Below are 82,871 nucleotides of genomic sequence, written 5' to 3' on the forward strand. Positions count from 1 at the left end.
CTCTTTCGGTTCAAATCCTTTCAAACTCCGAGATCTGCAAACAAAAAACCCCGCTCGTTGGCGGGGTTCTTTGTTTGATATGGCGCGGCTGGGAGGATTCGAACCTCCGACCGCCTGGTTCGTAGCCAGGTACTCTATCCAGCTGAGCTACAGCCGCTTGGAAATCTGTATCCCCCGCCAGCCTGGCAGTCAGGCTACTGGGAGGATTATTCGGGCCTGTGGCCCTCACCCCTTCGGGGTCGTCGTCGCTTTGCTCCGACGTTCCTCAGCACACTTCGTGTGCTTCGGTCGAACCTCTTTCGGTTCAAATCCCATCCAACTACGAGCTTGTCGCAGTTAACGGGTGCACGATGACATGTGCTTAATAAATGGCGCGGCTGGGAGGATTCGAACCTCCGACCGCCTGGTTCGTAGCCAGGTACTCTATCCAGCTGAGCTACAGCCGCGCGTCGCTACTTCTCGATTTAAACCGTTCTCTTTCTTCTCCGAAAAGAATGGCGGAGAGGGAGGGATTCGAACCCTCGATACGCGCAATGCGTATGGCTCCTTAGCAGGGAGCTGGTTTCAGCCACTCACCCACCTCTCCTTGAGAACGGGGCGTATACTACCATAATTTTTCTGATTTCATAGGGTTGACACGAGTTTTTTCAAACCGCCCTCGTGCCGGTACAAAAAAGCCGTTCGGGTTTCCCTCGAACGGCTTTTTCTCACTTTCAGCTGTTGCCGGGTTCCGGCTCTTCAGAACCTTTCTCGCTCTGAATACGCTGATAGATTTCTTCACGGTGTACTGCCACCTCTTTCGGCGCATTTACACCAATTCGTACCTGATTCCCCTTTACCCCAAGTACGGTAACGGTGATGTCGTCACCGACCATCAGGGTTTCGCCAACACGGCGGGTCAAAATCAACATGTCCTTTACTCCCTTATCCAGAGCTACCTGTTCCGACAAATGTATACTGCTTACTTTTATAATGGGATCACTTGCTGCACCGAGGACGCATAATCACTTATACGCACTCCGGAAGGCATAAGCCTGCATATGATTCCCTTTTTACAGAAAGCCTGGCCAAACGGCGTATAGATCCACCAATGATCAGGCTTCCTCTATCCCGGGCTTGTCCAGCTCGAATGCACTATGAAGTGCCCGAACCGCCAGCTCAAGATATTTTTCGTCAATCACCACTGAGATTTTAATCTCGGACGTGGAGATCATGAGAATATTGATACCCTCGTTGGACAGCGCCGCAAACATTTTAGTTGCAACACCGGCATGTGAACGCATGCCCACACCCACAATGCTGACCTTGGCGATCTTGCTGTCACCACTGACTTCCCTGGCTCCCAGTTCCTCAGACACCCTCTGCAAAACAGTCTGGGCCCGCTTGAAATCATTGCGATGGACGGTGAAGGTGAAATCAGTGCGGTTATCTGCGCCGACGTTCTGAACAATCATGTCGACTTCAATATTGGCATCACTGACCGGTTGCAGTATACGCAACGCACTGCCCGGTGTATCAGGCACACCGGAAATCGTCAGCTTGGCTTCATCACGGTTAAAGGCTATGCCGGAGACAACCGGTTGTTCCATGGCGCTTTCATCCTCAAGAGTAATCAGGGTACCTTCACCTTCCTGGAAGCTGGAAAGAACCCTTAAAGGAACATTGTATTTACCTGCAAACTCCACCGCGCGAATCTGAAGAACCTTCGAGCCCAGGCTGGCCATCTCGATCATTTCTTCAAAGGTAATCCGCTCGAGCCGGCGCGCACTGTCGACGACCCTCGGGTCAGTGGTGTAGACACCGTCCACATCAGTGTAGATCTGACATTCATCAGCCTTCAATGCGGCGGCCAGGGCAACGGCAGTGGTATCCGACCCGCCACGGCCCAGGGTGGTGATGCTGCCGTTCTCGTCGATGCCCTGAAAGCCTGCAACCACCACCACGCGGCCGGCATCGAGATCTTCCCTCATGCGCTGTTCATCAATCTGCCGGATGCGCGCCTTGGTATGGCTGCTGTCTGTCAGAATCCGCACCTGGGCACCGGTATAGGAACGGGCATCGCAGCCACGCTTCTGCAGCGCCATGGACAACAGGGCAATCGTGACCTGCTCACCTGTGGAGACCAGTACATCCATCTCCCGGGGCGTGGGTTCTTCCATGATTTCGTTGGCCAGCCCGATCAGGCGATTGGTCTCACCACTCATGGCAGATACCACAACCACCACGTCATGACCTTCTTTACGAAAACGGCTGACTTTTTCCGCAACCGCTTCAATCCGCTCGGTGGTGCCTACCGAAGTACCACCAAATTTCTGAACCAAGAGCGCCATTATTTTCCCGATACCAAGCGTAAACAAATGGCAGGGCAAAGCCCCGCCTCAGATGGTCAAACGGGCAGGATTATAAACGCCTGCCCGAATTGGAAACAGTTACCTAAGCAATATTTTTTTCAACCCAGGCCGGCACACCGGCAAGGGCTTCAGCCAGTCTGGAGGGATCATTACCTCCGCCCTGGGCCATATCCGGACGACCGCCGCCCTTGCCATCAACCTGTGCCGCCAGATGCTTCATAAGATCGCCGGCCTTGATCTTGCCGGTAGCCGACTTGGTTACACCGGCAACCAGCGTAACCTTGCCATCCTCAACACTGGCCAACACCACAACACCCTCGCCCAGCTTGTTCTTGAGCTGGTCGGCGGTTTCCATCAATGCCTTGCGGTCAGCCCCTTCCATTTCAGAGGCAACCACCTTGAGGCCGGCCACTTCGACTGCGGAACCGGCCAGGTCCGTCCCGGCTGAACTTGCCAGTTTTGCCTTGAGGGCGTTGACGTCTTTCTCGAGCTGCCGGTTACGATCCAGGGTTTGCTGAACCTTCTCCACCACCGACTCACGGGAGCCTTTGACCAGTTTTGCCACTTCCCGCAGGGTCTGCTCGGTTTCTTCAACCCACTCAAGGGCACCCATACCGGTCACCGCCTCGATGCGGCGAACCCCGGAAGAAATGCCACTTTCCGAGGTAATCCGGAACAGGCCGATATCCCCTGTCCGAGCCACGTGAGTACCACCACACAGCTCCACGGAGTAATCATCAGACCCCATGCTCAGAACCCTGACGGTATCACCGTATTTCTCGCCAAACAGGGCAATGGCGCCCTTGGCCTGGGCCCTTTCCATATCGGTAATTTCGGTCTGTACCGGGGTGTTGTCCAGGATCTGCTCATTCACCTGGCGCTCGATTTCCCGCAACTGTTCCGGTGTCACCGGTTCGAAGTGGGAAAAGTCGAAACGCAGTTTGTCAGGGTCCACCAACGAACCTTTCTGGGACACATGCTCACCCAGCACTTTGCGGAGCGCGGCATGCATCAGGTGCGTTGCCGAGTGGTTCTTTTTGGTCCGCTCGCGGCGGGCATGGTCGATGCGCGCGTCCACTTCCAGGCCCGGGAACAACTCACCTTCAATCACAGTGCCGATGTGGAGATGGTTGCTGCCTTCCTTCTGGGTGTCCGTCACCTTGAAACGGCCGCCGCTCCAGGTCAGCAGGCCGGTATCACCAACCTGCCCGCCGGATTCGGCATAGAACGGCGTACGCTCCAGCACCACGACCGCCTCATCGCCTGCCTGGGCATTCGCCTCCCTGCCATCCACGATCACGGTGCGGATGGTTTCGTGGCCGTCGATGTGTTCGTAACCGGTGAACTCGGTGGCCCCCTTGATGTTCAGGCCTGCGGCGTTGTAATCCATACCGAACTTGCTGGCGGCACGGGCGCGCTCGCGCTGCTCTTCCATGGCTTTTTCATAGCCTTCGTAGTCCAGCGTCAGGCCGCGCTCGCGGGCGATGTCGTTGGTCAGGTCCACCGGGAAACCGTATGTATCGTAAAGGGTGAAGATGGTTTCGCCCGGAATTTCGGAACCTTTCAGTTCGGCAATATCCTGCTCCAGCAGGCGCAGCCCCTTGTCCAGAGTCTTTGCGAACTGCTCTTCCTCCTGCAGGAGGACCTTTTCGATCTGCTTGCGGCTGCTGACCAGTTGCGGATAGGCATCGCCCATCAGCTCAACCAGTGCGCCTGTCAGCTTGTAGAAGAACGGCTGGGTAGCACCCAGCTTGTTGCCGTGGCGGGCAGCCCGGCGAATGATGCGACGCAGCACAAAGCCACGGCCCTCGTTGGACGGCATCACGCCGTCGGCAATCAGGAAGGCACAGGAGCGGATATGGTCTGCCACAACCCGGAGCGAGGCCTCGGTGGTATCGACACCACCCAGAATATCGGAAGCGGCCTTGAGCAGGTCCTGCATCAGGTCGATTTCATAGTTGCTGTGCACGCCCTGCAGCACTGCGGTGATGCGCTCAAGGCCCATGCCGGTGTCCACGGAGGGCTTGGGCAGTGGCAGCATTTCTCCATCGGCCTGGCGGTTGTACTGCATGAAGACCACGTTCCAGATCTCGATGTAGCGGTCACCGTCTTCTTCCGGGCTGCCAGGAGGACCACCGGCTACATCCGGGCCGTGATCGTAGAATATTTCAGTGCACGGTCCGCAAGGGCCGGTATCGCCCATTTGCCAGAAATTGTCAGATGCGTAGGGGGCACCCTTGTTGTCGCCAATACGCACAATGCGCTCTGCGGGAACACTGATCTCCTTGTTCCAGATATCGAAAGCCTCGTCGTCGGAGGCATAAACGGTCACCCAGAGCTTTTCTTTCGGCAGTTTCAGCCAGTCGTCACCGGTCAGGAAGGTCCAGGCATAATTGATGGCTTCGCGTTTGAAGTAGTCACCGAAGCTGAAGTTGCCCAGCATCTCGAAAAAAGTGTGGTGACGCGCGGTGTACCCCACGTTTTCCAGATCGTTATGCTTGCCACCCGCCCGGACACATTTCTGCGAGGTGGTGGCCCGGGTGTAGTCGCGCTCTTCCCGGCCAAGGAACACGTCCTTGAACTGGTTCATTCCCGCGTTCGTAAACAACAGGGTCGGGTCGTCCGCCGGAACCAGTGAACTGCTCGGTACGATGGTATGGCCCTGCTGCCTGAAGTAATCGAGAAACGCCTGTCGCAACTCTGCGGTTTTCATAGCCCTTTGATACCCTTGTATAAACCCGTGCGGGTCCACGTTTGAAGACACATACTTACATGCGCGTGCAAATCCGCTACTCTAGCACACGCCGAGAACAGGAAAAACGTGAAACATCACAGGAGACGCCATGCCCCGCCGCTTTCATTCCGCTGAGGAATTGTTACCCCCTGCCCCATTCATCAAGCGTCTCATGGCTGTAATCTACGACTCCCTGATCAGTGTTGCAGTGCTGCTGGTGACCACCTGGGCGTATACTCTTGTGGCAGGCTGGATAACCGGCTGGGAAGAGTACGAGGAAATGGCCGAGGCCGGCACCCTGGGTGCCGACCCGATACTCACCTTTGTATTGTTCCTGGCACTGTACCTGTTCTTCGGTTATTTCTGGACCAGGAATGGCCAGACGCTGGGCATGCAGGTGTGGCGTATCCGCATTGAGAACCTCGACGGCACCTCCGTGTCCTGGACCCAGGCCCTGAAACGTTACGTGGCCGCCGCTGCGATTCTCTTCGTTGCATTGCTGGGCGCCTATTACCTGAACGCCGCCACGCTGTTTATCACCATTCCGGCCATTATCGCGCTTTTTTATCCCATCAACGGGCTTTCCCTGACAGACCGTGCCTCCGGCAGTATCGTCGCATCGGTGCCCAAAGAACCGAAAAAGAAGAGCTAACCGGCCCGTCGCATCAGCACCGCCCCCACCACAGCGTTGATGGCAATCGGCAGAATGATGGCCAGTACCGGATTGAAACCGAAAACCAGGCTCATGGGCCCCAGCAGATCCTGCATATACTTGAACAACAGCCCCACGATCAGGCCGGTAAACACCCGGAACCCCATGGTCACAGATCTCAGCGGGCCAAACACGAACGATATCGCCACCAGCACCATCACCGCTGTACCCAGCGGCATCAGGACCTTCTTCCAGAATGCCAGCCAGTATGTCGCAGCGCTCAACCCCTGTTCCCCGAGATACGTTGCGTAGGTATACAGGCCCGAAATGGAGAGATCTTCCGGCTTGACGATGAGCACACTGAGCACATCCGGCGACAGGCCGGTTTCCCAGCGCAACGCCCGTTGTTTTTCCTGGGAAGTCTTGTCGTCACTCAGGGTGGTTGTGGTCACATTTTCCAGTAACCAGTGGTCTCCCTGGTAAATGCCCCGTTCGGCATAGGTAACCGAAACCAGCCAACGCTCATCGTCAAAACGAAATAACGACACACCGCGAATGACGCCGTCGGGCTGAACAGCGTTAAGGTGCATGAACACCTCACCTTCCCGGTGCCAGATACCGGATGCCGAGGCAACATTCTCACCCGCACCCTGGGCAATTGCTTTCTGGCTCTGGGCCATCCGTTCCGCCGGGGGTGCAACGTATTCACCAATCAGCACGCCGATCAGCACAATCACCAGTGCCGGCTTCATGGCCGACCAGACTATGCGCTTCAGTGAAACTCCGGCGGCACGGATCACCGTCAGCTCAGAGGAGCTCGCCATTGCGCCCAGCCCCACCAGGCACCCCATGAACGCCCCAAGGGGCAGATAGTCGTAGATCCGGCGGGGCAGCGTCATGAAGACATACACCAGGGCCTGCAGCGTCTGGTAATCATTTTCCGCGTCGTCCAGTTCGGCGATAAATGCGAAAATCAGGTCCAGGGACAGCACCACCAGCATCACCAGGAACATGGCGCCGCCCACCGTGCTCATTACGTAACGGTCAATCCTACGCAAGGTTGCGGCCCTCCCGAATCAGGCGGCGCCGGTACAGCCATGCGGGACCGAACTGCAGCCACAGCCCAAGCACGAGGAAAATGGCGTGAACCCAGAGCAGGCCGACCCACTCCGGTACTTTCCCGTTTTCGAGGGCGTCACGGGCCACGATCAGCAGGCCAAGATAGGTGATATAAACCAGCATTGCCGGTAGCAGGTGGAAGAACCGCCCCTGGCGCGGGTTCACACGGCTGAGCCGCACAGCCAGCAGGGTTACGATGGGCACAATCAATGGCAACGTGAATCGCCAGTGCAGCATTGCCCGGTCCTCCGGGTTGTCCGATGCCATCAGATCCGAGGTGCTTACCCCCTCCTCCAGCTCTTTTTCGCCGGCGTTGCCACTGCGGATTTTCAGGCCATAGGCGTCGAATCCTGTCACATCGTAATCCAGCCGCCCCGGCATGCCTTCAAACCTCGCACCTTCCTCAAGCACAAGAAACCGGCTGCCGGTATCATCATCGATAAGCTGGGAACCCTCACGGGCAGTAATAATCGACAGGCCTTTGCCATTCTGGTTGTATTCGGCGATGAACACCCCCTCAAGCCGGCGCTTGTCATCGCTCAGACCTTCGGTGTAGGTCACGCGCCCTCCGGAGGACAGGGACTGGAAACGCCCGGGCGCCAGCATTTCAAATTCCGTGGCCTGGCGCTGTTCGTTGAAGATGCCTTCCACCTGCTTCATGCCCCATGGCGATACATAGAGGCTCATAGCCCCCACTACCAGCATCACGGGAATACTGCCGATCAGGGTCTTACCCAGCAACTGCTTGTCACTGAGGCCACAGGCGAACAGTACCGTCATTTCGCTTTCCAGGTACATGCGCCCGTATGCGAGCAGAATGCCAATGAAAAAGCCAAGAGGAAGAATCAGTTCCAGAAAGCCGGGAAAACGATAGGCCATGATCTGGAACAGCACATCGCCCGCCAGGTCGCCCGCGGCTGCATCCGCCAGGTACTTTATAAACCGGCCGCTCATGAACACCATCAACAGAATGCCGGACACGGCAAGCATGCTGACAATGACCTGGCGGGTGAGGTAGCGGAAAACGATGCTCAAATCGGTCTCTCAGAACCGGATACGACCGGAATCGGTGGAAATCAGGATTCGCCGTATTCTAAGTAACCTTGGGGCCGAATGACAGACCACAGGTTTAACAAAGGCGTTAACGAACTGTCAGCGCTTGATAATTTGCACCCAAACCCCAATGCTATAGGCATCCGGGCAGCAAACCGGACGGTGCTGTCCTCAATCGGAATAACCAACGGGAGTTGCCATGAATTTTACCCTGAGCAGTAAGCCCATTTCGGATATCAAAGCGGATTGCCTTGTTGTTGCCCTGCCGGAGAAAGGCGACTGGCCCGCCTCCACCACACAGGCCAACGAGGCCCTGGGCGGACTGATCAAGACCCTGCACAAGAACGGGGACGCCACCGGTAAAAACGCAACCACCCTACTGGTTCCGCTGGACGGCCAGCCCTGGGCTCGCCTGCTGGTGGTAGGCACCGGCGCCGACAAAGACCGCACCCCCGCCAACTATCGCAAGGCCCTGATCGCCATGGCCGGCCAGGTCAAGGATGGTCCGTCAAAACATGTCCTGGTTGGTCTGGCTGACACCGTTGTCACCGGCGACGACGCCACCGGTTCCGAAGCGGCTCGCCTGAATCTCATCGGCCGTACTCTGGAAGAACAGCTCTACCGCTTCAACGAATTCAAGAGCGAGAAACCATCAGACCGCAAACTCGCGAAGGTCACGGTTGCCGCCTCATCCGCCGGCAAGGCACTGAAAGATGCCTTCAATCTGGGCCTGGCCACCGGCCGCGGCATGAACTTCACCCGTGATCTGGGCAACACCCCGCCAAACATCTGCCACCCCACCTGGCTGGCCGAACAGGCAGAGCAACTGGCGAAAGACAACGACGTCATCAAGACCGAAGTGCTTGACGAGAAGCAGATGAAAAAACTGGGCATGCACAGCCTGCTCTCGGTTTCCGCCGGCAGTGCCCAGCCTGCCAAGCTGATCGTGATGGAATACCGCGGCGGTAAGGCGAAGGACAAGCCCTATGTGCTCGTCGGCAAAGGCATCACCTTCGATACCGGCGGCATCAGCCTCAAGCCCGGCGAAGGCATGGATGAAATGAAGTACGACATGGGTGGCGCAGCCGCCGTGTTCGGCGCCATGAAAACCATCGCTGAGACAAAACCGAAGATCAATGTGGTGGCTGTGATCGCCGCCGCCGAGAACATGCCCAGCGGCACTGCCACGCGCCCGGGGGACATCGTCACCTCCATGTCCGGCCAGACCATCGAGATTCTCAACACCGATGCCGAAGGCCGCCTGGTACTGTGCGACGCCCTCACCTATGTCAAGAAATTCGATCCGGAAGTGGTGGTGGACATGGCCACGTTGACCGGCGCCTGCATCATCGCCCTGGGCAGCCACGCCACTGGCCTGCTGAGCAACAACGACGAGCTGGCCAACGAGCTTCTCGCTGCCGGCGAGCGCTCGGGCGACCGCGCCTGGCGCCTGCCCCTGTGGGACGAATACCAGAGCCAGCTCGACAGCAACTTCGCCGACATGCAGAACATCGGCGGCCGCCCTGCCGGTACCATCACGGCAGCGTGCTTCCTGTCGCGGTTTGCCAAGGACTACCGCTGGGCCCATCTGGACATCGCCGGCACCGCCTGGAACTCCGGCAAGGCCAAAGGCTCCACCGGCCGCCCGGTACCCATGCTGGTCGACTACCTGATGTCCCATGCCGGAAAGTAATGCCGGCGCCCGGGATGACCGGAACCAGTCCTACTGGTTCCACATCCTCGCCCAGAACACCCCTGCTGCCCGCAATCTCCACGCCGCCAAACTGGTGGCCAAAGCCCGGCAGCAGGGTGACCGCGTGGGCATCGTCTGCGACACCATGCAACACGCCCAGGAACTGGACGACCTGCTCTGGAACTTCAGTCCGGAAGCCTTTATTCCCCACGGCATCGTCCCGGACTCCGCCACCACCTGTACTGATCCGGTCGGTATACTGCTTTGCCCACCGGTAGCCGAGGACTGGGATACCGTTATCATCCTCTCGGCTACCTTGCCGGCGGATGCGGACCGGTTCAAACGGCTGGCGCTGGTTGCCCATAATGACGAGGCGGTTCTGGCACAGGCACGATCTCACTTCAAGCAGCTGCGTGCGCTGGGGATTGAGCCTCGGGTGCATGATTTGCGGAAGCGGTGAGTTTTTGGGCCTTTTGTAGGACTGTCGGCTTGGGGGAGGAGCGGGGTGGTGGTGTTATTTCCCTTGGGAAAAGAACTCGCTTCGCTCAGACACCTTTTCCTGGCGGGAAATAACACCACCACCCCACTCTTATGGGCCTGGCCGATATCTCCAGGGCAGTGCAGGGTCTGTCTCTGTTTTGTCTGGAAACTGCGATTTGTAAAACAAACTGGAAATCAAACCCAAGTAACACCATTGAACAAAGTCGAGATAACTCGGAGTAAATAAGGGTATGGGGGTGGTTTGAATTTCAGGCGAGAAAAGGTGTCTGAGCGCAGCGAGTTCTTTTCCCGCCTGAAATTCAAACTACCCCCGTACCCCTCCCCCAGAGTTCGCCGCAACCCAAGGGAGCATGTATAATCGAGCGTCTCAAATTTCCCTTGTGAATCAACCAAACGGTCACCAGAAGAAACCCATGGAAAAAACCTACCAGCCAGAAAACATCGAGCGCCAGTGGTACGAAAACTGGGAATCCAAAGGGTACTTCCGCCCCCGTTCAGAAAAGGCGGAAGGGGGCGAAGGCGAATCATTCAGCATCGCCATCCCGCCACCCAATGTCACCGGCAGCCTGCACATGGGCCACGCGTTCCAGCACACCATCATGGACACGCTCACCCGCTTCAAGCGCATGCAGGGCCGCAACACCCTCTGGCAGGTAGGCAGTGACCACGCCGGCATCGCCACGCAAATGGTGGTCGAGCGTAAACTGGCGGCCGAAGAAGACAAGACCCGCTACGACCTGGGACGGGAAGAGTTCATCAAGCGTATCTGGGACTGGAAGGAGCACTCCGGCGGAACAATCACCGGCCAGATGCGTCGTCTGGGCAACTCCGTGGACTGGGACCATGAACGCTTCACCATGGACGACGGCTTTTACAAGGCCGTTCAGGAAGTATTCATCCGCCTGTACGATGAAGGCCTGGTCTACCGTGGCAAGCGCCTGGTCAACTGGGACCCGAAGCTGCACACCGCCATTTCCGATCTGGAAGTGGAGAACAAGGAAGAAAAGGGCTTTTTCTGGCACCTGCGTTATCCATTGGCGGACGGCGAGAAAACAAAGGATGGCAAGAACTACCTTGTTGTCGCCACCACTCGCCCCGAAACCATGCTCGGGGACACCGCTGTGGCCGTTCACCCGGACGACGAGCGTTACCAGCATCTGGTGGGCAAGTTCGTGGACCTGCCCCTGGTAGGCCGCCGTATTCCCATTGTTGCCGATACCCATGCCGATCCCGAGAAAGGCAGCGGCTGCGTCAAAATCACCCCGGCCCATGACTTTAACGACTACGCCGTGGGCAAGCGCAACAACCTGGTAATGATCAATGTCATGACCCAGGATGCCTGCATCCGTGATGTAGCCGAAGTGGTCAACCCCGACGGCAGCGAGAACACAGATGTGGACGGCAGCCTGCCTGCCGCCTACGCCGGGCTCACCCGTGAGGAAGCCCGCAAACGGATTGTGTCGGACATGGACGCAGAAGGCCTGGTTGAAGAAGTGGAAGACCACGTGTTGAGCGTGCCCCGTGGTGACCGTTCCGGCCTGATCATTGAGCCCATGCTGACCGATCAATGGTTTGCAGATGCCAAAACCCTGGCAAAGCCGGCCATTGAAGCGGTGGAAGACGGTCGTATCCAGTTTGTGCCCAAGCAGTACGAGAACATGTATTTCGCCTGGATGCGCGACATCCAGGACTGGTGCATCTCGCGCCAGCTCTGGTGGGGCCACCGCATTCCCGCCTGGTACGACGCAGACGGCAACATTTATGTGGGCCGTAGCGAAGAAGAAGTACGCCAGAAACACAACCTGACCGCCGATCTGGAACTGAACCAGGACGACGACGCTCTGGATACCTGGTTCAGCTCTGCCCTCTGGACTTTCGGCACCCTGGGCTGGCCGGAAATCACCGATCGCCTGAAAACCTTCCACCCCACCGATGTGCTGGTGACCGGTTTTGACATCATCTTCTTCTGGGTTGCCCGGATGATCATGATGACCATGCATTTCATGAAGAACGAGGATGGCACCCCGCAGGTGCCCTTCAAGACCGTGTACGTGACCGGCCTGATCCGCGATGAGCATGGCGACAAGATGTCCAAGTCCAAGGGCAACGTCATTGACCCTCTGGATATGATCGACGGTATTGAGCTGAATGACCTGCTGGAAAAGCGTACCGGCAACCTGATGCAGCCCAAGCTGGCCGAGAAAATCGCCAAACGCACCAAGAAGGAATTCCCGGAAGGCATTACCGCCCACGGCACTGACGCCCTGCGCTTCACCCTGGCCGCCATGGCCACCACCGGCCGTGACATCAACTGGGACATGAAGCGCCTGGAAGGTTACCGCAACTTCTGCAACAAGCTTTGGAACGCGGCCCGGTATGTGTTGATGAACACCGAAGGTGAGGATTGCGGTGTTAACGACGAGCCGGTGGCGCTGTCCCTGGCAGACCGCTGGATCATCAGCGAACTGCAAACCTGCGAGCAGGACGTGATCCGCCACCTGGACCAGTATCGTTTCGATCTGGCCGCCTACGCCCTGTACGAGTTTATCTGGAACGAATACTGCGACTGGTATCTGGAGCTGTCCAAACCAGTCCTGAACGATGAAAGCGCCAGCGCAGAGGCCAAGCGTGGCACCCGCCGTACTCTGGTACGCGTTCTGGAAGCGGTGCTGCGGCTTGCGCACCCGATCATGCCGTTTATTACCGAGGAAATCTGGCAGCGCATCGCGCCACTGGCCGGCAAGACTGGCGACAGCATCATGCTGCAGCCCTTCCCCGAGCCAGATACCGGGAAGCAGGATGCCGCCGTTGCCGCCGATATCGAGTGGTTGAAAGGTGTGATTGTTGCGGTACGGAATATCCGTGGCGAAATGAACATTTCCCCGGCAAAGGCCATCCCGGTGCTGCTCCGCGGGAAAGACCCGGAAGACAGCCGCCGGCTGGACGAGAATCGCCAGTTCCTGGCATCACTGGCCAAGCTGGACAGCGTGGAATGGTTTACCGGGGGCGAAGCTCCCATGTCTGCCACCCAGCTGGTTGGCGAGATGGAAGTACTGGTGCCCATGGCCGGTCTGATCGACAAGGACGCCGAACTCAAACGCCTCGACAAGGAGCTGGAGCGGCTGCAGAAAGAAATAGGCCGGCTGGAAGGCAAGCTGGGCAATGAAAAATTCACCGCCAAGGCACCAGCCGAAGTGGTGGAAAAGGAGAAAGACAAACTCCGGGATGCCCGGGGCAGCATGAACCGTCTCAGCGAGCAGCGGGCTGCCATCGAGGCCATGTAAATCATGAACGGGCTCGGGGCGAACCAGCAGCTACCCGGCAGTGGCTCCATTGCCATTCTCGGGGCCGGTTCCCTCGGCCAGCTCTGGGCCGGCTACCTGCCGGCCGGCAGCGTGGCTTTTGTACCTCGCCCCACTCCTGAAAAAGAACCCGGTGCATCATTGGCTTACAGGCTTGAGCGATTCGATGGTTCTGTCCGGCCTGTGTCCGTGCCCTGGCTGTCCGTCGCAGCAGCCCCTCCTTCGCTTTTACTGGTCACCACCAAGGCCGGTGATACCCTCAGCGCACTGGAACCCCACCTGCCCGACCTTCCTCAAGGCGCGCCGATAGTGCTGTTCCAGAATGGCATGGGCAGCCAGCAGTCCGTCGCAGAACGTTGGCCACGGCAACCTGTGCTGGCTGCCAGCACCACCGAAGGGGCCAATCGCCCGGAACCCGGTTATACCGTCCACGCCGGCAAAGGTGAAACCTGGGTCGGAGCCCTGACAGACAGCGCCACCCCTCTGCTGCGCCAGGTGGTGAACACCCTGGCTGCCAGCGGGCTGACTGTGCATCCGGAAGCAGACATCCACCAGAGGCTCTGGGACAAGCTGCTGGTCAACGCTGGCATCAATGCCTTTACCGCCATTCTCAATTGCCGAAACGGGGATATCCTGAATCACCGGTTCTATCTGGAACATATAGACAACCTGTGCGAAGAAATAGCGGCGGTCATGAATGCCGAGGACTGCCAGCCGCTGGCGCCTCACGCCATTCGCCAGCGTATAGAAGCCGTCGCCCGCAACACGGCAAACAATACATCGTCCATGCTGAGCGACCGGCAACAGGGGCGGACCACCGAAATTGATTTTATTAACGGTTATATCGCACGACAGGGCCAGGCACGGGGAATCAGGGTCACGGTGAACCAAATGCTCACGCAACAGGTACAACAACTGTCGGCAGATACAAAGGCCGGGGAACCATCCAATCACACCAGACCGGGAGCATCCTGATGGGCAATCGCCTTTCCAAAATCTACACACGTACCGGAGACGACGGTTCAACCGGTCTTGCCGATGGTAATCGCATCGCCAAGAATGCCCAGCGGGTCGAGGCCATGGGTACGGCTGACGAACTGAACTGCCACATCGGGTTGCTGATTGAGTGCCTGGACAGCGATGACGAACTGGTGGAGAGCCTGCGTCGCATCCAGCATCACCTGTTTGATCTGGGTGGTGAGTTTGCCATCCCCGGCAGCAAGGTTATCGGCGACAACCATATCCAGTGGCTGGAGCAGACCCTGGACGCCCACAATGAGGACCTGCCGCCGCTGAAAAATTTTGTACTGCCCGGTGGATCTCCGGCCGCGGCCCAGTGCCACATGGCCCGTGCTGTTTGCCGTCGTGCCGAGCGGGTGGTAGTGGCGCTGAGCCACGAGGATTCCATCAATACCGATTCCCGGCATTACCTGAACCGGTTATCCGACCTGTTGTTTGTGTTTGCGCGCGGCCTGGCCAGGCGCAACGGGGGTGAGGAAATTCTATGGGACCAGAAAAAGTCCGGGATGTAAGCGGGCGGTAAAGGCCTCCGGAGCCGGAGGCCTTTACAGGATCATACCCGGAAGGCTTCCACAAGCCGCTGCAGTGAAGCGGTCAGCTGCGACATTTCACGGGACGAAGCCAGGGTTTCCTCGGCATTATCCGCTGTCTTCTGTCCCAGCACGCTGATCTGTTCCACATTGGTGTTCACATTCCTGGCCACGGCGGACTGCTCCTCCGCCGCCTGAGCAATCTGGTGGCTCATATCCACGATGGTCGAGATACCCTGAGCAATGCGATCCAGTGCCTCGGTCACTTCAGACGATTTCTTCACCGTGGTTTCGGTCACGTCATGGCTGTTGGTCATGGCCGCAACGGCTTCCTTTACGCCGCTTTGCAGGCGGGAAATCATGCCTTCAATTTCTTCCGTGGACTTGTGTGTACGCTGGGACAACGAACGCACTTCGTCCGCCACCACGGCAAAGCCACGCCCCTGCTCTCCGGCACGGGCCGCTTCTATAGCTGCGTTCAGTGCCAGCAGATTGGTCTGTTCGGCAATGGCCTTGATCTCCACCAACACCTGGCTGATGTTGTCACTGTCTGCATTCACCCGGTTGATCACCTCAACTGCGCCGGCAATCTCGGTTGCCAGCCGATTGATCGTCTCAACGGTATCAGCCACCACTTCGCGCCCTTTCCCGGTATCTTCCTCTGCCCTGCCGGCACTGTCAGACACCCGGTGGGCGCTCTCGGTCACTTCGTTAACCGCTTCCACCATCTGGCTCATGGCTTCGTTGATCTGGCCGGACTCCTCCATCTGGCGGGCTACCGCCTGACTGTTGGCCGCGGCAGTATCATTGACGCGGATTGCCTGATTATCCACATCCGACGTGGTACTGCTGACGGAACGGATCAGCTCGGCGATCCTGTCCGTCATATTGTTGAACTCTGTCGTGAGCTCGCCCAATTCGTCACGGTTATCCAGTTCGATATGGGCTGTCATATCCCCTGCAGCCACATTGCGGGCTGCCTGACTGAACCGGTTGATCGCCCTGCGCACAGACATGAAAAAGCCGATATAGAGGTACACCACCACCAGCAGCACAATAACAAGAGCAATGATGATGAAACGCCGCTGCTGAATCTCGGCGTCCAGACGTGCGTTCAGGTTATCGCTGACCACATCAAAAATACCCGCCGTCAGGTCATCATAGTGAACCAGCTGACTCTCGATCACCCGGTTGAAGTCCTCCCACGGCAACTCCAGGCGCATGGGTGCGATGACATTGGTATCAAGCTCATCACGTATGCTGATCAGGCTACCCTCGATACTCTGCAACGCGTCACCACTCCTTTCGGCCAGAGCCGGTGAGGTGTCGATTGCCACAGAAAGTGAGGGGCCGAGAAGCGATGAGCGATTGGTCAGTTCATCATAGATTTCGTTCAGCACGTCGCTGAGACTGTAACCCACCTGCCCTTCCAGCAGCGCAAAGGTCCCGAATGACCTGGCCCGGCCGATAATACTCTCGGCATCCGGCAAGGCCTCTCGCACCAGCCCGAGCAACAGCAGATTCTCCCGGGACGCGTCCTGGCCCAGCCCGGAAATCTCGATGGTGGCGGAGAGCATGGCGCGGACCTTCTGCACAAACTCCTGGTAATACTTGAACTGGGGGTCGATATTGCCCTGATAGCTGTCGGTGGACTTCAGCTCCTGCCACTCTTCCTGTAACAGTGCGATCTGCTCCGCCCAGTTGTCGGATGTATCGAACCTTGCCTCTGCGCCGGCAAGCTCTTCCAGAAGACTGTCGATTTCCCGGGCCACTTCGTCGGACCTGGACAATAACTCGTTATCATCCTTGGTCTTACCCGGTGCCCGGAAATCACGATATTCAAAGGATGCCTGAAGGAGTGCATCGACCTGTTCAAGTTGCTCCAGGCCTTCAACCCCGCGGGTCATGGTATCCACCGACCGGTTCAGCTCACTGATTACCAGCCAGGAAAGGGCAACGATAGGCAGCAGAAAAAGGACGCTGATCAGGCTGAACTTGTAGAACATCGGCAGCCGGTTCATCAACGACACAGCAGGCTTGATAAGCAGGTTCACGTATACCCCCACACAAGGTGTCGAACGAATAAAGCTTTATTATATTTGTTTATATTGTCGACTAAAGTACTACAAACTTGAGTGTTTTTCGGCGTATAAATGTAATTTTTGTTAAAACCTGCCCCCTATATAACACCCGCGATCACCAGAAGGGCCAGGACACAGATCCATACCAGCATGCTCCGGTTAAGCAGGTCCCGGATTGCGTCCAGGCTGCGCTGGCCATAATCTGGCCATTCATCAGGGTGGATCTGTGAAAACCGCGCGGGGTCAAGGGCATATCCCGTCAGCGCACCGTTGGCAGCTCCCATCAGGACCTGCTCGGTTTTCAGCGTTATACCGGCCAGAACCCGCTTCCCCTCGCTCATCCAGCCAGCCAGGTCCCCGGCCAACCCGAAGGTGAACGACAGCAAGCGGGCAGGTATCCAGTTCAGGACTTCGGCCATTCTGGCAAAACCGGGTCTTGCCGCTGCCTGTGGCCATTGGTCTCTCAATGCAATGATTCCCCGCGCGAAAAATGCCATCGCAGGGCCGGCAACCACATACCAGAAGGCAATGAGGAAGAAACGTTCGAATACCTCGACCATCAGAGTCCGTGTCAGTATCAGATGCATCTCTTCCGGCGACGCCGCTGCACCCCGGTCTCGTGACGGGAGAAGATCCTTGATGTGGTGCCAGGCAGCCTGCATATCACCCCTGGCCCAGGACGCACTATAGGCTTCCAGCGGCGAGCGCCAGCCCGGGGCACCCATCAGCAGCACCAACAGAATAAACTCCAGAGGATAAGCCGCCATTCTCCAGCCCAGCTCCGCCAGGTACCATTCTCCGGCGGCAATCAGCAGCGCCGGCACCGCTATCGTGGCCAGCCCCTTCCACTTGACGGCCTCCTTTCCCGCGGGACTCCTGCTGTTTCCTCGAAAAGCAGCACGCCACAGGGGCGCCCCGGACCACAGGTTTGCCGCATCCAGTTTGCGCCTGGTCAGGTACGCGAGAAGAAACACCACCAGTGCCATCAGCCAACTCCTTCTGTTGTCTGCCCGGCATCCAGCAATTTCCGGTAGCGGGACCAGTCAAACGCAGGCCCCGGGTCGGTTTTCCGGCCCGGGGCGATATCACTGTGGCCGGTGATCCTGTCCGGGGTGATGTCCGGCCATGCCGCCATGATCAGCCGTGACAGCTCCGCCAGCGCCCGGTACTGGGCAGGGGTATAGGGAATGTCGTCCGTACCTTCCAGTTCAATGCCGATGGAGAAGTCATTGCACTCTTCCTCGCCCTGAAAACAGGACCGGCCAGCGTGCCAGGCCCTGTCCAGCAGGCTGACAAACTGCACCGGTGATCCATCCCGGCGGATCAGCAGATGAGACGATACCTTCATCCCGGCAATCATCTCGAAATAGGGGTGCCCGGACGCTTCAAGCTGATTACAGAAAAACCGCTCAATGGCATCACCACCGAACTGCCCTGGCGGCAGACTGATGTTGTGAACTACCAGCAGGGATATACCCGAACCCTCCGGGCGGAGACCAAAGTTGGGTGAGGGGCACCACCTGGCCGTAGCTACGCGTCCGGTGCGGCGCAGCATTGAAGCCGGGTTTTCGGAAGGAGCAATGGAGCGGTGTGATGCTTTTCGTTCAGACAAGGTGATTCCAGCAGGCCGGTGGCGGACGTTTGGAAATCATCCGCCTCTGTTACTTTGATGCCTGTGATTGAAGCACAAAGTCGCCTGCCTTGCTATCGGCTCAGTCTTTACGACTGCTGCGCAGGTTATCGATGATGGATTCCAGTGCCCGGTCGAAAATCAGCCCATCGTCAAGCATGGTGATTTCTTCCGCTGCCATAGCCGAGGCCAGATCCTCACGCTGGTATTCGGCCACTTTTGCACCACTGCGATTGACAAAGATGTATTTGCCGGTGGCCTTGATGAACGCGGCCAGCTTGCAGCGGGTCTTGCCACCGTCGCGGATCAGCTCAATCCAGGAACCGACTCGCAGGCTGTCGGCGCGGTCCAGCCACTGGGGATCAAGGCCACTGTCGGCCACCGGAGCTTCCGCAACTTCGGCACCACCCGCGTCTGCCCCAGAAGACACGGGCTCAGGAATCTGCTGTGGCTCGGCTGTGTCTGTCGGCACAGCCGGAGCCGGGTCCTCTTTGGCCTCCACCGGAGCAGGCTCAGGGGGAGCAACTTCAGCGGTTTCTGCCTTGACCGGCTCTTCCACGGACTCGTTACGACGGGATGTAGTCACCAGACGCTGGAACACATCCACATGGGCCAGCTCAAGATCACGGATGGCCGCGTCCGTTGCGAACGGATCCCAGGCGATTTCCTGCAACGCTGATCTCAATCCATCCACGATACCGGGAATGGCCCTCAGCAGGTCACTGCGGGTGCTGTCTTCAACCGGCTGTGGATCCACACTCCAGACCAACTGACGGGTCAATGCCGATGCCGCCTGCCAGCGCTCGCTGTCTTCCCCTTCACGCAGTACCACCCACTGGAGGTACCTGGACCAGGCTTCATTAAGCAGCGTCAACACCTGGGGAGGCAGATCACGGCCACTCATCTGTTCGCTCAACAACGCGTCTGTGGCCCTGGAGGCCCTTTCCTGTTTTGCCCGGCCCTCTTCCGCGTCACGAAGACGTTGCTCCACCAGCTCCCGCCGGCGTCGATCCAGATCCATGAAATGCCCGAAATCACTGAGCAGTTCACTGAATATTTCCACATTGTCCGTGAATTCATTCAGAACACGATCAACAACGGATTCGATCTTTTCCCGCAGAGGGTCACGCTGGCCGGATTTTTTCTCGGTCCAGCCAATGGCTGACATAGCCAGCTCATTCAGCAGTTTCCTGACCGGATGACCACCGCGGTTGAAGAAATTCCTGTCACTCAGAGCCACCTTGAGCACCGGAATCTGCAACCGACCGATCAGGGCTTTCATCACCGGGTGGAGCTGACGGTCTTCAAGGATGAAGTCGAACAGCATAGAAACCAGATTGATGACATCACTGTCTACCTGGCCAGCATTGAGCTTGCCACCGGTTTCCGCCCGGAAAACCGGTTGCAGCTGTTCGGACAAAGGCACCACCTCGCCCTGCCCCCAATGAATCGACTGAGTCTGGATATCGCTCAGGCGCGACATCAGGGTGCCGGTATCCAGGAACCCTGCTCCTCCGGACGGCATGCCTCCAACCGTTCCACTCTGGCCCTGTCCCTGATGCAGCAATGCGCTGAGCTCGGAAAAGGTGGCCCGGACATCTTCGCCAGGCGCTGTCAACGGGCTTCCGGTGTCTGGCCCCGCACGCTCTGACAGCACCGCCCCACTTTGACGGGCACCAGGAGCCGGTCGTCCGGACGATGCACGGCCGCCAGTCGGAGCACGACGCATATCCGGCAGCACGCCCTCGGCAATCAGTGTTTTGTTGGCATCCTTGTAAACATCGCCAAGAACCCCGACCAGCAGACGGTCAAACAGCTTCAACACCACCAGCTTGGCACGAATGTCGATTTCCAGGTCTGAGCAGGCCTCCGCGACACCACCGCAGATCACTTCCGGGCTCAGGGGCATCTGGCTGTCTTCCAGCTTCACCGAGGGCACGAGGTGAGACACTCGCACGTTCAGCAGCCGGATTGCCTCCGCATGCTGGTTGCGGAGCTTGTTGATGAGGTTATCGATGGCCACCTGCTGTTCAAGATCCGAGTGGTCAACCAGCTCCAGCGAGTCCTGGTCAACTTCATCCAGGCTGCCGCTGCCGCCGCCCGGGCGAAAGGAGCCAATTTCATTGAAGGCACGGCTGACGTACTGCAGAACCGATACGGTCATGTTCTTGCGCCGCAGCCGGAGTTCCCGCATCGCATCAAAGTAGGCCGTCTGGTCCTGATTGGTCCCTGCTTTGTCTGCCAGCTCGAAAAGCGCATCATCAGCCTTGTCAAAAAATCCGGACAGCACTGCCTTGAGTGACTGACCAGATACGTCACGCAGACGCACCAGAGAGCCGGGCAGGGAAAACCTGTCAGGCAGCTTCTGGTTTTTAAAACTTACAACCTTGTTATCCTGCGCCATTCGGCTACTCCGGACGTTGACTGGAGACCTTTGTTATTGCACATCTTAGGCCTTACCCACGTCACCTTGTGTCAGAATTTGTCACCTTTTGTGTTTAAGTGATGAGCGTCACAGTTTAGCATCGTGATGGACTTCTGTTTGGCGAATGCCTTGCCTGGCTTTAGAATCAGTGCCCCGACTCAAATCTGTTATCCAGACCCAGAAAACCGACCGGAACCCCGCCCTATGATCCCAGCTGAAATGCTTCGCCAGTCCCGCATCGAAACCGTCGCCCAGAGCCTGCGGGAAGATATCGGCGATGGCGACATCACTGCCATGCTGATACCGGAAGACCGGGTAAGCCGTGGGCGGGTCATTACCCGCGAAGCCGCAACGATAGCCGGGCGCGCATGGGTTGACGAGGTATTCAGACAGGTGGATCCACGGGTTACCCTGACGTGGAGCGTCAGCGACGGTGACGAAGCCGCTCCCGACCAGGTGCTGTTCATCATGGAGGGCCCGGCGCGCAGCCTGCTTACGGCCGAGCGTTCGGCACTGAACTGGTTGCAGATGCTCTCCGGGGTCGCCACCACCTGCGCCACCTACTCACGACGGGTCGCCCACACCGGGGTGCAACTGCTGGACACCCGCAAAACCCTGCCCGGCTTGCGTCTGGCCCAGAAATACGCGGTTAGCTGTGGCGGCTGCCATAACCACCGCATTGGCCTGTGGGATGCGTTTCTGATCAAGGAAAACCACATTGCAGCCTGCGGCTCCATTGCCAACGCGGTGGCAGAAGCCCGCCGGATCGCCCCCGGCCGCCCGGTGGAAGTGGAAACGGAAAACGCCGATGAACTGGAACAGGCTCTTGCCGCCGGTGCGGACATCATAATGCTTGATGAGTTTTCCCTGGACGACATGAAGAAAGCGGTTGCCCGAACTGCCGGCGCGGCGAAGCTGGAGGCCTCAGGCGGCATCAATGACGAAACATTGGTACCGGTGGCAGAGACGGGCGTGGATTACATCTCGATCGGCGCTCTGACCAAGGATGTCCGGGCGGTGGACCTGTCCATGCGGCTGGACACCGCCGGCTGACGCCTCAGGACTGGCCGGAAAGCAGACGATCCATCTCCTCCAGCTCACGGACAAGGCTGTGGCCAGGCTCGCTTCTGCCCCGGAAGTGTTCCTCGGCCATGGGAGCCATTCCCGAGACTTCAGGCAGAGGATGCCCGTTTTCGATCATCACCTTCATGCGGCTGACAAATACAAACTGGAGCCACTGGGTGAACTCCAGGGTATCCACCGCGAATGGCTTTGTGCTCTGCAGCGCATCCGCAGGGGGCGGCTCGGTTTCCCAGGCCCCTATTCGCCGTAACTCCCTTTCAATCTGCAGCAGGCTGTCCGCCACGCGGGCGATATGGTCGGACTCTCTTGCCATGGATTACCCTCAGTCGGCCAGTGGTTCCAGTTCCACCGTTTCCCCGTGCAGGACCCGGTAGAGATCTTCATACTGTTTTGTCAGCGGATGCTTGGGCGCCATGTGAATCAACGGCTGACGGCTCTGGTGAGATTCTTTCATCTTCACTGAACTGGACAGCCGCACCGGCAGCACCGGCAACCCCTCGTCCATCAGCTCTCGCACCAGTTTCTTGGGCAGGCTGGCACGGGGCTGGAACTGGTTGGCCACAATACCTTCCACCACCAGGTCTTCGTTATGGTCTTCCTGCAGCTCCTGGATTTCATGGAGAATGCTGTATAGCGCCTGCCGGGAAAAATCATCGCAATCGAAGGGAATGAGACACCGCTGGGCCGCAATCAGTGCCGAACGGGTATAGAAGTTCAGCGCCGGCGCCGTATCGATGTAGATCTCATCAAACGATTCGCCCAGTTTCTTGAGCGCTTCTCTGAGTTTGTAGATCTTGTGCTTGGCTTCCAGCTTGCGCTCAAGGAAGTCCAGCTCGGGACTGGAAGGCATGACAAACAGGTTGTCAAAGGGCGAGGCATGAACAAACTCGTCCACACGGCGATTGAAGACGGTAAATGCTACCGTCTGTTCCAGGTAATCCGCGATGGTATCTTTGAGCTCACCCGCCGGCTTACCCAGCAGATAATGGGTTGAGTTGCCCTGGGGGTCGAGATCGACGACCAGCGTGCGCTTGCCCCTGGCAGCGCTGATCGCGGCCAGGTTACAGGTAATACTGGATTTGCCAACACCACCTTTCTGATTGAACACTACTCGTCTCATGTTTTCGTTTCCCCTGACCTTTTCCCTGTAGTTGTTTGCCTTACCAGCCCATGACCGACTTCACAAACGGTATCGTCAGCCGACGCTGGGCCCGCAATGAGTTTTCGTCCAGGCGATCCAGCATTGCCAGCAGGTCTGCCAGCTTGCGCGGTGCACGCCTGAGGATAAACGCCGCAACGTCATCGCCAAGTACCAGGCCGCGCTGTTCGGCCCGGGCCATGAGAATTCTGAGCCGGTCATCATCACGATTGATACCCAGCTGAATCAACAGGCCATGACGTAATCGTGACGCCAGGTCCGGCAACAGGAACGGCAATGCGCCCGGCACCCCCGACAGGCTGACAACCATCAGGCTGCCACGATCATTAACACGATTGTACAGATGGAATACCGCTTCTTCCCAGCTTTCCTGACCGGCAATCAGATCAAGATCATCAAGACAGATCACCGACTGGTTTTCCAGCCCTGCCAGTGCATCTGGCCCGAACGGCAATAACTCCTCCACACTGACACACACGGCGCTTTGCTCACGCTGCTCGGCAAAATGGCAAACGGCCTGCAGCAGGTGACTCTTGCCCGTATCAGCGTCGCCGCAGACGGCAACAACCGGCACCGGATCCGGCTGGCCACACACCTCTTTCAGGCGAGCCGCCGCAGCCGCGTTCCTGTCCCCGTGAAAATTGTCAAAGCGGGCGTCATCACGCAGTTTGACCCCCAGCACCAGTTGTGACGCACTCACTATCTCTTGACCCTCCAGGCCCGCAGACTCCAGACGGCGATATAGTGCCCACCACTGAACAGCGCGGAAGCCGCCACCAGAATGATACCAGCGTCTATCGCCCAGGGCTGCATCGGCAGACCCGCCAGCAGAACAATGATCGCAAGGGCAACCACGATCTGGATCAGGGTATTGATTTTCCCGGGAATACTGGGCTGCAACTCAAACCTGCCAATGCCATAATGGAAAGCCAGTCCACCGCAGACAATCAGAATATCCCGCCCCAGCACCAGCCAGAAGAGCCATGGCGGCAGAACGCCGGTCAGGGTAAGCATGAGGTAAGCTGTAATCAACAGGGCCTTGTCGGCCAGAGGGTCGGCAATAGCGCCCAGGCGGGTGCGCCAGTCGAAATGACGGGCAAGAAAACCATCGAACGCATCGGTGGCCGCTGCGATAAAGAAGATCACCAGTGCAAGACGGTATTCCTTGGCCATCAGGGCGGCGGCAAACGGCGCAATCATCACGATCCGCAGAAACGTCAGGGCATTGGGAATCCAACGCCAGCGTTGCGTCATCATGACACGCCTCCCTCTCCCTGCGGCACCCGGGTGTTACTCTTCGTTTTCTGATTCAATGATCGAGGCGGGTTGCCAGCGATAATGCAGCACCTGGTAAAGCGACTCGAACGCCTGCTCTGACTCTTCCTCGTCAACCAGCAAGGGCTGATAGACAAACAGCGGGTTGGCAGATGCATTGCCATTTTCCGCACTGTCTTCCGCCAGGGCAACGCCGCCATCCGGCGCCTCTGCCGCGGGCTCATCATTACTTCCCTCCGCTACCTCTCGCTCATCGTCGGATGGAATCCGTGACACCTCCGCGTCAGACAGAGGTTCCAGGCGCGGGTCAAGGGCAATGTACTGTTTCAACTGCTCCATTTCCCCGGAAAACACAACCCGCAGCTTCAACTGGTCTTCCCGCGCCTGGGTGGCGCCAGCTTCAAGTACCGGAGACAGGTTTTTGAGCACCCCGCTCACCTCGGCATAATCCGTCAGGCTGGCTACTCCGTGCACAACAATGTCCACCTGTGGCGATTCCTCCACGTCACTACCCGCAACCGCATACCGGTCTGCAAACATTTCCGCCCAGCGCCCGATTACCCGGGCGGCCAGGTCCTCCCTGTTGTCGGCGGTCACTGACTGCTCCGTACTGTCCAGCCCCATGCCATCGAAAACCCAGCCGGCACGCCATTCGGAGCCCGAGCGGCTGACCCGCACCAGTGACATCAGGTCATGTTCGAGATCCTCGGATGCGCTCCTGACACTGGACGTAAACTGCCCCCAGATATCGGACAGCAGTTCCCGGTCCTGGCGGAAATCAGCCGGGGGCAGACTTACCGGCAACCCCCGGTCGACCGCGGCATCCTCAAAAATCTGGCGCCATTCGTCATCATCGCTACTGCCATCTTCCTCATCATCCGCATGGACAAGGGTGCGGCGACCACTGTCTTCCACTGCAATCCAGGCCAGGGTCAGCGGCCGGTTGGCGCCCCAGACCGGCGCATCAACCGATGCCAGGGCGCGGTTGACACCGACCGCGCCGAACGACATACGCAGCCGGTGCTCATCTTTGTCTGATCGCAGGAACTGATAGGACTGCAGCAGGGATTCGGCATCGTCCAGCAACGCCCCGACGCCTTCGTTGTCCAGTACGTCCCGGGTACCGGACACACGCACGAAAACCCGGCTCAGGCCATCGGCATAACCCTGTTTCAGGTCTTTCGGCTGGGAACTCTCCACCGGGACTTCTACCGAGTAAAGCCCGGTGACGGTCACCGCGGCTGCCGGGGTAGCCAGCAGCGCAAGAAGTCCGAACAACCGCACTGACCGACGGATTATCTGCGCTGCGTACATCGAGATTTTTCCTGAGTCTGGCATGAAACACCCTGCAATTCGTCTGAATGGCGCATAGGATACACCAAGCCCCATGGTGTGAGTAGCTAACCGGGATTGCAGAAAGTCAATACGACATGCTGACCACCACACGGCAGCAAACATGGCAATTGCATTTGGAGCGTCACTCCGCACCTGTTAAAATCCGGCGCCTGACCCACAGTCCAAACGGTTAAGCACACCATGAGCGAACAGAAGCCCTCCCTCACCTATCGTGACGCCGGCGTTGATATTGACGCGGGAAACGAACTCGTCAGCCGGATCAAGAATACCGCCGCACGCACACGTCGGCCTGAAGTCCTCGGCGGCCTGGGCGGCTTTGGCGCCATGGTTGCCATTCCACAGGGCTATCATGAGCCGGTACTGGTATCCGGAACAGACGGCGTGGGCACCAAGCTCCGGCTCGCCATGCAGCTGAATAAACACGACACCATTGGCATCGACCTTGTTGCAATGTGCGTCAACGATCTGGTTGTGGGCGGTGCGGAACCCCTGTTTTTCCTCGACTATTACGCCACCGGCAAACTGAACGTGGATGTGGCGGCCCAGGTGGTTGAGGGTATTGGCAGGGGTTGCGAACAGGCAGGTTGCTCCCTGGTGGGCGGAGAGACCGCCGAGATGCCCGGCATGTATGAAGGTGACGACTATGATCTTGCCGGCTTCTGCGTGGGTGTTGCCGAGCGTGCCGAGATCATTGATGGCAGCCGTGTACAGGCCGGCGATGTGTTGCTGGCGCTGGGCTCTTCCGGCCCACACTCCAATGGCTATTCACTGATCCGCAAGATCCTGGAGGTCAGTGATGCCAACCTGGGCCAGACCATTGGCGATGTCAGCCTTGCTGACGCCCTGATGGCGCCTACCCGCATCTATGTAAAGAATCTGCTGCAACTGGCCCGGGAAGTGGATGTCCGTGCGCTTTCACACATCACCGGCGGCGGCCTGCCGGAAAACATCCCCCGCGTTCTTCCCGACGGCATGGTTGCAGCCATCGATACCCAAAGCTGGACGTTGCCGCCAGTGTTCCAGTGGCTCAAGGACGCCGGTGGCGTTGCCAGTGAAGAGATGTATCGCACCTTCAACTGCGGTGTTGGCATGGTTGTCTGTGTCCCGGCCAACCAGCGTGACCTGGCAATGGATACCCTGAATGCACTGGGCGAAAAGGTCTGGCAGATCGGACTTATTGAATCGGCGGACGATCCCGCCTCATCCGCCTCTGTTCGCTACGCGCCGGGGTTGCTGTCGGCATGAAGGCAGATTCCGTTGCTGCACCTCGCATACTGGTTCTGGCCTCCGGAAGCGGAACCAACCTCCAGGCCCTGATCGACGCCAGCCGTGAACGCGATTTCCCGGGGCAGATTGTGGCCGTCGGCAGCAACCGCCCCCAGGCTTTTGCCCTGGAGCGTGCGGCCCAGGCCAATATCGACACCTTTACGGTGGATCACACCCGCTACGGGTCCCGGGAAGAATTCGACGGCGCTTTGATGGCGGAAATCCGCCGCCATAACCCGGACCTGATTGTGCTGGCCGGCTTCATGCGCATTCTCACCACGGACTTTGTCAGGGCCCTGCGCGGCACCATGCTCAATATCCACCCCTCCCTGCTACCCAAGTACACCGGGCTGAACACCCACCGGCGGGCACTGGAGGCAGGCGAAAAGGTACACGGCGTATCAATTCACTTTGTCACCGAGGAGCTGGACGGTGGCCCGGTCATTGCCCAGGCAGAAGTCAGCGTAGACCCCGACGATACCCCCGAATCACTGGCGGAAAAGGTGCAGGAGAAAGAACACCTGCTGTACCCTATTGTCGTACGATGGTTCTGCGAGGGGCGCATTCAGCTGGGCACCGACTATGTCGTATTTGATGGCCAACCCCTGAACAGGCCCCTGGTACTTCCGGCTGAAGGTACTGCAGCAAAGGCCTGAGTAAACTTATCGTCATCTCCGGAAGCAATCAGGCACGTTAGACTGTCCGCATACAGGGCACACCTGCCCATGTGCAAACGGAGAACTCCTATGCCCCTGAAAAACAGCCTCCCACTCCTGCTGTCCACTTTGCTGGCCTGGGCCCTGTCGATCAGTGCCTCCGTCTCACACGCAACAGAAGATACAGAAGAGGTTCCCCTGCATCCCATGGAGCTCAGCTACAACGCTTCCATGGACAAGGGCATCTCTCTCAACGGCAGTGCACGCCGTAGCCTGGAGGAACGGGATGACGGAACCTGGCGGTTCCGCACCGACGTGGACTCATTTATTGCAGATATTGACGAGTCACTCATCTTCCGGTGGGAAAACAATCAGGTCATCCCCCTTCGGTATCGTTACGAGCTTTCCGGTTTTCTGATCAAGGACCGAAAAGAAGCCATCGATTTTGACTGGGACAACATGGTGGTCAGCGGCCATCACGAGGGGGACCGGTTCTCGCTGGATCTGGAGGAAGGTGCAATGGACCCCATGGGCTACCAGCTGCAACTGAGCCAGGACATAAAGGCCGGCAAGCGCGAGATGGAATACCGCGTGATCGACAAGGGCCGCTATGACACTGACCGCTTTGCGGTTGTGGATGAGGAAACCCTGAATGCCAATGGCGAGGAGATCAGAACTCTCAAGGCCGAGAAAGTCCGTGACAGCGACAGCAAACGGCAATCACTGATGTGGTTCGCTCCGGACCGGGATAATGTGCTGATCAGATTCCTGCAGGTGGAGCCGGACGGCAGCGAGTACGAACTGACCCTCGATGATGCAAAGGTCAATCGCTAGTATCCCGTCTGGTTCAGGTCTGGGCTTCTGCCCAGACGGTCTTTACCTCATCAGCAATAATACGCAAGCCTTCGGCGACCCTGTCATCATCCTGTGAGTAGGTCACCCGCAGACACTCGTGGCGGTGGCGCCAGCCATCTTCCGGCAACCCCGGGAAGAAGTAGTGCCCGGACACAACCAGCACACCTCTTTGTTTCAGCCGCTGGTATAACTCAAGGCTGGTAATCGGCAGATCCGGGAACCACAACCAGAGGAACATGGCGCCCTCCGGCTTGTGGACATACCAGCGACAACTGTCCTCGCCCATGGCATCACGGAATACAGCAACCGCCCTTTCCATCTTGGCCTTGTAGAAAGGGCAAACCACATCCCGGCTCAGCGACAGGATCTCGCCGGAACGCACCAGGGGCTCCGCGAGCATGGCCCCGAAACTGCCGGTGGCCAGGTTCATGATGGCGTTAATCCCGGACAGGGCCTTGATGACCGGTTCCGCAGCGATAACAATGCCGGTGCGAACCGCCGGCAGGCCAAACTTGGACAGGCTGAGACACAGAATTACCTGCTCATTCCAGTGCGGCGTTGCGTCAACAAACAACAGGTTCGGGAAGGGAGTGCCGTAAGCCCCGTCCACGATCAGTGGAATGTTGTGCCTGCGAGCCATGGTTTCCAGCCGGGCAAGTTCTTCGTCGGTGACCACGTTCCCCGTCGGATTGGTGGGGCGGGAAACGCAAATAGCCCCGGTTTCACCGGTAACCTCAACCGCATCAAAGTCCACCCGGTACTTGAATTCGTGAGCATCGGTAAAGGAAATGTCCGGTTGCACGGCATGGAACAGACCGGGCTCGATGCCGGCATCGGCATAACCGATGTATTCCGGTGCCAGAGGCAGGAGAATGTGCTTGTGCACACCATCGCCATAGTCACCACCAAACATGTTGAACAACATGAAAAACGCAGCCTGACTGCCGTTGGTCAGGGCAATATTCTCCGGCTGCAGACCCCAGCCATACTCGCGGTTCAGCAGCTCCGCCAGCGACGCAATAAACTGCTTTTCACCCTGGGGCGGGTCATAGATCCCCACCAACCGGCGGGTATCCCCCTCGCTCCGGGCCATGTCAGCGAGAATTTCCTGAACCCGGCCCTGGATTTCAGGGATATGGCCGGGATTGCCCCCGCCCATCATGATCATGTCGTCGCCAGAGGCCAGAGCATTGCCCAGATCGTCCATCAGGGAGGTAATGCCCGCATCGGCAGTGAACTTTCGACCAAACGCAGAGAGTTTCATGGTGCTTGTCTGTACCGGTTGCAAACAGGTTGTGAATTCCAGTGTAGGACAGAGCCGGCGGGGCTGCCGGTCAGTCGCTCAGGGAGATACCGAGATTGCTTACGCCGTCGTTGGCTGCATCCTCACGGATACGCTCCACAAACTGGCTGGTGGGAGTACGCTGGCGCTTCAGGGCAAGAACCAGGTCACGCTGGAAGACCTTGTCCTCTTTCATCAGCGGGTGCTGATCCAGAAGGCGCACCAGCTCATCCTCGTCAAGCTCTTCGCCCTCGGAAAGCTCGACAAAATTCATGACCGTTGCCGTGGCCATCTGCGAGGCATCGGTTGCACGATGCTTGCCCGGGTTCAGTCGGTTAAGCAGGGCCTGCTCCAGCAGCTGGCAGAAATCAAAGGCCGGGTATACGCCATAGGCGTCGTAGGCATTCACGTCCGGCGACAGGGCTTCCAGCTTTGCCAGCAACTGGGGTATGGCTGCCTCAGACGTCTCTTTTTGCAGCATTTCCCAGCCAAGATCCAGCAACTGTCGCATTTTCGCGCCTGTTTTCAGTTCAACCGCATCCGCAAACAGGGCGTAGTTGGGGAAGGAGCGCTCCGCGAGGGCCATCAGGAAGGTGAATTCCCGCCAGCCCTGCAGTTGTGATACCGCTTTCAGAAACTGATTGGCATTCACGTTGGATCTCTCCTGAAGGTATTGCTTGCCAGGCCCCTTTTTACGGCCAGCCCGGTCATGTCCGCGGCAGGGTCACACCTGTCTGTCCGAAGTATTTTCCGCCCCGGTCTTTGTAACTGGTTTCACAGATTTCGTCAGACTCGAAGAAGAGCATCTGGGCGACGCCTTCATTTGCGTAGATTTTCGCTGGCAGGTTGGTGGTGTTGGAAAATTCCAGGGTTACCTGCCCTTCCCATTCCGGCTCCAGCGGCGTTACGTTGACGATGATGCCGCAGCGGGCGTAGGTGGATTTGCCCAGGCAGATGGTCAGCACGCTACGGGGGATACGGAAATATTCCACGGTACGGGCCAGGGCGAAGGAATTCGGCGGGATGATGCAGACGTCGCCGGTGTAGTTGACGAAGCTGTTTTCATCGAAGTTCTTCGGGTCCACGGTGGCGGAGTGGACGTTGGTGAAGATTTTGAACTCGTTGCTGCAGCGCACGTCATAGCCGTAGCTGGAGGTGCCGTAGGAGATGACCCGGCCTTTTTCGGATTCACGGACCTGATCATACTCGAAGGGTTCGATCATGCCGTGTTCCTGGGACATCCTGCGAATCCAGCGATCGGATTTGATGCTCATGGGTGGTGTCTCGTGTCCATAAAAAAGAGAGGCGGTAGTTTACCTGTTCACTTAATAACTGTCGAAGCCTTGCCGTTGAATTTCACCTTTAGCATTGGGGGCTGCAAGAACAGGCGGGGCCTTCCGAAACACGCCGTTGATACCCCTCCGGGGTCCGGCCCGCAATCACAGATTGCGGTCGTGAGTCTGTCGCATGAAGCTTCGCTTCATAAACGCTCGGACTCACCCATGTAGGCTTGAGAAAAACATCCATGTTTTTCACAGTTTCAAACCCTTCCTCTCCACAGCCGCGATCTGACAGTTTGCGTGGGCCTGTCCGTTCTCGTGGATCAGTGCTCGGTTACGGAAACACTGGAAATAGAGCCCGTCAGGTTTCTTTCTCGGGTAGACAACTCCGCGCCTACTCGCCTTGCGATGTCCTTGTAGCGTCTTGCCACTTCCGAATCCGGCTCCGCCACCACGGAGGGATTGCCGCTGTCGGTCTGTTCGCGAATGGTCATGTGCAGGGGAAGCTGGCCCAGTAGCGTGGTGCCGTACTCTTCGGCGATGCGTTCCCCGCCGCCGTGGCCGAAGAGGGGTTCTTCGTGACCGCAGTTGCTGCAGATGTGGACGCTCATGTTTTCCACCACGCCCAGTACCGGGATTTCCACCTTGCGGAACATTTCAATGCCTTTCTTGCCGTCCAGCAGGGCGATGTCCTGGGGGGTAGTCACGATGACGGCACCGGTCACCGGCACTTTCTGGGCGATGGTGAGCTGGATGTCGCCGGTGCCCGGGGGCATGTCGAGGATGAGGTAGTCCAGTTCGTTCCACAGGGTCTGTTGCAGCAGTTGCATGACGGCGCCGCTGACCATGGGGCCGCGCCAGACCATGGGGGTTTTGTCGGTGACCACGAAGGCCATGGAATTGGCCTGCAGGCCGTGGGCTTCCATGGGGACGAAGTATTTGTTTTCCCGGGTCTCCGGGCGCTTGCCTTCGGGTACGCCCAGCATCATGCCGATGCTGGGGCCGTAGATGTCGGCGTCGAGGATGCCGACGCGGGCGCCTTCAGCGTGCAGGGCCAGGGCCAGGTTGACGGCGGTGGTGGATTTGCCCACGCCACCCTTGCCGGAGGCAACGGCAATGATGTTTTTCACCCCGGGGACGGACTGGATGTCTTTCTGGCCCTTGTGGGAGTGGATGCGCTGGCCCACGTGGACATCCACGCTTTCAACACCATCCACGTCATCCAGGGCGTTGGTCAGCAGTTCTTTCAGGGCGCCGGCGATGCCCTTGGACGGATAAGGCAACTCAATCATGGCGGTGACTTTTCCGCCGTCATCCGTCGTGAGGGATTTCACCGCGCCAAGTTCGTAAAGATCCTTGCCCAGGTAGGGGTCGCGGTACTGTCGTACGGCGGTTTCCAGTGCTTGCTGTGAAATCTGTGTCATCGGGATCTCCGGAAGTACGTCCTGCGCATTTATTGGCGCTGAAACAGGTGTTTCGGGTGAAAATTATCTGCTCGGAAGGTATCATTTGTGCCCGTTTCTGGCCATAAGCGCTCTTTACCTGTCGCAAGGCCTGCAAATACAGACGCCCAAATCCTGACGAATGAAGGTTCGGACCCAAACATGACGCAAGCGAGTTCAAAGCAACAGCGCGATATCCTGGTCACCAGCGCCCTGCCCTATGCCAATGGCCCCATCCACCTGGGTCATCTGCTGGAATACATTCAGACTGATATCTGGGTGCGCTACCAGAAAATGCGTGGCCAGAACTGCTACTACGTCTGTGCGGACGATGCCCATGGTACCGCTATTATGCTCCGTGCCGAGCGTGAAGGCATCTCTTCCGAAAACCTGATCGACCGCATCCGGGATGAGCACCAGCAGGATTTTGGTGGCTTTCACATTGAGTTTGATAACTACTACACCACCCATTCCGAGGAAAACCGCCAGTTTTCGGAATACATCTACCGCCAGTTGCAGGAAAACGGGCACATCGCCACCCGCAAGATCACGCAGTCCTACGACCCCGAGAAGCAGATGTTCCTGGCGGACCGGTTCATCAAGGGCACCTGCCCCAAGTGCAAGGCAGAGGACCAGTACGGCGACAACTGCGAGGCCTGTGGTGCCACCTATACCCCGGCGGAGCTGATCAACCCCCGCTCTGCAGTTTCCGGCGCCACGCCCGTGGAGAAGGAGTCCGAGCACTATTTCTTCCGTCTGCCGGAGTTTGCGGACTTCCTCGCCAAATGGACCCGCAGTGGCACCCTGCAGCCCCAGGTGGCCAACAAACTGGCGGAATGGCTCGACGCCGGCCTGCAGGAATGGGACATCAGCCGCGATGCACCCTACTTCGGGTTCGAGATTCCGGACGCCCCGGGCAAGTATTTCTATGTCTGGCTCGACGCCCCAATCGGTTACCTGGCCAGCTTCAAGAACCTGTGCAACCGGGAAGGCATTGATTTCGAGCACTTCTGGAAGGCGGATTCGACCGCCGAGGTATACCACTTCATCGGCAAGGACATCATCAACTTCCACGCCCTGTTCTGGCCGTCCATGCTCCACAGTGCCGGCTTCCGCACTCCCACTGCGGTCTGGGCCCATGGATTCGTCACGGTCAACGGCAAGAAGATGTCCAAGTCCCGCGGCACCTTTATCATGGCCCGCACCTACCTGGACCACCTGAATCCGGAGTACCTGCGCTACTACTTCGCCGCCAAGCTCACCGGCAGCGTCGATGACATGGACCTCAACCTGGAGGACTTCGCCGCCCGCGTGAATTCCGATCTGGTCGGCAAGGTGGTGAATATTGCCAGCCGCAGCGCCGGATTTATTACCAAGCGCTTTGATGGCCAGCTCGGTACCGTAACCGAACACGGCAAACTGAAAGAGTTTATTGATGCCGGCAAAGAGATCGAGGAATTCTACGAGGCCCGGGAGTTTGGCCGGGCCATGCGCCGCATCATGGAACTGGCGGATATCGCCAACCAGTATGTGAACGACGAGCAGCCCTGGGTGATCGCCAAGCAGGAAGGCCAGGATGACAACCTGCAGGCCATCTGTACCAATGCTATCAACATGTTCCACCTGCTGATGACCTACCTGGCTCCGGTGCTGCCGGAAACCGCCAGGGCCTCCGAGGCATTCCTGAACGCCCCGCTGGACTGGAACAAGCGGGAGCAGCGCCTTGAGAACCACGGCATCAACAAGTTCAAGCCGCTGATGAACCGCGTCGACATGGCACAGATCGAGAAAATGCTGGATGCCTCAAAGGAAGAACTGCCTGCAGCGACCGGCCAGAAGGCACCTGAAGCCAATCTTGAGCCCATCGCAGATGAGATAGAATTCGGGGACTTCGCGAAAGTGGACCTCCGGGTCGTCAAGATAGTCAGGGCGGAACACGTGGAGGGCGCGGACAAGCTTCTTCGTCTCACTCTTGATGTGGGGCATGGCGAGCGCAACGTGTTTGCTGGTATCAAGTCCGCCTACAGGCCGGAAGATCTTGAGGGGCGGCTGACCGTGATGGTTGCCAATCTCAAGCCACGAAAGATGAAGTTCGGAATGTCCGAAGGCATGGTCCTGGCTGCAGGGCCCGGCGGAAAAGATATTTTCATCCTGTCTCCGGATTCGGGCGCCACTCCCGGCATGCGTATTATGTAACCAAGCGGGGTTCCAGCTAGTGACGGAGCGGGTCTGATGACTGAGTATCTGCTGATCCTGGTCAGCACCATACTGGTGAACAACTTTGTACTGGTCCAGTTCCTGGGCCTGTGCCCCTTCATGGGCGTTTCCGGGAAACTGGAAACCGCCATGGGTATGTCGCTGGCCACCACCTTTGTGCTTACCCTCGCTTCGGTGTGCAGCTACCTGGCCTATACCTATCTGCTGGAGCCTCTCGACCTGGCATTTTTACGGACCATTACCTTTATTCTGGTCATAGCGGTGGTGGTTCAGTTCACGGAAATGGTGGTTCGCAAAACCAGCCCCCTGCTCTATCGGGTCCTGGGCATTTTCCTGCCACTGATCACCACCAATTGTGCCGTGCTGGGGGTGGCTCTGCTCAACATCAACAAAAACAATAATTTCGTTGAATCTGTTCTGTACGGTTTTGGCGCTGCGGCCGGGTTCTCTCTGGTACTGGTACTGTTCGCTGCCATGCGCGAGCGAATTGCCGTGGCCGATGTCCCGGTTGCCTTCCGTGGCGCCGCCATCGGCATGGTGACCGCAGGGTTGATGTCACTGGCTTTTCTGGGCTTCACCGGCCTGGTCAGCGTCTGACGGAGCATATTTGTTATGTGGACGAGCATTCTGATTGCCGTGGTGGTTCTGCTCGCATTGGCGGTCGTCTTCGGCGGCCTGCTGGGCTTTGCGGCCGAACGCTTCCGGGTTGAAGGCAATCCGCTGGTGGACCAGATTGACTCTCTGCTTCCGCAGACCCAGTGCGGTCAATGCGGCTATCCTGGCTGTCGCCCCTATGCGGAATCCATTGCCAATGGCGGCCCCATCAACAAGTGCCCTCCCGGTGGCGAAACCACCATCAAGGCACTGGCGGACCTGCTCGATGTGGAGCCCGAACCGCTGGATGCGGAACACGGTGTGGAACAGGCAAAGCGCGTCGCGGTTATCCGTGAAGATGAGTGTATCGGCTGCACCAAGTGCATCCAGGCATGTCCGGTGGATGCCATTCTCGGCGCCGCCAAACACATGCATACCGTCATCGAGAGTGAGTGCACCGGCTGTGATCTTTGCGTTGAACCCTGCCCGGTGGACTGTATCGACATGGTAACGCTTGAGCCCGACATCCGCTCGTGGACCTGGACACCCCCGACATCAGGCGTCATCGCCACCGACCGTCAGGGAGCTGGCGTCTGATGACTCAACTCTGGAGCTTTCCCGGCGGCATTCACCCTGCTGAAAACAAACATATTTCCACCGCACGCCCTATTGCCGGGGCGGGGCTTCCGGAGTTGCTGGTGTTACCGTTACAGCAGCATATTGGCGAGCCTGCAGAGCCCTGTGTGGATATTGGTGAGCGGGTACTGAAAGGCCAGAAGATTGCCGATGTGACCGGCGGCATGGGTGTACCTGTCCACGCCCCGACCTCCGGCACCATCGAATCCATCAGTCTGCAGCCGGTTCCCCACCCCTCCGGCATGAGCGACCTGTGCATCACCCTGCGGCCGGACGGCCAGGATCAGTGGACGGCACTCCGCCCGATTGACAACTATCGCGACCTGGACCGGGAAACGATTCTGGATCTGATCCGCGACGCGGGCATTTCCGGTATGGGCGGTGCGGGCTTTCCCACCAACATCAAGTTGCGCCCGCCAAAAGACAGAAAAGTGGACACGCTGATCCTGAACGGCGCCGAATGCGAACCCTATATTACCGCCGACGACATGTCGATGCGGGAGAGGGCCGACGAGATCCTTGCCGGATTGCGGATCATGGCCTGGATTCTGCGCCCGGAGCGGTGCGTTATCGCTATTGAGGACAACAAGCCGGAAGCCATTGCCGCTATCAGGAAGGCGGCCGAGGGCACCCAGACCGAGGTTACGGTTATTCCCACCAGATACCCGTCCGGCGGCGAAAAGCAGCTGATACAGATCCTTACAGGCATGGAGGTCCCCAGCGGCGGTATCCCGGCGGATATCGGCGTCATGTGCCAGAATGTGGGCACGGCGATGGCGGTATCCGCCGCCATTTTCCGGGGTGAGCCACTGATCTCCCGCGTTACCACTGTGACCGGTCAGGCAGTCACCAATCCCGGTAATTTCGACGTGTTGATCGGCACTCCCATTGAATACCTGCTGACCCGGGCGGGCCTGGACAACGGTGCACTGCACCGGCTGGTACTTGGTGGCCCGATGATGGGGTACACCCTGGAAACGCCCGCGGTGCCGGTGGTAAAAACCACCAACTGCGTGATTGCCGCCACGGCAGAAGAATTGCCCGACCCGGCGCCGGAACAACCCTGTATCCGATGTGGCGCATGCGCCGAAGCCTGCCCCATGGAACTGCTGCCACAGCAGCTGTTCTGGTATTCCAGGGCCGGAGAGCTGGACAAGGCCGAGCACCTGAACCTGTTCGACTGCATCGAGTGTGGCATCTGTTCTTATGTCTGCCCCAGCGCCATCCCCCTGGTGCAGTATTACCGTGCTGCCAAAGGCGAGATCCGGGTGCAACAGGCCGAGCAGCTGAAAGCTGACCGAGCCCGTGAACGCTTTGAGGCCCGCCAGGCAAGGCTCGAGCGCGAACAACAGGAGAAAGAGCAGCGACGCAAGGAACGGGCAAAGGCTGCGGCAGAGGCACAGGCGAAGAAACAGGCGGAAGCCGAAGAAGCTGAAAAGTCGGAAGCCCGGGGCAAGCCCGCCAACGACCGCGCTGCCCGGGCGGCACAGGTTCAGGAAGCTCTGGCTCGCAAGAAGGCGAAAACCCGAGAGCCCGCAACGGTCGACAGCAAAAACGCTGAACAACCGGCAAGCGAACCGGCGCCGGGTCTTGAAGCACTGGAAAAGCAGCTCAGCCAGGCCACCGCAAAGCTCAATACCATGCAAAGCATGCTGGATGACGCCAAAGCCGAGAATGCAGACAACGTTGAAAAACTGGAGCGGGCGGTCAGCAAGAATCACGACCGGGTGAAACGGGCGGAAGAGGCCCTGGCGGAAGCCCGCCGGTCCGTCGAGTCCGCCGAAGCACATACGACTGACTCATGATAAACAGGCCCGAACGCTAATGGCACTTGCTCAACAGTCCTCTCCCCATGCCCGTAAAGCCCGCTCCACCGCCCAGGTGATGCAATGGGTGATCCTGGCCGCCCTGCCGGGGCTGCTGGCCCAGACCTTGTTTTTCGGCTGGGGCAACCTGATCAACGTGGTCTGGTGCATTGCCCTGGCACTGGCCGCAGAGGCCGCCATCCTCAAGATTCGCAAGCGCCCGGCCGCCTTCTTCCTGAAAGACAATACCGCAGCGGTGACAGGGCTCCTGCTGGGCCTTTCCCTGCCACAGTTTGCCCCCTGGTGGGTGTCCGCCGTAGCGGTTATTGCCGCCATCGTCATGGCCAAGCAGCTCTATGGCGGTCTGGGTTCCAATCCTTTCAATCCCGCCATGGTGGGCTATGCCCTGGTACTGATTTCCTTTCCGGTGGCCATGACCACAAACTGGGCCCAGCCGGGCCTGTTGTGGGAGACCGCGCCCGGGTTCGGAGAAACCCTGGGTATGATCGCCTCCGGCCAGCAAACGGCGGTGGATGCCTTCACCATGGCCACGCCACTGGATGAATACAAACACAAGATCGCCACCCATACGGCAGCAGAAGTGCTTGAACACCCCACCTTCGGAGAGGGCATTGCCCGCGGATGGGAGTGGGTGAATGCGGCATTCCTGGCCGGTGGCCTGCTGCTCATCGGCCTGAAAATCATCACCTGGCACATCCCCGTCAGCATGCTTGCCGGCCTGGCTCTCATGAGCCTTGCCTTTGGCAGCAATGCTGACCTGTATGCACCGCTGTCCCTTCACCTGCTGGCGGGCGGTACCATGCTGGGCGCTTTTTTCATTGCCACAGACCCGGTATCTGCTGCCTCCAGCCATCAGGGCAAACTGATTTATGGTGCCTGTATCGGTGTGCTTATCTACCTGATCCGCACCTGGGGCGCCTACCCGGATGCCGTGGCCTTCAGTGTGCTGCTGATGAACTTTGCCGTGCCGTTCATCGATCACTACACGCCACCGCGCACCTATGGGCACCACAAGCCCAGGCGTGGCATTCCCGGCAAGGATCAGGGGTAAGTCATGTCCGCACTCGCACAGTCCATCCGTCGCAATGCCGTTGGCCTCGGGCTCTTTGCCATAATTACCGGCGGGACCATTGCAGTAACCCAGGTCATGACCGCCGAACGCATACAGGAACAGGCCGCACGGGCGGAAGCAAAAGCCCTGTTCGAGATCATTCCCGAGAGCCGGCATGACAACAACCTGCTGACTGATACTGTTGAGCTTCCCGCCGACGAAAGGCTGAATTCCGGAGAACCGGTTACCGTCTGGGTCGCCCGTCGCGGCGGCAGGCCAGCGGGCCTGATCATGCCGGTTGTGGCACCGGATGGGTACTCCGGTGATATTCACCTGCTCGTAGGCATCGATCCGGGGGGTGAAGTTCTGGGTGTGCGGGTAACCAGTCACCGGGAAACCCCCGGGCTGGGAGACCGCATAGAAACCAGGAAATCCGACTGGATTCACTCGTTCACCGGCCGTTCAATCGGGAATCCGGAACCCAGGCGCTGGAACGTCAAGAAAAACGGCGGCGTTTTTGATCAGTTTACCGGAGCCACCATTACGCCAAGGGCCGTGGTAAAGGCGGTGCAGAAATCCCTGATCTATTTCCGAAAACACCGGAAGGAAATTCGCGACCTTCTGAATGAACCGGCTTCACCGCGACGGGAACCAATGACACCGGAAGAGATTGCCGGCCAGTCAACAGAACGGGAGCACTCGTAACATGGCGACCAAATCCAGTTCAGAAATCATCCGCGAGGGTCTGTGGACCAACAACCCGGCACTGGTTCAGGTACTGGGGCTGTGCCCACTGCTGGCAGTCACCAGCACCGTGGTAAACGCAATCGGTCTGGGGCTGGCTACCCTGATGGTACTGATCGGTTCGAACCTGGCGGTGTCGCTGATCCGCAACTTCGTTAGCGATTCCGTGCGCCTGCCCGCCTTCGTGATGATCATTGCCTCTTTTGTAACCTGCGCGGAACTGCTGATGCAGGCCTACACCTACGAGCTTTACCAGATTCTGGGCATTTTTATCCCGCTGATCGTAACCAACTGCGCCATTCTTGGCCGCGCTGATGCCTTTGCCTCCAGGAACCCTCCCCTGCCTGCGCTACTGGACGGTGCGATGATGGGCATCGGGTTTCTGGCGGTACTGATTGTCCTCGGCGCCATGCGTGAACTTATTGGCCAGGGCACCCTGTTTGTCGACATGGATCTGCTGCTGGGCCCGATGGCCGCGGACTGGAGCATCCGGCCGCTGGAGCAGTATCCGGATGTACTGTTCATGGTGCTGCCACCGGGGGCCTTTATAGGGCTGGGACTGCTCATTGCTCTCAAGAACGGCATAGATAACCATATCAAGGCCCGTCGCAAAGCCACCGAACCGGTGGTGGCTGGCAGCAAGCGAGTGCGGGTAACCGGCCATGTTTCCTGAGAACCCTGTGACCATTTTTCAGTCAGCGGATTAACCATGAACAAGGAAAAACGTACCGAAATCTTTACCCGCCTGCGGGACGCGAATCCGACACCAACAACGGAATTGAACTACTCCAGCCCGTTTGAACTGCTGATTGCGGTGATACTGTCAGCCCAGGCCACGGATGTGGGAGTGAACAAGGCAACCTCGAAGCTCTTTCCGGTCGCCAATACTCCTGAGAAGATCCTGGCCCTGGGGGTGGATGGGCTCAAGGAGTACATCAAGACCATCGGGCTTTACAACAGCAAGGCCGAAAATGTCATCAAAACCTGCCGGGCCCTGATCGAGAAGCATGGAGGCGAGGTTCCCGATAACCGGGAGGCACTGGAAGCATTGCCCGGGGTGGGACGGAAAACCGCCAACGTGGTTCTCAACACCGCTTTCGGGCAACCGGCAATGGCGGTGGATACGCACATTTTCCGGGTTTCAAACCGTACCGGCATTGCCCCGGGCAAGAACGTACTCGAGGTGGAAAAAAGACTGATGCGGCTGGTTCCGAAAGAGTTTCTTCTGGATGCCCATCACTGGCTGATCCTGCACGGACGCTATACCTGCACGGCACGAAAGCCCAGGTGCGGGGCCTGTATCATTGAAGATCTGTGTGAGTTCAAAGAGAAACGGAACTATATGGACTGACACCGGCCCGGGATCAGCCGGAACCGGTGCCTTGCCGGGTGCTTACCGCTCGCCCAGCATTTTCTCTTTCAGGTCTTTCTGGGCGGGTTCATCAGACAGCCAGATACCAAACAATGCCTTCTTGAACTCCAGGTCTCCAATCGTGCCGCGCTCGTCTCCGTTTTTCAGGACACGTACGCCTTCACCGGGCAGATAAACCAGATCGAACACGTCGCCATCCTTGATCTCCTCGGAAAACACATCGAGGAAGGTATCGACATCGTCCTGGATTGCAGAAAGATCGCCGCCCGTGGAGCTTTCAAACCCTTCCATGGTGGCGGATTTCATCTTGTCGCTGGTGATCATCCCGGAGATGATGTGAAGAGTAATGGCCTGGGGCTCATCAGCATTGATAATGGCCTGGCCATCGTCAATGGTTTCCGGCACGTACAGGCCGCCGATGTACAGATCCATGAACCATTTGGAGCGGGTACCCGCACCATTGAGCTTGAGCTCGGTATCCATCGCCGAGTAAGTATCCGGCAGATCCACACCCTCCACCGTCAGTGCGGAAGCCGGGGCTGACAGCGCTGCTGTCAGTAGCATTGAGGCAAATCCTGTTGATAGGGCCTTTTTCATCGTCCTTTCCTCATAAGTCATTATTATTGAATGTCTTGTTAACATGTTACCGAAGTTCGACACCCTGATCCCACCACGGTGGACAAAGTTTAACAGGGAGCGAAAGGACGCTTACGCGGGCTGGTTCTCATTTGGCGATGCAAAAAAAACCGGCCCGCTGCAAACGGGCCGGTTTTTAGGTACTACGCCTGTTATTTGAACAACATGGTTCCGGACAGTCCCTCTTTTTCCAGGATCTCGCGGAGACGACGAAGCGCTTCCACCTGGATCTGGCGGACACGCTCCCGGGTGAGGCCGATTTCCTGGCCCACTTCCTCAAGAGTACTGATGGGATAACCCCGCAAGCCAAACCGACGGGACAGGACTTCCTGCTGCTTGTCGCTGAGCTGGTCAATCCACTTCTCGACGCAGGAACACATGTTGTTGTCCTGCAGCAGGTCAGCCGGGTCTGATGCCCCTTCGTCCGCAACGGTATCGAGAAGCGACTTTTCGCCACCGCTGCCGATGGGGGTATCCATGGAGGCAACACGTTCGTTCAGCCCCAGCATCCGTTTGACGTCAGACACGGGCTTGTCCACCATCTTTGCGATCTCTTCCGCAGACGGTTCGTGGTCAAGCTTCTGGGTCAGCTCCCTGGCGGCGCGCAGGTACAGGTTCAGTTCCTTGACCACATGGATGGGAAGACGGATGGTGCGGGTCTGGTTCATGATGGCCCGCTCTATGGTCTGGCGAATCCACCAGGTGGCGTAGGTGGAGAAGCGGAAACCACGTTCCGGATCAAACTTCTCCACCGCCCGGATCAGGCCCAGATTGCCTTCCTCAATGAGGTCCAGCAGAGTCAGACCCCGGTTTACATAACGCCGCGCAATCTTGACCACCAGGCGCAGGTTACTCTCAATCATGCGCTTTCGGCCGGATTCTTCGCCTTTGCGGGCAAGCCGTGAAAAATAGACTTCCTCTTCAGGGGTCAGGAGGGGAGAAAATCCAATTTCGTTGAGGTAGAGCTGAGTGGCGTCCAGCTGTTTCTGACTGGTGAAATAACGGCCCTGGGCCGGAATGTCATCTTCTGTTTCAACCGCCTCGACTTCCGCGGTCTCTTTTTCATCTACTTTGTCTTCTGCTAACAACTGCTCGTCTGCATCCTCGACGTCGGATACACGATCGATGATGAGTTCTTCATGATCTGCTGACATAACTCTTGCCCCGCCTTTCAATGATCCTGGATATTCGCTCACGTCTTCTTGTTATTGCGAGCGCCTGCTGTTTATTCGATTTCTTGTTCAGGTCATTTATTGCTAGCTTGCGGCGATAAACCGCCAATTCTTGTTGTTTGGTTTCAATTGTCTCTGATGCCGGTATCAGGTTCTCTCGCAGGCCCGTCTCATCGGGGTGGGAGATAATGCGCAGGGTCGACAGGGCTGCCATTTTTTCTGATCTCAAAATGTAACCTGGGTCGATCCGTTCCGCTGTTTCCCAGTTCAGCGATGACCTGTCCGGCTTTTACATCCTCCCCTTCCTGCACCAGAATCTTGCGGTTATGTGCATAAGCACTCAAATAGTGCTCGTTGTGGTTCACTATGATCAGGTTGCCGTAGCCCAGTAATCCGCTACCGGCGTAAACGACGTTACCACTCGCCGCTGCCCTTACAGAGTCTCCCTCTTTTCCAGCAATATCAATACCTTTATTGACTTTCCCGGATGTTGAATATCCTGCAATTACGGTGCCAACGTGCGGCCATCGCCAGTCGATACTGGCCACGGTCTGAGTCTGCCCTTTCAAGGGCGATTCCTTGTCCGGAGCTTTAGAGACCTTCGGTTTCGGTTCCTGCCTGGGTGCCTGCGGACGAGAAGTGCTCGGGGCAGCAGGCTTCGGCGATGATGAGGCCACCGGCTTGCTACTGCGCTTATTGTCGCCGGACGATGTTACAGTACCGCGAACATCCAGCCTGAGCACCTGCCCTGTCTTGATGCTGTATGGCGGCTTTATGTTGTTGGCATCTCCCAGCTCCCGGTAGTCGCGTCCATACCGCCAGGCAATGCTGTAGAGGGTTTCGCCCTGCTTGACCACATGCCTGCCCCAGTAGACCGGCGGGTTGTATATGTCGTCCTGATAGAGCGCCTGGGTATTGCAACCCGTGAGCAGAAAGGGAACCAGCACCAGGCTCAGCAGTAACCAGAGCCAGGTACGACCGCCCTCCGGTTTTTGCGAACACGGAGAGACAGGGGCACCGGAGGGGAGCCGCGGGAGAACTGCTTTTGCAGCGATAATAAACCCACGCACTGATCTGAAAAGAATAAAAATATGCCCGTTATTGGAAATTCGTATAAAAAATACGGAAGCTTATTAAGTGTTGTAAGTAACCTGCTAATTTATTGCACATTTTGCGAGGGAAACCAAGTTACCCGCTTGTTGTATTTGTTACCGCCAGAAACACCTTTGGTGAGCAAAAAGTAACACTTCGTCTCGATAGTCTTGTGAACCGGCTCTCAAATCCGACCGGAATTCAGCCCAGCCCCAAGGCCTATCAGGCAGCATCTCTCCGGCTTCCTGCCCACTCCACCACCAGCACCAGTAACAGGCCGGCCCCCGCGCAAAGCGCGGCCAGCAGCACCTGCGGATCCTGACCGGTCATCTCAGCATAGCCCAGCGGCCCGACACTCGCCTCGTTAAGGGGCACCTGCTCGCCAGCACTGTTGGTCCGCCAGCTCAGGGTCTCCTTCCAGGGCCATACTTTATTCAGTGCCCCGACCATAAACCCGATAAGCAAAGTCAGCACCGTGTCATGAAAACGCCTGAACGCCCAGGTTATCAGCCTTGCAACAGAAAGCAGCCCAACCAGGCATCCAGCGCCAAAGATCAGTATGGTGCCAAACTCCAGTGCCCGTATGGCATCCAGCACCGGAACATACATCCCCAGCAAGACCAGAATGAAACTGCCGGAAATGCCTGGAAGAATCATGGCGCAGATGGCCAGGGCACCGGCTCCAAAAAATATCAGGGAGGAAGGGGCAACCGGACTGGCCGGTAAAGTGGTCACCCACCACGCAAACACTGTCCCGAGCAGCAGCGGCAGAATCAGTGCCGGCACGTAGTGCCGGACCTGACGGCCCACATGCCAGACAGAGGCCACGATCAGGCCAAAGAAGAAACTCCATACAAGAATCGGATACTCAGCCAGGATATAGCTGATCGCAGAGGCCAGGGTGGCAATGCTGCCAAGAATGCCCGCCAGCAGGCTGAGCAGGAAGGTGCCGTCGCAGGCCTGCCAGAATGCCTTTACCCGGCCCCGCAGCAGATACCTGAAAACTGCCTGGGGAACCGCGCCAATCGCCTCCAGCAGGCGAAAATAGATGCCGGTAATGAAGGCAATGGTGCCGCCGGAAACCCCAGGGACGATATCCGCCGCTCCCATGGCCACACCCCGGAGAAACACAGTGAATGGATGGTGGGTGCGGGCGGTTTCAGTCGCGTCTTGTGCCTGAGACTCCGGGGTCAACGTACAACTCCACCCAACAAGGGAACAAACCGCACCGGCTCGATGTCGGTGGTTTCGAACCGGTCACCGTGGCGGACCATTTCCACCAGCATCTGGGTGCCATCGCCAATCGGGGCCACGATAACCCCACCGTCGGACAGCTGATCCTTGAGCTCCGGGGGGATGTCCCTGGGAGCGGCCGTCACAATGATGCCGTCAAAAGGCCCCTGGTCCGGCCAGCCCATACCACCGTCGGCGTGCTTGAGCATGACGTTACGCAGGCCAAGCTGGCGCAGCCGGTCCCGCGCCCTGTCCTGAAGCGGTTTGATCCTTTCAACACTGAACACCTGGTCCACCAGTCGCGCCAGTATGGCGGTCTGATAGCCGGAACCGGTACCCAGTTCCAGCACCTTGCGAGGCTTGTGGCGCACTAACACTTCCGTCATCCGTGCCACAATATAGGGCTGGGATAGAGTCTGGCTGTAACCGATAGGGAGTGACGTGTCTTCATAGGCCCTGTGGGCAAGGGCTTCGTCCAGGAAAATATGTCGCGGTGTATCGGACATGGCCTGCAATACCTGCTCGTCGCTAATGCCGGCCTCCCTCAACCGCTGAATCAGGCGCATCCGGGTTCGGCGGGATGTCATGCCGATACCATCGATTTCTGCCACCATCATCGCCCCTCCCTTTCCGACAGCAGGCCAACCCACTCCCGCAGGGGTGAAAGCACTTCATGCCTGGTCATGTCGACGTGAACAGGAGTAATCGACACGTAGTTCTCGCGCACGGCATGGAAGTCAGTACCCGGGCCGGCGTCGCTGCCTTCACCGGCAGCTCCTATCCAGTAACGGGCCTTGCCCCGGGGGCAGGTCATGGGTACGGCGCCTTCGGCACGATCACGGTGGCCCAGACGAGTCACACGAAACCCCGCGATCTGCTCCCAGGGCACATCGGGAACATTCACATTCAGGATGCATCGGGGGCCAAGGGTCAGGGGGTCTTTGCTTTCCAGCAGCACACGCACTACCCGGGCGGCGGTCTCATAATGAAAGCGCCCTTCATTGACCAGTGATACCGCAATGGCAGGCAAACCCAGATTACGGCCCTCCGTAGCCGCAGCGACAGTGCCGGAGTATATGATGTCATCGCCAAGATTGGCGTGGGTATTGATGCCTGACACCACCCGGTCAAACGGCTCATCAAACAGACCATTCACCCCGAGGTGGACGCAATCCGTGGGTGTGCCGTCAACCGAGCGGAACCCGTTAGGGTGATCCTCGACCGTTAATGGACGGTTCAGTGTTAACGCATTGCTGGCGCCGCTGTGGTCGCGGTCCGGCGCCACAACTTCCAGATCCCCCAAGCCCGCAAGCCCCTCATACAGAGCCTGCAATCCCGGGGAATGAACGCCATCATCGTTGGACAACAGAATTCGCACAATTTTCTCCGCTAGCCTTGAGTACCCGCTGCCATCTCTCGAAGCCGGATAACCGGATAAGGAGGGCCGGACATTTTATTATCGGGGTCTTGTGCCCCTTGTTCTGACCGGGAAGCTTCAGCCCTCTCCCGTATCTCTGGTTGCATCGGTTATGTCGAACACATCGCTCAGCAGGGTCGTCGCGTATTGTCCCGGCGACAGCCAGAATGTCAGCTCCAGCCGGTCATTTCCGTGCCAATGCCATTGGAGTGCTTTCGGCATCATCTTCAGCGGCCGCCGCTCCGGTTTCATGCGCGTGGTTGCGAACACCGATACCAGGCCCGGATACTCCGCAACTACTGCACGCTCCATCTCGCCCTGCACGGATACGGCATCCGTGCCTCCGTCACCCCATAGCGGCCCGGTGATCATTATATCCTGATTTTCACCGGCACCGGGCTCGCCTTCCATGGGTTCCTGCCAGTTGCCGTTCTGTATCCGCCAGGCAAGCACCTCGTTGAATAACCAGGAGCGTGCCGCCGAAAAGTACAATACGTTTTTACTGTCGCCACTGCCAGCGGTCGAACGCCCTCTGCCCCGCTTTTTGGCAGCGCGTGCGCCGCGGTGATTCAGTTTTGACGGGTCCATGGTCAGCGCCCGGTCAAGATTGGCGCCGTTATGGCCAAACCGCTGCGGCCCGAAGTAGTTGGGGCAACCCTCGTCCCGTACCCGGGTCAGTGCCCTGTCAATGGCATCCCTGTCTCCCGACACCTCTCTGAGCATCAGACGGAAGAAGTTGCCCTGGTGGTCGCCCCGGCGCAGCTTCCGTGCCTGCCGGTGATGCTCAATAACAGGCCAGGTCCGGGCAACGTCTGAGAGGAACGTGACATCGTCGGCTTCCTGACCGGGCCGGTAAACACTGAACCATTGGCGTGTAACTGCATGACGGTCCTTCAGCCCGCAAAAGCCCACATCGAAATGTCGACAGCCAGAGAGCGCAGCCAGTTGCCGGGCTACGTAATCGGTATTGTCTCCGCGCTTTTCCAGCCGAATGTACAGATGCTCGCCACCGGCCGACAGCATATCCGGTAGCGACAGCTCCTCATCCACGGAAAAGTCATCCACAACAGACTTCAACACCGCACTGGCCACTCTCCGGCCACCAGAGACAGGCCAGTCAAGACGCCAGCCGGACGTCAGTGGATTTTTCCCGGGGGTATCGATCATGAAGACACCGTCTCAAGCAGACAGATCGCCTGACAGGCAATGCCCTCACCCCGGCCGGTGAAGCCAAGCTTCTCAGTGGTGGTTGCCTTGATGCTGACTCTGCTCACAGGCACGCCAAGGTCCTCGGCAATATTCAGGCGCATGGTTTCAATATGCGGTGCCATTTTCGGAGCCTGGGCAATGATGGTGGCGTCCACATTGCCAATCACATATCCCTCGTTCGCAACCTGCTCGACGACTCTGCGCAATAAGTCCCGGCTGTCAGCGCCGGCCCACTCCGCACTGGTATCCGGGAACAGATGGCCGATGTCCCCGAGTGCGGCGGCACCGAGCAATGCATCAGCCAGGGCATGGAGCAACACATCGCCGTCCGAATGCGCCCTGAGCCCATGGCTGAAGGGAATACGGACGCCGCCGAGGGTTACGAAATCACCTTCGCAAAAACCATGGACGTCGAAACCTTGCCCGATTCGCATAGTGTCAGTTCCTTTTCAAGATAAAATCGGCGAGGGCCAGATCAGCGGGTACGGTAATTTTTATGTTATCCGGCCGCCCCTCCACGATACAGGGATTGAGCCCGGAAAACTCGATCGCCGAAGCCTCATCGGTTACCGCAAATCCGGATTCAATTGCACTTCCGAGCGCCTGCTTCAGTGTCCGAAAGCGGAACATCTGGGGTGTCATGGCGCGCCATAGATCACGGCGATCCACCGTTGCCTCAACCTCACAGCTCCCGGGCCTGGTGCGCTTGAGCGTGTCAGCCACCGGTGTTGCCAACAGACCGCCCACCGGATGATCCCTCAGGTCAGACAATAAACGCCCAAGATCGTCGCAATGGAGACAGGGGCGGGCCGCATCATGAACCAGCACCCAGTCGTCATCCGCTGCCTGCCCGGATAGCCCGTCAAGAGCCGCCAGCACAGAATGGGCGCGTTCCGAGCCCCCGCCACAGGTCTGTATGCGGGGGTCCTTGCTGGCATCGGTACCCTCCCACCATGGGTCGTCGGGGCTGATGGCCACCATGCATCCGTCAAAAGCGGCATAGTCCAGCAGACGCGTAAGGGTGATATCGACAACAAACCGGTTATCAAGCCGCAGATACTGTTTGGGGCAGTGGGCCTGCATTCGTTGGCCGGAACCTGCGGCGGGAACAATCAGCCAGTAGCGGGGTTTACTCATGAGGGTGATCGGCTTTGGAAGGTCTGGCGTGTGGCTGATTATTGCTCAACCACCAGGAAGAAGGTTTCATCGTTACGGATCAGCCCCAGGTTCATTCGCGCACGTTCCTCGACCGCCCCTTTCTCGCCACGAAGGTTGCGGACTTCGGCGTACAGGCGCTCGTTACGGATTGCCAGCTCGGCATTTTCCTCACGCTGCTCGGCAATGGCCTTTTCCAGCCCCCATACCTGGGCAAAACTACCTTCCCCGACCCACAGGCGAACCTGCAGCAGGAGAATAAGAATAATCATGATCGACCAGAGCAACTTCATTGCAAATTCCGTTTACGAGGCAACAACCGGACACTAAGTATAGACCTTAGTGTAGATTAGCAACAAGTTCTGCTAACCACTTGTACAAAAAGGCCATCGTGGTGTCGTTTTTAACAACCACGATGGCCTTTCGGGGCAGGTTGCCTGCCGGTGTCCCTCCCGACAACCAACCCTGGTGCCCGGCAAATCAGCCCTGGCCCTTGATCTCGCTCAGGCCACGATAGGGCGCACTGCCATCAAGCGCCTCTTCGATACGGAGCAACTGGTTATACTTGGCAACCCGGTCCGAGCGACACAGAGAGCCGGTCTTGATCTGGCCAGCACAGGTGGCCACCGCCAGGTCAGCGATGGTGGTGTCCTCGGTCTCACCGGAGCGGTGTGAAATCACCGCCGTGTAGCCCGCATCCTGGGCCATTTTGATGGCATCCAGGGTTTCACTCAGGCTGCCGATCTGGTTGAACTTGATCAGGATGGAGTTGGCAATGCTCTTGTCGATCCCCTGCTTGAGGATTTTGGTGTTGGTGACAAACAGGTCGTCGCCCACCAGCTGAACCTTGCTGCCCAGCTTCTCGGTCAGAACTTTCCAGCCGTCCCAGTCACTCTCATCCATGCCGTCTTCGATGGACACGATCGGATAACGCTCACAAAGGCCCGCCAGGTAATCGGCGAAACCGGCAGAATCAAAGGATTTGCCCTCGCCAGACAACTGGTACTGGCCATCCCTGTAGAACTCGGAAGAGGCGCAGTCCAGGGCCAGGGTCACATCGGTACCCAGCTTGTAACCGGCCTTCTCCACCGCTTCCTGAATCACCGCCAGGGCGCCTTCGTTGGAAGGCAGATCCGGTGCGAAACCACCTTCGTCACCCACCGCCGTGTTCAGGCCTTTACCGTTAAGAACCTTCTTCAGCGCATGGAAAATCTCCGCACCGATACGCAGCGCCTCAGCAAACGACTTGGCCGCCACCGGCTGAATCATGAACTCCTGGATATCAACGTTATTGTCAGCATGCTCGCCGCCATTGAGGATATTCATCATCGGCACCGGCATGCTGTACTTGCCGGAAGTGCCGTTCAGATCCGCAATGTGCGCATACAGCGGCTTGCCCAGTGACGCAGCGGCCGCCTTGGCGGCTGCCAGGGAAACCGCCAGAATCGCATTGGCGCCCAGATTGGCTTTGTTCTCGGTGCCATCCAGCTCCAGCATGATGTTGTCCAGAGCCCGCTGATCAGCTGCATCTTTACCAATGAGGGCATCACGAATCCTGGTGTTCACCGCATCAACAGCTTTCAGAACACCTTTGCCCAGATAGCGGCTTGCGTCCTTGTCCCGAAGCTCCAGCGCTTCACGGGAACCTGTGGACGCACCGGAAGGCGCACACGCACTGCCAACGGTTCCATCTTCAAGAATCACGTCGGCTTCCACTGTTGGATTCCCGCGGGAATCAAGAACTTCACGACCTTTAATGTTGGCAATCTTGGTCATTCTTCTTTGTCTCCAAGTTTGATTTCAAAATTGGGAGTAAGAGCGAGCGGGAACGGCCCTACGAAAAACGCTACAAGCACATCCCTGTGCGCTTGGGCTCCGCCATCCATGGCTCCGCACATTTTCGTAGGGCCGTTCCCGCTCACTCCCATAGTCCTTCTGGAACGCAAAAACCGCCCATCAGGCGGTATCGAGTGGCTCAAAGCTTTTAACAAGGTCGTCCACGGCTTTTACACGCGCCAGGAACGGCTCTAGCTGACTGAGCCGTAACGCACAGGGGCCGTCGCACTTGGCCTCATCCGGATCTGGGTGTGCCTCAAGGAACAGGCCGGCCAGCCCCTGGGACATGCCCGCCAGCGCCAGGTCGGTTACCTGGGCTCGACGCCCCCCCGCCGAATCAGCGCGACCACCCGGCATCTGCAGCGAATGAGTCACGTCAAACATCACCGGCACATTCATCGACTTCATTATGCCGAAGCCAAGCATGTCCACGACAAGGTTGTTGTAACCGAAGCTGCTGCCCCGCTCACACAGGATCACCTTATCGTTACCGGCCTCTTCGCACTTCTTGATGATGTGCTTCATTTCCTGGGGTGCCAGGAACTGGGCCTTCTTGATATTGATGACGGCACCGGTTTCGGCCATCGCCACCACCAGATCGGTCTGGCGGCTCAGGAAGGCTGGCAGTTGGATAATGTCGCAGACTTCCGCCGCGGGTGCTGCCTGGGCCGGCTCGTGAACATCGGAGATAATGGGAACGCCGAATTTGCTCTTGATGTCCGCCAGGATCTGCAGGCCCTTCTCCAGGCCCGGACCACGGAAAGAGTGCACCGACGAGCGGTTGGCCTTGTCGAAGGAGGCCTTGAATACATACGGGATACCAAGTTTGCCGGTAGCCTCGACATACGCCTGGGCCACTTCCATGGCCATTTCCGGGGATTCCAGTACATTCATACCGCCAAACAGCACAAATGGCTTGTTATTGGCGACCTCAATTCCCGCGACGTTAACCGTACTCTGGGCCATGATCAGGAATCCTTTTTACGGGCCAGGGCTGCCTCGACAAAACCCTTGAACAGCGGATGGCCATCCCTGGGGGTGGAGGTGAATTCCGGGTGGAACTGGCAGGCTACAAACCAGGGATGATCCGGCACTTCCACCACTTCCACCAGTTTGCCGTCTGTAGAGCGGCCGGAGATTCTCAGGCCGGCGCCCTCCAGCTGGGGCAGGAAATGGTTGTTCACCTCGAAACGGTGGCGATGGCGCTCGCGGATGGTCTTGCGGCCATAGCATTTGGCGATGGTGGAACCTTCGGACACGATACAGTCCTGGGCGCCCAGGCGCATGGTACCACCAAGATCGGACTCCCCGGTGCGCTCTTCTTTCTCGCCACTGGCATCCAGCCACTCGGTAATCAGGCCCACCACCGGCTCCGGTGTGTGCTCACGGAATTCCGTGCTGTGGGCATCTTTCAGACCAGCCACATTGCGGGCATATTCGATAACGGCCACCTGCATACCCAGGCAGATACCCAGGTAGGGGACCTTGTTTTCCCGGGCATACTGCACGGTGCGGATCTTGCCTTCCACACCGCGCTCGCCAAAGCCCCCTGGCACCAGGATGGCATCGGCACTGGCCAGTGCGCCGGTACCGTCACGCTCGATGTCTTCGGAGTCGATGTAATTGATTCGGACCTTGGTACGGGTCTTGATACCGGCGTGCAGGAGCGATTCAATCAGAGACTTGTAGGCGTCCAGCAGCTCCATGTACTTGCCGACCATGGCAACAACGATTTCATGTTCCGGATTCATCAGGGATTCGACGACCGCATCCCATTCGCTCAGATCAGCCGGGCTGGCATCAATACCGAAACGCTCGATGACCAGCTGATCAAGGCCGAATTCGTGGAGCATGCGGGGAATGGCGTAGATGGACTTGGCATCCTGCAGGGGAATAACCGCCCGCTCTTCCACGTTGGTAAACAGTGCAATCTTGCGGCGGGAGCTGGCATCCACCTCGTGCTCTGAACGGCACAGCAGGATGTCCGGCTGCAGGCCGATTGAGCGCATTTCTTTCACCGAGTGCTGGGTAGGCTTGGTTTTGATCTCGCCCGCAGTGGCAATGTAGGGAACCAGAGTCAGGTGCATGAACAGGGCCCGCTGGGAACCCACTTCCACTTTCAGCTGACGGCAGGCCTCCAGGAAGGGCAGCGATTCGATGTCGCCCACGGTGCCACCGATCTCGATCAGCGCCACATCGGCACCGGATGCACCCTCCACCACACGACGCTTGATTTCGTCCGTGATATGGGGAATGACCTGAACCGTGCCACCAAGGTAGTCACCACGGCGCTCCTTGCGAATGACTTCCTCGTAGACGCGGCCGGTGGTGAAGTTGTTCCGGCGTGACATCGGCGTGCGGATAAACCGCTCGTAGTGCCCCAGGTCCAGATCGGTTTCCGCGCCATCTTCGGTGACAAAAACCTCACCGTGCTGGAACGGGCTCATGGTGCCGGGGTCCACGTTGATGTACGGGTCCAGCTTGAGAATGGTGACCTTCAGGCCGCGTGCCTCAAGGATCGCGGCCAGGGAGGCTGATGCGATACCTTTCCCCAAGGAGGACACGACACCGCCGGTGACGAAAATATAACGCGTCATGCAGATTCCGTGATTTGTCTGGTTCGGTGAAGGAGGGAGATTGTCATCTCAAGATGGGACGCCAGACTACCAGAAAGGCCCCGCCTTCTCAATTACATTCCCGCTCCACAACAATCCGCCAGCCACTGGCCGGGGCCTCTCCACAGTATTTGCCGGAAAGCCACAAGTCGCCAGCCCCGACCACTTCTTCATTGCCGTCTTTTACCTCCAGAAGCAGCGGCAGCCGGGCTCTTTCCCAGGGTGGAATGGTTTTCTCCTGCAGCCAGTTCTTGAGGGATTTCGAGGGGCCATCAGGGGCTGGCCGAATGCGCTCACCCCCTGCCCTCGTAGATATCCGTATATCCGGCGCCGGTGATTTGCGTTCACCGGCGGCGCTCAGCGTCACCCGCCATTCGCCCCACTCCACCGCTTGCCCCGGAACCAGGGGGAGTCTGCCCGCAGGCAGTGGCGCCCGGTCCGGAACCAGATACAGGTATCCCTGATAGCGCCGAACGGCAAAGCCGTCGCCCCGGATTTCCGGCTCCCGATCGGCCGGAGCCGTCAGCAATTCGTTCAGTACCTGCGGCCAGTCGGCTATTGTCGGAGGCTCCCGGCGATAATGCCGGATCCACCAGCGCAGCAGATTCTTCTGCTCCGCCACCGCCAGGTTCGCCAGGCAACCCGTGTTCAGGGCACCCTGGTCATTGGCGCACTGCCGGAAGCGGAGCTCTGCCAGCGTTGCGGCCAGCTGGTCGCTCTCACGGCAGGCGCCGGCACTGTGCCGGATGCGGGCGATCAGTGACGGCCAGCGTGCCTTGAGCAGGGGCATGACGGACAGGCGAAGAAAGTTACGATCAAAACGCTCATCGGTATTGCTGGGGTCATCGACCCAGCCGATACTGTTCTCCATGGCCCAGGCCTGGAGTTCGTCGCGACTGAAATCCAACAGTGGCCGGTACAACATGCCCTGGCCCAAAGGTCGCGAACGTGGCATGCCCCCCAGCCCGGCGACGCCGGTTCCCCGCAGCAGACGGAACAGCACCGTTTCCGCCTGGTCGTCGCCATGATGAGCCATCAAAAGCAACTCGCCGGGGGTCAGGATTTCCTCGAATACCTGGTAGCGGGCATTGCGGGCAGCCTCTTCAATCCCCCCGCCAGAGTGCCTGCGGCTGTCTTCAATACCAGAAACCTCCACCCGCCGGATATCCAGGGGCACGCCGAGGGCGTCACAGAGCTGCTGGCAGAAACGTTCGCTTTGCCCGGCATTGGGCTGCAACTGATGATTCACGTGCACGGCGGACAACCGCCCATCCCCGGCAAAGAGGCTGGCAGCAACATGAAGAAGCAGAACAGAATCCATCCCGCCGCTGAGGGCAACTCGCAAGCGTGAATGGGAAGGCAGGTTCCTGACCGGGGCGCAGAGGGCCGCCGGCCAGTCAGATCCGGAGCCGGGGTTACCGGCCCGTGTCATATCGGGTCAACCGCTCATAGCGGCGGGACACCAGTTCATCCAGGGGCAGCCGCTGGAGTTCGGCAATGCCCTTGCTAAGGGTTGCCCGCAGGGATTCCGCCATCTTTTCCGGATTGCGGTGGGCGCCACCCAGCGGTTCGGTGATGACGTTGTCTGCCAGGCCGAGGTCTTTCAGGCGATCAGCAGTCACACCCATGGCCTCTGCGGCCTGGGAGGCATATTCCGCACTCTTCCACAGAATCGAGGCACAGCCTTCCGGCGAGATAACCGCATAGGTGGAATACTGCAGCATGTTCAACTGATCGCACACGCCAATGGCCAGCGCACCACCGGAGCCGCCTTCGCCCACCACGGTGGAGATAATCGGCGTTTTCAGACGCGACATCACCGCCAGGTTAAACGCAATGGCTTCACTCTGCCCGCGCTCCTCGGCACCGATGCCCGGGTAGGCACCCGGCGTGTCGATAAATGTGAGGATGGGCATGCGGAAGCGTTCTGCCATTTCCATCAGCCGCAGGGCCTTGCGGTAGCCCTCCGGGCGGGGCATGCCGAAATTGCGCTTGACCTTGTCGCGCACTTCCCTGCCTTTCTGGTGGCCAATTACCATCACCGGCTTTCCTTCCAGGCGAGCGGTGCCGCCAACGATTGCCTGGTCATCGGCGTATCGACGGTCGCCGTGCAACTCGTCGAAGTCGTCGAAGATCATCTCCACATAGTCCAGGGTATATGGCCGCCGGGGATGGCGCGCCAGTCTGGAAACATCCCAGGGCTTGAGATCCGAGAAGATGCTTTCAGTCAGGCTTACGCTTTTTTTACGGAGCCGGCTGATCTCGTCGGTAATATTGATGTCGGTATCGTTGCCCACCATGCGAAGCTCTTCAATCTTGGCTTCAAGGTCGGCAATAGGCTGTTCGAAATCCAGATAGTTAGGGTTCATGATGTTCCATCATTTGCTTGCATGGCGGGAATGTAAGCCGCCAAACCAGAATTTTGGACAAAGATAGCAGCGCCGGGGCCATGGCTAAAGCGGACCTTGGTATGAGTCCGCTTTCTGACAAAAACGTAATATTTTAATACCTCCGCCACACCCGGGATGAACCTTGCCGGACAATATCAATCATAGACCAGTTCTACCGACTGGTCGCCCACCAGGTATTTCAGTTCCAGCAGAAGATCGTCATCGGGTTGCACCCGCCAGGATTCACCCAGCTCAATGCGGGTGCTGGCGTTATCGCTGCTGTACTCGATCCATACCGGACTGCCTTCGCACCGGAAGGGCCTGAGGGTGGAATCCAGTTTATCCAGCAGACCATTCTGGAGCTGGTCCGCATGAATGGCCAGTTTCAGCCCACGGCTGAACTGCTGCCGCGCCGTGCCCACGTCCATCACCGAGTTCACCCGCATTTTCATCTGGCCGGAATAATCATCGTGGCTGACCTGTCCTTCCACAACAATCACCTGGTCTGACTGCAGCAATTCCCGATTCTCGAAAAATGCCTCGGAAAACAGCGTTGCCTCAATCCGTGCACTGCGATCATCCAGCGTGATAAATGCCATGGTGGAGCCGGTGCGGGTTTTCATGGAACGCTGGGCCACAACCAGTCCGGCAACCCGCTGTGGCTGCCGGGCCGGCTTGAGATCCGCAATGGATGAGCGCACAAACCGCCGAACTTCCTGCTCGTACTCGTCGAACGGATGCCCGGTCAGGTAGAGGCCCAGGGTGTCCTTCTCACCTTTCAGGCGTTCTTTCTTGGGCCATTCCCGCACATTTGCCACGTCGGAGTATGGATCGCCATCTTCCCCGCCCATCAGCATGTCCCCGAACATGTCCGTCATGCCCACGGATTCGTTGCGGGATTGCTGGCCCGCCTGCTGGATGGCCTTGTCGATGCTGGCCATCAGCTGCGCACGCCCGGCACCCAGCTTGTCCATGGCCCCGGAGCGAATCAGCGCTTCCATGGCCCGTTTGTTGACTTTTTTCAGATCCACCCGACGGCAGAAATCAAAGATATCCTGGTAAGGCTCGCCGTTTGCCCGACCGGCCTGGATACTCTGGATCGGCCCCTCGCCCAGGCCTTTGATCGCCCCCAGGCCATACACAATGGCGCCGTCATCGTTCACTGTGAAGGTGTACTCGGAACGGCTGACATCCGGAACCAGCAACTCCAGCCCCATGCTGCGGCATTCCTCCACCAGCGTGACCACCTTGTCGGTGTTCTGCATATCCGCCGTCAGTACCGCCGCCATGAACTCCGCGGGATAATGCGCCTTCAGCCAGAGGGTCTGGTAGGACACCAGGGCGTAAGCGGCAGAGTGGGATTTGTTGAAGCCGTAACCGGCGAATTTTTCCACCAGGTCGAAGATGTTCTCCGCCAGGGTCTTGTCGATGCCGTTCTTTTCACAGCCATCCAGGAAGAACTGTTTCTGCTTGGCCATCTCCTCGGGCTTCTTCTTGCCCATGGCCCGGCGCAGCATGTCGGCGTTACCCAGGGTATAGCCTGCCATTACCTGGGCAATCTGCATGACCTGCTCCTGGTACAGGATTACCCCATAGGTGGGCTCCAGGACCGGCCGGAGCCCTTCATACTGGTAATCCGGGTGGGGGAAGGACATCGGCTGGCGACCGTGCTTGCGGTCGATGAAGTCATCCACCATGCCCGACTGCAGTGGCCCGGGACGAAACAGCGCCACCAGGGCGATCATGTCTTCCAGGGAGTCCGGTTGCAGACGGCGGATCAGATCTTTCATGCCCCGGGATTCCAGCTGGAAGACCGCCGTAGTCTCCGCCTTCTTGAGCATCTCGAAGGACGCCCCATCGTCCAGGGGGATTTCGTTGATATCCAGTGCCGGCTCGCCCCGCTTTTCCCGGCGGGGATTGATCATCTTCAGGGCCCAGTCGATGATGGTGAGGGTTCGCAGGCCCAGGAAGTCGAACTTCACCAGGCCGGCATCTTCCACATCGCCCTTGTCGAACTGGGTCACCAGGCTGCCGCCCTCGTCGTCGCAGTACAGCGGCGAGAAATCAGTGATCTTGGTGGGCGCAATGACCACGCCGCCCGCGTGCTTGCCGGCGTTACGGCACACGCCTTCCAGCTTCAGTGCCATTTCCCAGATTTCCTGGGCTTCCTCGTCGTTCTCCAGGAACTCGACCAGTTGTGGCTCCTGTTCCAGGGCTTTTTCCAGGGTCATACCCGGTTCGAAGGGAATCATCTTCGACAGCTTGTCCGCCAGCCCGTAGGACTTGCCCTGAACCCGGGCCACGTCACGCACAACCGCCTTGGCGGCCATGGTGCCGAAAGTAATAATCTGGGAAACCGCTTCCCGACCGTATTTCTCCGCCACGTAGGCAATCACCCGGTCGCGGCCCTCCATGCAGAAGTCCACGTCAAAGTCGGGCATGGATACCCGTTCCGGGTTCAGGAAGCGCTCGAACAGCAGGTCGTATTCCAGTGGATCAAGATCGGTAATCAACTGGGCGTAGGCCACCAGAGAGCCGGCACCAGACCCCCGGCCCGGGCCCACCGGTACACCGTTGTTCTTGGCCCATTTGATGAAGTCCATAACGATCAGGAAGTAACCCGGGAACCCCATCTGGGTGATGATATCCAGCTCGAAGTTCAGCCGTGTGTAGTAGGCCTCACGCTTCTTGTCGTAATCCGGGTCATCTTTGCTCAGGGTCTTGGCCAGTCGCTCCTCCAGCCCCTCCTCGGATACCTTGCGGAAATATTCTTCCATGGTCATCCCGTCAGGGATGGGATAATTCGGCAGGAAGTATTCGCCCATGCGCACCTGGACCGAGCACCGGCGCGCGATCTCAACGGTGTTTTCCACGGCCTCGGGAATATCCGAGAACAGCTCGATCATTTCTTCCGCGCTGCGCAGGTACTGCTGGTCACTGAAGCGCCGGTCCCGGCGGGGATCATCCAGGGTGCGGCTTTCACCGATACAGACCCGGGCCTCGTGGGCCTCGAAATCCTCGGCGTGAAGAAAATGAACGTCGTTGGTGGCCACCACCGGGCAGGCAAGCACCTCGGCCAGTTCCACATTCAGGTGCAGACAGTCTTCATCCCCCGGTCGCCCGGTACGCTGCAGCTCCAGGTAGAAGGACCCCGGATAGAGGTTCATCCAGTACTCGGCACGCTGCCTGGCCAGTTCCGGTTTGCCGGCCATCAGAGCCTTGCCCACATCGCCCATCCGGGCACCAGACAGTGCAATCAGGCCTTCGGCCCGGCTTTCAAGCCACTTGCGCTGGATGATGGGCTTGCCGAAACGCTGCCCGTCGGTATAACCCAGGGAAACGACTTCAGTGAGGTTCAGGTAGCCATCATTATCACGGGCCAAAAGGGTAATCCGGAACGGATTGTCCGGCTCTTCCGGGTTTTCAAGCCAGAGGTCCGCGCCAATGATCGGCTTTACCCCGGCCCCCATGGCAGCCTTGTAGAAACGTACCAGGGAGCACATGTTCGACTGCTCGGTCAGGCCAACGGCTGGCATGCCAAGTTCGGCTACCCGACTGATCAGTGGCTTTACCCGAACCAGCCCATCTACCATGGAATATTCGGAGTGCACGCGGAGGTGGACAAAGGTCTGTGACATAGTGTCGGGGTATTCCTGCTTGTAAATAACGGCTTCGGGCCGGGTCAGCGCCCGATCAGTTCTTTGATGTCTTCCTCGGTCTGGGGCCCGAAGCGGGTCTCGACCAGTTCGCCCTCGGGGTTGACCACAAAGGTGGCGGGCAGTCCCACCGGGGTTTCCCAACCCAGTTCGGGCCCGGGGTCCTCTCCCAGCATGCCATATTCAATCCCCATCTTTTTGCCCAGGTCAATGAGTTCCTGACCCTGTATATCGTCAAAATTCACACCCAGGACAACAATGGCCGCGGACCGGTCAAGGTCGTTCAGCTCGGGAATTTCCTCAAGGCAGGGTTTGCACCATTCCGCCCAGTAATTGACCAGCACCCAGTGGCCGCGCAGACTTTCCCAGTCCAGCGTCGTTCCATCCGGCTTTTCAAACTCCTGGTTCTGGCAGCCCGCCAACATGAGCAAAGCCAGCAGGATTCCGAGCCCGTACCACCCGGAGGAATAACGCAATTTGGCGGGGTATTGCACAGGGAGCCCTCCTGTTAGACTACGGCGCTCAGATCAATATACGATTTGGCTGACCTGGAAAGATGGAGAACCATGACAGAACCGACCAGAATTTTCCACAACCCGCGTTGCTCAAAATCCCGGCAAACCCTTGAACTCCTTCGAGAACAGGGTGTTGAGCCGGAAATTATACGCTACCTGGAAACGCCACCAACAGCGCAAATTCTCGAACACATCCTGGATGCGCTGGGGGCAGATCCCAGGGATCTGATGAGAACGAAGGAAAAGGAATACCGGGAGCAGGGCCTGGACGACCCGGAGCTTGGCCGGAATGCACTGATCCGGGCAATGGTCGAAACCCCGAAGCTGATCGAGCGCCCCATTGTGATCAGGGGCAACAAAGTGGCTATTGGCCGTCCGCCCGAGAACGTCCTCAACATACTGTAAGCGGAGACAACCGATGGCCGCAGATGCCCCCTACATTCTGGTGCTCTACTACAGCCGCACCGGCCAGACCGCAGAGATGGCCAGCCAGATTGCCCGGGGTGTTTCCCGGGTAACGGGCATGGATGCCAGAATCCGCACGGTGCCGAGTGTATCGCCGGATACGGAGGCAACTCTGCCCGGAGTTCCGGATCAGGGAGCCCCCTATGTCAGCAAGGCTGACCTGGCCAATTGCGCCGGCCTCGCCATTGGCAGCCCGACCCGTTTCGGCAATATGGCAGCACCGCTGAAATATTTTCTCGACAGCACTGGCGATCTCTGGCTGAACGGCGCGCTTGCGGGCAAGCCTGCCGGCGCCTTTACCTCTACCGGCAGCCTCCACGGCGGCCAGGAAAGTACATTGCTGACCATGATGATGCCATTGCTGCACCATGGCATGGTGCTTTGCGGGGTACCCTACTCGGAAAGCGCCCTCAACGAGACGGCGTCCGGCGGCACCCCCTATGGGCCGTCACACTGGGCCGGAACAGGCGAACAGCAGGCAGTTACCGACCACGAAAAGACCATTTGCCAGACATTCGGTGAACGCCTGGCGCGGCTCGCCGTAAAACTTGGTGACTGACTGCAAACCACCAACAACGGAATCCTGAATGCTTCATAATCCGAAAGCGCGCACCACTGCACGACTGACCATTGGCCTCTATCTTGCCACCCTGGTGGCACTGGTGATTACCACCTTCTATCCGGTTCAGACCGAGGGGGTCTCGGTAACCCTGATGCTCAGCATCAAACTCATCCCGCTGCTGGCCTTCGCGGTACCGGTTTTCAGGGGCCACAACCGGGGCTACATCTGGCTGAGCTTCATCGTCATTTTCTATTTCACCCGCTACGTGGTTTCCGCCTGGCTCAGCGAAGGAGCCATTGCGCCGATGATACTAACGGTGCTCACCTTCCTGTTGTTTACAGTGGCCATGGTCCACCTTAAGGTGAATCGTCCACAGCCGGTTTCAGAAACCTGACAGGAAACGCACGATGGCCGATAGCACTCATCCACCAGCGCCACACAGAAGCACCCTCACCCTGAGGGATATCTGTACCGCCCTGGTAACCAGTGGTGAGATCACACAGGAAGATGCCGAACGGGTACTGTCAGCGAACATAGGCATACAGACGGGTTCCGGCGGGCCCGCCAGCCAGCGTCACCCGCTGGAACTGGTGGCCAAGGCCGGACTGGAGAGCCTGAAAACAGGCCGCACCCTGGACCTGGACAAGCTGACCCAATGGCTGGCGGAATGGGCGGAACAACCCTACTACCACATTGACCCCCTGAAGATAGACACCCCGGCCATTGCCCGGGTGATGTCCTACGCTTTTGCCCAGCGCCACGGCATTCTTGCGGTTGAAATCGGCGAGGATGAAGTACTGGTTGCAAGCTCCGAACCCTTCAAGAGTGACTGGGAAGGCAACCTGAGACAGGCTGTCCGCAAGGACATTCAACGTGTGGTGGCAAGCCCGGAGGATATCCGCCGGTATACCGTCGAGTTCTATCAGCTGGCCAACTCTGTCAGCAAGGCTGGCGGCGGTGCGAATGCCTCTGGCCCCGCAGGTTCCCAGAACTTTGAACAGCTCCTGGATCTGGGTGCCAGCGAAAGCCCGGACGCCAACGACCAGCATGTGGTCAAGATCGTTGACTGGCTGCTGCAGTATGCTTTCGATCAGCGTGCCTCGGATATCCATATCGAACCGAGGCGTAATGTCACCCAGGTGCGATTCCGTATCGACGGCGTGCTGCACAATGTCTACGAATTTCCGGATCAGGTTGGTGTGGCGGTGACCAGCCGCCTGAAAATTCTGGGGCGCCTCAACGTGGCGGAGAAACGCCGTCCCCAGGATGGCCGTATCAAGACCCGCAAGCCGGACAACAGCGAAGTGGAGTTGCGGCTGGCCACCATGCCTACCGCCTTTGGCGAGAAAATGGTGATGCGGATCTTTGACCCGGAAGTGCTACTGAAATCCTACGAGCAACTGGGCTTCTCGAAGGAAGACCGGGAGCGCTGGCAGGGCATTACCGACCGCCCACATGGCATTGTGCTGGTCACCGGGCCCACCGGTTCCGGCAAGACCACCACCCTGTATTCCACCCTCAAACAGCTGGCCACCCCGGAAGTGAACATCTGTACCATCGAAGACCCCATCGAGATGGTAGAGCCGGCCTTCAACCAGATGCAGGTGCAGACCAATATTGAGCTGACTTTCGCCTCCGGCGTGCGGGCCCTGCTGCGGCAGGACCCGGACATCATCATGATTGGCGAGATCCGTGATCTGGAAACCGCGGAGATGGCGGTACAGGCAGCCCTGACCGGACACCTGGTGCTGTCCACACTACACACCAACGATGCCCCCAGCGCCATTACCCGGCTCATGGAGCTGGGCATCCCCCCCTACCTGATTCGCGCCACGGTACTGGGGGTGATGGCACAACGGCTGGCCAGAACCCTGTGCCCCCACTGCAAGGAGTCCGGGCCTGTGGATGAGCAGGCATGGCAGAGCCTGACCCGGCCATGGAAAGCAACAATCCCGAAGCAGGTCTATCATCCGGTAGGCTGTCTGGAGTGCCGGAACACCGGCTACTATGGCCGCGCGGGGGTGTATGAAATCATGCAGCTGTCCGGCAACCTGATCCGGCAGATCACCGAACAATGCGAACTGGAGCAATTGAGGGTGGATGCCTACAAGGATGGCATGAAGTCACTGCGTCTCAGCGGGGCACAGAAAGTGGCCGCCGGCTCCACTACGGTTGAGGAAATCCTGCGGGTGACCCCGGAGAGCCAGCGCTGATCAGCGCCGGGTTTCATTCCTCCGGTGACTGGCCGCACTGGTCCAGAATCTGTTGCCATCGCCGGGCATGGGTCTCGACTGCCTGATCCAGCTGTCCCCAGAGGCTCCGGGTACTGTCGGTATCCAGATACTCCCGGTACCAGTCGCGAAACGCGTCGGGCATGGTGTCCGTTTGCAGAGTGGCCAGTTGATCCAGTGGTTCTGCCAGTGCCCCCCGGGCCTGAGCTATGCCCTCCAGGTAGCTTTTCACGGGGCCGCCATACCCCTCTTCATAGGCGCTCCGGAGACCGGCAGGAGCAGTGTCGGACTCGCCTTCCGGGCACAGCGGCGTATTGTCAATCCTTTCGGACAGCAGTGCCGACCCGTCCTCAAGCCGTGTCGTCAGCAGCTTCACACTGTTCATCAACTGGCCCGCCCGGTACTCGGCATGCCAGCGCTGGTGCACCTCGCCAATGTAATCAAGTGACTCGGCGGAATTACCATCCAGCAGGCTCGCCACCGTTCGGTTCAGGCGCTCAATATCTGAAGCCAGCTCCGCAACCGGGGTGTCATCAGAGGCTCTGGGGTAGTACCCCTGGGAGCGGGTGAAAAGCCGTTCTACCTCCTCCACGCCCCAGGTTGCATTCCACACAGCCAATGGCAGGGTCTCGGCCTTGCTTTCGATAGCCTCTTCCAGTTGCTCTTTCACCCCTTCCCGCTCCGTTTCCGGCAGGCAGTCTTCTGCCGCACGCACAAAGCGGGTTTCGTAGCGCAATCGATTCAGGGGTTGCATCACCTTGCCCATGATCGAGTTCCGCTCGCCGACCACGTATTGCAGCTCACAACCGTACAGGGAAAGGAAGTCCAGCATCCCCATATCCAGATCCGGCATGTCCAGAACCCGTTCACGCCGGCGGGGTATCTGTGAAACCGGGCTTACTTCCGACAACTCCGGGCTCAGTTCCAGCGCCTCGGCCAACTGAGCCACGTAGGCATCCATCATGTCCGGCACATCGGAATCCTGAGCACAACCGGTCAGGCCGATACAAAGGAGGAAGGCTGTCAGTTTGCGGATCTCAGGCACGGGGCCTCCTGCTCACCTGGTAGTCAGAGAAGAAGGCACACAGAGTGGATCAGCGTTGCAGGAGAAACCGGTCAACGTCGGCAAAATCCCTGGCTACGGCACGGTCGGTTTCCGGCAGGTCTCCTTCCCGAACCAGCCAGACCGTGCGTAACCCGGCACTCTCAGCGGCCTTTAACTCGGCTTCCACATCGGAAAGAAACAGCACAGTCTGAGGCTCCACCCCGAGTTCATCCAGGATATTACTGTAGGACTGGGGGTCTTTCTTGCCGCCGACACGGGTATCAAAGTAGCCGGAAAAGAAGGGTGTCAGATCGCCGGCCTCGCTGAATCCGAATATCAGTTTCTGCGCCTTCACAGAACCGGAAGAGTATACGAACAGTCGCAAACCCCGATCATGCCAGCGCTGGAGGTATTCCGCTGCGTCCTCGTACACGTGGCCCCGGAACGCGCCCTGTTGATAGCCCTGTTCCCAGAGCATTCCCTGGAGAGTCTTCAGGGGTGTTTCCTTGCGATCCTCACGAATCCAGGTCTCCAGCACGCCGATCAGCCCCTCGATATCATCCCGGGCAACGCCTGAGGCTTGTGCCACGGCATCCAGTTGTTCCCGGACCTCCGTGCTGTCAGCTTCGGCGTCACGCACGAAATCAGCCATATGGGCAGCCGAGTACGGAAAAAGCACATCATGAACGAAGGAAATCGAACTGGTGGTGCCCTCGATATCAGTCAGGATAACGCGGATCATCCGGCAGCTCCCGCCAGCCGCTCGTACCGGGGCAGCCGGCTGGCGATGTCCTCACCCGTGAAGTCTGCAACCCAGCCTTCCGGGTTGGTAAACAGCCGGATACAGGTAAAAGCCGGCTCCGGCCCCATATCAAACCAGTGGCGGGTACCGTCCGGTACGCTGATCAGATCGTTTTTCTGACACAGAACCGCGTATACCTGGTCGCCAAAATGCAGGTAGAACAGTCCCTGGCCACGGACAAAAAACCGCACTTCATCTTCACTGTGCACGTGCTCGTCCAGAAACTTCTTCCGGAACGCCTCTTTCTGGGGGTTGTCCGGATTCAGGCTGATTACGTCTGCTGCCTGGAAGCCACATTCGTCCTTGAGTGCCCGGATCTCATCGGCGTAGGCCTCAAGAATGTCATCAGACGATGCATCCGCGGGCAGATCCCGTGTGGCCCACTGCTCGAATCGCACACCGTGCTCAGCCAGCAGATTGGCAATTTTTCCGGCATCTTCGGTGACGACGCGGGGTGCATCGGGCGCACTCTGGTCGAAAATACTCAAGGTGGTCATCGGCGAACCCTCATGGTTTCAAGCTCACATTCAAAGAGAAATTCAAAGGCTTCAACATGGCGGAGGCAGTCTGCCATGGTCCGGCCCCAGGTATAAAGGCCATGCCCACGGATCAGGTAACCGGGCTGCTCCGGATGCTGCCGGAACCATTCCCCGGTTCGCTGTGCCAGTGCCGGAATGTCCTGGGTATTATCGAAAACGGGCACTGTCAGCTCCGATTCGTGGGTTTCTACGCCGGAAAACGCCTTCTGTAACTCGTACCCCTCCAGCCGCAGCGGCTCTCCGGGCGGTAACAGGCGGCTGAGCACCGTTGCCTTGACCGAATGGGTATGCAGCACCGCCCCGACCTCGGGAAAAGCCTGGTACAAGACCGTATGCAGCAGTGTCTCTGCCGATGAACGGGCGTTGCTCTGGACAGGTTTCCCGGCCAGGTCCACCACCATGACATCACCGGCCGCCAGCTGGCCTTTGTGACGACCGGAAACCGTGACCGCAATGTGTTCGGCGTCAATCCGTGCCGAATAGTTACTGCTGGTGGCCGGAGACCAGCCCTGGCCATAGAGAAAACGGCCAGCATCGATAATGGATTGCGCGGCAATGGCGTAGCGGGTTACGTCAAACAAAAGGCACCTCGGAACAGACACGCCGTTTCAGCGCTTGATGGTATCCATTATAAGGATGGGCGGGCCACCCGCAAATGGTGACGAACGGCAATCAGGTCCGCAACCACGGAAATCGCAATTTCCGCGGGGGTCTTGCTGGGGATATCAATACCGATTGGCGCCTTGAGCCTGTCCAACTGCTGGCTGGTCAACCCCAGGGACGCCAGCCGGGCCCGGCGTTCCCCGGAGGTCCGGGCAGAGCCCATGGCACCGACATAGGACGCTTCCGAATTCAGCGCCGCCAGCAGCGCCATATCATCAATGCGTGGGTCATGGGCCAGTGCCAGCACGCCGGCCCAGGGGTCATTGAAGGACTGGCTGACCAGATCATCCGGCAGGGCCTGCACCAGTGGCATACCGGTGTCGCTCCAGCCCCGGGAAAAGGTGGGGCGGGGCTCGCAAAGAGTGACGGAGAAGTCCGCAGCGCGGGCAAACTCCCCTACGTGGCGTGCCACTTCTCCCGCGCCTACCAGCAACAACCGGAAATCGGGCATCAGACCGTGCTGCAGAGTCTCACTTTGCAATCTTACCCCGGCCTGGCCGGCATTCGCAGATTCGCAACCCTTCGCACCGGTGGCGAGAGAAACGCTGCGGAGAACCGGGCTCCGTGCGGCCAATGATTCCAGCACCGCCTCCACGTGAGCCAGGTCCGGCTCTGGTAGCAGTGGTTCCACCAGCAGGCGTATGCGGCCACCGCAGGGCAAGCGGAACTGATCCCGGTCCTGATCCGTGAGACCATAGTCAATGACCTGTGGCAGTTGTGGCCCGCCGGCAATACAGCGGTTCAACAGATTTTCCTCAAGGCAGCCACCTGACACCGAGCCGGACCAGTCGCCATCACTGCTGACCGCCAGCCAGGAGCCGGCAGGCCTGGGAGATGACCCCCAGGTTTCGGTAATGGTGCACAGCCACACCCGTTTCCCGGCAAGCAGCCAGGCCCGGACATCGCTGAGAACGGACTCGTGAGCGCCTCTGGCCATCCGGCAGATTAAACCTCGGCTCTCAGGGGCAGTTTGCGCTGGCGCTTTCCGGTAAGGGCAAACAGCGCGTTACCCAGTGCCGGGATCACCGGCGGCACGCCCGGCTCCCCGACCCCGGTAGGATCCTCTTCACTGTCAACGATGTCGACAACGACTTCCGGGCGCTGGTCATGCCGCATGAGCGGGTAATCGTGGAAGTTGCTTTGCTGCACCTGCCCGTCCCTGAATGTAATGTCGCCGTAAAGTGCCGCGGTAAGGCCGAAGATCACGCCCCCTTCGATCTGGTCACGCACAATATCCGGGTTGACCACCTGGCCACAGTCAACGGCACAGGCCACCTTGTGCACCCGGATTTCCCCGGCCTCGACACTGGCCTCAACAACCTGGGCCACATAGGTGCCGAAACTGCGGTACAGGGCCAGGCCACGGGCCCGCCCTTCCTCAACCGGCTCATCCCATTTTGCCAGCCCGACGGCACGGTCCAGTACCTGCAGGTGCCTGGGCTCGTGGTCAATGAGCGAACGCCGGAACCGGTAGGGGTCCTGGCCCAGCTCACTGGCCAGCTCGTCCATAAAGGTCTCTACGGCAAACCCGTTGTGGGAGAAGCCCACCGACCGCCACCAGCTGACCGGGACACCAGGGTCGGTATGGGTATGGCGGATATCAAGGTTGGGAACCCGGTATGGATACTCGATGGCGCCCTCAATAGCGGAATGATCTTTCGGCGTCGCGATGCCCTCCGCCATCAGCCCTACCCGGCCCAGGGTGTTATAGAGAAATTTCGGCGCCCATGGATACTGTGCAGGCGCGGCGTTGCGCACGTACCAATCCAGTATCTGCGGGCCCACGATCTGGTGGTGCCAGCCGGTAACCTTGTTATCGCTGATGCTGGCCTGCATCCGGTGCAACATGGCCGGGCGGTATAGGTCGTGGCGGGTGTCCTCCTCACGCGACCAGATCACTTTGACCGGTTTGTGCACACGGAAGGCGATGGCAGCCGCCTCCTCGATGTAATCATTGGTCAGGCGGCGCCCGAAACCACCACCCAGGAACGTGGTATGAATCTTTACATCGTCGGGAGACAGGTCGGTCGCCCGTGCCGCCGCAATCCGGCCAAGATCCGGCGCCTGGGTGGGCGCCCAGACTTCAATTTCGCTGTCCCGGTACCAGGCTGTCGCGTTCATGGGTTCCAGCGTGGCATGGGCCAGATAAGGCTGTTCGTAGCTGGCTTCAATCACCTGCCCTGCATTATCGACCGCACGGCGGTAATCCCCCTCACTTCGCTCACTCTCGCCGGGGTCTTCATCCGCTGCCTTGTGGTAGGAGGCGAAAACCTGATCGGTCGACACGTCCAGCGCCTCGCTGTTGTCCCAATCGACTGTCAAAGCCTCCTGAGCCTTGCGGGCACGCCAGTATTTATCGGCGACGACCGCAACACCACGCTCAATCTCGAAGATTTCCAGCACCCCCGGCATCTTACGGGCAGCCGAATCATCAAAAGACCGGACCCGGGCACCGTACCGTGGCGGACGGGTAACAACCCCGTAAACCATGCCCTCCAGCTCAACATCGATGCCGTAGATCGGGGCACCGGTGGTCTTGGCCTCGGCATCCAGGCGCCCACGGTTCTTGCCGATGTATTTCCATTCCCCTCTGGGCTTCAGCGCGGGATCGCCCGGCACATTCTGCTTTGAGGCCAGCTCCACCAGCCGGCCATAAGGCAGGCTGTCCTGGCCGTTGGGGTGCACTACCCTGCCTTCAGATGCCCTGCAATCGCCCGGGCTGACTTCCCAGACACTGGCCGCGGCGCTGACCAGCATGGTCCGGGCCGAAGCCCCGGCGATGCGCAATGGCTGCCAGCTGGTCGCCAGGCTGGTACTTCCGCCCGTCAACTGGAGCTTGTACAGAGGGTTTCGATACTCGGTGGCCACCGGCGCAAACCTGAGCTTGATGGAAGCCGGCGTCACCTCCAGCTCCTCTGCAATCAGGGTTGTCAGTCCGGTGTAGGTGCCCTGGCCCATTTCCACTCGGGCGAGGGTGAAATAGATCTCGTCACTGGCGGTCAGTTCCAGCCAGGCATCAGGCTTCCATTCTCCGCTCTGTTCATCGTACCCGGTGGGAACCCCCGCACACCCTTTCAGCGAAAGTGCAAGCACCAGCCCACCGGAGGTGCCTGCTGTTACCTTGAGAAAGTCGCGTCGATTCATGGACATATCACGCTTCCTCTCGGCCGGACTGTTCCCTGCGGCTATCAACCACAGCCTCAACAGCGGCCACAATCCGCGAGTAGGTGCCACAACGGCAAAGATTGCCGCTGACCGCAGCAACAATGTCCTCCCGGGAGGGCGATGGATTGTGCTGAAGCAGATGTGCTGCGCTCATTATCTGGCCAGACTGGCAGTATCCGCATTGGGGAACGCCATGCTCGATCCACGCTTTTTGCAGGGGATGCAGATCACCATCGGCTGCAAGCCCCTCGATGGTGGTAATGTTTCCACCATCGGCCATCTCCACCGGCGTGGAACAGGAGCGTACCGGCTGTCCGTCAAGGTGAACGGTACAGGCACCGCACAGCCCCATACCGCAGCCAAACCGGGTTCCCTTCAGCCCCAGTTCATCGCGAACGACCCACAGCAATGGCGTATCATTCTCAACGTCAACGGTGTGCGTTACGCCGTTCACACTCAGGCTAACAGCCATGAATACTCCCCCTTGTTCGCCGGGGCGGCCCCGGTTCAGTTATTATTCTGCTGGCGGCGGAAAGGTGTTATTTAACGACGTCGTTACCGTCCTTGTCAGTCCAGATCTTGCGCTCACCGGTTTCCATTTTTCCGCCGGAATCCCACACTTCGCGATCCTTCGTCGCCTCGTCGACCTTGCCTTTGTCATCCCAGATGACGCGGTCCTTGCATCCTGCCAGGGCAGTTACCACGAAAAGTACCAACATCAGTTGCTTCACTCTCACCTCCGGACCGATTTCGTCGGTTTTGACGGACTAGACTCAGGAACCGTGGAGTTCACGATTGCGTTGCTTGTCACGGTCACCCTTGCGGACCATGACATAGACGGCACCGGTGCCACCGTGGCGCTTCTGGGCGGAATGGAAGGCCAGCACGTCATCCAGCTCCGGCAGCCACTTGGCGATGTAGCTCTTGAGCTGGGCGATACCATCCGGATTACGTTCGCCCTTACCGTGCAGGATCATAACGGATCTCAGCCCAAAGCGGACACAGTCTGATATAAAGCCGAACACCTCCCTGCGCGCTTCTTCAACGGTCATGCGATGCAGGTCCAGGCGGGCCTCGATCGGGTACTGCCCTAGACGGAGCTTGCGAAAAACCCCGTGCTGGACGCCAGGACGTTGCCAGCACAGCACATCATGCGCCGTCAGCGGCTCGACCATATCAGCGGTCAGCGGGTTACGATCTTTCAGTGGCTGGTCCATGGCTGACCGTTGCCTTTCGAGGTGCCCGGGGGTCAACTCTTTGGGAGCCTTCACGTCGGCCTTGTTGGGCTTCCGGATGCGACGGACGTCCTTCATCTCCTCCAGAAAGCTAAGGCGCTCATCTTTGGTCGTCATGTCGGTATCATTTTCAGTCGGGTTGATGGGACTTTACCACCCGCCTCCCCCTTCATAAAGGCGAGCCGCCAGCCTGCACCTGCATCGAAAGCGATATTCCGCTATCAGACGAAAATATTAGGGTCCTCAAGCGAGCTGGTAGTCTACACTTCTGGCACATAACAACGACACCGGAGCGTGTTTATGACCGCCGTACCCCAGGACAGCGAACGCCCCCAGAATACCCGCGCCATTATGACGTTTCTGCGTGAGCATTCACCGTTTTCCAACATGGACGACTCGCATCTGGCCCATTTTGCCGAACACGCTTCCCTGAGATTCTTCGCGGACGGGGATGTTGTACTATCACCGGAAGACGGCCCGGTGAGGCGTTTCTATATCGTCAAGCAGGGACGCATCCGCGGCGAGCGCTCCCGTGACAAGGACGGCGAGACTCAAACCACCTTCGAAATCAGCCAGGGCGAATGTTTTCCACTGGCCGCACTGATCGGTGAACGCCCTACCCGCACCCTGCACCGAGCCTCCGGGGACACCTTCTGCCTCAGCATTGAACACGACACGTTTGTAAAGCTGTTCTCCCAGAGCGATCCTTTCCGGGATTTCTGTCTCCGTGGCGTAAGCAGTCTGCTCGATCAGGTAAACCAGCGAATCCAGACCGGCGCCATGGCCTCCATGGGCTCCAGCAACTCACTGGACACACCACTGGAGCGCTATGCCATTCGCAACCCCATCGTGTGCTCGCCGGATCTCCCGGTTCGCAAGGCGGTCGCACGCATGCATGAAAACAATGTCGGCAGCATTGTGATAACAGATGACGGACGTCACCCCACAGGGATTTTTACCCTCAGGGATCTGCGTACCATGGTGGCAGAAGAAAAAGGCCCCCTGGACACCCCCATTGGCCAGGTCATGACCCGCAATCCCTGCTGCCTGACAGCCCAGGCGGATGCGTTCGAGGCTGCCATGCTCATGGCGGAGCACCATTTTGCGCATATTTGCGTCGTCGATGACGAAAAACGCCTGATCGGCATGGTTTCCGAAAGAGACCTGTTCTCCCTGCAAAGGGTCGATCTGGTCAATCTCGCCCGCACCATAGGCACGGCCAGCCACCTGCGGACACTTGTCAGCCTGAGAACCGATGTCTCCAGACTGGTGGACTCCATGCTTGCCCACGGCGCCGACTCCGGCCAGGTGGTCAAGATCATTACGACTCTGAACGATGTTACCGTGCGCCGTGTGCTGGAACTGAACATAAAGAAGAACGACCCCGGAATTCCCTTCACCTGGCTCACTTTCGGCAGTGAAGGCCGGCAGGAACAGACCCTGCTGACAGATCAGGACAATGGCATTCTGTTCGAGACACCCGAGGGAATGACCGAGGATCAGGTGCGGGAAAAACTGCTGCCCTTCGCGGAAACCGTCAACAAAGAACTGGCAGAATGCGGCTTTACCCTCTGCAAGGGCAACATCATGGCCAGTAACCCGAAACTGTGCCTGAGCGGCCGGGAATGGGACGAGTGGTTCATCCGCTTTATCGATGCCTCAACACCTCAAAACCTGGTGTATTCCTCTATCTTCCTGGATATGCGGTCCGTATTCGGTCCCAGGGAACCGCTGGAGGAACTGCTCGACAAGGTACTCTCACGAATCCGCAAGAATGCCCTGTTCCAGAAAATGCTCGCGGGCAACGCCATTCAACGCAAACCCCCTCTGACCATGTTCCGTAACTTCCGTTATGTCGAGGATGATGGCAAGAAGCACAATCTCGACCTCAAACGTCAGGGCCTGGCGCCGTTTGTGGAGGCCGTCAGAGTATTCGCCCTGGCCAACGGCGTTGGCGAGGCCAATACACTGGAAAGAATGCGCAAACTCGCGGAAAAAGGCGTCTTCGACCCCAAGGATGCCAATGCCTGGCAAGAAGCTTACAGTCTGATTCAGGCCATTCGCATGAGGGCTCACCAGGAAATGCTGGAGCGTGATGAACCCCTGTCCAACTACATTGATCCGGACGACCTCAACCCGCTTGACCGGCGAATCCTTCGCGAGTCCTTCCGCCAGGCTCAGCGTTTACAGCAGAAACTGGAAGTCACCTATCAACTCTGACCACCGGGCAGAACGCTATGCTGGAGCAGATCAAAGACTGGATTGAACGGCTCAGGGCCGGCACTACCGGAGGGCCCGACCGCGAGCATCTGCCAACTCCAAAAACCGCCGGCGACCAGCGCCTGTCTGAATGCCGGTTGATTGTGCTGGACCTTGAAACCACAGGCCTCAATGCGGCAAAGGATGAGGTTATCGCCATTGGTGCCGTGGCCATCCGGAAAAACGCCATCGTCATGGATGACCAGTTTGACCTGATACTCAGACGCCCGGAACTGGACATCAGCGAAACCGTCCTGATTCATGGCATCGGCCCGGAGGCCCTCACCCGGGGCCATGAGACCGAAGACGCCCTGCTGCATCTGCTGGAATGGATGAATGGCGATCCAATCCTCGCCTACCATTCCGCCTTCGACCAGAAATTTCTGGAGAAGGCACTGAAGCAGACCCTCGGTTACACCCAGCCCCATACCTGGATTGATGTGGCGGAAATGCTTCCCGCCTTCTTTCCCGATGCGCAAACCGGGGGCCACGGTCTCGATAACTGGGCAGATTTTTTTGGCCTGGAGGTCAGTGCCCGCCACCATGCAGCAGCCGATGCCATGGCTACTGCCGAACTGACTCTGGCAGTTATCAACAAGGCGAAAAAAAACGATGTGATCACACTCAAGGACCTCAACGGCAAACTGAAGTACTACCGGCAATTGAAAAACATGCATCGGCATAGCTGACAACCTGAACTGTGTCGCATTAGCGGACGGTTTAGCAGGCAAATAACTGAGAATTAGACCTTTTGCCAATATCTATCTAGCGCTTGACAGGTAAAGTCGGAGAAGACAACAAGTCGGAGAAGAACTATATGAATAATAATTTCTCTACCACAAACACGTTACAGAAAACCCACCCAACCCCCACAACAACAAGACAGGAGTGATCCTATGTCAGGTCATGACTACGATGCTGTGAATTACTGGAAGGCGAACCTGCGCCTGATATTCGGGAGCCTGATCGTCTGGGCCCTGGTATCCTACGGTTTTGCGATATTGCTTCGCCCCATGCTCGCCGGAATACCCATTGGCGGAGCGGACCTCGGGTTCTGGTTCGCCCAACAGGGTTCGATTCTTACCTTCATCGCCTTGATTTTTCATTACGCCTGGCGGATGAACAAGCTCGATGAAAAATTCGACGTGCATGAGGAGTAAGCCCGAATGAGCCAATTTGTCATCAACCTGTTATTCGTGGGCGGCTCATTCGCCCTCTACATCGGTATCGCCATCTGGGCAAAGGCCGGTAGCACCAGTGACTTCTACGTTGCGGGTGGCGGCGTGCATCCGATAACCAACGGTGCGGCCATCGGTGCCGACTGGATGTCGGCGGCATCCTTCATTTCCATGGCGGGCCTGATTGCCGCCGGTGGCTATGCCAACTCAACCTTCCTGATGGGCTGGACCGGCGGTTACGTGCTGCTGGCCATGCTGCTTGCTCCTTACCTGCGTAAGTTTGGCAAGTTCACGGTTCCCGAGTTCATCGGCGACCGGTTCTACAGCAAGAACGCCCGCTTTGTGGCGGTTGCCTGTCTGATAATCGCGTCCGTCACCTACGTAATCGGCCAGATGGCCGGTGCTGGCGTGGCCTTCTCGCGATTCCTGGAAGTTGACTCCACCACCGGCCTGATTATCGCGGCCGTTGTGGTCTTCATCTACGCCGTAATGGGTGGCATGAAAGGCATTACCTACACCCAGGTAGCCCAGTACTGTGTACTGATCATCGCCTATACCATTCCCGCAGTGTTCATTTCTCTGCAACTGACTGGCAACCCGATTCCGCCGCTGGGCCTGTTCTCAACTCACGTTGAATCTGGCGTCCCAGTGCTCGAGAAACTTGACCAGATCATCACAGAGCTTGGCTTCCAGGATTACACAGACGATGTGGACAACAAACTGAACATGGTTCTGTTTACCCTGTCACTGATGATCGGTACCGCCGGTCTGCCACACGTTATCATCCGCTTTTTCACTGTACCGAAAGTTGCTGATGCACGCTGGTCCGCTGGCTGGGCACTGATCTTCATCGCCCTGCTGTACCTGACTGCACCTGCGGTTGCTTCCATGGCTCGACTGAACCTGATGACCACCATTTATCCAGACGGTGTTGACAGTCAGCCCATTGAGTACGAAGACCGGCCAAGCTGGGTGAAGGAATGGGAAGTCACCGGCCTGATCGAGTTCGAGGACAAGAACAACGACGGCCGTATCCAGCACTACAACGAGGGCAGTGAGGAATTCGCGGAAGAAGCAGAAGAGCGCGGCTGGGAAGGTAACGAATTCACCTACAACAACGATATTCTGGTACTGGCCAACCCTGAGATTGCCAACCTGCCAGGCTGGGTTGTCGGCCTGATTGCGGCCGGTGGTCTTGCAGCGGCGCTGTCCACAGCGGCCGGCCTGTTGCTGGCCATATCGTCTGCGGTGAGTCACGACCTTATCAAGGGCGCGTTCAAACCCGATATATCGGAGAAGGGGGAACTGCTGGCAGCACGTATCTCCATGGCCGTTGCCATTGCGGTGGCCACCTACCTCGGTGCCAACCCTCCAGGGTTTGCGGCGCAGGTAGTGGCGCTGGCCTTCGGTATCGCGGCAGCCTCGCTGTTCCCGGCACTGATGATGGGTATTTTCTCCAAGCGTGTGAATAACAAGGGCGCCATCGCCGGTATGCTGGCAGGCCTGATTTCCACGCTGGTCTATATCTTCATTTACCTGGGCTGGTTCTTCATTCCTGAAACCAACAACCTCCCCAACACGGCGGACAACTGGCTGCTGGGCATTTCCCCACTGTCGTTCGGCGCGATTGGTGCATTGATCAACTTTGCGGTAGCCTTTGCGGTCTCTAACGCGACCGAAGAACCGCCCGTTGAGATTCAGGAACTGGTCGAAAGCGTGCGTTACCCACGGGGTTCCGGCAGCGCCACTGGCCACTAAGCAACACGTCAGCCAACGACAGATGAGAATCTGACAGGCTGAACCTGAACGGGCTTCCTCACTGGGGAAGCCCGTTTTTTTTCGAGGAAACAACCTTATGTTCTGGACTTTTGTGGCGACAGTATTTTGTGGTCTCGGTGCCGCAGGTATCGCCCTCGGCATACGTGCCATTACTCGCAAAAAAGCACCAAAGTGGATTATTCCGGCCTTTGCCGGGGCCGGCATGCTGGGCTACCTGATCTACATGGAATACACCTGGTTTGAGCTCAAACAGACTCAGCTCCCGGACGAAGCTGTCGTGATCAGTACGGAAGAATACGGGGCACCCTGGCGGCCATGGGCCTATGTGGTACCGCAGGTTGCAGCCTTCACGGTTCTGGACACCAGCAGCATTGTGATGGACGATCCAGAGAAGGATATCGTCCGCTTCAGCCTCTACCGCTTCGAGCAGTCCTACACTGACGCGGTGTCCCAGAAAATGTATCTGCTAAACTGTGGATCTCGTGAACTGGTTCCCCTCAAGGGTGAACAGAGCCTGGATACCAGTGCACTGCGAACACTGTCTGAGGACGACCGTTTGCTGAAGCTTGCCTGCGATCAGTAGGTCCGGATAACGAGCCTGACGTCCGTTCATCGTATTTTGGGAAAGCCTGTATATGCTCAGTGGCTGGCTGTTAGTTCTCATATCGATCACTTACATCTCGCTGCTGTTTGCCATTGCCTGGGCTGGTGACCGCCACCCCGGGCTGTATCGCCGGCGTTGGGCAAGAACCCATGTATATGCCCTCTCCCTTGCGGTGTATTTCACCTCCTGGACCTTCTACGGTGCTGTAGGGCGCGCCACCCAGGAAGGACTTGGCTTCCTGCCTATCTATCTGGGCCCCTTGCTGGTCTTTGTGTTTGGCGCCCCGCTGTTGCGTCGTATCATCTTCATCAGCAAACGCAACAACAGTACCTCCATCGCTGATTTCATTGCCTCACGGTATGGTAAATCACAGTCCCTGGCGGCCATGGTTGCGATCTTCGCGCTCCTCGGTAGTGTTCCTTATATCGCGCTCCAGCTAAAAGCCATCTCAATGGGCTTTACCGTGCTTTCCGATGCGGGAACCGCCCATACCGAGCTGAGCACCGCTGCGTGGAATGACTCCGCCTGGTACATCACCCTTGTACTTGCCGTATTTACTGTCCTCTTTGGTACCCGGCATCTGGAATCCACGGAACATCACCGGGGCATGATCCAGGCTGTTGCCTTCGAATCACTGATCAAGATCGTTGCCTTCGTGGCAGTCGGGCTCTTCGTCGGCTATGGCCTTTACGGCGGGTTCGGTGATCTCTGGGGCAAGGTTCAAGACGCCGGACTGGTGGGCACCCTCACCACGGACAAAATCGAGGCGCCCGCATTCATCACCCAGACTCTGGTCGCCATGTTGGCCATCATATGCCTGCCACGGCAGTTCCATGTCATGGTGGTGGAGAATACCGACCACCGGGATTTCGAGACTGCCCGATGGGCCATGCCCATCTACCTGATAATTGCCAGTGCGTTCGTACTGCCCATTGCCGCAGCCGGACTGTTATCGCCGGAAGCCGGGGTGTCGGACCCGGACATACTGATTCTGAACCTGCCCATCCTGGCAGGTGAACAATGGCTCGCCATACTGGCATTTCTTGGGGGTGGATCAGCGGCTGCGGCCATGGTCATTGTCTGTTCCGTGGCCATCGCAACCATGGTCAGTAACGAAATCATCATGCCGGCGCTGCTGAAGTTCTTCCGGCCCGGCATGAACAAACGCTCGGACCTCAGCTACCTGTTGCTGAGTATCCGCCGCGTTGCCATCTTCGTCGTGCTGTTTACTGCCTACGGGTTCTATCGAATGGCCGGGGAGGATTACAGCCTGACGGCATTCGGGCTCCTCTCGTTCGCCGCAGCAGCCCAGTTTGGCCCGGCCCTGGTGGGCGGCATTATCTGGCGAAGGGGTAACCATACCGGCGCCGTGTGGGGGCTGGGGCTCGGCTTCCTGATGTGGTGCTACACGCTGCTTCTGCCCGCGCTGGCCTCAACCGGCTGGCTCAGTGATACGCTGATTGAACAGGGAATCTGGGGAATCAACTGGACCCGGCCTACCGCCCTCTTCGGCTCCAACCTGGACCAGACCAGCCATGGCATTATCTGGAGCCTGGGCGTCAACACCATTACCTACATCGTGCTGTCGATGCTTACCCGGCAACGGGTGCGGGAAAAAATCCAGATTGCCTCGTTTTTCCAGGACCCCCAACCAAAAGCCGAAACGCCGCAGCAACAGACATGGCAGGGCGAGATCCTTACATCGGACCTGCAGGCTATTGCCGACCGGTTCATGGGAGAAGAGCGGGCGGAAGCCATATTCCGTAACTACGAGCGGCGGAATGCGATCCGACTGCACCTGCACCGGCCCGCCTCTTCCCATCTGATGAAGTTCATCGAGCGGCAGCTGGCCTCGGTCATCGGTGCATCGACGGCAAGGGTTGTGCTCGAGTCGACCCTGACCGGCCGTGACATGCAGATTGAAGACGTGGTCAGTATCGTTGACGAAGCCTCCCAGGCCATGACATTCAGCCGGGAACTTCTCCAGTCTGCTATCGAAAACATCAGCCTTGGTGTATCGGTGGTGAATCATCAGCAACAGCTGGTGGTCTGGAACCAACGCTACCTCGAGCAGTTCAGCTACCCCACCGGATTTGTCCGTGTCGGTAGGCCAGTTGAAGACCTGATGCGCTATAACCTGACCAACGCCAATCTGCCAGCCCGGCGTATTGACGAGATCATCGCCGACCGCTGTGCCAGTATGCGGGAAGGCCGCCCCATGTCCTATGAACGTCAGCGCCCTGACGGCACCGTTCTGCGAATCGACGGCAGTCCGATACCCGGAGGGGGCTACGTGACCACCTTCCAGGACATCACCGCCATGCGTCGCACCGAGCAGGCGCTGAAAGAAACCAATATATACCTGGAGCAGCGGGTCAAGGAGCGTACGCAGGAGTTGCAGGTCATCAATGAGCAGATGCTCAAGGCCAAGTCCGTTGCCGAACAGGCCAACCAGAGCAAAACCCGCTTTCTCGCATCCGCCAGTCACGACCTGCTGCAGCCACTGAATGCGGCGAGACTGTTCACGTCGGCCCTCGCAGGCAAGGCCCGGGACCCCGAAATGTCAGAGCTGGTGGAGCATATTGACAGCTCCCTTGGTGCAGCCGAGGAAATCATCAGCACACTGCTGGACATCTCGAAACTGGACGCAGGCGCACTGGAACCGGATATCGGTGTATTTCCCGTCAACGATATCATGCGACACCTGGCAACTGACTTCTCTGCCATTGCCAAGGATCAGGGACTGGATCTGCATGTGGTGCCCAGTAGCGCCTGGGTAAGGTCCGATTCCAAATTATTGAGGCGGGTTATCCAGAATTTCCTGTCCAATGCCATACGCTATACCCCCAGCGGCAAAATCCTGCTGGGGTGTCGCCGGCTGAAAGGCTATATACGGATTGAAGTCTGGGACACAGGACCTGGCATCCCGGATGATCAGCTTGCCCACATCTTCGAGGAATTCCGCCGATTTCAGCAGGGCCGGGACAAAAAGGGGCTTGGCCTGGGGCTGGCCATCGTTGACCGCATCTGCGGCATGCTCAACCACCCGGTCAACGTTCGATCCGTCCAGGGTCTGGGTAGTGTATTCAGCATCACCGTACCGGTCGCTCCTCCGGAACAGAGCGAACAGAGTGCAACCCGACCTGCCGCAGCGTCACGACGCGTTTCCAGCCTGGGCGGCCTGCACGTGCTGTGTATCGACAACGACCCGGCCATTCTCCATGGCATGAGCGCCCTGCTGGATAACTGGCAATGTGACGTAACCACCGCCGAAAGTCTCGAAGACGCCCGATACAAGCTGAACGGCACCGAACCGGACATCATCCTGGCAGATTACCAGCTTGATGATAACCGCAATGGCCTTGATGCCATGGACTCATTGAGAGAAGAGGCGACCAATGATATACCTGGCATACTCATTACCGGCTACATGGCTCCGGACGTGAGGGAAGATGCCATTAACAGGGGCTATCAGATTCTCTATAAACCTGTAAAACCAGCGGCACTCCGGGCACTGGTTAACAAGCTACTCAAGCAGAAGCGCCCATGACAGATTCAGCAGACAATGCCATCGGAAACACCTTTGCCAAACTCAGTTACCTGGTTGTCGATGACTTTGAGAACTTTCGCCTCTCAATGCGGCAGATGTTACGCAGTTGTGGTGCTGACAAGATCGAGCTTGTACCCAATGCGTCTGCGGCGATCCAGTACTGTTCCTACAACCATGTGGATGTGGTGCTCTGTGACTACAATCTGGGCGAAGGCAAGAACGGCCAGCACATTCTCGAGGAGCTGCGGCACAAGAAGCTACTGAAACGGGCATCCCTGTTCCTGATGGTTACCGCTGAAACCTCCAAGGAAATGGTCATGGGGGCGCGGGAGTATCAGCCTGACGCCTACCTCACCAAGCCTATCAACCGTGCCATGCTGGAAAAACGCCTCAGCGCCCTGATCACCCAGCGCAGTGCCCTGCTTCCCATTAACCGGGAAATCGACCGTGAGAATTATCCCGAAGCGATCTCCCTGTGCCTGCAGGCGCTTCCATCAAAACCGCGCTACAAGACCTGGTTGATGAAAACCCTTGCGGATCTTTATCAACAGGTAGGCGATTTCAGTCATGCCCTCAAGATATACGATGACGTTCTGGCGCAGCGGGATCTCTCCTGGGCGAGAGTGGGGCGTGGCAAGATACTTGTGGCCAATCAGGCCTACGACGAAGCAGTTACCACCCTCCGGGACCTGATCGCCAAGCACCCTGATTACATGGAAGCCTATGATCTCCTGGCCGAGGCGCTGGAAAAACAAGGACGTCCCACACAGGCACAACAGGTTCTGGAAAAAGCCGCTGAGCACTCTCCGAACGCGCTGATGAGACACAAGCATCTGGCCACCCTCGCGGCCTCCAATCAGGACATGTCGACAGCATCCCAGGCATGGCGCCAGACAGTCACTCTGGGCACCCACTCTATCCATGACAGCTCGGAACACTACCTGGCACTCGGGCAATCACTGTCGGATCTCAGTGAGGGTGATACCACAGAGGAAGGCTCTGCCGCTGCTGATGAGGCCCTCACCATCCTCCGGCGAATGGAAAAACGTTTCGCTGACCAGGAAAACATCAAGCTCAGAAGCCGCATTGTCCAATCGCGGGTTCATGCCGGTCAGGGCAAGATGAACGAAGCCCAGAAAGCCCTGGAAAGCATCGCCGACGAACTGGGCGATGCCGGGCTTATGGACCCGGAGGCCGGTCTGGACTATGCCAAGACACTGTTCAGGCTGGGAAGGGAGAATGAAGCAAAAGCCTTGCTGACAGAACTGGCGAGCCGCTGCCAGGATGATCCGGCCTTATTGCAGAAGATCGAAAACCTGCTGGACGAACCGGTAGGATTCCGCCAGAAACTGCGGGCCCGATCGCTCAACCGGGATGGTATCAAGGCCTTTGAGTCCGGAGAGCTTGATGAGGCAGTAATGACCTTCAGCCGGGCCCTCGAAATAGTACCGTCCCACGCCGCACTGAACCTCAACCTGGTTCAGGTACTGATGAAGAAATATCAGGAAACACCTGGCGACAGGGACCTGTTGAACCGTTGCCAAAAACACCTGGCCCAACTCTCCGGATTGCCGCAACAACACCGGCAGTACCGCCGGCTGGTGTCCCTGCGTAAAAAACTGGAAGGAATGATGTCATGAGTACACGAGATCAAACGAATCCTGCCAATCCCCGTGAGTCTCAAAGTATCGATTTTTCGATGGTTCTGGCATCCGCCGTTCATGACATGAAAAATTCCCTCGGTATGTTGCTGAACTCACTTGACGAACTACGCCAGGAGCAAGCCAGTTCCATCGGGGAATCGTCCCGATTCAATACCGTCCAGTATGAAGCAGAAAGAATGCACAATGACCTTGTGCAGTTACTCGGCATTTACCGGCTCGGGGAAAACAACCTATCGGCCCATATCGAGGAACATTTTGTACCCGACTTTCTTTCAGAGCACATGGCGCGCCATACGCCCCTTCTTGATGGCCTGGGAATTGAGCTGGCCATTGAAGCTGACGACATCAACGGCTTCTTTGATGAGGATCTTCTGACCGGCGTTCTCAACAACACCATCAACAATGCCATCCGATATACCAGGAGCAGGATCAAACTTACCGCGATAGAGCGGGAAGGCTTTCTGGTGATTGGCGTTGAAGACGATGGTGACGGATACCCGGAAAACATGCAGCACAGCGGTACTCCGAGTTTCAAATCCCTGGATTTCAAGAGTGGGAGCACCAGCCTGGGCTTGTTCTTTGCCTCGTCTGTAGCGCAACTGCATAGTGAAGGGGATCAGACAGGCTCCATCCGGCTTCATAATGGCGGCAGTCTGGGGGGCGGGGTATTTGAAATTCTGCTGCCCTGAAACGTTGGCTTCATGCAAACCTTGGCCAGTGCTTCGCACTGGGATGACCTACTTTGCTCAGGCCTGCGGCCTTCGGCCCTTCGGGCCCGCCGTCGCGGGGCTCCGGCGTCCTGCGCTTGCCGTTGGCAAGCTTGTCACATGGGGCCTGTGTAGTGGACACCAGGTCATCGTCAGGCTCTTAATCCCATAAAAAAACCCCGGCAGCTGACGCTGTCGGGGTTTTGGGATTAAGAGCCTGACGATGACCTACTCTCACATGGGCAGAAGCCACACTACCATCGGCGCTGGTCTGTTTCACTGCTGAGTTCGGGATGGGATCAGGTGGTTCCA

Annotated in this window: 74 protein-coding genes, 3 tRNA genes and 1 rRNA gene; 30 read left to right on the forward strand and 48 right to left on the reverse strand. The window is 58.3% G+C overall.

The annotated features are described in order from the left end of the window. Positions 1-80 precede the first annotated feature (80 nt). The 6 genes from HLUCCO03_RS06245 to alaS form a co-directional block, all read right to left on the reverse strand. Positions 81-157 (reverse strand) — tRNA-Arg (locus HLUCCO03_RS06245). A gap of 212 nt (positions 158-369) precedes the next feature. After that, positions 370-446 (reverse strand) — tRNA-Arg (locus tag HLUCCO03_RS06250). 49 nt (positions 447-495) lie between these two features. After that, positions 496-586, reverse strand: a tRNA-Ser gene (locus tag HLUCCO03_RS06255). Between the two features lie 127 nt (positions 587-713). Further along, a complete protein-coding gene (gene csrA, locus HLUCCO03_RS06260) occupies positions 714-911 on the reverse strand; it encodes a carbon storage regulator CsrA (RefSeq protein ID WP_008172808.1) in 198 nt (65 codons plus the stop codon). A 183-nt stretch (positions 912-1,094) separates the two neighbouring features. Beyond that, the gene (locus HLUCCO03_RS06265; RefSeq protein ID WP_027831690.1) at positions 1,095-2,330 is read right to left on the reverse strand and encodes an aspartate kinase; all 1,236 of its coding nucleotides are present in this window, start codon (positions 2,328-2,330) and stop codon (positions 1,095-1,097) included. 103 nt (positions 2,331-2,433) lie between these two features. After that, positions 2,434-5,064, reverse strand: coding sequence for an alanine--tRNA ligase (alaS, locus tag HLUCCO03_RS06270; protein ID WP_027831689.1), 2,631 nt, complete (start codon positions 5,062-5,064; stop codon positions 2,434-2,436). A gap of 130 nt (positions 5,065-5,194) precedes the next feature. On the opposite strand from alaS, the gene HLUCCO03_RS06275 reads away from it, so the two are divergent. Then, positions 5,195-5,737: an RDD family protein gene (locus HLUCCO03_RS06275; protein ID WP_027831688.1), complete on the forward strand. Its 543-nt coding sequence runs from the start codon at positions 5,195-5,197 to the stop codon at positions 5,735-5,737. Here HLUCCO03_RS06275 and lptG read toward each other — a convergent pair. Both lptG and lptF read right to left on the reverse strand, forming a co-directional pair. Then, positions 5,734-6,795, reverse strand: coding sequence for an LPS export ABC transporter permease LptG (lptG, locus tag HLUCCO03_RS06280; protein WP_027831687.1), 1,062 nt, complete (start codon positions 6,793-6,795; stop codon positions 5,734-5,736). The two genes, HLUCCO03_RS06275 and lptG, sit on opposite strands and share 4 nt — an antisense overlap. Further along, a complete protein-coding gene (gene lptF / locus HLUCCO03_RS06285) occupies positions 6,788-7,891 on the reverse strand; it encodes an LPS export ABC transporter permease LptF (protein WP_027831686.1) in 1,104 nt (367 codons plus the stop codon). The genes lptG and lptF overlap by 8 nt, the downstream gene beginning before the upstream one ends. Before the next feature lie 217 nt (positions 7,892-8,108). Between lptF and HLUCCO03_RS06290 the strand changes: the two genes are divergently transcribed. The 5 genes from HLUCCO03_RS06290 to HLUCCO03_RS06310 all read left to right on the forward strand — a co-directional run bounded on the left by HLUCCO03_RS06290 (position 8,109) and on the right by HLUCCO03_RS06310 (position 14,937). Further along, entirely contained in the window at positions 8,109-9,602 is a 1,494-nt protein-coding gene (locus tag HLUCCO03_RS06290; protein ID WP_027831685.1) for a leucyl aminopeptidase, read from the forward strand. Further along, positions 9,589-10,062 (forward strand): DNA polymerase III subunit chi, encoded by a 474-nt coding sequence (locus HLUCCO03_RS06295; RefSeq protein ID WP_027831684.1) that lies wholly within the window; start codon positions 9,589-9,591, stop codon positions 10,060-10,062. Before HLUCCO03_RS06290 ends, HLUCCO03_RS06295 begins: the two co-directional genes overlap by 14 nt. 454 nt (positions 10,063-10,516) lie before the next feature. Next, complete coding sequence (locus HLUCCO03_RS06300) at positions 10,517-13,387, forward strand: valine--tRNA ligase (protein ID WP_027831683.1); 2,871 nt, start codon at positions 10,517-10,519, stop codon at positions 13,385-13,387. Positions 13,388-13,390: 3 nt separating this feature from the next. Next, positions 13,391-14,380: a 2-dehydropantoate 2-reductase gene (locus HLUCCO03_RS06305; RefSeq protein WP_051603829.1), complete on the forward strand. Its 990-nt coding sequence runs from the start codon at positions 13,391-13,393 to the stop codon at positions 14,378-14,380. Beyond that, a complete protein-coding gene (locus HLUCCO03_RS06310; protein WP_027831682.1) occupies positions 14,380-14,937 on the forward strand; it encodes a cob(I)yrinic acid a,c-diamide adenosyltransferase in 558 nt (185 codons plus the stop codon). Before HLUCCO03_RS06305 ends, HLUCCO03_RS06310 begins: the two co-directional genes overlap by 1 nt. A gap of 41 nt (positions 14,938-14,978) precedes the next feature. On the opposite strand, the gene HLUCCO03_RS06315 is transcribed toward HLUCCO03_RS06310, so the two are convergent. From HLUCCO03_RS06315 to HLUCCO03_RS06330, 4 genes are all read right to left on the reverse strand, one after another. Then, positions 14,979-17,009: a methyl-accepting chemotaxis protein gene (locus HLUCCO03_RS06315; protein ID WP_155939916.1), complete on the reverse strand. Its 2,031-nt coding sequence runs from the start codon at positions 17,007-17,009 to the stop codon at positions 14,979-14,981. A 125-nt stretch (positions 17,010-17,134) separates the two neighbouring features. Then, complete coding sequence (locus tag HLUCCO03_RS06320; RefSeq protein WP_027831680.1) at positions 17,135-18,022, reverse strand: regulatory signaling modulator protein AmpE; 888 nt, start codon at positions 18,020-18,022, stop codon at positions 17,135-17,137. After that, positions 18,022-18,591 carry a 1,6-anhydro-N-acetylmuramyl-L-alanine amidase AmpD gene (gene ampD, locus HLUCCO03_RS06325; protein ID WP_051603828.1) on the reverse strand — a complete coding sequence of 190 codons (570 nt, stop codon included), beginning with the start codon at positions 18,589-18,591 and terminating at the stop codon, positions 18,022-18,024. Before ampD ends, HLUCCO03_RS06320 begins: the two co-directional genes overlap by 1 nt. Before the next feature lie 157 nt (positions 18,592-18,748). Continuing rightward, on the reverse strand, positions 18,749-21,070 hold the full coding sequence (locus HLUCCO03_RS06330; protein WP_027831679.1) for a DUF1631 domain-containing protein: 2,322 nt from the start codon (positions 21,068-21,070) through the stop codon (positions 18,749-18,751). A gap of 225 nt (positions 21,071-21,295) precedes the next feature. Here HLUCCO03_RS06330 and nadC point away from each other — a divergent pair, with 225 nt between their 5' ends. Then, entirely contained in the window at positions 21,296-22,144 is an 849-nt protein-coding gene (gene nadC / locus HLUCCO03_RS06335) for a carboxylating nicotinate-nucleotide diphosphorylase (protein WP_036197418.1), read from the forward strand. Positions 22,145-22,148: 4 nt separating this feature from the next. Here the strand turns inward: nadC and HLUCCO03_RS06340 are convergent, their stop codons facing one another. Genes HLUCCO03_RS06340 through HLUCCO03_RS06360 form a run of 5 tightly spaced genes read right to left on the reverse strand, consistent with a single transcriptional unit; the run spans position 22,149 to position 25,922 of the window. After that, positions 22,149-22,487 carry a YqcC family protein gene (locus HLUCCO03_RS06340; RefSeq protein ID WP_027831677.1) on the reverse strand — a complete coding sequence of 113 codons (339 nt, stop codon included), beginning with the start codon at positions 22,485-22,487 and terminating at the stop codon, positions 22,149-22,151. Positions 22,488-22,496: 9 nt separating this feature from the next. Next, entirely contained in the window at positions 22,497-23,294 is a 798-nt protein-coding gene (locus HLUCCO03_RS06345; RefSeq protein WP_027831676.1) for a ParA family protein, read from the reverse strand. A 40-nt stretch (positions 23,295-23,334) separates the two neighbouring features. Then, positions 23,335-24,033, reverse strand: a complete 699-nt coding sequence (gene hda / locus HLUCCO03_RS06350; protein WP_027831675.1) for a DnaA regulatory inactivator Hda — start codon at positions 24,031-24,033, stop codon at positions 23,335-23,337. Continuing rightward, entirely contained in the window at positions 24,033-24,590 is a 558-nt protein-coding gene (locus tag HLUCCO03_RS06355) for a CDP-alcohol phosphatidyltransferase family protein (protein ID WP_027831674.1), read from the reverse strand. Before HLUCCO03_RS06355 ends, hda begins: the two co-directional genes overlap by 1 nt. A gap of 33 nt (positions 24,591-24,623) precedes the next feature. Continuing rightward, entirely contained in the window at positions 24,624-25,922 is a 1,299-nt protein-coding gene (locus HLUCCO03_RS06360) for a DUF2066 domain-containing protein (RefSeq protein ID WP_051603827.1), read from the reverse strand. 222 nt (positions 25,923-26,144) lie between these two features. On the opposite strand from HLUCCO03_RS06360, the gene purM reads away from it, so the two are divergent. From purM to HLUCCO03_RS06375, 3 genes are all read left to right on the forward strand, one after another. Beyond that, positions 26,145-27,209 (forward strand): phosphoribosylformylglycinamidine cyclo-ligase, encoded by a 1,065-nt coding sequence (gene purM / locus HLUCCO03_RS06365; RefSeq protein WP_027831672.1) that lies wholly within the window; start codon positions 26,145-26,147, stop codon positions 27,207-27,209. Then, complete coding sequence (purN, locus tag HLUCCO03_RS06370; protein ID WP_027831671.1) at positions 27,206-27,886, forward strand: phosphoribosylglycinamide formyltransferase; 681 nt, start codon at positions 27,206-27,208, stop codon at positions 27,884-27,886. Before purM ends, purN begins: the two co-directional genes overlap by 4 nt. Positions 27,887-27,976: 90 nt before the next feature. Next, positions 27,977-28,720, forward strand: coding sequence for a DUF3108 domain-containing protein (locus HLUCCO03_RS06375; RefSeq protein WP_027831670.1), 744 nt, complete (start codon positions 27,977-27,979; stop codon positions 28,718-28,720). A gap of 13 nt (positions 28,721-28,733) precedes the next feature. Here the strand turns inward: HLUCCO03_RS06375 and HLUCCO03_RS06380 are convergent, their stop codons facing one another. The 4 genes from HLUCCO03_RS06380 to apbC all read right to left on the reverse strand — a co-directional run bounded on the left by HLUCCO03_RS06380 (position 28,734) and on the right by apbC (position 32,727). Next, positions 28,734-30,005 carry a valine--pyruvate transaminase gene (locus tag HLUCCO03_RS06380; RefSeq protein WP_027831669.1) on the reverse strand — a complete coding sequence of 424 codons (1,272 nt, stop codon included), beginning with the start codon at positions 30,003-30,005 and terminating at the stop codon, positions 28,734-28,736. Positions 30,006-30,075: 70 nt separating this feature from the next. Next, positions 30,076-30,675 carry a YjaG family protein gene (locus tag HLUCCO03_RS06385; protein WP_027831668.1) on the reverse strand — a complete coding sequence of 200 codons (600 nt, stop codon included), beginning with the start codon at positions 30,673-30,675 and terminating at the stop codon, positions 30,076-30,078. Between the two features lie 55 nt (positions 30,676-30,730). Beyond that, a complete protein-coding gene (gene dcd / locus HLUCCO03_RS06390) occupies positions 30,731-31,297 on the reverse strand; it encodes a dCTP deaminase (protein ID WP_027831667.1) in 567 nt (188 codons plus the stop codon). A 329-nt stretch (positions 31,298-31,626) separates the two neighbouring features. Beyond that, complete coding sequence (gene apbC / locus HLUCCO03_RS06395) at positions 31,627-32,727, reverse strand: iron-sulfur cluster carrier protein ApbC (RefSeq protein ID WP_027831666.1); 1,101 nt, start codon at positions 32,725-32,727, stop codon at positions 31,627-31,629. Positions 32,728-32,907: 180 nt separating this feature from the next. Between apbC and metG the strand changes: the two genes are divergently transcribed. From metG to nth, 8 genes are read left to right on the forward strand one after another with little or no spacing between them, the layout of a single operon-like run. Continuing rightward, the gene (metG, locus tag HLUCCO03_RS06400) at positions 32,908-34,941 is read left to right on the forward strand and encodes a methionine--tRNA ligase (protein WP_027831665.1); all 2,034 of its coding nucleotides are present in this window, start codon (positions 32,908-32,910) and stop codon (positions 34,939-34,941) included. A gap of 36 nt (positions 34,942-34,977) precedes the next feature. Further along, complete coding sequence (rsxA, locus tag HLUCCO03_RS06405; RefSeq protein WP_027831664.1) at positions 34,978-35,559, forward strand: electron transport complex subunit RsxA; 582 nt, start codon at positions 34,978-34,980, stop codon at positions 35,557-35,559. A 15-nt stretch (positions 35,560-35,574) separates the two neighbouring features. Beyond that, on the forward strand, positions 35,575-36,153 hold the full coding sequence (rsxB, locus tag HLUCCO03_RS06410) for an electron transport complex subunit RsxB (protein ID WP_027831663.1): 579 nt from the start codon (positions 35,575-35,577) through the stop codon (positions 36,151-36,153). Beyond that, complete coding sequence (rsxC, locus tag HLUCCO03_RS06415) at positions 36,153-37,997, forward strand: electron transport complex subunit RsxC (RefSeq protein WP_027831662.1); 1,845 nt, start codon at positions 36,153-36,155, stop codon at positions 37,995-37,997. Before rsxB ends, rsxC begins: the two co-directional genes overlap by 1 nt. 19 nt (positions 37,998-38,016) lie before the next feature. Beyond that, positions 38,017-39,069 carry an electron transport complex subunit RsxD gene (rsxD, locus tag HLUCCO03_RS06420; protein ID WP_027831661.1) on the forward strand — a complete coding sequence of 351 codons (1,053 nt, stop codon included), beginning with the start codon at positions 38,017-38,019 and terminating at the stop codon, positions 39,067-39,069. Positions 39,070-39,072: 3 nt separating this feature from the next. Further along, the gene (gene rsxG / locus HLUCCO03_RS06425) at positions 39,073-39,774 is read left to right on the forward strand and encodes an electron transport complex subunit RsxG (RefSeq protein WP_027831660.1); all 702 of its coding nucleotides are present in this window, start codon (positions 39,073-39,075) and stop codon (positions 39,772-39,774) included. A 1-nt stretch (position 39,775) separates the two neighbouring features. Next, positions 39,776-40,486, forward strand: coding sequence for an electron transport complex subunit E (locus HLUCCO03_RS06430; protein ID WP_027831659.1), 711 nt, complete (start codon positions 39,776-39,778; stop codon positions 40,484-40,486). A 36-nt stretch (positions 40,487-40,522) separates the two neighbouring features. After that, complete coding sequence (gene nth, locus HLUCCO03_RS06435; protein WP_027831658.1) at positions 40,523-41,164, forward strand: endonuclease III; 642 nt, start codon at positions 40,523-40,525, stop codon at positions 41,162-41,164. A 42-nt stretch (positions 41,165-41,206) separates the two neighbouring features. Here nth and HLUCCO03_RS06440 read toward each other — a convergent pair whose 3' ends face one another. The 17 genes from HLUCCO03_RS06440 to HLUCCO03_RS06520 form a co-directional block, all read right to left on the reverse strand. Further along, positions 41,207-41,749, reverse strand: a complete 543-nt coding sequence (locus HLUCCO03_RS06440) for a chalcone isomerase family protein (protein WP_292016638.1) — start codon at positions 41,747-41,749, stop codon at positions 41,207-41,209. Positions 41,750-41,973: 224 nt separating this feature from the next. Further along, positions 41,974-42,975 carry an RNA polymerase sigma factor RpoS gene (gene rpoS / locus HLUCCO03_RS06445; RefSeq protein ID WP_027831656.1) on the reverse strand — a complete coding sequence of 334 codons (1,002 nt, stop codon included), beginning with the start codon at positions 42,973-42,975 and terminating at the stop codon, positions 41,974-41,976. Positions 42,976-43,163: 188 nt separating this feature from the next. Continuing rightward, positions 43,164-43,940: a peptidoglycan DD-metalloendopeptidase family protein gene (locus HLUCCO03_RS06450; protein WP_292016639.1), complete on the reverse strand. Its 777-nt coding sequence runs from the start codon at positions 43,938-43,940 to the stop codon at positions 43,164-43,166. 367 nt (positions 43,941-44,307) lie between these two features. Then, entirely contained in the window at positions 44,308-45,195 is an 888-nt protein-coding gene (locus HLUCCO03_RS06455) for a DUF368 domain-containing protein (RefSeq protein ID WP_081813619.1), read from the reverse strand. 80 nt (positions 45,196-45,275) lie between these two features. Next, a complete protein-coding gene (locus HLUCCO03_RS06460) occupies positions 45,276-45,932 on the reverse strand; it encodes a protein-L-isoaspartate(D-aspartate) O-methyltransferase (RefSeq protein ID WP_027831653.1) in 657 nt (218 codons plus the stop codon). Continuing rightward, positions 45,932-46,696: a 5'/3'-nucleotidase SurE gene (gene surE, locus HLUCCO03_RS06465; protein WP_027831652.1), complete on the reverse strand. Its 765-nt coding sequence runs from the start codon at positions 46,694-46,696 to the stop codon at positions 45,932-45,934. The genes HLUCCO03_RS06460 and surE overlap by 1 nt, the downstream gene beginning before the upstream one ends. 117 nt (positions 46,697-46,813) lie before the next feature. After that, on the reverse strand, positions 46,814-47,902 hold the full coding sequence (truD, locus tag HLUCCO03_RS06470; RefSeq protein WP_027831651.1) for a tRNA pseudouridine(13) synthase TruD: 1,089 nt from the start codon (positions 47,900-47,902) through the stop codon (positions 46,814-46,816). Next, positions 47,899-48,378, reverse strand: coding sequence for a 2-C-methyl-D-erythritol 2,4-cyclodiphosphate synthase (gene ispF / locus HLUCCO03_RS06475; RefSeq protein WP_027831650.1), 480 nt, complete (start codon positions 48,376-48,378; stop codon positions 47,899-47,901). Before ispF ends, truD begins: the two co-directional genes overlap by 4 nt. Before the next feature lie 4 nt (positions 48,379-48,382). After that, a complete protein-coding gene (gene ispD / locus HLUCCO03_RS06480; RefSeq protein WP_027831649.1) occupies positions 48,383-49,081 on the reverse strand; it encodes a 2-C-methyl-D-erythritol 4-phosphate cytidylyltransferase in 699 nt (232 codons plus the stop codon). 38 nt (positions 49,082-49,119) lie between these two features. Further along, positions 49,120-49,392, reverse strand: a complete 273-nt coding sequence (locus HLUCCO03_RS06485) for a septum formation initiator family protein (protein ID WP_027831648.1) — start codon at positions 49,390-49,392, stop codon at positions 49,120-49,122. 187 nt (positions 49,393-49,579) lie between these two features. Further along, positions 49,580-50,875 (reverse strand): phosphopyruvate hydratase, encoded by a 1,296-nt coding sequence (gene eno / locus HLUCCO03_RS06490; protein ID WP_027831647.1) that lies wholly within the window; start codon positions 50,873-50,875, stop codon positions 49,580-49,582. A 180-nt stretch (positions 50,876-51,055) separates the two neighbouring features. Next, positions 51,056-51,901: a 3-deoxy-8-phosphooctulonate synthase gene (kdsA, locus tag HLUCCO03_RS06495; RefSeq protein ID WP_027831646.1), complete on the reverse strand. Its 846-nt coding sequence runs from the start codon at positions 51,899-51,901 to the stop codon at positions 51,056-51,058. A 2-nt stretch (positions 51,902-51,903) separates the two neighbouring features. Beyond that, positions 51,904-53,532, reverse strand: coding sequence for a CTP synthase (locus HLUCCO03_RS06500; RefSeq protein ID WP_027831645.1), 1,629 nt, complete (start codon positions 53,530-53,532; stop codon positions 51,904-51,906). 88 nt (positions 53,533-53,620) lie between these two features. Then, positions 53,621-54,982 carry a tRNA lysidine(34) synthetase TilS gene (tilS, locus tag HLUCCO03_RS06505; RefSeq protein ID WP_027831644.1) on the reverse strand — a complete coding sequence of 454 codons (1,362 nt, stop codon included), beginning with the start codon at positions 54,980-54,982 and terminating at the stop codon, positions 53,621-53,623. Further along, entirely contained in the window at positions 54,966-55,919 is a 954-nt protein-coding gene (accA, locus tag HLUCCO03_RS06510; RefSeq protein WP_027831643.1) for an acetyl-CoA carboxylase carboxyl transferase subunit alpha, read from the reverse strand. Before accA ends, tilS begins: the two co-directional genes overlap by 17 nt. A gap of 176 nt (positions 55,920-56,095) precedes the next feature. Next, positions 56,096-59,578 carry a DNA polymerase III subunit alpha gene (gene dnaE, locus HLUCCO03_RS06515; RefSeq protein WP_027831642.1) on the reverse strand — a complete coding sequence of 1,161 codons (3,483 nt, stop codon included), beginning with the start codon at positions 59,576-59,578 and terminating at the stop codon, positions 56,096-56,098. A gap of 44 nt (positions 59,579-59,622) precedes the next feature. Continuing rightward, positions 59,623-60,090 carry a TlpA disulfide reductase family protein gene (locus HLUCCO03_RS06520; RefSeq protein WP_027831641.1) on the reverse strand — a complete coding sequence of 156 codons (468 nt, stop codon included), beginning with the start codon at positions 60,088-60,090 and terminating at the stop codon, positions 59,623-59,625. Positions 60,091-60,162: 72 nt separating this feature from the next. Here HLUCCO03_RS06520 and arsC point away from each other — a divergent pair, with 72 nt between their 5' ends. From arsC to HLUCCO03_RS06540, 4 genes are read left to right on the forward strand one after another with little or no spacing between them, the layout of a single operon-like run. Then, complete coding sequence (gene arsC / locus HLUCCO03_RS06525; protein WP_027831640.1) at positions 60,163-60,516, forward strand: arsenate reductase (glutaredoxin); 354 nt, start codon at positions 60,163-60,165, stop codon at positions 60,514-60,516. A gap of 13 nt (positions 60,517-60,529) precedes the next feature. After that, positions 60,530-61,135, forward strand: coding sequence for an NAD(P)H:quinone oxidoreductase (wrbA, locus tag HLUCCO03_RS06530; protein WP_027831639.1), 606 nt, complete (start codon positions 60,530-60,532; stop codon positions 61,133-61,135). A gap of 28 nt (positions 61,136-61,163) precedes the next feature. Further along, positions 61,164-61,532: a DUF2069 domain-containing protein gene (locus tag HLUCCO03_RS06535; protein ID WP_027831638.1), complete on the forward strand. Its 369-nt coding sequence runs from the start codon at positions 61,164-61,166 to the stop codon at positions 61,530-61,532. Between the two features lie 13 nt (positions 61,533-61,545). After that, positions 61,546-63,351 carry a GspE/PulE family protein gene (locus tag HLUCCO03_RS06540; protein WP_027831637.1) on the forward strand — a complete coding sequence of 602 codons (1,806 nt, stop codon included), beginning with the start codon at positions 61,546-61,548 and terminating at the stop codon, positions 63,349-63,351. A 13-nt stretch (positions 63,352-63,364) separates the two neighbouring features. Here HLUCCO03_RS06540 and HLUCCO03_RS06545 read toward each other — a convergent pair whose 3' ends face one another. The 9 genes from HLUCCO03_RS06545 to smrA form a co-directional block, all read right to left on the reverse strand. Continuing rightward, complete coding sequence (locus HLUCCO03_RS06545; protein ID WP_051603826.1) at positions 63,365-64,414, reverse strand: DUF3080 family protein; 1,050 nt, start codon at positions 64,412-64,414, stop codon at positions 63,365-63,367. 49 nt (positions 64,415-64,463) lie between these two features. Further along, the gene (gene mtnC / locus HLUCCO03_RS06550; protein WP_027831635.1) at positions 64,464-65,156 is read right to left on the reverse strand and encodes an acireductone synthase; all 693 of its coding nucleotides are present in this window, start codon (positions 65,154-65,156) and stop codon (positions 64,464-64,466) included. Beyond that, entirely contained in the window at positions 65,153-65,713 is a 561-nt protein-coding gene (locus tag HLUCCO03_RS06555) for an acireductone dioxygenase (RefSeq protein WP_027831634.1), read from the reverse strand. The genes mtnC and HLUCCO03_RS06555 overlap by 4 nt, the downstream gene beginning before the upstream one ends. Next, positions 65,710-66,336: a methylthioribulose 1-phosphate dehydratase gene (locus HLUCCO03_RS06560; RefSeq protein ID WP_027831633.1), complete on the reverse strand. Its 627-nt coding sequence runs from the start codon at positions 66,334-66,336 to the stop codon at positions 65,710-65,712. Before HLUCCO03_RS06560 ends, HLUCCO03_RS06555 begins: the two co-directional genes overlap by 4 nt. Positions 66,337-66,383: 47 nt before the next feature. After that, positions 66,384-67,355 (reverse strand): XdhC family protein, encoded by a 972-nt coding sequence (locus HLUCCO03_RS06565; RefSeq protein WP_027831632.1) that lies wholly within the window; start codon positions 67,353-67,355, stop codon positions 66,384-66,386. 8 nt (positions 67,356-67,363) lie between these two features. Continuing rightward, positions 67,364-69,568 (reverse strand): xanthine dehydrogenase family protein molybdopterin-binding subunit, encoded by a 2,205-nt coding sequence (locus tag HLUCCO03_RS06570; protein WP_027831631.1) that lies wholly within the window; start codon positions 69,566-69,568, stop codon positions 67,364-67,366. Position 69,569: 1 nt separating this feature from the next. Beyond that, the gene (locus HLUCCO03_RS06575) at positions 69,570-70,055 is read right to left on the reverse strand and encodes a (2Fe-2S)-binding protein (RefSeq protein ID WP_027831630.1); all 486 of its coding nucleotides are present in this window, start codon (positions 70,053-70,055) and stop codon (positions 69,570-69,572) included. Between the two features lie 67 nt (positions 70,056-70,122). Then, positions 70,123-70,314: a hypothetical protein gene (locus tag HLUCCO03_RS06580; RefSeq protein ID WP_027831629.1), complete on the reverse strand. Its 192-nt coding sequence runs from the start codon at positions 70,312-70,314 to the stop codon at positions 70,123-70,125. Positions 70,315-70,356: 42 nt separating this feature from the next. After that, positions 70,357-70,935 (reverse strand): DNA endonuclease SmrA, encoded by a 579-nt coding sequence (gene smrA / locus HLUCCO03_RS06585; RefSeq protein WP_027831628.1) that lies wholly within the window; start codon positions 70,933-70,935, stop codon positions 70,357-70,359. A 183-nt stretch (positions 70,936-71,118) separates the two neighbouring features. On the opposite strand from smrA, the gene HLUCCO03_RS06590 reads away from it, so the two are divergent. The 8 genes from HLUCCO03_RS06590 (at position 71,119) to HLUCCO03_RS06625 (ending at position 82,541) form a co-directional block, all read left to right on the forward strand. Continuing rightward, the gene (locus HLUCCO03_RS06590; RefSeq protein ID WP_027831627.1) at positions 71,119-73,038 is read left to right on the forward strand and encodes a putative nucleotidyltransferase substrate binding domain-containing protein; all 1,920 of its coding nucleotides are present in this window, start codon (positions 71,119-71,121) and stop codon (positions 73,036-73,038) included. 17 nt (positions 73,039-73,055) lie between these two features. Beyond that, positions 73,056-73,766 (forward strand): PolC-type DNA polymerase III, encoded by a 711-nt coding sequence (locus HLUCCO03_RS06595; protein WP_027831626.1) that lies wholly within the window; start codon positions 73,056-73,058, stop codon positions 73,764-73,766. Between the two features lie 207 nt (positions 73,767-73,973). Then, positions 73,974-74,237 (forward strand): DUF4212 domain-containing protein, encoded by a 264-nt coding sequence (locus HLUCCO03_RS06600; RefSeq protein WP_027831625.1) that lies wholly within the window; start codon positions 73,974-73,976, stop codon positions 74,235-74,237. 6 nt (positions 74,238-74,243) lie between these two features. Beyond that, positions 74,244-76,013: a sodium:solute symporter family protein gene (locus HLUCCO03_RS06605; protein ID WP_027831624.1), complete on the forward strand. Its 1,770-nt coding sequence runs from the start codon at positions 74,244-74,246 to the stop codon at positions 76,011-76,013. A 97-nt stretch (positions 76,014-76,110) separates the two neighbouring features. Further along, positions 76,111-76,617, forward strand: coding sequence for a hypothetical protein (locus HLUCCO03_RS06610; RefSeq protein WP_027831623.1), 507 nt, complete (start codon positions 76,111-76,113; stop codon positions 76,615-76,617). Between the two features lie 52 nt (positions 76,618-76,669). Then, positions 76,670-80,188 carry a PAS domain-containing hybrid sensor histidine kinase/response regulator gene (locus tag HLUCCO03_RS06615; protein ID WP_027831622.1) on the forward strand — a complete coding sequence of 1,173 codons (3,519 nt, stop codon included), beginning with the start codon at positions 76,670-76,672 and terminating at the stop codon, positions 80,186-80,188. Continuing rightward, positions 80,185-81,828, forward strand: coding sequence for a tetratricopeptide repeat-containing response regulator (locus HLUCCO03_RS06620; protein ID WP_027831621.1), 1,644 nt, complete (start codon positions 80,185-80,187; stop codon positions 81,826-81,828). Before HLUCCO03_RS06615 ends, HLUCCO03_RS06620 begins: the two co-directional genes overlap by 4 nt. Next, positions 81,825-82,541, forward strand: a complete 717-nt coding sequence (locus tag HLUCCO03_RS06625) for a sensor histidine kinase KdpD (protein ID WP_051603825.1) — start codon at positions 81,825-81,827, stop codon at positions 82,539-82,541. Before HLUCCO03_RS06620 ends, HLUCCO03_RS06625 begins: the two co-directional genes overlap by 4 nt. Positions 82,542-82,774: 233 nt before the next feature. On the opposite strand, the gene rrf is transcribed toward HLUCCO03_RS06625, so the two are convergent. After that, a 5S ribosomal RNA gene (gene rrf / locus HLUCCO03_RS06630) occupies positions 82,775-82,871 on the reverse strand; the annotation flags it as partial.

This window comes from Marinobacter sp. HL-58 (assembly GCF_001314605.1).
GTDB lineage: Bacteria > Pseudomonadota > Gammaproteobacteria > Pseudomonadales > Oleiphilaceae > Marinobacter.

Excerpts from the sequence above, each read along its gene's own strand:
- csrA (WP_008172808.1), bottom strand. The coding sequence starts at position 911 with ATGTTGATTTTGACCCGCCGTGTTGGCGAAACCCTGATGGTCGGTGAC.
- HLUCCO03_RS06265 (WP_027831690.1), bottom strand. The coding sequence starts at position 2,330 with ATGGCGCTCTTGGTTCAGAAATTTGGTGGTACTTCGGTAGGCACCACC.
- alaS (WP_027831689.1), bottom strand. The coding sequence starts at position 5,064 with ATGAAAACCGCAGAGTTGCGACAGGCGTTTCTCGATTACTTCAGGCAG.
- HLUCCO03_RS06275 (WP_027831688.1), top strand. The coding sequence starts at position 5,195 with ATGCCCCGCCGCTTTCATTCCGCTGAGGAATTGTTACCCCCTGCCCCA.
- HLUCCO03_RS06290 (WP_027831685.1), top strand. The coding sequence starts at position 8,109 with ATGAATTTTACCCTGAGCAGTAAGCCCATTTCGGATATCAAAGCGGAT.
- HLUCCO03_RS06295 (WP_027831684.1), top strand. The coding sequence starts at position 9,589 with ATGCCGGAAAGTAATGCCGGCGCCCGGGATGACCGGAACCAGTCCTAC.
- HLUCCO03_RS06300 (WP_027831683.1), top strand. The coding sequence starts at position 10,517 with ATGGAAAAAACCTACCAGCCAGAAAACATCGAGCGCCAGTGGTACGAA.
- HLUCCO03_RS06305 (WP_051603829.1), top strand. The coding sequence starts at position 13,391 with ATGAACGGGCTCGGGGCGAACCAGCAGCTACCCGGCAGTGGCTCCATT.
- HLUCCO03_RS06310 (WP_027831682.1), top strand. The coding sequence starts at position 14,380 with ATGGGCAATCGCCTTTCCAAAATCTACACACGTACCGGAGACGACGGT.
- HLUCCO03_RS06320 (WP_027831680.1), bottom strand. The coding sequence starts at position 18,022 with ATGGCACTGGTGGTGTTTCTTCTCGCGTACCTGACCAGGCGCAAACTG.
- ampD (WP_051603828.1), bottom strand. The coding sequence starts at position 18,591 with ATGCTGCGCCGCACCGGACGCGTAGCTACGGCCAGGTGGTGCCCCTCA.
- HLUCCO03_RS06330 (WP_027831679.1), bottom strand. The coding sequence starts at position 21,070 with ATGGCGCAGGATAACAAGGTTGTAAGTTTTAAAAACCAGAAGCTGCCT.
- nadC (WP_036197418.1), top strand. The coding sequence starts at position 21,296 with ATGATCCCAGCTGAAATGCTTCGCCAGTCCCGCATCGAAACCGTCGCC.
- HLUCCO03_RS06340 (WP_027831677.1), bottom strand. The coding sequence starts at position 22,487 with ATGGCAAGAGAGTCCGACCATATCGCCCGCGTGGCGGACAGCCTGCTG.
- HLUCCO03_RS06345 (WP_027831676.1), bottom strand. The coding sequence starts at position 23,294 with ATGAGACGAGTAGTGTTCAATCAGAAAGGTGGTGTTGGCAAATCCAGT.
- HLUCCO03_RS06355 (WP_027831674.1), bottom strand. The coding sequence starts at position 24,590 with ATGATGACGCAACGCTGGCGTTGGATTCCCAATGCCCTGACGTTTCTG.
- HLUCCO03_RS06360 (WP_051603827.1), bottom strand. The coding sequence starts at position 25,922 with ATGTACGCAGCGCAGATAATCCGTCGGTCAGTGCGGTTGTTCGGACTT.
- purM (WP_027831672.1), top strand. The coding sequence starts at position 26,145 with ATGAGCGAACAGAAGCCCTCCCTCACCTATCGTGACGCCGGCGTTGAT.
- purN (WP_027831671.1), top strand. The coding sequence starts at position 27,206 with ATGAAGGCAGATTCCGTTGCTGCACCTCGCATACTGGTTCTGGCCTCC.
- HLUCCO03_RS06375 (WP_027831670.1), top strand. The coding sequence starts at position 27,977 with ATGCCCCTGAAAAACAGCCTCCCACTCCTGCTGTCCACTTTGCTGGCC.
- HLUCCO03_RS06380 (WP_027831669.1), bottom strand. The coding sequence starts at position 30,005 with ATGAAACTCTCTGCGTTTGGTCGAAAGTTCACTGCCGATGCGGGCATT.
- dcd (WP_027831667.1), bottom strand. The coding sequence starts at position 31,297 with ATGAGCATCAAATCCGATCGCTGGATTCGCAGGATGTCCCAGGAACAC.
- apbC (WP_027831666.1), bottom strand. The coding sequence starts at position 32,727 with ATGACACAGATTTCACAGCAAGCACTGGAAACCGCCGTACGACAGTAC.
- metG (WP_027831665.1), top strand. The coding sequence starts at position 32,908 with ATGACGCAAGCGAGTTCAAAGCAACAGCGCGATATCCTGGTCACCAGC.
- rsxA (WP_027831664.1), top strand. The coding sequence starts at position 34,978 with ATGACTGAGTATCTGCTGATCCTGGTCAGCACCATACTGGTGAACAAC.
- rsxB (WP_027831663.1), top strand. The coding sequence starts at position 35,575 with ATGTGGACGAGCATTCTGATTGCCGTGGTGGTTCTGCTCGCATTGGCG.
- rsxC (WP_027831662.1), top strand. The coding sequence starts at position 36,153 with ATGACTCAACTCTGGAGCTTTCCCGGCGGCATTCACCCTGCTGAAAAC.
- rsxD (WP_027831661.1), top strand. The coding sequence starts at position 38,017 with ATGGCACTTGCTCAACAGTCCTCTCCCCATGCCCGTAAAGCCCGCTCC.
- rsxG (WP_027831660.1), top strand. The coding sequence starts at position 39,073 with ATGTCCGCACTCGCACAGTCCATCCGTCGCAATGCCGTTGGCCTCGGG.
- HLUCCO03_RS06430 (WP_027831659.1), top strand. The coding sequence starts at position 39,776 with ATGGCGACCAAATCCAGTTCAGAAATCATCCGCGAGGGTCTGTGGACC.
- nth (WP_027831658.1), top strand. The coding sequence starts at position 40,523 with ATGAACAAGGAAAAACGTACCGAAATCTTTACCCGCCTGCGGGACGCG.
- HLUCCO03_RS06440 (WP_292016638.1), bottom strand. The coding sequence starts at position 41,749 with ATGCTACTGACAGCAGCGCTGTCAGCCCCGGCTTCCGCACTGACGGTG.
- rpoS (WP_027831656.1), bottom strand. The coding sequence starts at position 42,975 with ATGTCAGCAGATCATGAAGAACTCATCATCGATCGTGTATCCGACGTC.
- HLUCCO03_RS06455 (WP_081813619.1), bottom strand. The coding sequence starts at position 45,195 with ATGGGAGCGGCGGATATCGTCCCTGGGGTTTCCGGCGGCACCATTGCC.
- HLUCCO03_RS06460 (WP_027831653.1), bottom strand. The coding sequence starts at position 45,932 with ATGGTGGCAGAAATCGATGGTATCGGCATGACATCCCGCCGAACCCGG.
- truD (WP_027831651.1), bottom strand. The coding sequence starts at position 47,902 with ATGATCGATACCCCCGGGAAAAATCCACTGACGTCCGGCTGGCGTCTT.
- ispF (WP_027831650.1), bottom strand. The coding sequence starts at position 48,378 with ATGCGAATCGGGCAAGGTTTCGACGTCCATGGTTTTTGCGAAGGTGAT.
- ispD (WP_027831649.1), bottom strand. The coding sequence starts at position 49,081 with ATGAGTAAACCCCGCTACTGGCTGATTGTTCCCGCCGCAGGTTCCGGC.
- HLUCCO03_RS06485 (WP_027831648.1), bottom strand. The coding sequence starts at position 49,392 with ATGAAGTTGCTCTGGTCGATCATGATTATTCTTATTCTCCTGCTGCAG.
- eno (WP_027831647.1), bottom strand. The coding sequence starts at position 50,875 with ATGACCAAGATTGCCAACATTAAAGGTCGTGAAGTTCTTGATTCCCGC.
- kdsA (WP_027831646.1), bottom strand. The coding sequence starts at position 51,901 with ATGGCCCAGAGTACGGTTAACGTCGCGGGAATTGAGGTCGCCAATAAC.
- HLUCCO03_RS06500 (WP_027831645.1), bottom strand. The coding sequence starts at position 53,532 with ATGACGCGTTATATTTTCGTCACCGGCGGTGTCGTGTCCTCCTTGGGG.
- tilS (WP_027831644.1), bottom strand. The coding sequence starts at position 54,982 with ATGACACGGGCCGGTAACCCCGGCTCCGGATCTGACTGGCCGGCGGCC.
- accA (WP_027831643.1), bottom strand. The coding sequence starts at position 55,919 with ATGAACCCTAACTATCTGGATTTCGAACAGCCTATTGCCGACCTTGAA.
- dnaE (WP_027831642.1), bottom strand. The coding sequence starts at position 59,578 with ATGTCACAGACCTTTGTCCACCTCCGCGTGCACTCCGAATATTCCATG.
- arsC (WP_027831640.1), top strand. The coding sequence starts at position 60,163 with ATGACAGAACCGACCAGAATTTTCCACAACCCGCGTTGCTCAAAATCC.
- wrbA (WP_027831639.1), top strand. The coding sequence starts at position 60,530 with ATGGCCGCAGATGCCCCCTACATTCTGGTGCTCTACTACAGCCGCACC.
- HLUCCO03_RS06535 (WP_027831638.1), top strand. The coding sequence starts at position 61,164 with ATGCTTCATAATCCGAAAGCGCGCACCACTGCACGACTGACCATTGGC.
- HLUCCO03_RS06540 (WP_027831637.1), top strand. The coding sequence starts at position 61,546 with ATGGCCGATAGCACTCATCCACCAGCGCCACACAGAAGCACCCTCACC.
- mtnC (WP_027831635.1), bottom strand. The coding sequence starts at position 65,156 with ATGATCCGCGTTATCCTGACTGATATCGAGGGCACCACCAGTTCGATT.
- HLUCCO03_RS06555 (WP_027831634.1), bottom strand. The coding sequence starts at position 65,713 with ATGACCACCTTGAGTATTTTCGACCAGAGTGCGCCCGATGCACCCCGC.
- HLUCCO03_RS06565 (WP_027831632.1), bottom strand. The coding sequence starts at position 67,355 with ATGGCCAGAGGCGCTCACGAGTCCGTTCTCAGCGATGTCCGGGCCTGG.
- HLUCCO03_RS06570 (WP_027831631.1), bottom strand. The coding sequence starts at position 69,568 with ATGTCCATGAATCGACGCGACTTTCTCAAGGTAACAGCAGGCACCTCC.
- HLUCCO03_RS06575 (WP_027831630.1), bottom strand. The coding sequence starts at position 70,055 with ATGGCTGTTAGCCTGAGTGTGAACGGCGTAACGCACACCGTTGACGTT.
- smrA (WP_027831628.1), bottom strand. The coding sequence starts at position 70,935 with ATGACGACCAAAGATGAGCGCCTTAGCTTTCTGGAGGAGATGAAGGAC.
- HLUCCO03_RS06590 (WP_027831627.1), top strand. The coding sequence starts at position 71,119 with ATGACCGCCGTACCCCAGGACAGCGAACGCCCCCAGAATACCCGCGCC.
- HLUCCO03_RS06595 (WP_027831626.1), top strand. The coding sequence starts at position 73,056 with ATGCTGGAGCAGATCAAAGACTGGATTGAACGGCTCAGGGCCGGCACT.
- HLUCCO03_RS06600 (WP_027831625.1), top strand. The coding sequence starts at position 73,974 with ATGTCAGGTCATGACTACGATGCTGTGAATTACTGGAAGGCGAACCTG.
- HLUCCO03_RS06605 (WP_027831624.1), top strand. The coding sequence starts at position 74,244 with ATGAGCCAATTTGTCATCAACCTGTTATTCGTGGGCGGCTCATTCGCC.
- HLUCCO03_RS06610 (WP_027831623.1), top strand. The coding sequence starts at position 76,111 with ATGTTCTGGACTTTTGTGGCGACAGTATTTTGTGGTCTCGGTGCCGCA.
- HLUCCO03_RS06615 (WP_027831622.1), top strand. The coding sequence starts at position 76,670 with ATGCTCAGTGGCTGGCTGTTAGTTCTCATATCGATCACTTACATCTCG.
- HLUCCO03_RS06620 (WP_027831621.1), top strand. The coding sequence starts at position 80,185 with ATGACAGATTCAGCAGACAATGCCATCGGAAACACCTTTGCCAAACTC.
- HLUCCO03_RS06625 (WP_051603825.1), top strand. The coding sequence starts at position 81,825 with ATGAGTACACGAGATCAAACGAATCCTGCCAATCCCCGTGAGTCTCAA.